Here is a 92,925-nt window from a genome sequence, read left to right on the forward strand (position 1 = left end):
AGGATGGTGATCATGCCGACCTTTTTAGAATGAAAGACTAGGGCTTGTCGATCACAAGGATTGACGTGGCCACGTTGGTACCACTTGCCTTGAATTCTCCGGGCTTGAGGTCAATTTTCTCGTGGGGGACGAGCCCGAGCCATTTTTTAAATTCATTTTCCTGCCGGCCGGTATTCTCTTGCCAGAACCGGGAAACTACTGATACGACCCGTCCTCCTTTTTTCAGGTGACAGAACATGCGAAAGACGTGCTTGATGTCCTGGTTGTTTTTGAAAGGCGGGTTCGCTACTATCCGGTCGTATAATCCGATCGGTTTAGCGTCCATGAAATCTTCACCGAGAATGTTGACTCCGGGAAGGGCGGAAAGGATCGTTCGATTCATCTCCTGCAGCTCGTAACAATCTACGATGGCGTGAGAATACGCACGTTGAATGGCTTTTACTAGTGCTCCCCTGCCGGCACTGGGTTCTAGCAACTTATTCTCCGTGTGCTGAATATTTGCCAATGCTACCAACTGGTCGGAGAGGATTGGATTTGTCTCAAAAAATTGAAATTCCTGTTGCAGGTTTCGTTTGACGCCAGCCGCGACTTCCGCCAACAGTTCCGATGGGTCCTGCTCAAATACAAATCCGGCAATTTTGCCCCCACGCCACTCCCCTCCAATTTTTCGGAGCGTTCGTTTTACCTCGCCATAGAGTGGCTTATTCAATTGGACATCGGGAAGTTTGACAATTTTTCCGTTGACGGTACAGGCTTTTAATACCTCTTGTGCTGTTTCCATTTTCTATTTATTAAAGATTGAGAAGAGAAATCTTATTCCGGCAGGCTACCCTTTTTCGGGTTCGGGAAGCGGATGGGAAGTGATCGACTTTGCTATTTTTTCTTTGACCCATTCAAAGACTGCGTAGCTTCGCTCGTTTTCGGAGACATTTGACCAGACGATTTTGCGAGAAGGGTCGTGGACAATAAGCTGGCAGTGGACAATCAAGGCTTGTCCGATAATCTCTTTGACCTTAAATACATAGTGCGCAGCATTCCGATCGGCTTCTTTGCGCAGATAATTGATTCCGGACGAGGGAAAATCCTTCCAAAGTCTGTTCATATCCCAGTCCATTAGCTCACCAGGTAGGGGTGCTTTGTCGCGGCGATAGGCATCGACATTGGTAAAAGCCCGGATGTTGGCGCTGGTTTGGTTGTCGGTATAAGCAAGCCCGCAAAAGAAGACACCGTATACTTTATCGACGGCTGGGAGGGTGTACGTTTGGGGATGGGCTGTTTTGACCGGCGAAAGACTATTGCGCCAGGCTGATTGACAGAGCCCGTAGACTTCGTCGAGGCCATATCCCGCAGTGTTGTTGTCGTCGGAAAGAAAGTAGGCAAGTTTTTTCCGCATGATCTTTAGGTCCTTTTGGAGCGGAACCGAAATGGATCCCGAGCCATTGCCATAGTCGTGCATCCAGATCTCGCCTCCTTTGTGTAGGATGACACCCGTCTGGTAGTGATCGAGGTCTTTTAGATAGTCGGACAGGTTCAGGTTTATTGGCATGACATACCTGCCGCCGTATGGAGCATTGTCCCACAGTTCCATCAAATCCTTGGGCAGAATGTATTCTTTACCATCCCGGTAGGGAAGGTTGGGGAATTGAGGGTGGATTTTCCGGGGGTTGACGTTGAACAATCGAAGCGCTTCTTTTACCTCGTCGTATCGCACGGTCCGTCGCCATTGCCATCCTTCGTAGGGGTGGTCAACGTCCAATTGGAAAACGATTCGTGGCCGGCAGTTGCGAATCCGTGGAGAAAGATTAGGGTCTGTACCGGGCACCTCCGTATGGAGATCGTACTCCTCGATCATGTACTTTAACTGGTCATCTGAGAGGGATGCTGCATTGAGCCCCCATTCATCGGCAATGGCCTCTCGCTGGTTGTTGAGGGTTTCCAAGGTTTGTTCTTTGAGGCGCTGATCTGCGTATTCCCAGTAGTCTTCCAGTATTTCTTGTTCTACTTGCTGCAATCCATCGGGAAGTACCAGCAGTTTATTGATTTGCTCTGGAGTAAGGTGATCACCGTAGTCCCAATATAACTTCGGCGGAGGTGTTTGTCGCAACGTCTCGCGGATACGATTCAACAATGAATCGGATAATTGTTTTTCCATTTTTTTTGAGTTGATAAATGAAGGAAGGGGGGCTCGACAAGATGCTGTTGTGCGCTAAGAGAATTGGGTCTGTCGATCGGCTGAAGAGGTATTCAGTACCCGATTTTTGGCATCTATTACAATTTTGGCTACATGGTCGAACCAAATGTTTCTTAGTTCATGAACTGTCTTTGAATGGAGCTTGTGGCCGTCAAAATGCAGAAAATGGGTGTTTCGGTCTTTGCAGTCAATCCAAACAAATAATTCTTTTAATTTGGTTTCCATTTCATCGACCGTGATTGGATGTTTCCAGGAATAGTCCTCAACCGAGGGTCTCAGTAATAACAGGTCGGTGCCAGTTCGTCGATATCCGTACACAAAAGGTCCGTCGTAATCCATTAAGGTTTTGAAGTCAAGTTTGCGTAGGTCGTGCTGATAGTGGACCAGAACAGGCTCGACGACCTCCCTTACTCGTTTGAAGGTTTCTACACTCATGGTATTTATTTTAAAATGTTACGGGTTTCTGCACCATCGATTTGCGGGAAACAGGATGGCAGCCTACTCATGATCGCCTTTTTGTGAAGGCTATGTACGTTTGTAGGATTTGCCGTATCCGAGCCCGATGAGCTCTCTTGCGGCTTGTTTAAAATCCCCTTTGCAGCGGAGAAAGGCATATACAGCCGAGGGATTGTGCGGCCAACGGGCTCTGAAATCGGTGCTTGTTGACCAAACCCAAAAGGACCGTAGTTGGTGGTGGAAATTGCCGGAGGTATAGTGATCGGTTTTGCCTGGGCGCCGGAAGTAGGTCCGTTCCGGGGTGCTATAGACCATGTGCCATTCGTGGTTTTGCAAAAGGGAGATCACATCTCCGCGCTGATTGAAATCTGTCAACGGCTGATCGGAAGTGGAAGGCAACCGGGGAAAGGATGCCGGCAGGTAAACAGGTGCTTTGTAGAGGTTGAACCCTTTGGCCAATTTGTGCAAAAGCGCCCGTTCGGCCGGCAGGATGGTAAGGACCTCCCGTAACCCTGATTGAATAAACTGATATCCCTGGGAGGGGGGCACGATGACGATCCCGGCGTTGCCAAGGGTTTCGATCAACACCCGTACGCGCCAGTTGGGATTGTCTGCCAATTCAAAGGGGGTACTGGGTCGTTGTGCGAGGACCTTGCTGGAGTCGATTTCCGGGCAACGGTAGTAGAGGTGATGCCCCTTGTTTTTGGTAAGGGCTGTCGCCATTTGTTGTGCTAAGGCTGGATGATGTTCAAACAGCTTTCTATGAAATCGATCGAAGATGGACCGGGTCGGATCGTTTTTGTCGTCAAAATCCAGGGCTTCGAAATGACCGGAGATATCGCCGCAAACGATGGCAAGGCCCCGTATGGAAGGATTGGTAAAGGACTGAAAAATGGTCCGATCGCTCATGATTTCCGACTGGTATCGTTTCCAATGTAACGGAGGTTTTTTGTTTTCAAGGACAGGAATGATCGAGTAGCCCCACGCTTTGTACGTGAATGCTGCTTCCAGCAAGCTTTCCATAATCAAATGCTTAAAAGATGAAAAAGGATGTGTGTTAGGCTGCTGTGGCCAAGCGGGTGGTTGTCGTTTTTGCAGCCAACGCTTCGCACCAGGCTTTGACAACGTGGGGCACCACGCTGTTGCCGATGAACTTCTTTCGGTCGGTCTGGTTGCCCACCATTTGATAGGTATCAGGGAAGCCTTGAATGCGCAGCAGTTCTTCGACACGCAGCATGCGCATTTTTATGTCCACCAACCCATAAGCCGCCATGAAATTTTTGATCTTCACGGTGGCGGGGCTGTCGGTTTCGTAGATGGCGATGGAGAGATTGCCCCGTTCGGCTTGTACAAAGTAGAGTGGAGCTTTATCTTGACGGGCAACAATTACACAGCAAGGTTCTTCAACGCTGCCGGGGTTGCCACCCCAGGAGGGGTTCACTAGGAAATGCAGCAGGCCGTTGCCGGATGTTGTCCAGTTCGCTCCCGTTTCGGGTTTCTTCTTTTTGCTCTTTTTTTGACCATTTGCCAATGGCACCGCTGTAAGCAACCGGTTTTTGTCAGTGGGCAGCAAAGCCCCCGTAGGATAATCGACGGATTGTCCGATGCTCTTCGAATATTGTTTTTCCAAAAAGTGAGTGGTCTTTATGATGGAAGAGCCGTCGCGGGTTCTTACTGTTGGACAAGGGGCCAGGATCGAGGATACTACTCCGCCACTGGTGTAGTAATGCATTAAAAACTGGGCAATAGCTGTTCGCTTCGCTGTCGGCAGGATCATACTGGAACGCCTGGTTATTTCAGAAAGGGAATCTGTGCTAATAAAGGAGTGGTGGTCTATGGGGGTTATCGTTGACGCTGGACCGGTCAGGGAGATATTTTTACTGGCGTAGTCCCCCGAATAATATTTACTCAGGAAACTGGTATTCCCTTCCGCAACAAATTTCAACAGGCCCGCGTAGATCCTTTCCAGTGATTTTTCCGCCAGGGGTTTCTCCCGGTGGAAAATGGATTCTCCTTCGTCGGAAAAGTTCAACACTTCCCGTACGGGCAACCATTTCTTTAATGCTTGCTGGTTGTCGTACTCGGGAAACAAGCTGGCCTGTTGAATGGAAAGGGCTTTCTTTTTACCTTCTGGTCTTTTGGCATGGGTGGGTTCGGGCCATGCGATGGCCTCACATGGTTTTGCGAAGATGCCAAATAACCGGTTTCGAGCGGTGTAGGCACCGAAGTTTGCACTGTTGAGTTGTTTCCAATCGTCCCGATACCCCAGCCTACACATTTTTCTCCGCCATTTGATCCAATACTGTCCTTTTTTGCTGCTCTCCGGGATGAGTTGGCATTCGACGTGCATTCGTCCGTTTTTGTCTTTCACCAGCTTGACCGGGCAAGATTCGATACCCCCTTTTTTAACGACTTTAGGAATAAGCGGTCCCCACGCCATGAACTCGGTGACGTTCTCGATCATGATCAGATCCGGATCGAGGCTCATTACATAGCGCACCAGGTGGTTGGCGAGGGTTCTGGAGTCGGCATTGCGGGGTCGTCCACCTTTGGCCCGTGAAAAATTTGTACATTCGAGGCTGGCCCATAAGATGAGCCGAGCGTTCGGATACCGAATACGGTATTGTGCCACCAAGGCCTTTAAGTCGGTCAGGTCGAGTGTTCGGATGTCTTCGTTGTAGTGTTTGACCCGTGGGTTGTTCAGCCAGTGTGACCGAATGGCTTTGGGGTCGTGGTTCACGCAAGCGATTACCTCGGCTATTCGGTGGTCCATCCAACAGGCCTCATGAAAACCCGCGGTGGTGCCGCCAAATCCGCAAAAGAGGTCGATTACGAGGAAAATGGGGTCTCTTTCCATGGCATTCGGATTTCGAGATTAGTTGTTGTTCCCAGACTCTTTTGCCCGGGCTTGCGCTTTTTCGAGCAGGTAATGGTGCATCCAGTGGTAAGGGTTGGGTAATGAGTCAGCATAAGCGGTGGCAGCTTCTTTTTCGAGAAAATAGTCTAGGATCGATCTCCGGGAAAAGGTGTCTTCTTTGTAAAGGGCGACAAACCAACAGCCCGTTTTGCCAAAACCGGCTTTTTTAGCGGTAGTGGAGGTGGGATACGCGTATTCGACGAGTTTGGTGTCGGGCATCAGCTTTTGAATGTGCAGGATGGCCCAGCGCGGGCATCCTTCTGCCTTCTGGATCATGAAAATGGCGTCTTCTTCGGAAGAGGCGGTGACTATCAGTGTGTGTTTGCCACTGTCTGCCTGAAGTGTTGCCCGGTAGTTGTTTATTTCCATACTATAATTTTTGTGGATGATAGAATATGTTTGATTGGTTGCACAAGTCAATCGCCTTATTGATTCTCTTGGCAATATTTTCGTGCTTTTTCAAGGGCTTTATTTCTGGCCAGGGGATCGGCAATTGTGTAGGAGAATGATTTCCTCAATAGGTAGGCGTCCGGTCCGTCATACAATCTTACCTGGATGCTTTTAGTTTCACTAGGGGCATTGCCGGCTTTGCCTTTGCCGTTGCTTTCGTACACGTCGTATTTGCCGATTTTTCCGATGAAGGAGGCTCGTTTCATTGCATTTTCCGGGTGTTATCCTGCTCGGGTCAGTTTTATTATTGTCATGTGTCAGTTATGCGATGAAGAAGGGATTTTGTAAAAAGACCCGCTCGACAAGCTGTCTGCCGGCGGGTGCTTTGCATCGCTTTGATCGTTCGTGCTAAGGGCTATTTAGCTTTTTTCAATTGTTCTTGGGCCAATTGTTGCCATTTTTCAGTAAGTGTTCCAGCTATAACGGTCCCTCCAGAACCTGCCAAATAAGGTCCGGGTATGATGACCTCGGCATCTACCAATTGTTGATACACGCCATCGTTTTCAGAATAGTTCTTAACGACAACGTTCGGGAAGGCAAGCTGTTTTCTGTAGCTATATCCCTGGTAGAAGCGTTCGTAGTTCACGGTTGGCACACACCATTCTTCACCAGTGGAGATCAACGTAGCAATGATGGCCACGGTTCTATTGGGATAATAGGTGAATACTAGCTTGCATACTCCTCCAAGGAGTTTGACTTCATTTTCCATTTTTGTTAAATTGGGTTAAGAAAAGATTAAAGAATCGACATTAGGCAACCCCGCCCCTGCAGAAGGAGATGTTCAATTGGTTGAAGTAAACAAAGTTGAAATTTGAACAAAGAAGATATGAGATCGGCAAGGTTCGCACAATCTTTTTGGGTCGATGAGCCTTTCATTCGAGTAGGATTCGGATCAATCCTGAACGAGATTAATGTTCAGTAGGAACATCTCCGTACATGAAAATGGGTCGGATGTTTTGATCGAGGATGATTAACTTGTTCTGGTGGAATACCCGGCCACAGTCTTCACAGGCGCGCAAGCCATTCCATCCGCCCCCTTCTATTGGGGCCAATTCATTACCCTGTACGTCGCAGTAATAAAACCGGTTTTCATTTTTATTACCGCAAACGCAGGTCCAGCCGAATTCCGAGCCGGGGGCGGTGTAGATGGATTCTTGTTTCCTATTTACCTGGAAGGGGAAAAATGCGGGCAGAACATGCAAATGTCGTGGTAAAACGGTCAAAAACTGTTCTTCCGCGTTTATCACTAACACGGCCTCTTCTTCGACAGACCGGACAAGAACCGGCATAGTCAGCAAGGCGGGAAGACCTTCGGACAGAATGTATTTTTTTGTCGGCCTTTCAATTTTCTTTTCCCGTTCTTTGTCCTGTTTGGTCAATTTCCATTCGCCGGTTGGTGGGAATGTTTTGGGAAGGGGAAGAAGGTAATTTGGTGAGACAACTGCCTCCCATCCTTCAAAATTCCGGACTGTCATCGATTTTTTCGAAGTCGCTTTAATCATTACTGCCATTACAATGGAGGCGATCATGCCCTCGCCGATGATTACGGTTTCTGTTCTCGGAAACGCTCTCATGATGTTTTTTTTGTTGGTGAAAAATGTTTGTTGGTTTAAATGCCGTCCAATAGAGAATGATCTAGTCACCCTGCAATGGGAAATGCCGAAACGGTTTATTGATTATGTGCTAAGGGGAAAGCATTTAGAGCGAATGCACATAGTTGTGCGGTTTCCTCTTTGAACCTTTTGCACCCGGCCTGGAAATAGTCTTTATCTATCTCCCATCCCCAGTAAGAAAAGCCTAAATGATAAGCGGCGATTCGAGAAGACTGGCTACCCATGTGGGTATCCAGGATTTTGTTACATCCGATTCCATATTTGTTCAGTAGCCAGCGATACAGGGCAATTGGCTTTTGGGTTGGGTGAATCCTTTTTTCGTTGAGCTGAACGTTTCCTTGTTTCCTCATGCCTTTTGTTATACTTTCACCTTGCATCATGCCCCGCCACATATAGCGAACAAGGTCAATACGCTCATTTCCAGAATAGAAGGCGATTTCGCACGCGCATTGATCTCCGCCATGGTTGACTTTATCCCAAACGATCCGGCCTTTGCCAAAAGAAGGAAAATGATTTTCGCCCCAAATGATTTGCTCCTTACTCACACGGAATAATTCGTGGAAATATTCCGGCAAGGGACTGCAATTATCCCAATTCTTTTTTGAGTAGCCGGGATCCCGTACCAGCCGCTTGCTTCCATTTTTTTGAATAGCGAAACCGGTCCTGCACTTACCACCGTGTTCTTTGATCCCATAAGGTGGATCAACAATTGCCAGGTCAAAGAATTTATCTGGAAAGCGAGCCATTCCGATCATGCAGTCTTCGTTAAATGCTTTGCTGATTTTCTTCCCTGTGTTCATATTCGACTCCGATTTACTATGATTTTTGAGGAGTGGTTTCATACTTATTCGGTGTATGGAAGATTGTCGATTGATTTGTCACCCGTGGATAGTTCGACCGGTTCGATCACCGAGGGGTTTTGGAAGATGGAAGCGAATATTTCCTTGATTTCGGCCTCGGTCAACTTCCGTTCACAGGGAAAGGCCTTGTAGTTATCTGAAAGTTCGATTTCCTCTTCGGATCGGTATTGCATGGCCACTACAAAGCCTACATGGTCTTTGGCAACCCACAATGACAACATCATGTCCTCTTCTGTTACCTCCCCGATGATCACATGGTAATAGTTGGTGTAGCGTCCCGTTTCTTTCTGCTGCAAGATGTCGGGGTCTTCGAATTCAATCGTTGCCAGCCGGTTGTATGTCATGGGCGTTGTTATCGTAACCCAGGTCGCGAGGAGGGAAGATCGACCAATGGCCGTAAGGTTGTCTTTGTTGTACATCGTCATTTGGGGAGTGAGGATGAATTTAATAGTCGCTTGCATGTTTTTGTTTTTGAATATGAAGTATTGAAAGGGGAGCATTTATATATGCCGGTTGATTCCAATGGCCCTGTCTTCGGGGTGCTCGAAAAGGTGTTGGAAGACTTTGCGCACCTGCCCATCGGAAAGTTTTTTAATAAATCTTGTCGCTTTGTATGAAGGGGTAATCCAGACCGTTTTGTCCGAACCGAAGGCGATGCCAATTGGTAAACCGTCGCCTTTGTCCATCCAGAATGTCAGCCAAAACTCCTTCTCATCCTGGTATCCGATGACAAGATGGTCAAATTCTGTTTTCTCCCCGTGGTCGTGCTGTTGAAGGATGTTTGGGTCGTCGAACGATACGCGGACGAGAATGTTGATCGGCTTATGTAGGCGTTCCGAAATCTCGTCGGCAAATCCCATTGGCGACATCCCGGCGCGCAGGTTACCGTTCTTGTAGTGCAAAAGTGGTTGAATTCGAAATTTGAATTTCTTTGGCATGGCGTGTACTTTTATGAAAAAAAATAATAGCAGGTCCTTGTCCCTTGGATCACGGTGTTGTTCGATGTGTTCAATTGCCGGTAATCTGCTTTGCTGTTGGATATTTTCGACGGATGATTTTTTGCCAAGGGGAAAAAGGATATCCGGATTTTTATACAGTTCGTCAAAGAGCTCCTGAAGATGGGCTGTTGGCGACATCTGAATATCGAATGGGTTCCTTTCGTAGGCCTGTGCAAGCGTTGGGGTCAGCCGTTTGGCGGAGCAGATGACGAAGTCATGGAAAAGGAAAATGAACCCATTGACAGATCCAACTATTGTCGCAGGCCTGGACTGTCGGGAAATAAAAGAGCTGGTTGGTTTGTGCTCATTGATGCGGCTGAAAGCGTGGTGCGTCAAGGAACTCTACGATCGCAACCCGGTGAAACGAGAAATGGTCAAAATCGTCGATGAGGGTGTCGGCGACGTATTCGGCGTGCCATTGGCTGTCAGTGGTTTCTTCCGCGGCGTTTTTCCGGGGTGGAATGCGAAAATGTTGGTGCGACATGGAAATTGTTTTTTGGTAACAAATAAAAGCACTTTGCCTTGGCCGTCGAACGCTTAAGCGGCCTTTCGGGGCTCCAACGGGATGCGGACGGTGTTCCCGTTTTCGAGATTGATGAATTCACCCCGGTAATCGGTTAACCCCTCACTGATCAATGTCCACAGTAAGCGGCATCCGTGCAGAGCCATTTCGGAGTTGATGAATAGATCTTGCCGGTGCAAGGATTCTCGTGCAGAGCAGGAAGGCGTGTTGTCTTCTTTAATGGTTTGGAGCTCTTCCCGGAATTCTTCCGTAAAGAGGGGCAAGGATGGCGTCGTTATAAATTTCTTGGAGGTCGGTTGGAAAACATTCTCCAACGTGGACAATACAAACTGGCCGGTTCGTTTGTCGTTGCCCAGGTCCATCCAGTACACGGGCTTTTTGTTGTTGAACCCGAATTCATCTATCTGTGATTTCAACACCGATTCGACCGCAAACCTACTTTTTACGGTGTCCACGCAGCTTATCGTGAAGGAGGCAGACAGGTAAGGCTTGAGCGAGTGTTGGTGGTCGGGATGAAAAGGCAACAAAATCGCTTGCCAATGGGTACCATAGAAGCGGTTGATCCGGTTGATCAAGGTGACGGCTTTGGAGGATCCTACTTCCGCATGGGCAAAGCGTTGCCGGCCCCGGTTGTGATTGACAACGGTGTCGTCATCAAACGCCCGGACGGTGAGGCCGGAATGCCCGAGACTAAGAAGCGCCTGGTTCATATCCGCGAGATTGCTCAATACATGGCTGCCGGTCCCTCCGGTTCCGATGACGTTGACGGTAATGGGGTGGACCGTCTGTGCGATGCCGCGGTCAAGGTAGTGGACGATTTTTTTGGTTTTTTTACGCCATGACCATTTCATACAATGTCTTTCAGTTTAAGTGTTGTTTGTCGAAGGACTTTGGTTGGGAATTTTGCATTTTCCTTGATTTGCCTTTTCCAAAATTTGTCGAGCGCTCCGGTAACCGGTGAGAACCCGTAAAGCTGTGAGGTGAAAGCCGATTTAAAAAAATAGTCTTCCCAGGTCTGGACAAACTCTTGTAAACTGGCTGTTTCGGGGATGTTGATTTCGACGGTTCCCATGCAGACAAGTCCCGAGGCGTCCACATTGAAAAACGGGGCATAACAGAGGGGTGTGTCCAGAGTGGGGCGTTTGGTTCCTCGCACGGCAAAAAGAAGTAATTGTTTACGGCTCGCTTTCCAGATCAAGGAAGGGATATAGGCTTGCCCCGAGGGTATTTTGTGGGCTTTGAAATCCAATGTTTGTAGCTTCGGGGGGGTATACCAGATGGCTCCGCCGGCGCCTATCAGTTTCATGGAAAGGATATTTTCCGGGATGAGCCCGTCCAGGTGAAGGAAGGGCTTGGTTTGACCGGCCGCGGACAGGGTTTCCAGGAACAGTGCGGACTCGTTTTCCGAAAAAGGATGAAAGTTGATCGGGGTCCGGTCCGGGGAAAGATCAAACGTTTCCACGTAAGCGTCCCCCATGGGATTTTGCTGGTTGATATGAATAAGAATCCCTTTGAACGGTTTGAATACTTCGTTGAAGTCTTCGGTACAGTTTCTCATTCGATGGTATTTAGGTAGATGATGACTTTCAAATACATGTCGAAAAAATCCTTTTCAAAATCCAAGTTGAGGGTAATAGACGACTGGGGTTTGTCGAAGAGCTGGCAATTGATCGGGGGTACCATGCCAGGCATGTCTCCGAGGTCGTTTTCAATCCAATCCACCAAGCATCTGCCGATGTCGTCAAATTTGCGCCACACGAATGCGAAATATTGATCGGGTTTCAGAGGTCTGGGGTCTGCGGAACTGGGATCTCTCTCTTCCTCTTCCGGGAGAATATCGAAATGAATGCTGTCCAATATAGATCGGGATCCATGCCGGGTATAGAGTTGGAGGGCAGCGGATGCGGCTTCGTGCAGTTGGTGATCGTGGGTTCCTACGGCACGGAACCGATCAAATACCTGTTGAAATTCGGCGAGGTGAGCTGGGTTCTTTAGGTATCTTTCGACAACAAATGCGCGATGGTCCATGGAATCGAGTTCCCCGATCTGTTTCGCACAAAAATTGTAATAGGCGTCCTCGACAATGTATTGGTAAAATTTGTTTGCCTGAAACTCTTCGTGAGTAAAGAATGGGATGTGGTGAACTTGTGCGAGATACGAAAGAACGCTGCCTAGCAACCGCATTCGATGCCTTCTTCCCCTGGCCTGCAGCATCCGATCGAAGGGATAAAGGGACGCAAAATAAAAGTCTGGGGCAATCGGCAAGGAGATACAGGTTGTCAGGGTTGCCAGATGTGTATCGTCATTCAGGATAAACAACGTTGTCTGGTCGTCGATCTCCTTTATGCACCTTGCCGCTTCCTGCCACGCCTGATAGACATTCTGGGGATAAGGTAATTGGCAGCGATCAAAGGGGGCAAATCCGTATAACTGGCTTAAAAAAGAAAGGGAGTCAAAAAACTCTCTCTCTTTTCGTCGCCATTGGTCGTAACAAGTTGCTTCGTCCGATAGCAGGACGGGAAATTGGAAACAGGTCAGACCATCGGCAGCAGGCCAATCGGGGCGCTTCGGATTGTGTCCTGGCGTATTTCGCCTTCGGATTTTTCCCGATTTAGTTCGTGTGCAAATTCCGCCCAGACTTTGAACTGTTCGGTCGGATGTTGCGCGGCGTGGATAATCTTGCATTTTCTTGATTTTTTGGTTTTCATGGCTATCCCTTTGTGCCGATGGAGGAGGAAAATTCATAGACGTGCTCGTCGTCTTTGACGAAGGGTTTTTGCACTTTTGCATTGGTCAGGATCGGGAATTGCTGCATGTAGTAGTTCTGCACGAGTTCCGGTGACCAGGTCGAATTAGGATCTGTGAGTTTGGTTTCCTTTCCGCCTTCTTTGATGACAAATACCCGTGGCAGTGTTACGGAGATCAGTGACATATTGTAGTGATTTTCGATTGTGAATGAATACGATGGGATTATTCTTCAGGGTTTTCTTCGACTCCCCCTTCGCCGGGGTTTTCATCCAGGTCCTCCGGATTGTCGAGTTCGTCAGGGATTTCTAAGCCGGTCCTGGCGCCCGAATCTTCGTCCGGTTCTTCGGCGGAAACGGTGTCTGTTCCGGTAGGTGTTTCTTCCGGTTGATCGAAGAGGTTAAAGCCGCCGTGTTTCGCTTTGAGTTCTTTCAGGCGAAGCTCTTTTTGTCCTACAAACCGACTGTTTACGGTCGCTTTTGTCAACACAGCAATGGCCTGTCCGATCTTGTTGTCGGCTACAAGCTCGTCCACCTTCTTCATCAGCTCTTCGAACTGTTTGGTAGCGGCGTCTTTCACGGGTGGCCGGGGTGTCGGGGTGCTACCGGGGTTTTTGATTCTCTCCTGTAGATTTCCCTTTTGTTCTTTTAGCTTTGTTTGGAATTCAGTGGCATTTCGGAAAAAGTCTTCGGTTTCCAGTAAAGCCGGTTCGAGGCAGTTGAACAAGTCGTTGTCGAATTTCTCGGCTGTCCCTTTGAATTGTTTGGGGGGCAGGGCCGTCAGCGATTTGTCGGACAGGTCTGTCGGCTGGTGCTGGACGAGCACATTCAGGGTTTTATCGGCGTTTACGACAATGGTCAATTGCCACAGCCGTTTCGTTCCGTAGGAGGCGATCTGTTGGAAAAAGGACATAGTTGTTATTTTTGTATGTGAAAAGGCATGTGCTGTTTTAGAAAAGGTATCCCTTGGTATCCAGGTATTCCATCCAGTCGTGAGCAACCTGGGCCTGGATGGATTTCAGGTATTTGTCCTCGGCAAGAATCCGTTTTCCTTTGATGGTAACACTGTCTTGCTAGATACCTTTGTTGTCGTTTCGGTAACGGGCCGGATAGATCTGTATGCAGCGGTCTATTCCGGTGTCCCACTTTTGCTCGGTGACAATAAAATGCATGAGGTGAGAAAAGTGGTGTTTCTCCGGTATGTCGACGATGCCGGCAGCAAACAGGAAGACCGGACTTCCTCCCACCGTCAATTTCTTTACTCTTGAGATGCGGAGCGTACGGCATCGGGGACGTTCGAGTTCTTCGGCCGTGCCGTTAAATTGAAGTGGCTGGATGCTGCGAAGAACCATGTTGGTGAGGTCGTTGGCATTCAGGGAATAACTGCCGATAATAAACTCGTTCTCGTCTACCAAGAAAGTAAAGGTCGATTGTACTTTCCTGCCGATTGCGGCGATTGGTTTGAAGAATGGCATGGATGAATTTTTAGATATGAAAAGATTAGTGGATTTCTAAGCGATGTACCCTTTTGTTTGCAGGTACTCGAGGGGATTCCGGTGCTGATTGCCGATTTTCCTCTTTCAATCGATCCTGTAGGACCTTTCTTCGAGTTTCATATATTTTGGACCTTAATCGGTCCAGCAGATCTTGCTTTGTGGGCGACAACTTCCTGGGAGCATGCATACGTTCCCAGTGATCCTCATGAAGGTAGTCTTGGAGCGTTTGGCAGCATACGTGGCGGCAAATTTCGTCCCAGTCGGAATTAAGTGGAGCGAGAAAAGTCCGCGTAAAGATATAGGCGGAGGCCTCCGGATAAGTCACGGTATATTCCTTCTTTTTGAGAGCAATGAGTCGTGCCATAGGTATGTGTTGGGTGACACATTTGGGGAGCAATTCGGCCCATTCGCTGGAGTACGTGACAACCGGTGTGTTAATAGCATCCGTCAGGTCGAATACGTGATCACGTGTAGCCTGATCAGATGAGTTTTCGGACGCTTTTGACGAGGAAGGTTCGGGTGCGAAAAGATCCTGCTGTATAAAAGTGAAAGATTCTTATTCATGACATGTAGGTTGGTGAAAAATGGGAGAATTTGGTATATAAGGGTTGCCACGGGGAAATCAAATGCGGTGGGGATCACTGCAACCAGCTTCGAATGGGGTGGAACCGTTTAGCGGCACCTGAAGAAAAGGGGCCTTTTCTAATTACCTACAACTTAGAATACCAGATCATTGAAATAGTTGCTGTTGTATCAATATGTGCTGGCTCATATTGAGTTTATTGTACGGGGTCATATCTCGGTGAAGGGCTTCCACAGCGACGGTATGCATGTAGAGTGCTCGGTTGTTTATTTCAATGTCCTTTTCTGCCCAGGTTAGATGATAAGCCAGGTCCCTATATCTTGCCAGCAGTTCCTCTTCGGTCATGCGGAATGTCCGCTGAAACCACAGACGTTGATAGTACTTACCAATAATCTGCCATTCGCCAGAAAGCCTTTGAATAGTATCCCGACATATAGAATTATGGTAGTGCAGGTCCCTTCGCTTTTGTTCAGATAGCAGGTAGCCACTTAGGTCTTCGGAGGCATGATCGTTTTCACTGTTCATGTTCATTGGGTTTGGGAAGTGTTAACAAAGAAGGATCGATTTGAGGAACGAGCAAGTTTAGGAGAAGTTCAGTATACTGGTCGAGCCATTCCAGCTTTGAATACAGGTGTTCGATATTTATTCCGATATTTAGTTCGAGGCTGAGCTTGATCACTACATCTCTGGCTTGCCTTTCCAGGTTCTCGGCTATCAGGAGCGGACATTCGCCATATTCGACATGAAAGCCGGCAATGATGTATTCTTGGTGAAGACCGTGAACATAGTTCTCATGGTCTGCTTCTGGCATAGCAAACGCGTGCTTGGGCTCCGTAATGATGTTTCCGTCAAACCGGTCCCGGTATTCGTGGGCTGAGAGCTGCTTTTTTTGTATACTTTCTATTATTGGGCGGATGGTTTGTGTATATGCCATAGCTTTTACGTAGGTGGCAGTCGATTGCAGCAATGCTGGTGAGGGTTTGATCATTTGCTTTTTCATATTATTTTTTTTCATTACTAGATGATGATATTCATAATAAGCCGTCATCGCACATGGATTTGTATCCAGTTGTCGATATAATTAGAAAGTCTTTTAGTTTCATGTCGAACAGTTTCGCCCCTTCCTGTAGCTTTCTTGCAAATGCCTTGGACGTGTCCGAAAGTTTTAAGTTTCCAGAGGGATGGTTGTGACATACGACGATGTCGGTTGCGGCACACAATAGTGCGCCTGCGAAGATTAAGCGTGGATCTACCTCGGCGTCTACACGCCCCCCGCTGCTTACGGGATAGATGCCCAAAAGCTGAGCAGCGCGGTTGAGGTACATGACTTTACACTCCACGAGTAACTCGATTGTCTCCTGATTCCAGGATTCTTTAAAATGCTTGTAGGCCGTCTCCGAGTCGTTAACTACTTGTTGGGGGTCGTGCGGTGAACCGCTTACATAAATCAATTGTATCTGCGGGATGGTGGCCGGCGAAGAAGTTTCTACATTGTGTTCCATTTGTTTACGTTTTATTGATTTGAAATTGAGTGAGCGTTTCGGAAGGTGGCAAAAGAAAAATGCTGGTGCATTGCTTGGGCATTGACGAGGTGCCCTGTGGCAAAGCGAGGATTTAGCGCTCCTTCTCAAAGGAGCGAGAATAGCCGTCGACCTCGAATCAGCCGTGGGCGATCTGTGTGTGAATGACTTGTAGGTATTTGCCTTCGGCGATAATGCCTGTCCCTTTGATCATTGCGCTGTCCTGCCAGGTGCCGGTAGTATCGTTGCGGTAACAGGCGGGATAGATGCACAGCCGGAGTCCTGCCGCGGTCTCATCTCGACTTTCCTGAACGAAAAAGTGCATGAGGTGCTGAAAACTGTGTTTCGCCGGCTTGTGTACGATGCCGGCGGCGAAAAGAAAAGCTGGGCGGTCGCCTACCTTCAGTCGTTTTAGTTTCGCAATGCGATGCGGTGGTCGGTTTCGGTTGTAAATTTCCTTTACGCCTTCCCCAATAATGCGGTCGGCTAGTTGTAGGAAGCGCTGGGCGGTCTGTTCATCTAATGGTGTCATACTATGATACACAAGGAGGCAACCGGTTGTGCTGCCGGGTTTTGTGAACTGTGATAAAAAAAATGAATTCGTAAATGTGACAAGTGGAAAAGGATTATTTCCCTTTCCAAGGATGGGTATCGTACCCCTCTACTCCATCGAGTTCGATCTCGATGTCTTGCAAGGATAGCTCCTGATTGACCATTTTGGGTTTTTCCAGGTTCCCGAGGATAATCGGTTCGTCTCCCAGTTCGTCTTCATTGATTACGATGTAATTCAAATCGACGGTAGAATACAAATCATCGATATTTCCATTGTCGAGATGGATGATCACTTTAATTGGCTCGGCTGCCGGCCCGGTTTCCGCAACGCTGCTTGCTGAGGACTGGGGACGTTTGATTTCTTCTAGTTCGTGAACCCATCCTGATTGGCTTGGTCCTCCGCCCAATGTCCAATAACGCCGAAAGGATTTTTCTATGTCCAGGTTTCGAATAACAACGCCCATTTGTAGAATGAGCTGTTCTAATTTTCCAACTTTTGGATCGTTGCTTTGTGTTGCCATTGTTTGTTGTTGAGATTATTAGAAAATGAATGATGCAGAGAATTCTTAGGCTGCCAAGCGTTGCTGGCCCCAGGTGAGATACAGGTTGCCTTTTTCATCGAAGTTTTTCTGTATAAGCATGTCGAGGATATTTAAGTCGAATCCAAATTCCTCGTAGATATCTGAGGTCGTGGTCCGGTTGGTCGTTTTAATGAAGTCGTTGAGCTGTTCTTTGGCCATCAGCAGGGCGGTCAAGTTCATCTCGATGGTGTTCCAGTAGTTCACGTAGTGTATCTCTGTGTGTCCGGCACTGTCAAATCGGATAAACCGAAAGTAGAACTGCGATTCTTTGGGGATGTTCCACTGATGGGATTCTATGATGCATTTGTTGCAAAAGGGGATGTTGACGCTGGACTTCAAGGATTGTTGTGTGGCTACCAGAATGCCGTTTTTGGAGAGCTTAAATTGAAGAAGGGTTTTCTGTCGGGCCGCTACACTCATTTCCCCGTCGATGTAGAAGATTTTGCGGTTTGGAAATTTCACCATCAGAAATTTCACGTATAAATCGGCGGTTTCTTTCAGCGTTGTTCCGATGGTGACGTATTCATTCGGCCATTGGTTGACCAATGCTGCGATCTCCTGGAACTTGTTGGGAAGGGTTGTGCCGGGGTAGTTCTTCATTTTGTGGGGTATGGAGGTCGCTTTGATGAGGACCATCATCTGTCGAACCAGCCGCAACCCTGCTTCTTTCCTTTCGCTGCCGGTTCGAGTGTAGTAGTCGTAGCACACTTTCAGGAAATCTTTCATGAGCAGCGTGTACAAGGATTTCTCGGCGTCGTTTTGCTTGATGTGGTGGACGTGGATGCTGTATTTCTTCTCTCCCACGATCTCCTCAAACTTGCGGGTGATGACGGTTTTGTTGATGAGTTCTTTAAGAATCTCTTCGTTGTAGACATCCTGGTTGTCCTTTTGTATCCCGAATACCGTGCTTTTGAGCGGGCAGAAACAGGACCGGAAGAGCGCGCTACCGACATGGGGTGGGAAAGGCTCTCCTTGCCGTTCGTTTTTCCTTGCCTGTATGTGGCCCTCCTGGTCGATGTGGTAGACGATGGGCGCCTGACAGAGGAAGGCCGAGGAATTGTTGTACAGCAGTTCCAGTTGAGTAAATATTTCGTTGATGGAGTTGCGGGTTGTAGTCCCGGTGGTGAGGAGCTTGTATTTGGCTTTTCGAAAGCTATTGAGGGCGGCGTGGCTTCGCTGGCTGTGTGGATTGGTCAGTTCATCGCTTTCGTCCACCAGCAAAGCTATCTTATAGCTGCAGCGTTTGACGAATTTACGGATATGCCGTTCGAGGGTGACGAGTTGGTCGTAGCTTACGAGCACGATTTGTCCGGGGCGGATGCGGTCGATGTCGCCGATCTTTTTGAGGATCGTAAAATCAAAGCCGTATTTGGCCAGGCGGTCCGCCCAGGTTGCTGTGATGGCCAGGGCGGGTCCGAGGACAAAAAAGTTTTTGACCTTTCCTTGGAGGTATTTTATCCAAAGCATGCCGGCAACGGATTTGCCCCCGCCCTGCTCCCAGGACAGCAACCCATATGGCTTTTGGAAGATCAGCCCCAGATCCAGCTTTTGCATGGTGTTCGGGACGATAATGGGGATGTCGTCGGGTTGAAATAAGAGACCGGGCTGGTAAGGGGGTTGGAGGGTGACCGTGTTTAAAAAATGGTCTATTTCCGGAGAGCGCGCCATCTCGGTGAAGTAGGCATTTTGCAGGGCTAGCTTCTTTCGTTTGCGGGCGATCAACCGGCTAAAACCGGGAATGATGCGCTCGCTTGCGAGGACATCGTGGATGCTTTGGTAAGACTGGTTTTTGAGCAGTTTGGGGTGATAGGCTTTCTCCTTGAACCCGTATTGTGTTTTGACAGTTTTCACTTTCCATTGGACGCGGGGAGGCTGTTGGTTGCGGACAGCCTTTTCGAGATAGGCCAGGATTTTTTCGGGGGTCATTTTCTTGGCATCCCAGGATTCCCAGTCCATGTCTTTAGGCTTTTGCTGTGTTTTCAGCTCGTAGAGCATGATCCGGACTGGGCGGTAATGCTGTTGGTACAGGCGCTTGTTTTCCTGGATGTGCCAAAGGCGTCGCCGGATGCAGTAGTCTACATCTTTTATGCCCGCGTTGTCGGCTGCCTGTTTGCTTCTGTTTTTTACCCGGTTGGCCAGGTATTTTTCAAAAAGTGGCGCCATTATTTTGGCTTGGATCGATTCCGGGTCAAAGTCGGTCCACTGGTCGGGAGTGTAGCTGTCGGGTGCATTGGCGACCCCCATTTTTTGGAATACCATAAATTTGGTATCGATGACCGCGTCAAAGCTGCCTGCGGGTAGTTCGCATTGCAGGACAAAGTTGAAATGCCGGTTAACCCATTCTATTTTCTGTCCATCCTGAAAGCTATCGGCTAAAAAGCTGTCCGGGACGATGAACGCCAGTACGCCGCCGTATTGCAAGAGTTGGTGGGCTTTTTTGAGAAAGGCAAACTGGGAGGTGCCCTGATCGGTGCGGATGTTGAAGGGCGGGTTACCGATGATCAAATCAAGAAACAGACCGGGGTTGTAGTTCAGAAAGTCTTTGTTTTCGAGTTGCGCCTGGGGAAAGCAGTAGCGGCAAACTTCAAAGGCGTCCTCGTCCAACTCGTTCCCGTAGATTTGGGATTCGATGGGGAGATGGTTGAAGAAGCTTCCTTTCCCGCAGGTGATGTCGGCGATCTTCAGGCTATCGGGGGGCTTCAGGGCGGTTACGATAGAGGCGCATAAGGAATCGGGTGTAAAGAATTGGCCTTGTTCGATTTCCTTTTTGGCTTCGGTGTAGGCATGAAAGGAATCGAAGTTTTTCATTTCCAGCCCGTGGAGCCCTCCTTTGCCGGTGAATTCGGAGAAGACCTTTTCGGGGTCGAGATCCTGGGTTATTCCGTGGCGGATCAGGTTCACAATCCGGTGATCGGTTTCTTTGCGCGCTTCGGCCGTTACCGGTCCGGTCTGTGGTTTATATTTCATACATGGATGGTGGTTCGGGATGGAACTATTTTTTCGATCAGGTTTTAGCAGTCGCCGAGCTGGAGGTACGAGAGGTAGAGTTCGTATTCGAGCAGGAGATAGTTGTCGCTGTGGATGGGTTGATAGCCCGGTAACAGATACTGGTGTTGTTGATCTTGGTTGAGTTCTACGAGATAGTACCCTTCGTAATAACCCCATATCGAATGCGCGATGGGGAAATAGGAATGGGCGTCGTCAATGGCTTCCTCTTCTTTGAGGTCCAATTGTTTTTTCTCTTTTTGGAATTGCTGGAATCCTTCTTCGGTGACGAACAGCTTCAGGATGTCTACGGGGTTGCCGCTCTCGATAGTTTTGCAGAAGGTTTCTCGGTCGATCGTTTGTGGAAAATGATGGAAGCGTTCGACGGTAAGCTGAAAACCTTCGTAATCGGGGAAGCGTTCGTTCAATGTTGTAAAAAGACGGATCAAAGCTTCTACCGTCCAGGCCGAGAAGTGGCTGGTTCGAAATTGTATTTTTTCGTCTTTGTCAATTCGAATTTGGTAAGGCATGGAAGTGTCGTTTTTGGCGTGGAAATCGATGAAATGAAAAAGGGGGGATCGGCTGACCACCCCTCTGGAACTTTTGTTGTGCTTTTTAGGCTGCTTTTGGAAGGCGTTCGGCGAAGAGGACTGCCCAGTCGAAAATGTTCTTTTCGGCGTCGGTATCGCCGTTTTCGGATTTACAGTGGAAGTGTTCGGCAGCCGCTTCACCCATGGCCGTCGTGTTGTACTCTCCGGCGCTGTCTTTCCAGCTTTTCTCGTCGCCGCGAATCACCCGGAACCAGTAGCGGTCGACGGCTGTTTGGGTTACGTTCGATTCGGTGAAGGTGGACCGGATGTAGAGATCTACGGCGATGTCTCTTGGATTATAATAGTGCATCGGGAGCCAACTGTCGTATTCGTCCCAAATTTTGTAATTGTTCCGGCCGTCTTTGAAGATGGTGAACCGGTCGTCGATCCTTATTCCCGCATTGTCGTCAACCAACTGGACGATGGCATCGTCTACGAGTGGGCTGTACTTTTTGGCCCAGATGTCCCGTACCTGGTCGGTGTAGTCAGTTTCGACGAAGGTGTTGCCTCCGGAAAGTATTTCTCCGGAATGCTCGTCGTAGTGGACGTGTTTGTGGTTTTTTCCAATCTGTTCGACGACTTCGTAGTTAACCGATGCATCGCGGATGGTGATGGTCAGGGAAGAGCTGTAGCCGCCGTTCCGGTTTCTCACGGACACTTGTCTCGCGTTATAGCCCGCTTTTTTGAGGGCTTCGGTAATAGATTGTTTTGTGCTGTTCATGGTTGTTGTTGCGCCCCTTGGTCGGCTGCGCCCCCGTTTGGTGAATGTTGTTGTGTGTAGATGATGCCTGAGATATGCAGCCTTACTATTCGGCTGGATAGGTAAACCTGTCGTAGCTCTTGATATAGAGTCGGTAGAGTTCTCGTTCTACGGAGAGGAGATCGTCGCTTTCAAAATCCGAGTGACCGTAGATTTGAAACACCTTGCGGTCTTTCGATAGTTCGAAGATGGCCATGACGTCCTGGTAGCACCGTACGACGGTAAGGCCCTTGTGGTCGTACAGGTTATCGATGTGGTAATAAGCTACATCTAGGGGCATGAGGGTAACCGACTGGCAAAAGGCGGCGAATTCGTCTTCGCGGACATAACAATTGATTACGTCTCGCCAATCGTCCGACTGACAGGCTTTTCGAAAAACGCTTCGGGGTATGTCCGGCATGAAACCTGGAGATCGCCGTATGTGAAGCTCATACCCTTGCTCTTCCGGATATTTCTCGTCGAGTCCCCAAAAAAGGGTCTTGATTTCTTCGATGTTGGTGAGGGGCACGGCTTCCAGCCTGATAATGACGCGCTCACCCTGGCAGATGGATATTTCGCAGGCCATTGGCTTGTTGTTAAATGGTGATGAAATGAATAGAGAGCAACCGATCGGAAAGGATTTGTTGCGGGTTCTTAGATCCTAGTCCTCGCTCAGCGGCGCCTTGTCGGTCAATCGCAGGTATAATCGGTAACATTCCCGTTCGGCTGTCGGGAGGTCGTCGGCTTCAAACTGGGTGTCTCCCGGAATGAGAAACCGTAGTTGTTGTTCTCCGAACTGAAGGACCATCCGTCCGTTTTGGTACCCATACCTGCCTGTTAGCGGGTCTTTTCCGGAGCTGGGTTGGAAATTTGTCTCGCTGTCATCCAGTTCAAGTACCTGTTTGGTTGCCCGGAAGGCTTCGAGTTCTTCTTCAAGGATAAACAGATCCAGGATAACTCGCCAGTCGCCTACGATGCAGGCTTTTCGAAGGTCTTCGCGGTTGACAGGAGGCATGTATCGGGGAAATCGGTGGATGAGCAATTCGAATCCGTTGTTTGCCGGAAATTTACCGTTGAGCCAGCCAAAGGCCGTTTTAAGTTGGTCGATTTGCCGAAAGGAGATGATTTCTGTTGACAAAATGTGCTGGTCTCCTTTGTTGATGGATATCTGGAAAGCCATGAACTTGCTGTTAGGTGATTTAAAATGGTTTTTTTGTTCGTCGGTAGGGAGTGGTTCCCTACCATTGTTATTCTTCTAAATCTTCGGGTTTGGTGGATGCAATGCGGTTGTGATAGGGTGGCAGATCTGGATAGCTGGCTAACAACTCGAAAGGACATTTTTGTAGAAAAAAGAGGGTGTTGTTCCTCCAGGTGGCAAAGTGTTCGATGACCGGCCCTTTGCGTTTTCCGAGCTCTCGATAGGAATCGGCTCTGAACGATGTCATGATATCGATACGGACGTTGAAATGTTGGGTGTCCACTAGTTTTGTTGTATCGATTTCAGCAATAAGTTTTGCGAATTCCCTCTTGTTGTAGGCCGCGTCTTCGTCTCTAAAATTGTATCGTTTGGATCGTAGTTGGTCCTTGCTGTCTTTGAACAGATAAACAAGCGTCGTATAGCGGGTGTACTGTATCTTGTTGAGTTTTCCTGTCCGGGGGCTTATGGTTTGGGTGGCGATCCGGTCCCCTAAAAGCGGGTGGGATTCTATCCAGACGTATTTCTTTTTGCGTCTTTTGTCGGTACCGGCGTAGTCTACAAATAAAGCTGTCTCACGGTCTACGTGACCGATGAGTAGGTTTCTCTTGTTCATGTTTACCGAATTGATGTGATGAATTGAAAATACTTGCGGCATTTGCAGGGTTCGTTTCATCTTATTCTTCTGCGGTAAGGCGGTGGGTCCGGGTAATTGGCAAGCTGGTCAAAGGGGCAATTTTTCATGTGCAAGAGGGTTGTGTTCATCCATTCTCCATAGCGTTGTCTCGCTGTACCCTTTCGGTAGGCGAACTCAATATTTGCGTGTCTCTTAAAAGATCGCATGATATCGATGCGGATATTGAACTTTTGGAGGTCGGTAATGGCTTTCGTATTGATTTCTTTGACCAAGCTTGGAAAGACCTTTTTGTTCGTGATTTCATTGTACTTGAAGACAAAGCTTTTGTGTTTCAGTCGCCCCTGGCCGTCTTTAAAGAAATAGATAAAGGACTGGTCGGGTCCATGCTGCTCCTTCCCCGGTTTGCGTGTAACCGGGTCAATTTTAATTGTAACCAATCGGTCGCCGATCCCCAGCATAGTATCAATCCAGCAATATTTGCTTTTCCGAATCTGACCGTTCTGTTTGGTTTTTACTAGATAAGCCGTCTCCCGGTCTACGTGGCCGGTGAGCATGGTTATTTTTTTCATTTCTGCTGAATGGAGGTGAAAAAAAAGGAGCGCCGGTTTTCCCGACACACCCTCTGTGTTTACGTTAGGCTTCCTTCTTTAGCAACTCATTCAATTTTGCCTTTACGGCCTTGGCATACTCACCCTTCCAAGTTTTGGCATTGCCCAAAAAATAGGTAACGATGCTTCTGCCGCTGTCGTCTCCAAAGTTGTCGTCGATCGTTTTCAGGCAAAGCATGGCTTCCACATACGGAACGGCCCCGAAGTACATTGCGGTCCATTGTCGCCTGATGAGGACAGCGATCTGGCAGAGTTCGTCCGGAACGGTGATGGTGTTCGTTGTCGCTGTTTTTTCGATTGTCTGTTCCATTTTTGATTTTTTGTTGTGATGAAAAAGTGGAATAAAAAAAGCCGAGGTCCTTTAACCCCGGCTTGTCTACTGCGTGTTTTTTGATTGTCAGGCAGCCGCTTTCGCAGAATATGACAGATAGTTCTCCTCCCGTGCTTCCCAGGGTATGTAGCCTGCGATTCGTTCAAAGGGACAACTCTCCATGTGGCAGGTTGTGCGGACGGCCCACTCGTGGAATTTCTCCAGTCCGGCTTCCGTTAATTGCGGTCTTTCTGTCGTTGCATAGTCCAGAAACGACCGGTAGATTTCGAGGCGGATGAAGGCCTGTTGTTCTTGGGAAATCTCATGGGGCTGCAACTCTGACAGCAAATCAAGAAACCGTGCCCGATTGATGGAAGGATGCTGGTTGAAATGGTAGGTTTCCTGCCTCAGTTCGCCGGTTCTATCCAGGAATAGGTAGGAGAAGCTACTGTCCAATCCGTATTCAACGGGACCCAGGTCGCCGGTTCTTGATTCGACTGTGCAGGTTCCCAGGCGGTCCCCGATCCCTTGCCTGGTTTGGATCCAATAATATCTCTTGGGTGTATCGAGGGTTGCTTTGACGTCAAAGGCACTGCATAAGGTGGTGTGTCCGGTGAGAATGGTTCTTTTTTTCATCGTATATTTTTTTGAGTATGTGAGCGACGTTGTTGTTAAGCTGCCTTTACAGTTGGCAGCAAGGGCATACTTTCCAGCAGCGGCCCGTAGGCCGGGTAGTCGGCGATTTGATCGAAGGGTACAGTTTCAATTTTGGTGGCCGTTGCAAAAGCCCATTTTTTGTAGCCGTCCTTTGCAGGTTCCTCCATTTTCTGTACCTGGTAGACGGCGTCGTACAAGAGACTTTCGGAGATTTTCCGACGGATATTTGCTTCCTGAGCTTTGGAGAGGAACGCGGGGTCGTACAACTCTATCATCTTTTTGAATAGGTTTTGGTTTTTTGCAGGATCCAATCCAAAATCAAAATCTCCGTGTTTAACCAGGTCCTCCTCGTTGATGTACAGGTAGACGAAGGTGTGGTAGGCGCCGTGGTTGATGTTATTTAAGCGACCTGTTCTGGGATTGAGGGTGACCGAACAACAGCGGTCTCCGCGTTTCTTGTTGGTTTCTACCCAGAAGTATTTCTCGGTCTCGTATTCACCATACGGGTGGTTGTTGATGACATAAGCCGTTTCGAGGTCCGTGTGGCCGTGTAACAATTGAACAATTGCCATAAGAGGATGATTTAATTATTTACAAATTGAATTACTGATGCCGGTAGTAGCCGGCTATGGGCATAAAAAAGGCAGGTGGTTTTTCACTCTGCCTCTTCAATGTATACTGGGTCTTCGGTACTGTCGTACCGTAGGGAGGTCAGTATGGGCCAATTCAGAGGTACTTGAAAATCGGGATAGTTGCCAATGTCTTGGAACGGGCAGTTTTCAATGTGGTTTAGCGTTTTCTGCGTCCATGACCAATCGTCATCGTACTGTTTGCCAGTGAGCATAGTGAGCTCGGCCTTTGCATTGGACAAGAAGACTTCGTAGATCTTTTTCCGAATTGTGTATTGCTGCTCGGAGGAAAGTTGTGCGGGGTCCATTTTTGTCATAAGCTCGACGAACTTTTCTTTATTCGATTTACTGGAGTCGTCAAAGGCGATGGATTCGTCTTGGATCTTTCCTTCCTCGTCAACGTATAAGAAGGCGAGCGCTGCAAATTTCTTGTAGTAGGGTTTGCTTTGTTGGGCGGTATTGGGATATGAAAATACCCAGCCGAGGCGGTCGCCTTTTCCGGGTTTGGTCTCAATCCAGCAGAACCGGGTTGTTTGCTGTTGTCGTTTGTTTTTTTTGATGATCACGATGGCCGTTTTACGGCTGGTGTGTCCGTAGAGGATTTTTGTGATTGCCATATATTTGGTTTATTTGTGGCGAACAAGGGTTTTAAAGGATGTCGTGGCGGCAACTTCCTTTGATATGCCGGGCGGATCCCAGGCTTAGAAGAGGGACTGCTGATCGACCGATGGTCGGGAGGTAGCTTTGCCTTTCTTTCCGAGTTTGACGGCTTTTGCAGAGCGATCTATTGCAAGAGTTTCATCTTCGCCTTCTTTCAACCGCTGTTTTACAACTGCTCTTCGGGTAGTGTAGATCCATCGGCGGAGGTCCAGTAATTTCTGTTGTTCTTCATTCGATAGTTCCTTTGGCGCCTTCATGATTTCCCAGCGATCCTGCTCTAGCATTTCTTCGAGCACTTTACAAGAAAGATGGGTGTAGATATTCACCCAATGATAATCGTCGATGGGGCTGACCATTGACCACGTGTAGATGTAGAGAATGCATTCGACTTCCGTGGCCTGCTGTTCATCCGTTAAGCCCGCTGCGAGTCTTGCCGTGGAGACAAGGTCTACGAACTGTTCCGGCATGGTGTCAGCCCAGGATTCGTTGAAAACAATGATCGGTGCTGACAGTGAATCCGTCAGGTCAAATACGACGTCCCGTTCACCCTTGGGGGCGGTCGGTTCGTTGGATCGCTGAGGTGGATCATCGAAAAGGCATTGCTGGGGGGCGTACACTGTTTTTTTCTTCATGAGTCCTTTTTTTGTGGTGAGTGCCCTTTTTGTTATCCTTTGCCGGGGGAGTGAGAGAGTTGGGTTTCGAGTGTCTTTTGGGGTAGTTGAGCATTCTTCCCATCCCTTCCCCACCCCCCTACAAAGGGATTAACAATATGAAGGGCGAAAAAGCAAAGCACTTGGACTGGAGGCATCCACTTTATCTCCGATGGGCGCCAATGCGGTGGGGCGCGGCTGCTTGGCCCGATGCGAAAAAACGCGCTGCGAAGCGCGCTAGTTTTTTCGCATCGGGGGGAACTACTGCTGGTGCAGGATCTGCCGCTGACGGCAAGCACTGAATCATTTAGCGACCAGCGGTATAAAGGGATGCCTCATTTTGTGCTGCTTTTTTCAGCCCTTCATTGTTAATCCTTTTGTTTTTAATCTTGAAAACTCAACTTGGGACCCTGTTAGCCGCGAGAGCGGCGGCCGGCTGGACTGCTACGCCCGGGTGAACGGACCTGTTTTTAGTACCCCCCTCGGGCAACCTCTACCGCCTCATCGGCAGGTGGCTGCTGAACGGAGCGTCGCAACGATGCCGAATCAGGGTACAGGTGCCGATTTCCCCCTCCTCTCGCCTAGCGTTGAATATCCGGTCGCATTGATGGAAACGGGGGGTCAATGTAGGAGCGGTACGCACGAAATGAGGCAATCGACGGTGGGATGCTGAGTGTGAAAATTTAGAAGTGTCGGATCACGGTATCAATATACCGACTGCCTCATTTGCAGCATTGGAAACTATAATTGAAAATGGAGAAGTCCAAGAAATAAGTGACAATTGGGTATAGGCATTGAAGTGTTAGGTGGTAGTGACAATGGGGTTGTTTGAGCGTATTAGTAGTGCAGTAGCGATTATCTTTTGGCATTGGAAGCAAGCATTCCCGTTGTGCGAGTGGTTAATATTCAGGATTTAAGGACTAAACCCTTTCTCGCATGGATAAATCCTTATATTAAACACGGGAAAAAAGTACCTTCTGTATCAAGCAAACTTTATATCTCTTGCAAATAACCATTACCCCTTACACTGTAGAACGTGGGCGAAGATGTACATGGAATGGCTTCAAAGCGTCAGGAACGCGATAAGTATTCGAATAAATCGGTTCGGGAGATGGTGCAGGGGAGAAAATAGAATGAGAAGTCAGTGAAGGCAAAGCGATCACTACCGGATAGTACCAGCGTAAGGAAGTCCGGTAATGGAGTTATGCCGGCAGCCGATGGAACACCTCCCGTTCATGTTCTACATGGCGACTTAACTCTTGTTCAGTGGGATGCACGGGCGGTAGCGAGAGGCAAAGAGGTGACTTGAGGCGTCGAGCACGCTATAGAGGTTGATTCAGGTGATAAGAGGAGCTGAATTAAGACAATAGTTTCGGGATAAAGAGCAAAGAAAGGGACGCCTCAATTTCTTAGAGGCATCCCATTGTTTTCCTTCGTAAATAAAGAGGGGAATTGTGGGACGTGGATGAGAGTTGACACTTTACGTGTACAACTTAAAGATTTTACCTGAGGTTCAGCAATAGTTGGACAGAATGGGCCTTCAAACTGATCAAGTAGGAATAGGAAGATGTGAAAATCGGCTTTTTAGAGACGATGGCGACAGCTTCTATGATTAACTATTGGCATCGATAAATCGCAACTTTCCCTTCTGAATTTCCCGGGACAATTCTTCTTCGGAGGGTAGTACGAATTTATAGCGGGAAGCGAATAGATGTTTATTTTCTTCCATGACGCTATACTTGACGAGGGTGTCGTCTTTTTCCGCGCAGAGAATGATGCCAATTGTTGGGTTGTCTCCGGGTATTTTTTTCAATGCTTCAAACATTCGTACATACATATCCATTTGACCGATGTCCTGGTGGCTTAGAGAACCCAATTTGAGTTCCAGTAAAATGAAGGCCTTTAAAATAAAATTGTAAAACACGAGGTCAATATAATATTGACGGGTATCCGTCTTTATGCAGTATTGTCGAGCGACAAAGGCGAACCCTTTGCCGAGTTCGAGCAGAAATTGGTGAATGTTGCTTAGAATCGCGGATTCGAGTTGGCTTTCAGAGAACCCTGCAGGGATGTCCAGGCCGAGAAAATCCAAGATATAGGGATCTTTGATGAAGTCGCCAGGAGACATGGTGCTTTGGGTGTCTGCTGCTGGAGCACCCGTGAGTGGGGCGTTGGATGACCTGGCAGGAGATGGCAGCGTTTGGCTGGTAACGATCCTTTCGTAGTAGCCTGATTGAATGTTGCGCTCCAACAGCCGGATACTCCACGTTTGGTCAGCAGCTTCGGCAAGATAGTAAGACCTTGCAGAGTCGTTTTCGATGCGTAACAGGAGTTTATAGTGCGACCACGTCAATTCTGGTCGGAGGGTTTCCCGGGTTGGAAAAGCGAAAAAGAGTTGACGCATTCTACGCAACTCTCGTTCATCCAAATTCTTGTCAATTTCCCGGGTCAGTTTTTCGGCGAGTGTCTTTAGCTGGGAACCGCCGTATTGGGCTTTTTTTTGACCGTTCTGCTCCTCCTGAACGATGCGTCGGCCTATTTCCCAGTAAGCGTCTATCATGGCACGATTGACCAGGGTGAAGGCTTGGGCCCGGGCTTTAGTCCAGATAGCGGTGATATCTCGTATTAAAAGGTGGGTGGAATCCATGATTGGAGATTTGGGAGGCTGTACCAATTCGGGTAACAGTGTTACCCGAATTGTAAACAGCAGGATTTCAGCGTCTTATGTTTTTTGGAATGGGTGGTTTGGGAGGTGGTGGCACAGGCAGGCGTCCCAATAGATGGGTAGGAAGACCGAGCTTGGGGCGGTTATCGGATTTGAATTCTTCCCCTCGTGGCTTGCGTTCAAATTTGGAGGTGCGAAATCGGTCCAGTTCGGCTTCCGGGTTGTATTCATATGGGTCCTTAGGGTCGTAAAAAGGATCTTGCTGGGGGTTTTTTTTGAGATCGTTTTCCGGGTCCCGGTCGCGTTGAAACTGGCCATAAAGTCGCGCCCATACAGGGAGGTTGTTTTCTAATTCGTCTGCAGTGGTTAGTCGAGTATACGCATCTGCCGGCAGGATGAGGTTGGAGGGATCATCAATACGGTAGCTTTTGCGGTGTTTTGCGTGGATAAAGGAGACATCTCCCTTTTCCATATGGGTCTGAAGATAAAGGAGAGTCAGGTTTTCGGTGTCAGGAAAATAGCGGTATTGGAAGTTGAACGTTATTGAGTCTAAGCCTTCATTGAATGTTCCTCGGAGCGCCATGATAAAGGTGGCGGATGATTGATCATTTAATGACGCTTGGGAGGTAGCGAATTCGATGGCTTGTCGGAATTCGTTCAACCACATGCCAAGTTGGGCAGGTGTTTTGAAATTAGAATCGAGGTATCCTTTTTCTGTCAAGAGCTCGATATGATCTTCGAAAGTACGGTAGGTTCTGTCCATGGGAATGCCTATTTAAGTTCCTACGGTTATTAAATAGCTTTTTAGACTGGTTGAAGATTGCGGGACTTTAAGGGAGCAGTCTTGATATTTTGCAGGATTTGCCGGGCTGCGGACCTGTCTTTTACTAAGTCGAAGGCGTCTACCTTGCCATTTTCATCCCGGAATTCGAGGTTAATAGTTCGGTTTTGTTGATCATAGGCAAGCTTAATGATCAGGCCTTTTTCCTGGCCGTCGGGTAGTTGCAGCGTTATGAAGGCCTCTTTTCCGTCGTTCAAATCGTTCAGCAATAATTCGCGGGTCGTGGGAATGCCCATTTCTTTGATGGGCAAGGAAGCCAACTGCTGCTCAAGATTAAACGGTAAAGTATCGATGTAAGAGCCATCACGGCTAATGAGGAACCAGTCAACTTTTCCTTTGATGTTTTTGTGAACTGGGTGACCGTGAACGAGATCTCTGGCTTCTGTGGCGTTGAATTGAATTTTATCAGACGTTCGAAGCAACAAAGAAGGCTGTATTTTCTGGTCGGTATAGTGAGTTCCTGTATCCCGTCGGCTGGCCTCCAAGCCAGCGAAATAGTAGGTGTCGGAGCCAGGTTTTTTTTTGAAGTGAAGCAGGTAGTTGGTATCGGAATTTCTAGTTTCGGGGGTGCGGAAGCTGAATTCATCGGGTCCGTAAGCCATCCTCGCTTTGAGGGGGCCTTCCAGTTGATTCACAAATCCATATTCGTTTAGTGTCTGTTGCAAATCGGCGGCGTTCAGGTCAATTGTGGTTCTTTTCGCGATATCTTTCATAATGCGATTGATAGCATTGTAATACTGCTGCCGTCCTCGTAAGAAATTGACTATCCACCTAAGGGGTTGAGCATAAAGGAGGGTTTGGAGAAATGTGGGATTTTGATAATAACGGACCTTCCGTAGTTCATGGCGGGCATATTTGAGGCTGAGTTTTTCGGAACTATCTAGTTCTCGATCTCTTCGAAATCCTTGCACAACGCCGGATAGATGGCGACGCCTGAGCTCTAACGCTTTCGGACTGAGACTGCTATAGTCGGCATTTTCTACTCCAAATCGGGCCTCGTCATCTACATGCAATGCGACCGCGTTGAGTACGCGATTTTGAAATCGTTGTAAATCAGGTTCGTATGCCATGACATTGTGTTTATAGTTTCCGGGCTTTCAATATTGTTTTATTCCTGACAAATAAGGTAAGTGACCGGCCTCCGTTCTTTTCATAGGACTCGACGATAAATTGCTTGCCTCCAGCCAGGGTGAATGTAGGGACGGCAATGACATGGACGATCGATGAATCACCGGATATGGTAGTGTTTCCGTCCTCATAAACTGGGAGAATCTCTTTCTCCTGCACGGATGTACGTTTCGATTTTACGCGATCGCGGATATACAGCCGAAGGAAGTTCATATTGTAATCAATATTGGAGTGGTTGCGGAGCTGAAAACGGAAGAACATCATTGAGCCAGCTATGCAAACATTGTCCAAACGGATGGACATTTTATTGCGGTTGTCGACGGGTCCGTGATGGGAGGCTGGCAGGTCTTTGACGCGGTCGACAAAAGCCTGCATATCAACTGTGTTGACAGGTTCGTTTGAAAGTAGGATGATCGATTGGCCATTAGGCGGTACCGGGTAGCTAAGGGTGGATAGATTGTATGTAGAGGAAACGCTGTCGGTATAGATAACGTCGAAAGTGAATATTTTCCCATCTTCAGTAAACACGTGGAGATTGGTAATGGGGAAATTCTTTCGAGCGGCCTTGATTTTAAGGACATTTTCTGCGCCGGGTTGCTTCTGTGCGATGATGTCGCGATCTCCCCGGTCGACTGGTTTCACCGGGGCGGCGAATACCAGTACCGTCGTGGTATTGTAGCCAACGGGTAGAAGGTAGTGCGGGATCAGAGTGCTGGGCGGCAGCGGCAGAGCAGATTGTTGAGCATGAAGAGTGGATAGAGAGACCAAAAAAGCGAAGAGGAAAGTGGTGATGGAAGGTTTCATGACGAACGTATTTGTGGTGAGTGAAGAGGAAGTTTACCGAAGGGGGCCGTTAGGTTTCAGGATAGCCAGGTGGTCGGCTTTCAGGGTAGCTTTGACGATCGAAATTTTCCGGCTGAGAAGGTTGCGGGCGGTTTGGATGCCGGCAGCGGCGGCCTGAGCACCAAGAGAAGGGTCAAGAGTGCCGATACTGACACCACTTACCCCTTGGCTCATGTTCTGTTTGACGATGTCCCGTGTGATCATTCCTGGAACGTAAAGGCCTTCGAGACCATCTACTCCATCATAGACTTTGAGGGAGATGGGATAAATACGGCCGTCATAGATCGCATTCGTTAGCTCTATGGATACCCTTTCGCCGGTGATGGATGCCGGACCGTAAATGAAGGTATTTGCCGGGATTTTCTGCCCGCCGACGTATATGGGTTGTAAAAGGCGGAGTTTGACGGTAGAGCCTGTTTGGATGAGCTGATCCGTGTGGACGACTGCCTGGATAGCGGGAGAACTCGTGCTGGCGGCTGAGGAGTCCGGGCCGTCAGAGAGACCAAAAAAGCCGTTTTGGTTTTCTGTAGCCGCCGGTTGCGCCATGCTGTCGGTAGGAGCGGTTGGGCTCACCTCTACGGCCATAGGACGAGTGGAAGTGGCTGCGGGTATTGCCGGGGGGTGCAGACGGTTAGGATCTTGTAAGTCTTTGATCTGGTCGAGAATTTGTTTGACCTGGGCGAGTTGCGGACTTGTGGCAGTGTCTGCGTGCTGGATGACCTGCATCAGTCGCTCGAGTTTAGCAATTTGCGGGGATTGGTCAGTAGTGGGATATGAAGGAAGAGCATATGGACTTTTTCTTTCTGCGTCGGCTGCGCCAGGACTGCCGATTGCACTGTAAATACGCTGGAGGCGATCATTCACCTTGCGTTCGTTTTCTTCCGGGGTTGCCGGTAATCCTGCCGGGGCTCGATTGCTTATGACCTGGGGCTGAAGGAAACCGGGGGTTTTGACGGGGCTTTGAGTTGGGGTCGCTGTCGAGGCCTGATCTTTGGAATAAGGGTCTTTGGCGCGTTCCTGGTTCTGTTTGATCGAGTCCTGTTCGGCCTTCATATAGATTTCCAGCTTGTTTTTCTCGCCGGTGGGCACATTGGGAGAGGGTAGCTCAGTATTAAAAGCTGAGCCGGGGGTCAGTTTGGAGACTTGCGTTTTATGTGGGTGCAGTAGCAGGACAATGATGGCGCTGACGATGGCAACAGGTACGAGGAATAGTCCTGCGGCAACCAGCATACGCTTTTTTTTGGGAATAGGAGATGATTGTGGCATGGAAGTATATTATTTGGTGATGGAATCGTGGTGATCAGGATTGATAGGGACTGCGTTTGAGCCGTTTATCGGCAATTGATGCGCAATAGAGTCAGGAAGTCGGAGGATGTTTGGATGGGATTTGGATGGTTGAGTAAGGTAGCTTGGGGATTTAGACGGAAGGAACAAGCCGTTATATAGGGAGTTCATGGCGAGGATACCGGCTATCAGGCAGAACAGGGTGATGGTCGCTTTTTTCGCCGGTAGGGACATTTTTTGTTCCCAGCAGCTAAGCTTGGAGGCCCATCTTCGCAATACTAGCTTAAAAAGTTGCCTAACGGCACTCGGTTCTGCAGTCGGGGGTTGGGGTTTGGGTTTCTTTTTGAAAAGGAACATAAGTTATCCAATGAAAGGTTATTGGGAGATGTACGGCAGAAACAGCAGTTGTGGTAAACAAGCAATAGGAGGTCTGTTATCTTTTTTCAACCGAGAGGTCTCTGTTGTCAGCTACTTTCCATCGTTCGATAAGCATGCCATGCGGATTTTTGGTGCTGACACCATTGAGGATCCGGAGGTATCCTTCCGTAATGAGTGAGCGGGTCAGGATGCTGGTGGGTCTGGCGATACGGAGTTTGCCGAAGTATTTGAAGTAGTAAGGATTATGGTTGAGGTCCACGGCGATGCTGTCGTATTCCTCTACCTCCTGGCTGATGTTGTTGGAGATGATGCGGGCATAGTACCCGTCTTCCTCCAGACTTTTGAACTCGCGGAAAGCACTAGAATCTGCGAGGTACATGGCGGCGGTAAGATGCCGGCGGTTGATTTCCTCATCGGGTTGGAGACTATAGAAGTAATAATGAAACATTTTGACATGGTCGCGAATCTCTACGGCAAGGCTGTCATGGCGTTCTACGGCCTGAGCTTCGAGGAGTTTGCCGTCGCTGAGGACGTAAATTCGCTGTTGGCCTTTTTGAAGGGCGGATGTGGTTCGATGGACGGTGTAGAGACAGATGACGACTGTTCCAACGAGGAAGGCGATTGCGAATACCCGGATGAATTGAAAAGCGGTGTCGATATTTTTGAATTGCTGGAACATGGAAGATATTTTGGGGAGAAGGGAAAAGACTAGCCCGATATTTTATCGCGGTTGTATTGATATGGGTCGTAGGGCTGGCCTTTGGAGTTGGTTTCGAAAACATCGCTGCCGGACTTGCCGCCGCCGCCAGTCAATCCGCTGGCCATTGCTGCCCCTCCGGCTCCGCCGCTGACCACAGTGACGGCCGCACCGGCTGCCTTGTTGGCAAGGGCGGTAATTTTTTGATTTAGGGGGTTGGGAAGGTGAGAGTGGACGATGTAATTGGCCAATCCTGGTACAGTTGTATAGGCGACGACGCCGATGACTAGAAAAATGAGATAGGCAATATCGGTAGCGGAAAAAAGGCTGATGTCACCGGTTTGCGCCCTCGTAAGGTCGATTTGGAGCATGTTGATCTGAATTTGGGCCAGAATGGCTCCCAACAGGTTACTGATCGGTAGCCAGAGATAGATATTGATATATTTGCCCAGCCAGTGAGTCAGGGATGTCTGGAAACCGTCGTAGCAGGCAAAGGCGAAGGCGAATGGCCCTAGAATAGCCAAAACAATGAGATGGAATACCCGGATGGTGTCAATACACAGTGATGCGGCGAAATACAGGACTTGAAGGATGATGGATAGGAGAAAGCGAAACGCGAAGCGGAGGTAGAGCTCAACACTGCCGGCGAGAAATTTGAAGCCGCTCCCGATGGCATCCCAAAGGCTTCCGCCGCTCGAGTTGGTGGTGGCATCGGGTTGGGTATACTTATCCCAACCTGGCTGATTAGTCTGTGGGCTGGGAGTGAACAGAATTGAGGCGGGACCCATGACCTTACGCGCCTCAATGGCGAGCAAGGTGTTCACTGCGTCGTTGGAATTCTGAACCATAGCGGCGGTTGCCGTTACCGTTGGGGACAAAATTCCGTTGATAAGTGCGAGCACGTTGGGATACATCCCGATCAGCAGAACCATGACGAAAGGTCGGAAAAGGGGAAAGAAGTCAATAGGCTCCGCCCGGGCAAGGTGCTTCCATACCCGTACACCGATATAAAAGATGCATCCGAGGCCGGCAATTGCCTGGCAGACTTGGATGAGATTAGCGCACATGGGGATCATCTGGTTGTATACGTTGTTCAGAACGTCGTGGAGCTCGCTAACACCGCTACTGACCTGTGCGTGGGCAAGGGCGGGGATGAACATCAGACCGAGGATGGATAAGAGGGAAATCGCTTTGCGGAACATAGTGAATAGTTATTGGCCGATGAGGGATTGTAGATTGTTGATATCGTGGACCTTTTGTTGTCGTTGGGTGCCTATGGCGGCGGCTTTCCCGTTGAACACGCGCAAAAAGGTGAGCTTGTCCTGCATATCGGCGTAGATATGGTCAATGGTGGTCAGCCTTTCCGCGTCGCTTGCCCGTAGCTGGTCGTCAGTTAGTATCATTGCCAAGGCATCGAGGTTGTCTAAGGATTTATTGAAGAGATTTGTGTATACGGTAGACAAGTAGTTGAGTTCTGTGGTAGAAAATTGGCCGCTGTTGGTAAAGGTTTTGAACGCGTTTTTGTATTCACTGACCAGGGAGGCTTGGCAGGCAATGATGTCGGCAACGCGGACGTAGTTTTTGACCGTAGGGCTAACCAATAGAAGGTTGTTTAGGTAGGTGGCGTGTAAGTTGAAATTGCCCTCGGCGAGGCTCTTAATAGTATTGTAGCCGCCTGTCAGGATCTCATACCCTTTGTACATTTCAGACAGGATACTTTTCATTTGGGCCAGTTTTGCAATGTCCAGGGCGAGTTGTTCGAGTTCCTGCAACTGAGCATGGCTTCTGGAAGGAATGGCCATGGTAAGTATGCCGACCAGAAGGAGTGTTTGTAATCGTTTCATGGGATAATTAATTTTTTTAGGTCTTGAAGATTGGTTCTTTGTTGGGAACGTTGGTTACTTTCTGTCATGACGCGACTAGAGAAAGTGCGGAGGAAACTGTATTTGTCGGATACCTCTTTATAGAGGCGGTCAATCCTTGCCATTCGGTCATCGTCTGTCATTTGCCTATCGCCATCTGACAGTAAGCTGGTGAGTTCATCGATGTCCTTTTCGGTCAGGGTCTTCAGATTGCCGAATACAGCATCCAGGTATTGGAGATCGGTGGAGGAGAAATTTCCGGAAGAGGCTGCTTGTTGCAGGCTGGATTGACAGCCGAAAACAAGTTGTACTTGCATGGCGAGGATGTCGGCAACTTTGCTCCAATTCTTAATGGAGGGGTTGACGTCCTTAAGGGAGTTGAAAAAAAGGCTATGTAGGTCGAAGTCTCCTTTTTTTATATCGCCGATCGTTGTCAGTCCCTTTTGGACAATAGAATATCCCTGCTTCAGCTCCTGCAGATACACCTCCAGTTTGCCAAGTTGCTCGATCATAGTGCCAATGAGGCCCTGAGCACCGGCCTTTTGAACCGGAAGGCACAAGGCGAACGCCAGAAGGAATGGGAGGATGAGAACTCGCGGTTTTGGAAATTTAGCGCTTATCATACATGGAGGGTATTGCGGGTGATTGGTGCTGTGGTGATGGAATTATAGAGTTCACGGGCCTGTTGGAAGCGGTGTTCGGTTAGGATATTGTATATTTCCCGGGAGTCGGGGAGCCGGCGAGTGTCAGTCAGCAGGAATATCTTTTGGTTTTCCCACTGTCGTTTACCTGCGAGATCGGTTGGATTGAGCAGCGCGGTAATGCCGCGCAGACGAAGGGTGTCGTTGACGGGATTATAATCCATGTTGAATTTGAATTGGATGCGATCGTTTTCGGTATAGGATGCAGTTGGAAAAGACATGGTGAAATTTTTGGGAGATCTGGTATTGGAAGACCTTAGCAACATAACGGCGTGGGCCTTGCGAAAGCGCTCCGCTATAAATCCGGGCTGTTCACGGAAGCCCAGTACCTCTTCCGTATAATTTCTTTTGTGGCAGAGTTCAATGATCTCTTCCAAAGGATAATAAGGATTCGGTATTGGGTTTGCACGGGTAGTGTTCTGTTGCTCGGTCACTGGCATAGGAAGTAATCGGTTGGTCCTTGTTAGCGTTTAATGTTTTTGCTCTTTCTGCCGGCTTCCTTTTGAGTCTTTATCTTTTCGAGTAGTTCTTTTTCCCGAATGGTAAATAGCTCTTGGTAAACCTTGGCGGCCGGGGGCAAGTCTCTGGATGGATGGCCCGGAATCGAATAGGTTTTCTCCAACTGATCGTTCATGGTTGCTTTTAGGGACGTCATTCGCAGTGCAATCCTGGATGGGTCATAGGCGTAGGAGAAATCAAATTGGATTTTGTCTTTCGTCTTTGAGCCGTTTTGTCTTTTGAGTGAGAAATAGCCAGTCATTTGTAACTGAAATTCTTCGATGCGGTAATGTTCAACGTTGGTTGTGTAGGCCTGTTTAAAGGCGGCGTGGAGTTGTTTCAGAAACAGTCCATTCTCAGACCACGAGTCGATCATTTTTTCGGAATAGTTCTTCAAGAAGAGGTTGGCCTTGTGCTCTTCGAAGATTTTTGTAAATAGGGTCTTTACTTCCATCTCTTAGTTGGCTTGCGAGCGCTACGATTCTAGTTGGAAATGCCATAGAGACTTTTGATGGCATTGAGCTCCTGGAGGCTTCTGGAACGTTGTAAGCTGATTTGGATGTTTTGGTTGTTGAAGTTTCGCAGGTCGCCGGTGTCTCGTTCAATATCGAGTGAGGCCTGTTTGATCATTTTTAATCGGGCGGCATCGGTCATCTGGAGGGAGAAGTTGGTCAGAACCATTATGATTTGGTCGAGGGATTTGACGCTTTCGGAAATGATACCCGAGTATACGTTGCCTATATAGGTGAGTTCGGCGGTGGAAAAATGGTTGTCTAGTTTGATCAGTGCAAATGCTTTCTTGTATTCGGAGACCAATTGGCTTTGTTGGTCTATAATTCCGGTGATCTCGTGGAAATAGGATATTGCCGTTTTTACCTTTTTCAGTTCGTCAAAATACTCGGTATAGATGTCTTTGAACTGTTCTTCCCAATCGCCGATCTCACCCAATTTCAGCTTGGACAACTCGTTCTCTACCTCCTTTTGGGCATTTTGGAGCTCGAGGGTAGCGTTTTGCACTTTTTGAACGGCGACATCGGCAGCAACTATAATTTCTCTGAGGATATCGGTGAATTGTGCCTGGCTCTTTACTGTGGGGGCGGACGAAAGGGTCGTGGCGAATAAGAGTAAGGCAAGAGTCCGTTTCATATAAAATATTTTTAGGTGTCGAGATGTAATGGAAATCTTATTCAATGCGCTCATAAAGCAGTCCATCGGCATTGACCGTATATTCGCCCGGGACAAAGAAGAGCTCCGGTCTACCGGTTGTGTTCGAGAGTATGTGGGTATCGGGATCATAGTGTCCTGTCCAGCGGGAGTTGACGAAAGCAGGCGGGTAAAAGTTGGGGTCGATAATTCGCTGAAAGCTGGAAATGCGTGTAACGTTAAAGAAGTATGGGTCAGTAGAATGGTGTGATATGATTAATGTATCCCATGCCCTGAACAAGTGACCCTTCTCCCAGGTGGCGTAAGTGCCAGTGATAAACCCTTTGCGGAGGGATGGAACTATGGGACTTTGGTGACAGGCAATAACGATCAATGCGAATAGGAGGACCAAAGCTCTTTTCATAGCGATTTTGTTGTGTGATGTATTAGGCAGATTGGCGGAGCTCGGCAGCGAGCATGGCTATGCCGCGGCGGAGGCTCCCGTATTTCTTGGCATAGGCTTGCACGTGCATTTTTTCCTTCTCTTCTGTAGTGTAACACAGGTATTCTTCAGGACTGACTTCGGTACGGTAAACCTTGCTTTGTTGTCCTCCAAGGCTGATAAAGACCTCTTTGTATTTCAGGCGAGGGTCGTTTGCGCGGTTGATGGAAAGGACCAGGGACTTTTCCTTGTCCGTCAGCCCTAAGAGCTCCTGAATTCCATCGAATTTGTTTTGATACTTAGATTGATCCAGAAGGATCTTGCAGTCGGAGTTATTTATGATGGCTTGTTTTACAATGGGAGATGAAATGATGTCTTCTACGTCCTGTGTTACGACAATGGCCTCTCCGTAGAATTTTCGGACGGTCTTGAAGAGATACTTTATGTATTCAGCCATGCCGTTGCGCATGAGTGCTTTCCATGCTTCTTCTATTAAGATGACCTTCCGGACTCCCTTGAGCTTCCTCATCTTATTGATGAAGATTTCCATAATGATGATGCTCGTGCAACCAAAAAGGATGGGATGGTCCTTGATGTTGTCAAGCTCGAAGATGACGAGGGGCTGGGACAGGAGGTCGAGATTTTCACGGGCGTTCAAGAGATAGTCATATTCTCCGCCGATGTAATAGGGGCGAAGGACATATAAAAAATTGTCGATGTCAAAATCCTTTTCTTTTATGCCTTCCTGGCGAAGGTCGGGGAGGAAGATGTCTCTTAGGTAGTCGTAAAAACTGTTAAAGCATGGGAAAATCTCGTCATGTTGATTTAGGTATTCGAAATAGGTCTGTAGGGCATTGGACAAGGAGACGTATTCGGACCGGCTGTAGGATTCATCGTCTCTTTTCCAAAGGCTCAGCAGGAGCGTTTTTATGGATTCTTTTTTCTCGGTGTCCAAAACGTCATCGCCAAGGTAAAAGGGGTTAAATTTGATGGGGTCTTTCTCGGAATACGTAAAGTAATATCCTCCGAGTAGGTCACAGATGCCTTTGTAGCTATGACCCACATCGACGATCACCACATGGGATCCCTGCTCGACATAGGTGCGCATGATCATATTGGTTAGAAAAGACTTTCCAGAGCCGCTAGGGCCTAGAATGAACTTGTTCCTGTTTTGGCATATCCCTAATTTTACAGGCAAATCACTAATATCAACGTGTACCGGGAGGCCGTGTATCCTATCGGCGAGTCGAATGCCAACCGGGGAAATACTGCTGCGGTAATTGGTTTCGAGGTTGAAGAAGCAAGTGGCTTGTTCTGCGAATGTGTCGAAAGTTTCGTGTAGCGGAAGGTCGGAAGCGTTGCCGGGCATGCCGGCCCAGAACAACTGGGTGGCGCAGGTGGTTTCCTGCCGGGCTCGGGCGTCTATCTGGGATAGAGCGGCGGATACTGCATTGCGGATGTCTGGGACTTTACTGGCGTCGGAGGACCAGGCGAGAAGGTTAAAGTGGGCTTTGATAGGGAGGCGTTGCAATGAAAAAGCTTCGTTGAGATAGTTATTGGTCGCGTCCCTGCTAATGGTATTTTCTCGGGAATACGAGGATAGGCTTTGGAGCTTTAGCCTTTTGGCTTCCATTTTTTTGATGGTTTCCCGGCTGTCCTCGAGGAATAAATACTGGTTGTAGATGTGGTTAAAGGGCAGCATTTGGCCCAACGGCGCAGCAAAACCGACGGAAAATTTAGTCTTATCGGTACTGTATTTGTCAAAGTTCACTCGGGGACCGCAGACATTGGGTAGATCGGCGGTGTCTGCAAGGCTGAATACCTGGCAGTGGAGATCACCCACCATGAGGCCCGGCTGCAGGGTTATATCCCTGATAACCGGGCGCTCCTGGGGATGAAGGAGGAAGCAATACCGTTCGAGAAGACCGGGTTGCTCCGCCGTGGAGGCCAGTTCATTGCCGGCAAGGCGCCGGAGCTGGACGTAGCCCGCGTCATGAAGGACTTGGGCGAATTGTCCGCATTTTTGGAGGAACTGGTCTTTGATCTTGCCATCGAGCGTTTGGGCAGGCGCAAAGGATGACCGGATCAGGCTGGATAAAATGGCAGTGTGGGTCCTCTTGTCAGCTGGCTTTTGCGTGAGATAGAGGTAGCATTTGTGATCGAGGTAGGGTCTTTCGTTGAAGTGACGTTCGCTGCTCCGGGCCAGAAACGACTGGTTTTCGTTGGAAAAATCGGGTTGGTAACAGGATTCGGTATACCAATCCTGTTTGTGGAGAACAGAGTGGGTGGGTAGCAGTCGGATGGCTTTGAGCCAGGACTGGTGCAAGGCTTCGTAGTCTTGCAGGCCGAGGGTGAAAATTTCAGGTAAAGTAAGTTCAAAGGCGACGGTGATGTCACCGGTACGGGAGAGGATGCAGTCCTGCTCAACGCGGTAGATCGGCATTACCTGTTCGATGTATTTATTTTTGGGCATTTTGTTCAGGCTGGAGTTGAATGAATAACTGACGGGACCTGCTGCGGATGGCCGTGGGGAGTTTAGAGGCGGCCATCCGCTTTTGCAGGCCGGATTCTCCGTATGTCCGGCTGAGGTGTTGGATGAGCAGGACAAAAGCGATTGCCGTGGGTACAACGATCCCCAGGCAGAGCAGGAGTTTTATGTGGCAGATGTATAAAATGGCAAAGAGCAGGAGGAGGGCTACCATTCCAAGTGCCAGGTAGGTGATATACTGGGCCTTTATTCCCTTGAATTCTATGGACCTGTTGATGCCCTTGTTGATTTCGTAGACGGTAGCCACTGCGGTTAATTTTAATTGTTTCTTTCGTTGTTTAATGCTGACACACGAGGACTGCAGAGAGTATGATCGACAGATCTTCGATCACATTTTTAAACTTCGGTTGTAGTTTTGGGTTTGGTGAAACGGCCCCATGATGCGCTGGAGAATGCGGCGGGCGTTCTCGATATCGTAGCCATTGCTTTGTTCGTATCCAAACTTTTCTGCCTGTAAGTCGATCTGTGTGGGTGGGCGGAGGCGCACTTCGACGACGTTTGGATTTAACAGATTTTGTTGGATGGTGCCGGTAAAGGCCGTTTTGGTGGATTTGTCCATGAGCAGTCTCACTCGACCGTCAGGATGATCGGTTGGCGGAAACGGGATGCTATTGTTTGGGTTGTTTACCTGAGTAAGGCGCTTTTGATCCCAGTCTATAAAAAATGCTGTTTCCAAGATGTTGACGATCGGGAGTGAGTTGTTCATGGCAAAATTGTTAAGAGACGCCAAAGAATGATTTGAGCAGGGCGGCTACGACGACGAGGAATATGCAGGCTCCGAACCAGCTGGCCGCGAGTTTATTGGTTTGCTGGTCTCCGTGGCTCCATGCATTGTATACTTTGACAGCGCCAACAAGGCCAACGATGGCGCCAATGCTGTATAATAAGGTTACGCCGTAATCGAAATAGCTTCCGACGAGGGTATTCGCTTGTTGCAGGCCCGCGACGCCGTTGCCGGCCTGGGCGCTGGCTTTTTCGGACATTGTTGAAAACAGGATAACGGAGGAGGTGATGGCGATGGATTTTAGGCAACGGCGGGAGGGGCATGTGTGTTTCTTTTTCATTATGTTTCTTTTTGAGGTGGCGTGGAGACAAGAAGAGGCCGGCTCCCAGGTAGGTGGGAAAGATGGGCGGGAACCGGCCTTAGTTATGGCGATGAATGGACGGGAGTGACAGACGAGCGTCTGTATAGAAGGTGTCTATTAGGCGGCTTGAGCGCCGGCGTGCCAGAGGGAGATCAGATCTTCTTCGGTGAGGGTTAGGTCGCAGTCGCGTTCGACGGTAACGACAATAAAGTTGTTGATGGCATCATAATAGTCGGTTTCCATAAAGAGGCGGTAGCGGCTGACGATCGCCCGCATTTTGGAACAGACTTCGTCGGGGTTGGCGGGATAGGAGGCTATGTTGTTGACGACATATTGGATCTCTTCGACGACGTGTTCTGCTTCTTTCAAGAGTGTGGTGCCGCCTTCGTCATCCGTTATTTCGAAAAAAGTATCAGGGTCCCCGGCTTCCTGATAGAGCGCTTGTTCTGCTGGGTGATCAGCAGGTTTATCAATTAAAGGAGGGAAATGGTCGCTTCGGGACTTTGCGCCTGCAGATGCGGGTGAACCGGCGGCCTGGACCATTGGCTGCCCGATGAGTCTGCCCCAATTAAATAGTTTCTTGCCGTAAGCGATGCCAACGATAATCAGGTAGAGGAGAAGCGCGCCTACCAGTCCAAAGATTAGGCCGTGCAAGGAGAAGTTATAAAACATGACTTTTCAATTTGTGGTGAAGAATTTTTGTTTGTTTCTTATAATGCAAATATGCTATTGCCAAAAAGCGATTTATCAGAGTGAGATTGAGACTCGGGTGACCAATTTGAATTTTTTTTATTGATCGATGGGGGTCCGTAACTAACTAATTTGGGAATTGCGGGAGATCGTAAGCGAATGTCAAAGAAGAAGGCGGAACCTTAACAAGTGTGTGAGGTTCCGCCTTTGCGTAGGTGGGATACTGAGAGGAGTAGTGGGGGAGGGAATTCGGTGTTGATATAATATTGTCGATTATGCCACGTGTCGATCTTCAATGTTTTGAATGAACAGTAGGAAGGCGTTTTTCGCGGTGTCTAGGAAGACTGTATAGCCGCTGTGGCGGTATAGGATTTCCTGCATCGAACGCGCATAGTTACCCATTTTGTTATGGAACGCAATCTCAAGGCATTCGACGATATCTTTTAAGGACGCTTTTCCATTGTTGAATACGCCAGCTGCCTTTAAGGTATAGGCGAGCTCTACCAGGTGGACCCTGGGCGCAGTCCAAGTCAGGCGGGGGGCATTGCCGGTGCTGTGTCCAGGAAAGACGAGGTCGTCGAGGACTTCCAGCAAGTGTTCTTTCAGAATGTCGGCGGCAAGTAGTTCCCCGACAGCATAGTCATAGCAAACGTGGAAGGATCCATCGGGGGGCGGCTCGAGGCCGATCAACGCTATGGTAGTGTCAGGGCCGGGACGAAAAAACAGCTTGTCATCGAGATAAGTAGAGCCACTTTCGAAGTACTGTTGAATGAATCCGTGGTTTTCGTAGATTGAGGATAGTTTCTCGAGTTCGTCAGTGTAGTATCGTTGCAAACCTGCGTGGGTAGCCGGGGGCCTGTTCTTTTCAATTGTCAGCAGGCGGCTGTTGAGCACAATGCGGCTTATAAACAGGGGCTTTACGTGCTTGTAGAAAAAGACTTCTTCCCTTTCTTGGAATGTGTATTGCTCGATTATCCCATGAAGCTGTCGGTAGCAGTCAGTCGCAAATTGTAGCGATCTGGCGGCGCGCTTTAAGACGGTGCTTTCTTCCTTTTGGATAACAGCAAGCTGATCTTCAAGTCGGTTTTTCAGTTCAGTCCATGGTTTTAGAAGAGGTTTTTCTTTCGTGGTTGTTAAAACATTCCCGGTTTCCATGAAAATATTTTTGATGTAGGTGACTACCCGCGCCGTTTACAATGTTTTGATTGCGCTAGACGACGCTAGGTTTTACTTTGCGTGGAAGGATCAGCTTTTCCGAAATGGCTCATCGTTCACCAAACAAAAATGCGTAGGCTTTGGTGGTGAAACAAATATAAATCGTGTTAGGTAGTATAGTAGGTGTACGATTTATTTTTGAACTCCTTGGTAAAGTGCGCTTTCGGTGAACAGACCAAAACCCTGGTGTGGTCGACTACTTTTGATTTTGACGATATAAAAGGTTGAAAATATTTACATGACCCGCATAATGCTGAGAATGTATAAAGAAATAAAGGATGTAGCAATTGCCAATATAGAATCAAGGAATAATTAGTTGCTGGTAGGATATGCAAATAAGAAAGTCTTCAAGTTTGTGCGCTGATTGAATATAGAATTGTTGTCTGTTGTCAATGAAATATTAGCAATGGCATATGGACGCTTATTCGGTGATTTACGAAACGGAATTGTTACAAGGTATCACAATGTACTTTTAGAAGACGCGGGAATTGTTTGAGAGCAATGCAGGGATGTGTTGTAGAGGATGATATTCGAGAGCAAGAAGTTTAAGTCAACCAAAGAGATTTTGGCAATGGGAGAAAGTGGCGAAGAATGAGGGTTTATTTATGGAAATCATGACTTGGGTTGACAGTTTTTAACTTGTTAACCAAATATCAGTATAATGAGCCCTAAAGAACAGGCAGATATCCGTCGGAAGCTAAGAATCCTCAGCCATGGTAAAGAATGTTGCAATGTATCGAAGACCTGCAGGTACTTCGGTATATCAAGAGAGACCTATTACAAATGGAAGTGAGATTATGAAGCTAAAGGTGAAGTAGCACTAATCAATAGCAAATCCTGCCCTGAGAATCCCAAGATTAGGATAGCCCCTGAAATTGAGGAGAAAATCATCCATCTAAGAACAACTTACTACCTTGGTGAGCTTCGGATCTCGTGGTACTTGCAACGCTACCACGGGATCAAGGTATCCCCGGGCGGCGTTTACAGTGTCCTTAAACGGAACGGCCTTAATAAACTCCCTCAGAATCAGCGCAAAAGATCAATGGAGCAGTTCAAACGCTATGAAAAGCAAGTGCCTGGTCATCGGATCCAAATTGACGTCAAATTCCTATTCTTCACAGACAAATCAGGCCGCCAGGGAAAGCGCTATCAATATACCGCCATCGACGATGCTTCCAGGGCCAGGGCTCTAAAAATCTATCCTTCGCACAATCAGCAATGCGCCGTTGCCTTTGTCGACTATGTCAGGGACAAGTTCCCATTCAGAATACATACCATTCAGACCGACAATGGCCACGAATTTCAGGCTAAGTTCCATTGGCATTGTGAGGATCTTGGCATCAGGCACGTATACATAAAAAAGGCCAGCCCACACCTTAATGGCAAGGTAGAGCGGTCTCACCTAACCGACAAAACCGAATTCTACCAGCTGCTGGAATATAAGGACGACATTGACATTGAAAAGAAGCTTAAAGAATGGGAGAATTTTTACAACTGCCATCGCCCAAATGCGGCCCTAAAAGGAAAAACGCCTTATGAGGTCCTGAAAGAGAAACTCACTTCTTCCTAATTTTTTCCTGGCCTCACTAACTCAAAAAGGGAAAGGACAGGAAAATATTTATCTTTGATCGGTTGTCAACCGTAGTTTTGGTACGCACAGTTTATTACCCATGTATGGTTTTATATTCGCTTGGATTTGGAACGCTGTGCCGCCTCACGAAGGGCCTGGGCCATTTTGGTGACAAAAGGAGCTTTATCTTTCTTTCGGTTTTGATTGATACGTTTTTTGCTGTAGACATTAGAGATCGGCTTACCAAACCAGTTGGCCCACATTTCAGCGACTTGCCGCAGGTTTGCGTATTCCCCATTGATCTTAATTACTTTCATTTCTGTCCATCCCTCAATATGTTCCATGGCATCTGCCTGGGTTCCGACGAATTCATACACAGCCTTGTACGTTGATGGTGGAGCTGCCTGAAGCTGCTTTTTTTCACCTTCTAAAAAGGCTTTGTAGTCTAAGTTTGCTTTTAGATTTGGAGAGTTGAATGCCAGTTGGAGCTGCTGTGATGAGCTTACAGGAGAGGATTTCTTTTTCTTGCTTCGTGAGGATGGATTGTCAGATTGTGCAGAAGGCATATCTTCGCTTTCCGACAAGGCTTCTTGGGTGTATTTTAGGTGGAATTTCAGGAATTTGGTGATGCGGTCCAATTCCTCTAGAACGAAATCGACATAGATATCGCGGCCATAAATTGATTTTATTTCCAGAGCTCGACAAACCCTTCCGAGATATCGATAGGCGCTGACAAATAGCGGATACAGAGTGTGGTGGTATAGTTCTTGGTCTTCAGCGCTTTTTAATGAAACCTGGCTTGGATATTTCTTTAATTCTTCCAATCCTTGCTCCGCGTTTGAAAAGCCAATTCTGGCGATGGAAGCGTCGGATGTGGCGTCCTGGTGCTTGGAAAGGTTTGCCAGCAACTCCGTTTGCAATAATTTTAGCTTTGAAGTCATAGTTAATTCCTCCGATGGGTTTTGGTATCTGGGAATGAAATGCATTCTTCAGATTACTTGATCTCAGGGAGGAAACGTAGAGCAGCGTCTGACGAACACAGCCGTTATTCAAGTTAGCGACTCAGAAGAATGCTTTCGTTTATGAATTGATTCAAAATTTTATTATAAACCGGATTTTATTTCATGGGGTAACGACGTGCGGGATTTGAGTATTTCTGAAAAAAAATATGATTATTACACCTTCGAATTATTGATTTATTTTCAGTCCGCTAAAAGTGGATCGGCGATTTGCCGTCAATTTCCAGCAGTATTGGGTCTTGTTGTGAAGGTACCGGTTCCTTAGATCGACATTCGAAACTAATAGTTCGATTTTTGAAATCACTTGGTCAGTAGTTTCTTTGTTCATATAAGCGACATGCACTGTATTGAGGAATGTTTCGAATTGCTTATAGGCCAAACAGTTCCCGATGATTTTTTGTGCCTTTCCTGAACGACAATTCGCGTGCCACTACAGACTCTTGCCCATGTAGTATCATTTCCAGACACCAATGCCCATTTCAAGAGCATTTTAAACACATTTGGGGGTTTGGGGGGATCATTGGCAAGTGATCTTTCAGCGCGCGTTTCAACTTTTCCCAGGATTTGAGAATTCTTTTCATTGAGCAACCATAATGCATGCAGATAGGTTTTAAACTCGTGAGTAGAGATGTTTATTGACCTAGTGGATTCGATCCATGGTGGTTTGGGCAGTTAAATTTGTCATCTCCTATAAATTTCTTCATTTTTTAAATACGACACTTTAGTATATGCTAATATTTTATAGATTTTGTCGAATACGGCTTAATGTGACCGGGTGGATGCCTACATAAGAGGCAAGGTAGGTGTCCGGCACTGTCTCAATCAAATCGGGGAACTCACGTCGTAGAAACAGGTATCGCTCCCTTGCGGTATGCATGCGAATACAGTTCAAGACAGCATAGATCCGGCTGAAACATCTTTGGGCGATGATGCGCCCATGGCGCTCGAATTCGGGGTAGTCACTATATACCTGGTCCAGTTCCTGCTTGGAACAAGTTAAAACCAAAGAATCGACTATTGCTTGCATATATTCGAATGAAGAAATACCGCCGGGGTGGATGATTCCCGCGTCCAGCGCATCGTATTGTTGTAAGAAGAACTTCGATACCTCTGCACCTCCTTCCAGCGAGAAGCAACGAATAAGGCCGTTCAGCACAAAGAGAGCCCGATCCTGGTTTTCTCCATTTCTCATCAGGTAGGTTGCCTTATTAAACTTTCTAAGTTTAAATGTTTTCCTAATACGATCGACAAGGGCAGGAGACATCGGTTTGATGATATTGAGATAGACCAGAAATTCGTCCATAGATAATATGATTAAATCAGAAACAATGTTTTTGTTTGGCATTGTCATATTTTGTTACTACCGAGCTCGCTCGCCATGTGAGCGCTATAGATTAGAGAAAAACCGGGCTCATGCTGATTCAGCCAAGGTCCTTATCAGAAAACCAGAAATAGCTGGGTTGATATTTAAAATTAATGTCTCTTTTTAGTAGAGTCAATACGCAAGATTCACTAATTATATACGCATAAATGAGTAAAAATCGGAGTCGGTACTCCTATCTGTGCTAAAACACATGATTGGACGTGGGGCAAAAAAAACGAAAATGGTTCCTATAGGGAATTAACGTTGTACTGGAACCGATATAAGAGATTACTCTTATAACCCGTGAAAACACCCCCGATTTCACTGTTAAAACACGGGAGATTGACAAGCCTTTATGAAAGGAAATCTGTAAAAATTTTGTGAAATTGTGCTTTTCGGGTAGTTATCTAGTTTATAGATTGAAAAGAAAATAGTAACTATGTACTCTTGCCATCAGCCAACAACAATAAAGTTTGGCTTCCCATTAATGTTAAGTTGCTCGAAAGGTAGCGATCGCACCACATTCAGGAGTACGATCTATGAAACTATTAATCTAACTTATGATTCGAGCAAAGCATGAAGACAAAAGTCTGGTGGTAGATATTCTATCCGCCTCTTTTGACCAAAACCAGAGCGTCAATTACGTTATCCAACAAGACAGATCAAGGAAGAAAAGAATATCCAGGCTTATGAAGTACTCTTTTGAGTATTGCTCTTTGTTTGGAGAAATATTCCTTTCTGATGATAAGAGTGCCTGTGCCTTAGCCATTCTACCTGATAGAAAAAAAACTACCCTAAAATCGATTTTCTTGGACATTGAGCTTGCGCTGTCGTGCATTGGACTAGGGAATTTGCAAAAAGCGTTAAAAAGAGAGGCAAAAATTAAGGCCGTTCACCCAACAGGTCCCTTTTATTATTTATGGTTCATTGGTGTTCGCCCTGAAGCCCAAAATAGAGGCATAGGTAGTTCCTTATTGGAAGAGATACTCGCTGAAAGCGACGCAATACAAAGACCACTTTACTTGGAAACTTCAACCACAAGAAATTTGCCTTGGTATAAGAAATTCGGATTTGAGATTCACAACCAACTAGACTTTGGTTATACTTTGTTTTGTTTGAAAAGAGGAAGGTAAATACCTTTTTTATGTTGCTGCCCGGCACCCAAATGTACTTAGTCACTTTTGCATTCGTATGCGTTGAAATAGTTATCTTTTTCTATCTATTGCTATATAAATTTGCCCGGCCGGACGACAAAAAGACCGTTTTGAACCTTTGGTTAGTCTTTCTACTTCTCATTTATAATATTTCAGGTGGTTTGTTGCCAGATCCCAATTTACCCGGAACTGTATTTGTTCAGGAGATAATCGCGTATGGTTCCGGATTTATAACACCCTCGTATTTCCCGTATTACGTCTACAGGGGATTCGGCCTTAAGAAAATGAAATTCCATGCGCTCCGTGGAGTTTTCATTTGCCTGATTGTGCCATACGTTCTTTTCGTGGCAGCATATGGATTTACGGGGAATTTGTCGGTGGCGAAAAACCTATTAATATTGCCGGTTTTATATGCAATATGGGTGATAATTTCCTTAGTAAAAGCGCTCAAATATAAGTACTCGGGAAATTTCTCATCGAGTGAATCGAAAGAGGAGCTGATAGGCTTGCTTCTCAGCCTTACGCCTTGGGTAGGACTTCCAGCAATAGATTACTTTGATCTTGGACAAGTAATCGAAGCATCTGTTACAAACACCGGTTTTTTACTTTTATTGTCCCTTCATTTAAAGAACCATATTTCAATCCTTCGTAAGGAACATCAGCGTCTGATTCAATCTGAAGTCCAATTGATGAATTGGAACTCAACACTGCAGGCTGAAGTGGAGAAAAGAACACACGAATTGAATAAAATTACTGAGCAAAGAACCAATACCCTTATTAATTTAGCGCATGAGACCAAAACTCCATTGACGTTAATTGACAACTATTTGGATGAATATATAATTAAGTACGGCGATGCAGATGAGCTATCGATAGTAAAGAGGAACCTTGGAAAGATTATTACCGACATCTCCAACATATTCGACCTTGAGCGATTAAATCGAGGATTGTCCTTATATAACCATAACCAGGTGACAGACTTTACGGAGTTGTTGAATGACAATCTTGCCCTTTTTACCATTTATTGTGAAGGAAATGGAACGAAGCTTGTTACTCAAATCCAAGGCAATGTCCTTATGAAAGCTGATCCGCTTGCGATAAATAGAATTATTACCAATCTATTGAAAAATGCGATAAAATTTTCCCCAGGTGGGGGGACGGTAGAAATAGAGTTGAAACATGAAGGTGATGAAATAAGCTTTTCAGTAAGGGATGCCGGAATCGGTATTCCGATAGAACTGCACAAAAAGATATTTCAACCATATTTTCAGCTGACTAACACAAAAGCAAGTAATCAGGGAATGGGTCTCGGCCTACCAATTGTTAAAAAAGTGATAGAAGAGCTCAATGGAAGCATCTCCATTGAAAGCGACCCACGAAAAGCAAAGGGAACTAAAATGATCGTTTCAATTCGAGGTTTAGTTTTGCCCACAAATATACGGACGGTAGTTCCAATCGTACGTAGGAAAGTAATGGACATTGGGATTGAAAATTTGAACCTTAAAGAGGAACCCTACGATGAAAAAAAGAAAACAATATTGATAGTTGAGGATAACGTTTCGATGGCCAATTATCTGCATCGAAAGCTAAAGGATAAGTACAACGTTAATGTGGCATTCGACGGAAATGCAGCCTTGGAAGCTATCCAATTATCCATTTCTTCAATCGAATTAATTATTACCGACATCATGATGGACAAAGTCGATGGTTTCAATCTCGCAAAGATTGTTTCTGAAGATGTGAATATCGCGCATATTCCATTTCTTTTCGTGTCAGCCAAGGCCACCTCAAAAGATAAACTGCAAGCATTAAAGTTGGGTGCTATTGGATTTATTGAAAAGCCATTTTCGATAGAAGAACTGATGCAACAGATAGAAGCAATTCTATCTCATTTAGAAAAGCAAAAAAAGGCAATCCTGTCAAAAGCATTTGATCGATTGTCGCTGATGAATGGGCACGACATCAGACAAAACCAAACACAGGAAGTTGATGGATTTGCAGAAAATTGTCGAATTTATAAATTAACCGATAGAGAGAAGGATATCGCCCGATTGATCTGCGAGGGCAAGAGATACAAAGACATTGGTGAAAAGCTCTCTATCGCCGAGAGCACTGTTGCCAAGCATATACAGAATATTTTCCAAAAAGTTGATGTATCTAACAAAATAGAGCTCATCAAAAAATTAGGAGCCTAATAATAATAATACTGACTATTTTAGGGAACAGTAGCACGAAAGGAATGAATATTCCACTAAAAAAATTCTCCAAGGATTTCTATCTGCTGGATGAATTTGCTATCATTTTAGCTAAGAAATAATCATGAACTTCCATAGAATAAGGTGAATATTTTCAATCAATTTATTAATTTGTCATCCGAAATATCACCCCTGAGCTAGTGCAACAAAATTACTCAAAGACGGCGAGTCGGAGGTTTCAGCAACTTTTCGTGCTTTTCAAAAGACTGGCTTTACCACACCGCAAATGCTCAGAAGCAGCGATATAATTCCTATTCCCAAACCAGGCAGCGGTGGAGTGTTGGAAGTGGCGTTCTTTCTCAATGCTGCTTCGCAGCGGGATGCCCAGACTGGAAAGGAGTGAAGGCACTTATTTTGACAAAAGCTATGGCGAGGAGGAGCCAGCACTCACAATATGTAAATTGTTGGTATCGTAAATGGAATTCACTATCTTTATTGAACAATTCCTTGCTGGCAACTCCTTTTTTCCTCACTTTAAGCCTTTGACTTTCGTTTCTTTCTCTGTGTCCATGTTTTCATTCTTCGGTGACTTGACAAACTTTTGGCAACTCTAATAAAATAATTGTTTATGATATTAGCTAAAGTTTTATGGGCATTTTCTGACTTTGGAAAATTGTTTGCAGGCAAGCGACAGGAGCATAACTGCAAAGATCTTATTATTGGTGTAACTCTCTTCTCTATTGCTCCAATCGGTTGGGTACTCATGGGATATCAGCAGTTTCAAAAGCAACTACAGCTGGACCTAAAGAGGCCAATAATTTTCAACCTCAAGGATGATACATGTGAGGTTAGAGAGGACTCAAGTCAGATTAATAAGGATCCATGTGTCATCACAATAGACACATGCGATGTTGAGTTCGGGAACTGAAATAGACAGAGGAGCTTCTTCAGCAAAAAAGACACTTAAACACTTAATAAATATGGAAACGATCAGGTTGCAGGATTTCCTTTACAAGTCCATAAATAAACTTTCCATTTTTGTTACCATAATTGGTACAATATGGTTAATCTTTGCAGCATCACATAATTATGAATTTTTTGACGCCGGACTTCTTCCAGAAGCAATCTTGGTCATTGTATTGGGAACATATGTTTACATAAAATTTTCAGATACAGCACAGCGCCGCATTCTAAAACTACACTATGGCATTGTTATCAATGTTTCAGCTTCGGAAAGGCTAAATTCTTCTACCCTTCGGATCGGCGGAACCTTCAAAAATCAGCCAGAAAAAAATCAGGTATATGTTATGGAATATGATCCAGTAACTAACTATTATTGGCCTAAGAATGAACCTACATATGACAATTCAAGCAAGACCTGGCAAACAACTATCGGTTTGGAGAGTGGGTTCCGGGATGATCGAACACTGATCATTGCTTTTGTGGGAGTAAATAGTTTACCATTAATTGAATATTATCTACAATGCAATCGCGATCGTGTGACAGGTACAAATATTCCGATAATAGGATTCCCCAAGGAGTTCTGTGTGCTGGATGGATCTACTTGGCTGTCAGGCATAATCGATGAGGATTTTGGATGATGTACGAACGACTTAGAAGTCTGAACTATACCGACAATCACAAGCGCATGTACCGAGGAATTGCCACAATTGGAGTGGCAGGCAGGCCGATTCCTTTTCGACATTACACGGCTTTGCTCCACCGCCAGCTGGAATGTGCAAAAATAAATTTGTGCTCCGCGCGGTTAAAATCGGTTTACGGACCAATACGGTATAATATGCTGAAATATTGTCCTTTTATTAAGGACCAATCGACATTGAAAAAAGGCTATTTAGCTGGCTTTGTCAATAGATGGTAGAGCTGATATAGCCGATCTGTAGCTGCCGGACGCTGCCTGCGTCGATAACGCCAAATTCGAGATCGACGAATTTTTTAACGCCCACGATCCTGGTACCTCGATCTAGCTCGAATGGTCCTTCCGGCAACTGAATGGTGCTTAGAAAATGTCGGACTTCTTCAAGGGTAGGATGCGTTTCCATGATATAAGGTATGGTATTCTAAATTCCGTGTAATTTTGCCGAATGCCATCCATTTGGAAAAAAGACCCAACACGCGCCAACCTGAATGAAGTTCTGGAGGGCATGTATACGATAGGAAACGAATGTCGTAAACAACTACGGGAGCACGTAGCGCCCGACGACGTAGAAGGCGAATATTTTTTAGGGCTCCTGGATCGGGCTACCGCGTTCGCGGATGACCTTGGGAACGTCCTGCGTCATTCACGTACCGGCTCACTGACATCGGTTAACGTAATCGGTCGCTGTATCATGGATGATTTTATTACGCTAAAATATGTGCTGAGCTCTGCGGATCGTAAAGAAGAAATTTATACGCTGAACGCAAATGCCTTCTATGAGACCCTAAAAAAGCTCCGCAACCTAATGGAGGTTAACCAAAAGGTGTATGAAGGCAAATTTCAGTTCTATCCTAATGCGGATCTTATAGAGGACATCGAGGCAAAGTTTTTCGCCAGGGATGACAGTGGAAACTATCTTTTTCCAGATTCTACGCCCAAAGGGTTGAAGTTCAAAAAAACAAGACAGTTAACCCAGATGGCGGAGGCTGCCGGCAGCAAGACCAATGACGACGTAGGAAGGGCCTTTTATTTTTGGGGAATTTGGTCAGGCTATGTGCATTATTCACCCTCGACATTCGGTATGGAAATGTATGATCAGGCGGACGCGGAGAACGTGAACAATCGTCTGCAGGAGCTTTTTATCAATCTATGGCGCATTATATGCGAGGCACTAAAAAATTTCATGGTAGAAAAAAAGATCCAACTAAAGGTGCCGGAGATATGGCGCAGTTTTCAGTTTGATGTATAAGTTTACTTCAGCGTGACACATGTTTGCGATTCCTTCTCCTAATTCGAGTTACGAAGGCAACGGAGCCAAAGTTACGTCCAGTGCTTGAAGCTGCCATCCCGTTCCACCCGGTTGCAGCGGGTGCAGGGACCGGGACAAGTCGGCATAGTCAGGGTCCCGTCTCCACATTCCTCAACTTTTGAAACTCTCCCAATAATTCCGGGAATGACTCATCCACTCCACAAAGCATTAGGCAATGCTCCTTACACACTCCCACCATTGTCAGCCCCAACCAGAGTTTGTTACCCATCTCGGCGTCAACTTTCCCTTGCTCTCGCATATTTCGCCATTGTACACCAGCATAAGCTCCGCCATGCACAAAAGGAAAAGTGCGGCCATACTCAGGTAGCATCCAAGCCATCGTCCTAGCCAACTCAACCAACCCACGATCCTCGAAACTCTTTGTTAAGTATTCCACCATATGAGCCTCCCTAAACTGCCCCGCACCAGCCGAAAGCTCCTTTTGATTCCCTTTGTCGAAACCCTCCATGATGGGAAACTTCTTCACCAAATAATCCAAAAACTCCGAATCATTCTCCACTCGGTTCAGTAGATCCTCCATCTTCATTTCTTTGAGATGTTCCATCAGAAACTCTGAGATGAATAAGTGTTTCTTATAAGCCTCCGCGGTTGCGTCACTGCCATCCCGGCCCGTCTTATCCGTTATATAAAGAATAAGCACATAATGATCCAGTAAGGCTCTATAAAGTATAGATAGACTATACAAATTTGGCCAACCCGCCAAGTCTACCATGCCCTGATATACATCGTCTAACCGCTCCACCAGATGATCCAACACCTCCTTTGCTGCGGGAAACGGCACTTGCTGACCTTCACGCTCGAACTGCCCCAGGACCTCCCGATAAAGTACGTCATGTTGCGTCCACCTTCGCTCATATATAGTACTGTCCATATTCTCAAAAATACGAAATTCCCGTCCGTTACGCACTCCTCCCTCCAGCCCAATCGCCAGGCGCTCAAAGGCGACATTCTTCGATTTTTCGAGGATCACCTCCGGCATTCCATTTCCGTTTCCAATCCCATAAATGCTGCTGGCCGCCTCTATCAGCAGGATAACCTCGTCGCCCACATCAAAAAGCGATGTGCTGACCATCTTCTTTTTCGCTCATTAAGCAAGGCGACTTTATGAAGCAGCTACCACCTCTGAAATCTCCTAATTTGTAGAACACATTGTACAACTCTTGTCATTTAAGTTCTATACTTTTACTCAATGGTAAAGGTTCACGAGGTTAACAAAGCTGGCTGTTAATGTCCCTTGTGAAGATATCAACTTCAGCGAAAAAATTCATTTCCAGTTTCTCTCTCTGATTAGGGGATGGCATAGTTAATGTCATCAGAAGGTATTTAAGCAGTTAAATTGTTTTATTTGTCTTCAGTAATGGCTTGCAATTATTCAACGTCAACATAAAATTAAGTGTTAAGGAGCTTACAGCTATTGACCTAACAGTTAAAGTTTGGTTGGAACAAAAGGACACAGTTCTTGAGAGTGCCCTGTTTCTACAGAGGGACTCAAAAGGATAAGGTTTAAAGAAGCCGCTTTATGTCTATAGGGGGGCTTTTTTGTATCGGATTACTATTTAATCAACAACTGACTAGCACAATCGAATGAACTATATATTTTCGTTTAACTTTTAACCATGAGATCCAATACACCATGGCTAATTAGATTCTACGAATTGAAAGCCTTTATTGACATCCATAACAGGCCACCACGTGAAGAAGAGAATATCCACCTGTATCGATGGGCATGCATGCAAAGACATAGGTACAACAAAGGGAAATTAAGTGCCACAAAAATTTTGATTACTGGCCCGCTGAAGATTCTTGAAAAGAAATCGAACATGGAATCCAATTCGCCGTGGTTTATTAGATTCCACGAGTTGAAAGTCTTTTTTGCCATCCATAACAGGCCACCATGTGAAAAAGAGAATATCGTCCTGTATCGATGGACATGCGCGCAAAGATATTTGTACAACAAAGGGAAATTAAGCGCCACGAAAAGTTCGTTTCTTGCTCCGCGAAAGATTCTTGAAAAGAGAGCCAAAAAGCCTGAAATAAATTTGGCAGGGGCTGTCAATCGGCTTAAGCAAGGCTTTTCAGGTAATCGCTTACAAGCTATAAATTGTAAAAAGAGCGCGGATTTTGTTCTTCTTAGGCGATTATACCGGTCAGGGAAGTTGCCGTCAGAACTAGTCAGTGAATTAAAGGTAGCAAAGGTGCCCTTGATAGCTACCTGGGTGCTGTATGGCGAAAATGAAACCCGGCCCTGGAACATAATATTTGATGAATGTGCGTTGTGGGCAAGGCAAAACGGCTTTTTACCTACTTATCGAAGAACTAAGAATCTCTACTGTTGGCTCAATGAGCAGAAAATGAAAATGAGCAAGGGAAATTTAGGATTAGTCGAGTCAAAGAAAATATCATCTCTTCTAATAAGATTTAGCCGAAAATAATTGATGTGAGTTCGTTGTAATAAATATTTTGTTATGGATGAGTTCAATTACGTTATAGCCCAACCTTGGGGTGAAGAAAGCCAGACGTTGAAAGTGTACACTTACGGCACAACTGTTTTTTATGGGTCATTGGATCAAGCAACAGCGCTACGGGATTTGATTCGGGAGAATACAGGCGATGACAAATGGGGGATTCACAAGGTTTCACTCGAAGTTCTTTCTTCGGAATTCATAACTGATGCTAGGTGATTTAAAATGAAGCTTTGTCGCTTAGCAAGTTATTTGTCCGGACCCACGCGCGCCGCGTTTTCGTTAGGAACGTTGGGATTTCTTCGGAGAGGCCCTGATCAAGGTTCCCAGTCTGGACGGCCCCTTGCTCCATCACCTGTCGCAGGTAGGTAACGATTGACCTGGCGAAGGATGCAATAGGATTAAATTATCTTTGATAGGCCCCTGGTAATTGATAAAGCGGGCTCAGCCCGTCAAAGCGTCTTTCCCGTAGCTCTCATCAGGATCGCATCCGCTTATCGTTGTTCCCAGGTATGCTTATGCCTTCTTTTTAAGAGAGCGGCGGAGCGTCCTCAGCCAATGGACCATCGTCCTTCAACGGGATGATCCTAAATGACCGTTCGGTATTGTAGGTGTTTTTAAGCGTATAATTTTGATCGTCAATCTCCGGTTTTTCAAAGAAAAGATCGACAATTTCACAGTTCTCACACGCTTGGAGGAAATACGCCTCTAAAACTGGCCCGATGCCCGGAACATTCTGCAGAATATTCTCAGGCGAATAATAGTTGATTCGGGCAGTTTTCCCAAACGGAAGTTCGGTTAGAAACGTGATTTGAGCGAAGGCAGTTATCTTGTTCTCCTTCTCGATGACAGCTACTGAATATTTCTCAGGATCAGCGAAAATTCTTTGCATCTTGTCATTGATTCTTTTGTCGACGCTCTCATACCCGAGTAGCTGGATCACTTTTTGTATCGCAGGAATATCTTGTACACCGGCAAGTCTTATCGTCATAGAATTAAAAGGTTTATTTTTTTAAAAGGGAATTATCGTTTTATTGGCATTCCGACAATATTTATAGGTAGTCGTTGAAACATCTAGTGAAGAGATACATTCCATATCCTGGTATAAGACGTTTCCAACCCCAGGGCTGTCCGGTTCGGAGGTCCGCTATCATGCCCAGGGTTGAGTCTATCACAATGAAGATCATTAATGTAAATAATATTCTCTCCCTCATAATTGCCTAAAATTAAATCAATTTTGCATATTATCAAATATCCGATGATTCCGTTTTAAAAAGCTAGCCTTAGAGAAAAACGTGAATGTGAAAACCAAAAAGTAAAGACGCTTTGATGCTCCACGATAGCCGGACAAATGTAACGTATTGAGCAGTCATCCGAAGAACCGCAGAAAATCCTCCCTCCGGCCATAACTGTTCTACCCTGGCCATTATTCCCTCCTAATAGTCAAATAACCTAAGATTCTTTCACAATAGCATCTCCATACTGAGATCTCGCCTTCCCACCGTCCGATCTTTGCCTTTGAAAAACACTCAATAACTGCATACACCTCCAGCCCATCCCTTCTCTTCACCCCAAATCCAGCGCCTCGCCCCAGGCGCGTCCCGCCGGGAGCCCGTAAAGGGCTCCCTTTTTTATGCACCCCAGATCGAGACGTTATTCCCCTTTTGCCTGCCATCCCGGTTCACAAAGCCGAACACAACCCCAAAAAATCTTCCCCCCCACCCCCTCCATATTGAAAAACCGTTTCCGCCGCGTCCGACATTTGCCTTGAAGAAAATGTCGTCTCCATGCCGAACTAAGCAAGATCCGCTGGCCACAGCATACTATAGTGACCAAGATGGTATTCGATACAGACAGTCCCCAACACACGCAAGCACATCGAGACCACTAAAATTTAACATGGGCGGCAATCCGTATCCATCCCCTCAATTTAGGCAAAACCCTGGAAGAGGCAGGAAACGGTAACCCGCCCGCCATTAAACTATCAACTTTCAATAAATGATTGATCAAACGGTTTTCAACAGGCGAATGCCACCGACCATCCAGGATGTCAAAACCTATTTCGTTCAGAAAGGGATCTCTGAACCAGAAGCTGAGGGATTCTTTTTCATGAAAAACGACAATGGGCTACAGGTGAGGGGCGCTCTTTACAAGAATGGAAGCGCGCAGCCCGGCGATGGATCGGCGCTCTAATCCAAAATTGACCATCGAAATTTGACCGATTAACCGGTTGACAAAACTCAAAAAACATTTATTAATATGAAATCACAGCATGAACGCCAATCCGAAGAGCAAGGCACCCAGTCCAGCTTTATAGACAGTGAACCCCTCCTTTTCAATCCTGCTCTTGCTGAAGAATTCTACGATCTTGGTTTTGACCCGAAAAGCTTCAGTCTTACCCATACCGGCTCGGCCGGCCCCTTTTCGGTTCATACCCATCGCGACCCTTTTGGCGAGCCCCAGGACCCTTTTTCCTCCCTTGAATTCTGATTTCTCATCGCACACAAAGACAGGAATGGTGAAATAGTCTTTGAAGGGGAGCCATACACCACTGACCGCCGCATAATCGCCATTCAGGCGGCCGTTGTCCATGCCATGGACAATACCGAAACTGGTCCCAGGTTTGTCTTCGAAAGGACTTACACCCTCGGCTTCGGATTTTTGACACACAAACAAGCATGTTGAAAGACATCCTTCAAGCCGAACGGTCCTACTTGCAGCAGATTCGGAATATTCAGAAATTCATTCAGGCTTCAAAAACTCTGTCGTAATCATTTATCAGCACTTCGACCTTCGCAAACGAGAGTTCTCCGAATTTATTAAATCCAAAATAGAAAGCTCGCATCATGTACTACATCTGTAAATTTCGAATGGCATGGTCCATCTTCGACGATTCTGGCCATTCTGACCAAACGCTTGAATCCGACGACATCGACCGAGTCAAGAAATATTTTGGTGCTCTCCTTGAAGACACGAAGATCCTTACCGGCCTGCAAATAATTGCACTCCCGCCGAATAAACGGCCTAAAGCTCTCCATGCGCAAGAATTCCTTATATCGAAACTTTTCAGCAAGTGGGTAATCTTCGATGGCAACACTCAAACTGACCGATGGCTCGATGCTATTGAAATAGCCTGGATAAAGAAGCTCATCCCCGACCTTATCAACGCAACAGGATATAACCTTGATCTCTTAGCTACCCCCGTCCAGGCAAATAAGTTGCTCCAGCTCTCTCTTGAAGAAAAAGCTTCCGAGCCTGGTAAAACTATCAATAAACCTACCTAAGCCTAACTCCGCCTCGGGTAATCGCATCTTATAAGATAACTGTGTCATACCTCAAAACTGTACGCCATGTCTACCTATAACGAATATCTTCATAGCAACTTCAAACAGCTAGGATTCCCGAACTATATCAAAATGCTCGATAGCGAAATCCGCCTTAAAGATATGAGCTTTCTGTTCACTCAGGAAAATCTCCAGCAGGCCCCGTTCTTTGGAAGGTATAACACCAAACTCTGCTTTGCCATCATCCATCCCACCGATGAAAGCGGCAAGAGACCCTATATCGGTCTCATCCAGTCCAGCCTACTCGACGCCGCGCCCGAGGATCAACAGAAGGCGCTCATTCATAACCAGGTTTACTACACACCGGTGCCCAACCGCCAAGCTATCATAAAAGATACTATTCAATTTCTTGAAGACCATCTCCGCCGCAAACTTTCATCCCTCAATCGCATAGCTCTCGGCAATCCAGTTCATGAGCTGCAGCTACTTTCCTCCAATGTTAGAAAACGATGACTAGGCCATACTCATATTAATATTCTCTTCATTGCCGCCCGGTAGGGCGGACGCTACGCGCAGAGCGCAGCAACTCCTTCACGTGGGAGGGCGCGCCTTGTCGCGCCCGGCAAGATGTATTAATGTCGACCAAAATTATTTCCGTTAATCTTAACCGTGCACACAAGGATATTGCCACTCCATAATATATATGCGCAGAGGAAGAAAGAAAACCCGTGACGACAAAGCTCTCAAGCACAAACTTACCACCAAAGTTAATGAACAAAACTACCTCAAACTCTGCCACCTCCTGGAACAAAACCCCCAAAACGATATGAGCCGGCTCGTTCGCGCCATCCTCAACAACCAACCCGTCCGGGTCTTTACACGAGATCTTACCCTCGACAACCTCATGGAGGAACTTAGTCGGCTTCGGACCGAAATAAAGCACATAGGTGTCAATATCAACCAGATCACCAGAAAATTCAATATTTACCCCGAGCCGCAGCACAAAGCCTTCTATGCTAAGATGGTCTTTCAGGAATATACCGCCATCCAGCCCAGGATCGACCGCCTTATTGACATCATCACCCCACTCGCCCAAAAATGGTTGCAAGAATAAATATGCGAAAGTCCATCCAAAAGGCCCTCAATCACAATGAGGCCAAAGTCTGTGCCGGGGTGGGAGAGATTCTCCTCGCTTCCGGTTTTGGCTGCGACATCGCGGACCTCAACTTCCACGAAAAACTCCGCCGCTTCGAACTTCTCAATCAGCGGAACGAATGGGTGCAGAAAAATACACTGCATATCTCCCTCAACTTTCCTCCAGGAGAAGATCTACCGCCCGAGACATTGCAACGGCTCACATTCGACTATATGGACCGTATTGGCTTCGGGGATCAACCCTTCCTTGTATACCAGCACCACGACGCGAAACATCCCCATATCCACATTGTAACAACCTGCATTCAATCTGACGGCACATCCATCGACCTTCATAACATTGGGCAAGAACTTTCTGAACCGGCCAGGGAAGCCTTGGAAATAGAATATGGTCGTACCCGCGCCCGAGGCCGCGAAAATCATCTCGAGAACACAGAGTCTCCCGATCTGGCAGCCAAAGTCCAAGAAGTGACTGGCACCTACAAATTTACTTCTCTCGATGAACTCAACGCCATTTTAGCCCAGTTCGAGATGATCGCGTGGCCCGGCGCCCCGGGGAGTGCCATCCATAGCAATCGCGGACTCATATACAGCCGGATAGACGCCGATGGCAACCGAATAGGCACCCCAATCAAGTCCAGCGACCTGGTCACCCGCCCGACACTTCCCTGGCTGGAGAAACGTTTCGTGCTCAACAAAGTGAAAAAACTCACTGCCCGCGATCGCGTAATCCAGAACCTAACCTCTGCTCTTGCCGCTGTCAACGGCAACCCTATGGCTAACCTTCATCGGCTACAGCAACGTCGACTCAGTTTATACCCCCGTTGGGATCATGCGGGCAATCTCTTGTCTGTCTATGTGATCGACAACCGCAACAAAATTGTCTTCACCGCAGAAGAACTCAATTTCGAGCCTGCCGCCCTTTAAATTCGAATAGGTCTTTCCACCGGTCCAATTACAGCTTCTGAAGCTAACGCCCAGAATTTCCCTACTCCACCAATAAAGGCTTCCCGAAAGACGAAACGGTCCCGCGGCTCTCAAACCCCAATACCATCCTCAAGGACCGCCATCGCCGCCCAGGTCGCCTTTACCCTGCTCTCTAGCCAGCCCGGGCTCCCTGGGCCAGCCGGCGACGAACTTCCCAAAAAGAAAAAGCGCAAGAAAAAATCTCTCTAAGCTGCATTTCACCCCATTTCCTCACCAACCCACCCCCCATGCAAAGCGGCGACAACCTACAGGCCCTGCGGAAAAACCTCGATTTCATTCGATTCGGTAGTATCCTGATCCTCCTGATCCATTTTTATTCTGCCTGCTATCCCGCGTGGCGAAGGTGGAACCTGACCGCATCTATCGTCGACCAAGTCATCGGCAGCCTCTGCCGCGGCATATTCTTCATGTCCGGTATCAATAGACCCAAGGTAGCATCCCTGTTCCTGCTGGTCATTTCGCTTCTTGGCGAAAAAGGGAAAAAGGACGAAAAGCTCACCATCGCTACCGTACTTTACTACATCTTCGCCGGATTACTACTTTTCTTCCTCTCCTCTCTTTTTCTACGAGTATCTATGGATGAGGCCAAACTCGCCATCCTCTACATTTCTATCACTTCGCTCGGCTGGTTATCAATCCTGTCCGGAGGCGCCAGGCTTTCCAGACTCCTGCGCCTGAAGTTCAGCAAAGACGTTTTCAACGAGCTCAATGAGACCTTCTCCCAGGAAGAACGCTTGCTTGAAAACGAATTTTCCGTCAACCTACCCGCTCAATATAAACTTAAGAACAAAATCCGTCAATCGTATATAAACGTCATATCCCCCCTCCGGGCGCTCCTTGTTTTAGGGACGCCCGGATCCCGATGGGAGTTAGAAAAAATCCGGAAAATCCTTTTACGTGATCCGACACGTGATCACGCAACATATTCAGAAAGGCTTCACCTTCTTCGTCGGAGCTGTTGCCGACGATCCCAAACAGAAGATCAAGCTTAAGGCCTTTCATTGCGAGATCCTCAACGACTTCGAGGCGATCCGCCAGGAGGAGGCCGCCTATGAAGCACTACCTGTCATCCGAAATATCACCCCTGACATGGTGCAACAAAATTACTTAGGCATCAAATGCGATATCCGATCACTCGTAGACAGCGAAATGCACAAAATCAAAAATAGCGAGCAGTATCGCCACCTGCTGGAAAAGAAGAAGCCCAGCCCTAAAGGCCCCGCCAGCCTGTAAACCCAATTTAATCACTTTAAATCCACATTTATGGAACAAGAAAACAACCAGACAACCACTGTTCAGGAAGAACGTCCCCGCTTGGAAGGACCGTTGTTGGATAACTGGTCAAGATTAACCGACACACTGAGAGACCGGTTCAAATTTGGCAACGCTTTCAACGACGACCTGTACGCGCTCATAGCCAGCGGCGTACCCGAAGCGGTGATCAGTAAAGCTCTCAAAATGCCCGGTACCGACGATCCAGTAGTGTACGAGCTTAAATTCAACCAATATGAAGACAGAAACGGACATCCGGCATACGGCCTCCACGGCTTCACTTCTACCCTGGTTGAAGACGCTGTTCGATCCCAGTATTTCCTCAACTACAATAATCAGGGCAAGAACGCCATCCAGGCCAAAAACCAGCTAAAAGGCCGTACTGTCTTCCATCGGGCGACTTCAGCAATTGACGGCGCACAATACAATGCCATGTCCCGCATTAACTTTAAAGGTACTAAGGATAAATATGGTAATTACCCGGTCGAGATTCGCCCTTAAAAAACCCGGGATTCCGATTTCGATATGGCTAGACTCCTTAGCAAAGCGTTAGACCCAAGAGCCAGCTATACGCAGGACGACAAAGAGGACATGATACGGGCTCTACGGAATGGGGATGATCTCAAAATCATGAAGAACAGGCAGGAATTCACGCTATATGCTGCCCCCTTCGAAGGAGCCCTCATAACCGTCGATAGCGCCTGAAGAGAGCAGCGATATACCGCGCCGCAGATGGAGGTCGTAGAACCCAATATGTCCCTAAAGTCCGGCAACCCAAACCCGCAACCTGGGAACACACAGCCCGGTGAAAATCAAACACAGCATCAGGAACCGCCCAATGAACAGCAAAAGCTGGATAATGCGACCAAGACAGCACAAATAATGACTAACGCACAGGAAAACACCACCGGCAACCGCCGGCGCCAGCGAGGTTGATCATTCTCCCTTCTTCAAAATATGGCCCTGACCCGTTTTCTTACCCTAGCCGGCAATCTTTTCAGATTGCCGGTGTTTTTTTGGGAGATTGAAGATTCTTCATAAGTTGATTTCGTAAACCATGAGCCCATCCTTCAAAAGGGCCGAGCCGCTTTTCATACCTTAGCCGGCAATCTCTTCAGGTTGCCGGTTTTTGTTGTCAGAACAGTTTTCAACATCCGAATGGGGTAAATATTGTTTCCTATAGATGTTGCCATATAGGTTGTAGCTCCATAGTACAAGTAAAATTCCAGATACCGAAGTAATGTAGAATAACCATGTAAAGAATTCCACCCATGAATAATTAATTTTCACCAACTCCTTCACAACGAGAAAAAGAACGGTCCCCAGGTATCCGAAGGCATCGGCCGTATAGATCAGGAATCCGACGTTGCCGGGCACATGATACGCTGGCAGCATCCGTTCGAAGTAGAAGCAGTTATAGGGGACATAGCCCAGGTAGAGGCCGGCTGAGGCCATGACCATCCACACCACCGGGGAGATGAGATGCAAATGATAGGAGAAGGTGGATCCCGCGGCCAGCAGGAATCCGCCGATTATGATGAAGTTATTGAGTTGGAACGCCCGGTAGTTGTTCCGGATCAGGAAGAATCCGCCGATCGCTGCCAGTACGATCACCGAAACGATGGTGCTGGTGCCGGCAAACACCTCGGCATTATTCTTATATCCGGTCTCCGTCCAAAGTTCGTTGGCGAAGTCCTCGGTAAAATCACGGAGGATGGTGAGCATCACATAAGCGCCGACCACGGGGATGAGGGCCACCCCGAACTTTCGCAGGAAGGCGCGGCGTTCGTCCCTGTCCATGGTCCGGCGGACGGTGCGCTCGGCGATGTCTTCGGAGGTCGGCGGCGGCGTCTGGTTCAGCAGCCAGGTACTGATTAGCGCGGGTCCGAGGAAAATGGTCCCGGCGAAGAAGGGCATCCAGAATTCGCTGACCCCGTGGTTGAGCAACTTCTTCCCCACGGTCTTAGCAAGGCCCGACGAAAAGACGAAGCTGCTAGCCAGGACGGCGCCCATGAGTTCCGTCACCCGGCGCCCTTCGACGTAGCTGAACACCAGGCCCCAAACCATGCCGAGGGGCAGTCCATTGACGAACATAAATACAAAATTGTAGGGCACGGGGACAAGGGCGAACAAGAGCAGAGAGATCCAGCCTGTACCGATCAGCAAGGCGATGAAGCCTACCCGCCGTTCAGGCCGCATGCCCGCGATGAACCGGATGCCATAGAATTTACTCACACAATAGCCCAGCACCTGGGAGATGACGAGCACGACTTTATAGGAGATTCCCATGAAAGTGACGCCTTCAAAGGAGGCACTGGTAAAAGGTTTCCGGAATCCGTACATACAAGTATAGACAATGAATCCGGAGAAAGAGGCGCACAAATTGAAAATCCATGTAGGAGAGCGACCCAGCCAAACTTGCAGAAAGGGTGAACAGACTATCCTTTTGAAATTTAAGAACCGCCTAATTACTCTCATTACGCATTTTTGTTTCTATATCTGAACGGTTCTGATCATAAATTTGGCTAGGACTCGATTGCAACTGGCGATACTTCGACAGATGCCATTTCTTTATCAATGTCAAAGCCGTGCTTTCTAAGTATAGCCTTTAACGCTCTATTTTCACTGCGCAGGCGTTTGAGCTTCTTTCGCATGGCCAATAGCCGAGCCTTCTCCTCTTTCAGTTCCTTGGCCTTTTGCCTCCTTTGCAACTTTTCTCTATATGCAGTATTCAACTCACCCCTAATTCTACTAATGTCGTGGTCATGTTTTAGAAGTGTAAGAGCCCTCGCAAATGTCTGATGGAACTCTTCTATGAACTCAAGTGTGATTTGAGCTTTTCCCGAGGTTCGCCGATAAAAATTTGACACATCCGTTTCCATCCAACAAGCCAATTCTCTTTTCTTAAACTGTGACAACAACATTGCTAAATTATCTGCAAACGATTGAAATCTCTCTCCGGGTACATGGTTCGCAGCAAGCAAAGTGAAACTCAATTTGCTATTAACTATTTTAGTGAGGGGCTTTTTCAATCTTCCCAATCGCATTTTCTCGCGAATTTTATCGGTAGGGACATCCATCTTCAAATCGTCAATAACAGGCCTCAGATAGGCATAAAATCTTTTAATATAATTCGGCGAAATTGGTATTAGTCCTGAACATTTCTGCCAAAACACTTCAGTTTTTTCTTCAATCCACAAGGCTAATTCTGCATGAGAAAAAAATTCCAGGAGGATATTTAAATTGAATTTGAACCTTTCAAGGTCGATTTTCTTTAGTCCTTCTCCGCGGATGGGCTTTGCTTTCATTCTGTTTCGGCATTTCGTTTTCAATGATGATCCTTGATCCGTGCAACAAAATGGTTATTCCAATCGCATTAGCATCATTTCTGTTCAATAAATACCTTGCTTGATCAACGGCATCGACATAAATCAAAATTTTCAAGAATTGGATCGCATATATTACGGAGCGCGGTGACCAACTGCTTGATATTCACTCATTTTCATGTGTACGCAAAATTTTTCGATCTAACGATAGATGAAGACAAGCCTATTTGATTAGAAAAAGAACATTTTGATCAGGAAAGGTCAGTTGAGGTGAGCACTACGGGGCGAAAAGGAACAAAGTGCTTAGGACAAGCTAGGCCGCACAATATACAATTTGTTGAGTAAATATATTAAATTTCATACCTTTATTTAACCAGTCCCTCCTGCTGTATTCAAGTGAATCACGTTTTATCCTTCTTTTTGTCCGATCAGACTTCTTAACAGAATAATTTCGAGGTCTCTGTTGCAATTTTTCAAGACTGGTTACCATGCGTAATTCTATTTTGTTTTTTCAACTTCAGCAATTGGCCGTCGAGTCCAATATTCCATTCATCAAACGTCAAAACAATTAATATGGAAATGATAAGTTCAAAAGATTTCCTTTTCAAATTAGTGGCTCAGCTAGCCATAACTGCTGTTATCATATGGGCGACATATGTAATTTACGCGGCAGGACATGCAATTTGGGGAGAAGCGAATAGCTATTATCCTGTTCTTTCCACAATTCTTGCAGGGAGCCTTTTTTTCATGATAATTGCAACTTATGACTATATAAATCATTTTGACATTAGTCGTTATCAGCGTTTAAAGCGACATTTTCGTATGGTTATCGACTTTTCTGGTTCGGAAAGCTGTGATTCTCCCGCTTTTCAAGTTCGCGGAACCTTTAAAAACCAGCCAAAAGCCAAGCAGGTATATGTCATGGAATACAATCCCGCTACGAAGGAATATTGGCCCAAGTGCGAGCCTAAATATGAGAACCAAAAAAGGACTTGGCAAGCAACTATCAGTTTGGAGGGCAACGATCAAGGAATTTGCAAGGTGATCATCGCTTTGGTGGGAGTAAACAGTAGGTCGCTAATTGACTATTATATGAGAAGTCTCGTTGAGACAGGCACACATGTCCCGATAAATGAGTTTCTTGATGATTTCATTGTATTGGACGAATCTGGCACTATATTACCAAAGAAATGATGATAAGTTTTCATAGACTCAAACTGGCTAGTCTCCGACGCAATTATCAGTTACTTGATATAAGCAGACAGATTATGAAATGGATACAACGATTTAAAAATTGGTGGAGTTGCCCTTTGTTGAGCAAGGATGTTAGTATCGAAATTCCAGTTTTGCCTCTCGTATGGTTTGTTCTATACATTCATCCGTTCGAAAATAATAGGCGGCTACAAATCTATTGCGGATTTGCTAAATTGAAATAGAGTTATGTACAATCCGAAGCCGAAGGTGTTAAAACGCCTTATGCCAGGATATGGGACCGATAATTCCGATCTTCAATGAATGAATTAAATCAAAATCAAATGAGAAAAGCTTGGAATGAATCCTTCAAAGTGAAAATAAAAAAATATGGGGGCATCAATCCTTTTTTTGAGACGTGGAAGGTATCAACTGAATATCAAGATCATTCAGATCCAGGGGCAATCTACGATCAAGACCGACAAGAATATGAAATTGAAGTGCCAAAGACCCTCTTTCAATCAATACTCTCTCAAAGAGGAATTACTAATCTGGGCATATTCATTGTTGGTATTGGCATTGTCGCATTTTGGCCAGGTGACAGAGCCACCTTAATTAATTTGTTTGCCAAAGCTTCTCTCGTTTGGATACTCTTGCTAGTCTTTGTTATACTTAGGTGGAAATTATATTTTAAAGGCAAGGTAAAGTCCTCCGAAACCATTTCAATAGAAATGCGTCGTATAAAGGATGACTCTACGCCAGAAGCGAATTGCTAACCTCGCCGAACATGGATCCCGCGGATTCGGAAATACAAATACTGCCACTGTTGCACAACCATTAAAATTTATTTTTGCTGACCATTATTAAGCTTGGCTAAGTAGAGCAATTGTTCCATGTTTTCCACGTTGCTTTTATTGAAAATTCTGCGCTTAACAGTTGAAACCGTAGAATTGTCAATATTCAACTCTTTAGCTATCCTCCCAGTTGGCATGTTGTTTAGTAAGCGACTATAAATTTCAAATTCTCTCGGAGCTAAGCCTAATAACTTGCTGTTCTTGTCAATGGCGCCCAAAGAGGATATAGGACTCGCATTGTGAAAGAATGCTTCAATTTTTTTTATGGCCTCCTTTTCTGGACAAAATTTTGAAAGGAAGTGATAAACTCCAAACGAACTCAGGGGTTTTATAAGCAGATGTTCCGATAATTCCGAAAACACGAGTATTTGAAGATCCTTGTACAACGATTTTACAGTAGGAATAATCGAAGAAGTTGAGCCATCTGTCAAATTCATTTCAGTAATCCAATACGAGTAGCATTTAGTCTTTAGGTGTGTCATAACTCCGCTACATGATTCAACATCGTCAATATCGCCTTCTTCAATTTTAAAGTGTTTTTTCAGCAGGGTACGCAAGCCAACTCGGGCAATCATTTGATTGTCTGCCAAAAGAGTTACCTTATTCATATTTCGCTCCTCAGTGATTAATAGGTTTAAAGTTAAAATGACAATTTCCCAATAATATACCCTTACGGCCACTGACACAAGGTGATCTCTTAAAACGCTTCACCGGCCCCGGATATCCATAGACAGACACAGTCCTCAATGTAAAATCACCCAGCGCTCTCAATCTTCTGGTGCTATATAGACGAACCAGTCGATCTAATCGGTCTGTTGACCTGATTATCATATAACACGTTGAGCAATAGGTAGTAACCATTATAAAAAAGATGATATTGGCAAAAAGGGGTGTTTTTCACCTATTTTAGTCCTCAAAGATTATTTCATGTCCTATCAGGATAAATGTCTCACAATTAATGCTTTTCAAGCCTAATGAAATGAATGACAAAGCAATATTACAAAAAAAGGCAATTGCTAACTTATAAGTTAGCAATCTTTTTAAACAAATAATGCACTTTCCCGTTACAATGGGAATTTCTGAAGACGATAAACTATTCTTAATCCGACTCGGAGCGCGCATTAGGGCCGTGCGGGAAGAAATAGGGCTGAAGCAAGTTGAATTAGCAAATCTACTTGACATTGAGAGAGGTAGTATGACAAGGATCGAGAAAGGCAGTATGAATCTGACATCCCTAATGCTGAGGAAAATTTGTCGGGCACTGAAAATTGAATTGGAAGATTTATTTAAAGATATGAGGTAGAGTTTCGGTAAGCTGACGTAATTTTCACATCCAGGGTATCCGCGATCAACCAGTGTATATGGATGACATAGCTTGAGCCCACCGTTAGCTACCCTGTATAAACCCGGAAACTTTAATTCTATGAAGGTCATCATTCCAGCTGCAGGTAAAGGACTAAGACTGCAGCCTATGACATATTTTTCCCCGAAATGCCTAGTGGAAATTAATGGCAAACCGCTTCTCTATTATTTGTTATCAAGCCTTAAAACGCTTGGAGTAACTGACGTAACCATTGTGACTGGCTACATGCATGCAATGATTGAAGAATATGTCGCAAGTTCTTTCAATTTTCCCTCTGTAACCTGTATTAACAATGATCATTTCGAAAGTACGAACAGCATTGTTTCTATTTCATTGACACGTCACCTTTGGGATGGTGAATTCTGTATCATAGATTCAGACCTTTTGGTTCGCCCGCCATTGCTAGAGCAACTCATCCTAAATAACGGAACGTACCTTATTGTTGACAATTCGAAGCCGGCAGAGGCGATTGACATGAAAGTACAGGTTCAAAACGCGCGTTTTATCTTTATGGACAAAATGCTTCGACGGAAAGATACATTTGGGGAGTTTTTCGGGCTTTCCAGATGGGATCCTGAATCTTCTGCAATCCTTAGTACCGCAATAGATAGCTATCTGGCACGCGGAGAAACCAACGTTTGGTATGAGTATGCTATCAGAGATATGGCGACCAACTATTCGCTGCCGATCAGGACATGCTCTTCGGAAATGTGGTGTGAAATTGATACCGCTGAGGATTATTCGAAAGCAATTGACTTTGCCACCAAATGGCGTGATGCTTTTCCTTCTTGACGGGTCGTATTTGCATAATTCATTATATTTGAAGTGTATTCCTTCACCCATTGTTGATTTACCACTATGGCAAAATCACAAAAAAAGGCTGGTTTAAAATCCATAGCAAAAGGAGACCAGGAAAAGATAAATGCTATCGTATCTTGTTCTCTTGAGATCGCGGTGTTGGGAGCCCAGATGGCTTCGTTAATTACGAAGTTGGCATCGCCAGCAAAGAGAATGGCTTCACTGGTGGCTCGGCAAGCTTCGATCGCTAAAAAGCTGGGGTCTCCGGCCAGAAAATTGTAGATAACTTTTTGCCGGCTCTCCAAGAGTATGTGCAAAGCATCTGACAATTTCGAAAAAAGCTGGTTCAAATTTGAACCAGCTTTTTATTTTAAATTTAGAATCATATTTTAGACCAAATTTTTCAAAACGTGTCCAGTATAAAATATATTGTCGCGAATTATTTGAAGGTCTTAGGTATTGAACAAACAACCATAAATGAAATGTTGGCATTTCTCTTCAGGCATTCTCAGTATCCAACCCTCAGGAGCGTGGTCGAATCCTTCGAGGAATGGCAATTCAGTTGTACCGCTGCAGAGGCGACTCTTGAGCAGCTAAAATCGCTTGGTAATTTCTTCATGTCCTTTGTAAATAGTTTTGGCGGCTCATTCATCCTAGTAATTGCTACTCAGGAGTATCAAATTATTTATTTAAATGCTGTTGGTGAGGTCGTTTGTGAAACATATGATAAATTCATCGACAAATGGAACCATATAGTCTTCATCGCAGAAGTTGGAGAAAATTCTGGACGAAAGAAGAGTTTTGCAACGGATTTGCACAGTGGTAGACCGTCCTTAAACGAAATAAGGGCGGTATCCTTCAACCAGGATGAGCCACCCACTTATAAATTCTTTAGAAGATTTTCAATTTACTTCTCCTATATGTTCGCTCGTCTGGGAGTTACACCAAATTATATAAGCTCAATGTGGGTACTGTCAATGTTGACAGCTAGTATTGTAATATCAATCGACACACAGGTTAGTCATCGCATATTGGCCGCGGTCCTGGTAATTGCCCACTTCATTTTCGATTGTGCGGATGGTGAAGTTTCCCGGATAACTCAACGCACATCACACGCCGGCGCCAATTTAGAACAGACATTCCACTGGATTAGTAATTTGTCGATGATTGTTGGAGCTACTGTGGCTGAGTTTCGCGAGACGTCAAATTATCATACCCTTTACCTCGGGCTTTTTTGTCTTGCAAGTGATTGCTCATTTCATTTTCTTTATATACAGTTTAATTATTGGCTAGATGAATCAAAAGACTATGGATGGCTTCACAGACTCACGTCTTTAATATACCCCATTATGCCGATCAACATCAACCTCTTTTTATTGGCCTGCATATTTAATCGTTTTACTTTGTTCCTGACGATTTGGGGAGGGCTTTCATTTCTATTCTTCATATTGTTAGCATTTGTGTACTTTGGTAAGGAATTGTCAACTCGAAATGACTAAAAAATACTGCTATGAATGTGATAATACCTGCTGCCGGCAGGGGAACAAGATTGCTCCCGCTAACATCTAACTGTCCTAAGTGCCTGGTTGAGATTAATGACAAGCCTATTCTTCATTACTTATTGTCTGATCTGAAGAAACTGAACGTGACTAAAGTCATAATAGTTACTGGTTATAGAGGTGAAATGATTCGCGAGTATGTAGATGCGTGCGAATACTTCTCTGATATTATTTGTATTCAAAATAGTCAATTCGATTCGACGAACAGCATCGTCTCTCTTGCATTGTCCAGAACATTTTGGCAAAATGATTTTTGCATTATTGACTCCGATCTACTTTTGAGATTTGATGTAGTGGAGCAATTAATCAAGAGCAACAATACTTGTTTATTTATTGACAATACAAAGAATCCAGACTCAATTGACATGAAAGTAAAAGTCAAGGACGAACGTCTTATTTATATGGACAAAAATCTATCAAGGGATGAGACGTTTGGAGAGTTTTTTGGCCTGTCTCATTGGACCCCGGAAGATGCCGCTGATTTATCAAACGAAATTGATCAGTTGATAAATCAAAATAAATCCGATGTTTGGTATGAATTTGCAATAAGATCGCTTGCTCAAAAGAAGAAGCTACCTATTAAAACTTGCACATCGGATACCTGGTTTGAAATTGACAACATCCTTGATTTTCAGAAGGCCGGCTCGTTTATAAAACACCATTTGGATAAGACGTAATTTTAAATTGCTTGAAATGAAGACTTTAGTTACCCAGAGCAATGCGTCAAACCGCAGTAAGGTTGCGTAATATATAAACTTTATTATATTTGCTTTGTGTCCTTAACAATAAATTCAGAATCTGAATGTCAAAATCCAGAGTCGGACGCTCTTTAAGAAAAGATGAACTGCACAACATTAATGCCCCAAAAGCAATTGCTTCTATTGTTGTAAACTTTCGATCTCCTGAAAAAGCAGTACTTCCAATTTCAACCGAACGATCTTCGGCCAAAAAAAGCCGATACAACAAAAAAAGAGGGACTGGCATAAGGGAAATAGCACTTTCAGACATTACTGATTTAGCGATATTACTTTCCCAACTGGGATATCCTGGCACTGAAGTTTTTCTCTCGAAGCGATTGGAAGAAATGTTGGCTGACAGAAATGAAGTCCTGTTAGTATATGAACGTAATTTCAAAGTAGACGGCTTTATAGGGTTGCATTTTTTCCGACAACTTGGACTTGAAGGGGACTTCGCTAGAATTACTTATTTTATTGTAAGAGAGGGGGCAAGAAGTAAAGGAATAGGAGCGGAATTAGAGCGGTGTATTACCGAGTTAGCAACTGAAAGGCATTGTAACAGAATCGAGCTTCATTGCGATCTGAGAAGGGAAGATGCCCACCGCTTTTATCTAAGACAGGGATATGTTGAGCTTCCAAAATACTTTATCAAGTTAGTTGCTTCACCCAGTTCGGTTAATTCTACTATCCGGACGTCAATACAATGCGCAACTATCAGTAAAGCCGAAATGATGGATGCGTCGCCAATTCAGGTATTGCTTGATGAGCTGGGCTACTCTTATACCGGCAATTTTTTTTCCAGAACAATGCAACAAATTCTAAGTGACCCAAATGAAATTCTGCTGGTTAATGCGATAAACGGCCATGTCGATGGATTTATAGGGTTGCATTTTTTTCCACAAGTTGGAGTAATGGGGGATTTTGCTCGGATCACGTATTTCTGTGTTAGGGAGGATGCCAGAGGCCAGGGCATCGGCAGCCAAATGCTGAATTTCATTTACGAACTTGCGGCACAACGGAATTGTAATCGCATTGAGGTCCATTGCCATACTAAACGACTTGATGCGCACCGCTTTTATCTCCAGAACGGGTACGAGGAATCACCTAAATACTTTATTAAACTATTAGTCACCAATTAATCCTTTTCATATAACCCTTCTCGTAAACGTATTCGTGGAGAAAGAAGATTAGCATCATAAATCCTGATAGAATGATAGAGCCTATTTCCCATATTCTCAAAGAAGCCCACGATTGATTCAAAATTGCTCCCACCAGGAACAAATTCAAATCGATAGGAAAAAGCCATATCAAAGGCATCAGAATAGGATGAAACAGTCCATAAACACTATTCTGACCACTCCAGGAATTTAACTGCCTAAATAGGTAGTTGAACATTGAATCGCCAAACATGCAAATTAGCCCGACTTTTAAAATGCCTGGATTGTTTATTGAATTGTATGTGCCAAGAGTTATCCCGAGTATTATGAACAACCCACTCGTTGAATGTGCGATTGTATCCAAGTAAACACCAATTTTTGAATACGTTTTTGTTACCCTTGCAACCTCTCCATCGGAACAATCAAAAGTATACCCGAGCAAGATTAGCAATGCACCCACGATTTGATGTCCCCACCAATTACCTAGCGAAAATGAAAACGAGGCACCCGCTATAGCTACTAACCACAAAAATGTGATATGATTAGGCTGGATCTTCATTCTTATAAAGACATAAGAGAAGTAAATGGAAAAAAACCTGCAAAATCTGTATATAGGAGGTTCATTCAACTTTGATAGTCTCCTTATATTTCCAATACTGGCGTCAATTGGTGCCTCATTTTTTGATTTATCTTCTAATTCTTGAACCCGATCCTTTACAGCATTAAGATCAGAAACCTTAAATCGTATTGATTCAGATTGATACTCCGTGCAAAATTGGTCAAAGCTATCTACGATTACATTGCCCTGACTTGTTAAATATTTGACTCTTTCAGAAGTAGCCTGCAGAATTAATACCACTGTAAAATCCTCCGCCTTAACACGAGCGATGCACATATCATCACATAAAACGGGCAGACCATTATTAATGATCTCGCATTCTATGCTGCACTCGTTAAGGAAAGAAGAAATAGCCGAGAAGGCCGGATACTCCGGCTTTCCGACCATCATTTTCATCATTCGATCTATGACGTCTGAATCAACTTTTAATGAACCTAAATATTTTGCAATGACGATTCTTGTTCCTGCCATACAGATCAAATAGTTTTACAATGCAGGTTCGCCGATAAAGTTGGAAATTTCAATAAACCTACGTGCAGCTTCATTAACCTTGTCCTCTTCTACAGCTGCGACTACCCTTATATAATCATTTCCTGCTTTTCCATAGATCATTCCTGGAACAACAGCGACTTTATGCTCGTGCAACAAATACTGCGCAACGCCTTCGCCCTTTGTCTTCGATTCTTTATATTTTTCCGGCATGGCCGCGTATAATTCTGATATTTCAGGAAAAAGAAAAAATGCGCCTTTTGGAGTAACTTCACTCAACATGAATCCAGATTCCTTCCTCAAAGCTGATTTCAATATTTTGCCGTTGTTCTCGATGATCTTTACATGGTCCCGGAGGTAGTCGTCAATGGATTCGTGATTTAGAATGGTTGCCGCACAATCCTGATGAAAGCTTCCTAAGTTTAATGTTAGATTAGTATGAACCTTGGTCGCGTTATTGATATATTCTTTAGAACCTACAGTCCATCCGAGACGCCAACCCATCATAGAGAATTTTTTAGAAAATCCATTGATAAGTACACTAGCTGAATCGGCTTCGGTTTGATGACGAAATACATTCTCATGTTGCCCGTTAAAAACGAATGTATCATAAACCTCGTCGTGTACAAACTGAATTCCGTATTTTTTCGCTAACTCATGTATCCCCTTAATGGTTTGCCCAGAATAGACAGCTCCGGTAGGGTTTTCAGGTGAATTGATTAGAATCATCTTTGTGTTCTCTGTTGTTGCATCCTCGATTTGCTCCACAGTCAAACAAAACCCATTTTCAGGAGAAGTCGGTATTTTTACGGGAATGCGGCCCAACATTTTGACGGCAGTTTCATATAGCATATATGAGGGATCTGCTATGATGACCTCATCGCCTATTGAGGTAAGAGTCAGTATACTCAGCCATATCGCCTCGCAAGCACCGTGGGTAATTAGGACGTTTTCTTCGGGGCTAATATCCGCGCCATAGTTCCTCTTATACCAAAGGGCAATTTCGCGTCTTAAAGTCAACGAGCCGCGCGATTCCGCATATTTATGTGGTATTGAATCAAAGTCCCTTCCCATTGAAATGGGCAATTGGGAAAAGTTTTGATATAAAAGCGTGGGGGGCCTAAAATATGGTTCCCCAATGCTTAGGTTAATTGCTGTAGGGTCCGATGATACTACATCGGATATCTGCTTTGACAAGTACGCTGGAATTGATGCGATCAATTGATTCATAAAACAAGGTTTAATGGTGAGTTGAAACGTTTGAATTTATTTTATCGGATTTCCGAGATTAAATGGGTTTGGACCTCTTAAATCTAATCCTACAACTCTTTCATATTCCGGTGGAAAGTATTTTCTCTTTTCCTGATAATAGTCTCTTCTTCTGTCTCCATCAGATTGTGCATTATAGGTAGCATATAGTGCCCTCCTAGATTTCGTGGAGTTATTTGCGCCCGACTTGTGAGGGATAAAGGAATCGAAAATTAAGATATCGCCTGCATTGCATTCAACCAGTACCCAATCCAGAGAATTTACTATATCGCTACGTAGGTCCCCATTTGTTTCCTGTGGTAGTACACCTTCTTTATGCCTCCCCGGAGCAAATTCAATACATCCATTTGACACAGTACTGTTATCAATGCATATCATAACATTGATATGATATTTTTGGCCAAAGATTGAAAAAGCAGGAGCGTCCTGGTGCGGGGCGAATCCATTTCCTCCTGATTTTTTAAAGTTTATTTTTTCCTTGAAAAGAGTAGGTGATTCGTTAAATAACTCTGATAGGATGCCCAATAGTCTAGTTTCATAAAGTAACTGATGAAATAACTTGTCGTAGTCTATAAAGTTTTCTACGCGGCAAAGCAGCTTTTCGTTGCAGGTATTGCTTTGCTCATAATAGCGCATCCATTTGCCTTTTATCTCCGGCCATCGATCGATATTGTCAGCGGACATTTGCATTTGTGCAATAGTTTCAGTTGAGTAAAATTTCGGAATCAATATAAAACCCAGGTGAGTCCACGCGTATATTTGTTCTTCGGTAAGCATAACGGATAACAAGTTTATTTTAAATGATTCTTGAAATTTGCTGCAATCGATATTGGCGATTCAACGATCCTTGGCGACACTTGATCCGGTTCCGTTTTGATAACTACAACATTGGGAATAGACCCCCTAATGAGGAGATTGCACATTATTTCTAGCTGTTCTTCGTATTCTACGAGTTGAGTGGTAAGCCCAATCGCCATAGCGACTTGGTATATTTCGAAGTTCTCCGGTTGGCTAGGTTGCCCCCCTGTAGTTTCATATTGTCGATTGTCCAGGATGATTAGTGATAAATTCCCGGGATTGTATCTTTTAAAGGTTACTAGACCACCAAGGTTCATTAATATTGACCCATCTCCTTCGATTGCCAAAACATTTATAGTCTGGTTTGCCATGGAAAGACCTAATGCAAATGGAAGAGCACTTCCCATAGCTCCCAGCTGATAAAAGCAGTGATACCTTTTTCCAGCTCGAGAAAAGCAGTAAATATCCCGTGAAATCCTCCCCAAACAACTAACAAGTTTTAAGGAATTCCCGCTTAATTCAGATATAATTTTAGTTACAATCTGACGTTTGATCATCCTTTTAATATTTTGATAAAAACCATCTTGTTTCTTTTGCGATTTCACTTGAAAAGCGTGAGATCGATTCTTCGCCTTTGAAATCCAAGTAGCATGGCGCCCCGAACGTTTTTATTATGGGAATCGTCCTGAATGAGCTATGTGCTTGAATGGGATTTTCATCGTCTTTACCCCTGTCCAAAACTAGAATTGGGAAATAGATCCCATATCCATCGGCGATACCTATATACGCATTCAGCATGTTGCCTACTCCGGATTGTTGAACTAACACTAGTGGCAGCTTGCCTCCAATTGAGATACCGGAGGCGATTGCTATTGCTTCTTCTTCCCTTGAAGAATAAAGGCAAGCTGACCGGTCTGAGTAAAATTGATAAATTGGAGACATCCCCGTTGCCGGCACGTTAATCAGGAAATCAATACCTGCCGCATCAAAGGCTTTTGTTGCTATTTTGAAATTGAACATAGCGCTTCTTTCTTATAGTGGTTGTCAATCAAATCGAAAATGAATTTCATTGGCACAGTGTCCTTATTGAGCTCATTTATACCAGCATCGGCTTTGATTTTGCCGTACGCTGAACACATCGCGTGGATCCCACTTCTAAGCACTTGGTTGGCTAAGATTATGATCCTGAAGCCTATTTGTTTTAGGTCCATAAAAGATAGGTCTTCGGCTAGAGTCGGAATGACTACTAGCGAGTCCGGATCCTCCCAGGCATCGACAATAAGTTTGAATTCAGAGAGTCGTTTATTTTTCGAATGAATAACAAGAAAATCAGCACCAGCAGATTTGTAGGCTTTCCCGCGGATGATGGCAGATTCCAACGGTTCTCCCACAATCATAGATTCAGTCCTTGCAATCAATATCAATTCAGGAAAGTTTCTTTTTATATTATATAATTTGTGACAGAATGATTCTACGGATTCCAGCGCGTGACGGGTACCATTTGGCTCTTTAAAGCTGTTTATTTTTGGAAAGGCATTGTCCTCGATGCATATGGCCTGGATATCTAACTTAGCCAGGTTCTGCAATAAATAAAGAGTGTTAATCATGTCACCGTAGCCCTCGTCACAATCTACTATTAAAGGGATTGTTGCAATTCTTCTTATTTCAGAAAGTCGGTTTATATATTGGTCTACGGTCATGTAGTTTTCATCAGGCATAAAGAAGGATGTCGAGACACAAAAGCCACTAACCCAGGCAGCAGGAAAACCCATGATTTCGGCAATTTTTGCAGATAATGGATCAAATATGCCTGGAATAGTTATCTGTTTGTCAGTTGCCAATGCATGTAAGAGAGTATTAGTCGAAGCTTCCATATGAAATATTTCTGAGAGCAATTTATCAATTCATACTTATCGAATCGGAACCTTTTCTGTTCCATTTGGGACCAAATGGTTGCTCTCGTCGTTGCTTCGGCACTGTGAAGGAGGCTTTTGGTATTTTTTTCTGAATGCGAAGCTGAAACTACTTATAGTTTTATACCCAGTTTTGAAAGCGATTTCTTTGATTGGCGCGGTTGTATGCTTTAATAGTTCGACAGCCTTGTTCATTCGTAATGTCACTTGAAAATCGTGAATCGGCATCCCATTTTGCCTCTTAAATCCATACTTGAGTTTTTTTTTATTCAGCCCTACCTTTCGGGATAAATAGTCAATCGTAATATGATCATCGGGGTTCTTAGTTATAATGCTCTTAGCCAGTTCTAAGCATGCTAAATCATGTTCACTCAATTTCATGGAAACAGTTTAATGTATTGTAGGAAAAGGTTTTTACAAAAGGTCTTCTTTAAAGGGTCAAGTTAGTAGAATTGGCTGCAACAAGAACGGGTGTATCCCCGGAGCCGGTCCTGTTACTGTAGCCTTTCTGCAGTAAGTCAATAAAAAGAGAGAAGTGAATTCTTAGAGCAAGGGGCTTGACCAATGATGCCAGGCCTTAGTTAGGTTGAGATAGTCACGTTCCAATCGATACGATCTTTCGAACTGGCCGTATGGACTGTATGCTCAGTACCTGAGCGAATGCGCAAAGAGAGATCAATTCATTTGTCATGGTTGATAGAGCTACATTGTAGGTCCGTGAGTGATAGAGGCAATTTCCGAGATTCCCGAATTTGTAGAACACATTGTACAAGAGATGTCGTTTAAGTTCTATACTTTTGATGCATGGTTAAGGTTCACGAGGCTAACTGAAAAATTGCCCTTTGATTTTCCTCGTGAATATGGCAACTTCAAAGGGATGGGGGTAAAAGGGCTCGCTCTCGCAAAATGCATTTTAGGTTTTGGTCTCTGGTTAGTAGGTGGCACCAACAATGTCATTCGCAAATTTACACTCACTTATTGTTTGGAACAGCAAGAACACAGTTCTCAAGAGTCGGCCACGTTAGACTCGAGAGGAGAAGGTTTAAACAGGCTCGTTTATTTTTATTGAATGGTTTTTTTGGGAATTTCTAGTTGAATAGCTGCCAGTTATTCAACCTCACGATAAAATTATGTGGTGTTGACCTAAAGTTTTTCTAACAGTTAAAGTTTGGTTGGAACAGCAAGGACACAGTTCTTGAGAGCCACCCGTTTCTACGGGTGACTCGAAAGGATAAGGTTTAAAGGAGCCGTTTTATGTCTATAGAATGGCTTTTCTTGAAGTCTCTCGTTGGGTGACTGTCAGTTATTCAACGTCGCCATAAAATTAGGAGTTAAGGAGCTTTCCGCTATTTACCTGAAAGTTTTTCTAACAGTTAAAGTTTGGTTGGAACAGCAAGGACACATTTCTTGAGAGCCAGCCGTTTCTACGGATGACTCGAAAGGATAAGGTTTAAAAGAGCCGTTTTATGTCTATAGAATGGCTTTTCTTGAAGTCTCTCGTTGGATGACCATTAGTTACTCAACGTCACCATAAGATTAAGGGCTAAGAGCTTTCGCTACTTACGCGCGATTGGATTTAGCAATTTAAGTGCTGGTGGAACAGCAAGGACACAGACACGGTCGCCTCATGAAAATGAGGCGGCCGCTTTGAAGTGATCGGCATTTGAACCAAATTTTATTTATAAGTGCAATTGTAATCGATTCGCCTCAAGCGGCCGTCTTATGCATATAAGGCGGCTTTTTTGAGTTTTTGTTTTGGGATTATTGAATCGCTTTGGTGACCAGAAAGATGATCAGCTAACTCGGTCCCCTGTTCTTTAGAATCACAAAACTTTAAAATATGAGTCAAATACCCACACGAGAAGAAATTGAAGTAATGGTAGCCCTCGGCCAAATGTTCATACTACGTGTATCCGAGGGGGAAGAGAGGGTTTATAACGTGCAGCCGGCGGAGGAAGGTCTTCGCCCGTTGATCGAAGCCATGGACGATACCCTCCAAGTTAAGGTAATTGTCAACACCCGCGGGCAATTCAATCCCGCTATCAACGGCTTTAATTTTGATGAAGCTAACGCTACTCTAGGATTCCTCTTGCGCCCAGGGGCGAAGCCAGCGGAAGTTGAGATCTTCTTTAAGAGGATTATGGTGGAATTTAACGACCGGGAAAGCCCTGCTATGATGAGGTTTTGGAAAGATTTCATAGATGTACATGAATACTTTTATTATGTTGAGGTCTTACGCTGTAATTGCGAGGAAGATCCCGTTGTTAGGAAATCGGATATAGACAGTGCTGTAAATGTCCTTGCAGAAAGGATCACCTCTTCCACTGATATGTTCGGCGCTCGGGAAGCTAACGGTCAAGCAAGTGCATAACCATTGAAACAAATCATTTGAAAAAAAGGGCCGAAAGCCAAGCTATGATAAGAGGAGGTCTTTAATTGGGTACATACAAATTTGTAGTATATTCAAAGCTGTTTTATGTTGTCATTCGAAAAGTTCAAGCTTTCCAACGTTGATCCGCCGTGCATTAGATGCTCTTGGAGATGGGCCAACCCCTTTTTGCTTTCTGGATCATCAATGCTACCCACATGGTAAGCAACCCCAACATCAACCTGTGTAGTCAGGTTTTTATACCGGCTCTTTGGATTATCCACCCTGAATTATTCCATAATTGAGATGGGAATTCAACGGTTAGTCAGCGCTTTGAATGACACTGGGATTTTACACACCTTTTCCAGTTGCCAGGGACATTATGGATGGCTAAGCTAACGCCGCCGTCATGATCGTACATTTGCCGATGTACGATTTAGGCGGAAGTCTGATGTTCCTGAGGTTCAGGTGGTATCCTTGCTGGTATTCATTATCAGCGAGATTTCTGAGCTTGAATCACCTGTGTCAGTTGACACATTTAAGAAATACATACCTGATCAGTGTGTGAATGGCGAGTATATTTATTTTGTTAAGATCAAACCAATCGACCGGTTTACATTTCCATGGATAAAAAGAATTCAAACAGATAAAGCAATTCACCAGGTAGCTGTCATCATTTGTCTCTGGACAAAGACAAGGAAGAATAGCTACGATCAGCCTGTGTTAAGGAAATATAGGAATATTTCTATGATATTACCTTGAGCGCTAGGCTAAAAGGTATAACTAGAAAAATTGTTTTGAGGCTTTTATAGCACCTTGTGTCGACCTCGAATGCAAAAAATAATTGAGACATAAACAACATAAATGCAAAACCATGAAAAGTTCAGCCGATAGAAAGTTATTAAAAAGATTCGGGGAGAACCTAAAACAGCTCCGCAAAAACAAAGGACTCAGCCTCCGCGAAATGTCGCATGGCAGTGGCATAGACAATAGCAAGATTGCCAAGATTGAAAAGGGTTTGGTAAACATCACCTTCACCACTTTGCTGCAACTGGCCGCTGCTCTGGAAACCCCGCCTGCCGTTCTGCTAAAATTCGAGGGTGCTATATAGCGATTCGTCCCAACCCTTCCGTGCATAAAAATGCCCTCGTAGATAAGGCAATTTATCGGGTGCTGAGATCCTCATTGGATACATACTCGAAACAATAGACACGACCCAAACGGTTACAGGGGATATGAGAATGCGGTTTGCATTATTAACAAAACTTTGTTTTATGTTAGCTACTGAATTGGAAAAGCAGCTGGATTAGTAAAGAAACTTCTTCAACAGGGGGAGTTAGATCCTGAATCCGCTGAATGTGCCCGTGCGTTGCTAGTTGCCTATGACCTCTCATCTTATGAGCATGATAGCCGGTTTAACACTGAAGGAAGCGCCTGGACTTTTCTGCATGATACATGCATAGAAAGGATCGATAGAGAATTGGACCTTCTGACCAACGATGAAAGGGCCAATGTCCGAGCAATTGCTGAACGTACCGGTAACATGAGAGAAACAGTAGACCATGAAGATAAGGACACAGTATTAGCTGTTATAGTTGCCTGGGGGGTTCGCATTCCAGTTCCAGATGAGGGTTACAACTCTTTCATTAAAGCTCGCCTTTGGTTAATGAGTAGGTATCCTAGCAAAATGCCACGCGAACATCAATATTCTTAGTGCCAATATTAATTCAAATGTGATGGAGTTATATCCCCATAACCGACGAGCTTATGAAGTTGCCTTAAGGATATTTGAAAAGAGGAATCGAACCTGTATCATACACCCGACCGGCACTGGGAAGGCGGTAATTATTGCAAAATGTATCCTTGATCATCCTAAGGCAAGGCATTTAGTTCTTGCCCCAGGCTTGCATATCTCATTGCTGCCGGCTAACCGGTTTTGCCAGATCTAAGTACAGCCTTCAAAACAGGCCGTAGGCTATTCATGAATTGGAACATGCCAAAAATTCCTATATTTACCATTAAGCTTAAACCAATGATTCCCAAACTGTTTGCTTTTCCTATGATTATCTTTCTAGCTTTGTCTGTGCCAAGGATCGATCGTTCCGAACGGCAAACACAACCAGTGCCAGTTCTTCAGAGGTTGAATTCCGATTTTACGAAGCTTATGGCTGATTCCGTTCATGTCCAGGCTTCGGAGCTAGGATTTACTCTCTCCAGTGATCCGGACCAAGGATATACGTTGTCGATTGGATTCGAGCCTATAGCTGCAAAAAAGACACGCGACCGATGTACACTGATGAAAAGTGCTCTTACCTTCGTTGCGCTCTGCTATCGAAATGTATTCCCTAAATACCCGATTGTTAAAAAGATGAGGCTTTTTAGTCCTATCAAAGGTCGAGAAGGCCAGAAATACGAAGAATACTATCTTTGGTTACCGGGCGGCCAGATAGCTTTTTGTTGCGAAGGAAATAGTAATATTCAGGTGGTAGATGCCAGGAAAATCCCGAACTATCTGTACCATTAGCCACTTGGTCATTTTATATTTTGAGACACACTTGCCTTCCAACGCCGAAGCTTCCGCAACATCATACTTCATAGTATTCAGGGGAAAGTACTGGTTCCATTGTCCTAAGCGGCTGCATCTGTCTGGGACTGAGCTCAGGGTATTGTTTGATCATCTTCCCGCCATCGTCAAACATGTCAATGCCCAGGCCGGTCTTGCGTACTGCAGCCTGAATAAACACTCTTGGATAATCATCTCCCCGGCGGACCACCATGGAAGCGAGCCGTTGATCCGCATAGCGTACAGCGTACCATTGGAAATATTTAGCATGGCCTTGACCTCCCTGCTTTTTAGCCATTTCTTTGGTGGCTTCCCAGCGTTTTCTTTCATTAAGCGCGCAAGCGAGAGCAGCAAAGCTTCCTTAAATTCCTGTAGATCAGCGAGAGTAACAAGTTGGTCTCGAAGCAGTTTCGGCGACACAACAGAAGCATTGTGCGACTTTTCCATATCAATGACTTATGCACAGTAAAAGTCGGCATAGTGGTCACTGTTTTTTCAGTACCCGAAGTAGGTTGGGAAAAAAATATTAGAATTATGAAAGAGCCCGTATCCATTTTATCAGGAAGGAGAAAATCTCGAATGATATCGGGCCATGGAAAATCACGGATCTAGCGGATTTGGTAATTATGAATTATAATTGATACTAAAGATTTCTTGCCAGCATTCTTTCTCAAAAATCTTATTTATAGGGGGTAAATCCATTTGCCTGTCAAAATAATTGAACTCGTCCGAAAGACGGTGTATAGCCTTTACCGGCGCGGAAAACGAATCTCCCCAGTTTTCCTCGGGAAAATGGGCAATCATTGGAAATACCACAAGCGACCAGAAATTCACCTTCCCCAAAGAAAACACCCTTAAAGTGTTTCGAATCGGCCGGCGGCTTCATTACAAAACAAAAGTCAATTCCAGTTTCGGCATCGATCGATTTCCTGACATACAGCTTGACCTCTGCACCCTTCATCTTCGGCTCATAATAAAATTGTGAAGTGAAGCAAGAGCCTATGAGAATTATAATCTGCTCATTAGATAAATGAACAGGTTGAAGGTCTTCATCACTAAGGTTCAATTTTTCTGCAGTAACCATTTAGAAAGCAATATTAACCTGTTAATATATACTTTGCTATGAGTTGTCAGAAATGGAAAAAAATAGGCAAACCCCAAATAAGGAAAAAATCCCCTGAATGAATTTCTTTACCTTTACATTCCCGGATGATCGAGTGCTTGGCTAAAAGGCTGCAGGTGAACCTGCGAGCGCAATGGTAAACTCTATGAATGCGTGATAAACCTGGCCTAAGGCTTTCATTTGATAGGAAATAATACTGAAAAAAAAGTGCATCCATCAAATTCAGGTGAAAGAACGGTGTTTTGCCGTGTTCGTCCTTTTTTGACGGTTTGTATTTGCAAGTATCGAAGAATGTCGTTAGTTTAGCTCCTGTTCGCGTCTCACGCTGTTTCAACTCCCACCGTTACCCGGCCCAGAAACCTTATCGCATCTTTAGTAGCGTGATGCTATGTCCTATAATCTTTGTTTGAATAGCTGGTGTCCGACTGCGTATCTATTCTACGCAGCCGGCAGGTAGTCCTTTATTTCCATAGAAATCGATTGTGGAACCCAAACCGCTTTGAAATAAAATGAAACGACTTTCCTTCTTTTGCCTCGCCGCTCTGGCCTGGCAGACCGCGCTGTCGCAATGGTCGACCAGCGGGAATAATATTTACAACACCAATAGCGGAAATGTGGGGATCGGTACGAGCAGCCCCACTTTTCCGTTGCATCTTACCGGGTCTGTCAATGATATCCTCGGTATTACAGGCAGTGGGGGAGGCCGGGGAGGGATCTATATACAGAATACCAACGCAATCGGATTCGCTACGTTGCTTATGGAGAACAATCTTGGTGGTCTTAGTTCCACCGTTTCGTTATCTGTTGGCGGTTCGACAAACTCCTATCCAAACTTTTTTGGCCTTTCCCCCGCCAACAGAGCCAATTTAGTGACACAAGGACCAAACAGTTTAGGTCTGGGCGTTGGAACCCTGACGGCACAGCCGTTGGTATTGGGGACGAATAATGCTGAGCGTTTGCGTATCGATTCTGGTGGGAATGTGGGCATCGGGACGAGTAGCCCGACTTCGCCGCTGCATGTAAGCGGAACCGCCAGTGATCTCATTATGCTTACCGCCAATAATGCGGGCCGTGGCGGCATGACCATTCAGAATACCAACGCCAGTGGACAAGTCACCAGCTATGCGGAAAACGACCGGAGTTCCTATGCTTCTTATTGCGGGTTTTTACAAGGTGGATCGAGTAATACCTTACCCACTCTCTTTGGCCTATCCCGGGCTGACCGGGCATTTTTTATCGCGGACGGAGCTTCCAGTTTGGGATTGGGTGTAGGTACGCTGACGGCGCAGCCGATGGTGTTAGGGACGAATAATGCCGAGCGCATGCGTGTAGACGGAACGACGGGCAACGTCAGCATAGGTACGACCAATGCACAAGGCTACAAGCTGGCCGTCAATGGCTCGGCCATTTTTACCTCGGCCTGGGTAAAGCCTTATGCTAATTGGCCGGATTATGTATTTAAGAGGGGTTATCGGTTGCCGTCGCTGAACGATGTTTCTGGCTATATCCAGGCGCATCATCATCTTCCGGATATGCCTTCGGCCGAGACGGTAGCGAAGACGGGCATCGACCTTGGGAATAACCAGGCGGTGCTGCTGAAGAAGATCGAGGAGTTGACCTTGTATCTCATTGAGCAGGATAAGACGATTCAGGCGTATAAGGAAAAATTTGATGAGCAGGAGAAAAGGATCGAGCGGTTGGAAAAATTGGTGAAGCCATAAAACATCCGCCATGCGTCCCCTACAACTACTGATCGGGTGTGTCTTCTTTTTGACCGCTTCTTATGGGCAGGCCGTCGATTCTCTCGCGGACAAGGCTCTTCGTTTCCCGGGCAAGTTGTTCAGCCGGATAGAATCGAAGACCGCGGGTCTGGACCGTCAGCTCACGCGGCAGACGGAGCACTGCCTGGCGAAGATGGCCCGTAGGGAAGCGCGGCTGCGACGGGAACTCTCCCGCATCGATAGTGCAAGCGCCCAGCGCCTGTTTGCTAATTCGGCGCAGCAATATGCTGCCCTGGCCCGCAAGCTGGCTACGGATTCGGGCGGTGCGGCTATCCCTCTAAGCGGAGAATATATGCCCTATGTAGATTCTTTGAAGGGCAGTCTTTCTTTCTTCCAGCAAAACCGGCAACTACTGGGGGCAGCGCAATCGCAAGCCCGGCTGGCGCAACTGCAAGCCTCCATGGCCGGGTTCCAACAATTGCAGGCAAAGTTGCAGGATGCCGATGCCATCAAAGCCTTCCTCCGCCAGCGGAAGGAAGCGATCAAAGCCTATCTCAATCAATATACGAACCTGCCTTCGGGCATCGGTAAGGAATACCAGGGGCTCACCCGCGAAGCATATTATTACTCCGAGCAAGTGCGACAGTACCGGCAGTTGTTGAACGACCCCGATCAATTGGAGAAGAAAGCCCTTTCCCTGCTGGGACAGTTACCCGCTTTCCGGCAATTCATGAAAAATAACGGACAGCTCGCGGGCTTGTTCAATCTCCCTGCTGGTTATAGCAGCCCCGCGGCCTTGGCAGGATTGCAGACCCGAGACCAGGTGACGCAGGCGATCCAAAGCCAGCTGGCGGCGGGCGGACAGGGTGCGCTGAGCGCGCTGCATCAAAATCTCCAGTCGGCCGAGCAACAGCTGGACGGGTTCAAGGACAAACTGAACCATCTTGGGAGTGGCAGCGGCGACATCGATATGCCCAACTTCAAACCCAATGGACAGCGGACGAAAAGCCTGTGGCGGCGACTCGAAGCCGGTGTCAATTTGCAGACGAGCCGCACCAATCGCTATTACCCCAATGTCCTGGATCTCGGCGGCTCACTCGGTTACCGGCTCACGGACAAAAGCACCATCGGCGTGGGGACCAGTCTGAAGATCGGCCTGGGCAGCGATATCCGGCATTTGGCGCTAACAGCGAGCGGTGCGAGCTTGCGCAGCTACGTGGACATTGTGCTCAAAGGGAGCTTCTTCGTCAGCGGCGGACTGGAATACAATCACACTTCGGCCCTCCGGTCGTACCAGGATATCCGCCGGCTGTCCGGTTGGACGACCAGCGGGCTTATCGGAATCACCAAGACGGTGTCGGTGAAGAGCCGGGTATTCAAGAAGACGAAGCTGAGCCTGCTTTGGGACTTTCTCAGTTACCGGCAAAGGCCTCAAACCCCAGCAATTGTTTATCGATTAGGGTACTCATTCTAACGATCATTCCATGATGAATCATTTTATGCGAAATATGAAAAAAACGGTTTTGGCACTCCTTATTTTCAATCTTTTTTTCACAGAAATCTTTTGCCAGATTCGAAAAGACCCTGTTGCGATATCCAGCCCAAATGCCGCTTCGCTGGGAAAATTCGGTGAGGTTCCCGTGTCTTTATACGCGGGATTACCTCAGATAAATATACCCATCTACACAGTGGAAGAAGGAGGCATCAAAGTGCCCATTTCATTAGACTATCATGCTAGCGGCGTTCGCCCGGATCAGCATCCCGGCTGGGTTGGCCTGAACTGGAACCTGAGTGCCGGAGGGGCCATTACCCGTATCGTAAAGGATATCCCGGATGATGACAATGAAATACTGGGAAGTCAGCCATTATGCCAGGGTAGGAGCGCAAACGGGGCCGGGTATTATTTTAATAATACCTGCATATTGCATGGGAATTGGAGCAGCGTCTCTTACATACGGGATACGATTTGTAATCAAGGCTTCACCTATAAATACGATACGGAGCCGGATGAGTTCGATTTTAGCTTCCTGGGGTATTCCGGCAAATTCTTCCTGGATACGGCCATCAATACCTGGCAGGTGCAATGCGACCGGCGAATTAAAGTGACCCTTATACCTGACCCCAGCCATCCAACTCAAAGCCTGGCCCTGCCTCCCCCGTACAGTCCCGGCTCTTGCACGCTAAACAATCCCTGGCATACCGCGTATCCAAGCAGCTTTTCAGGATTTATCCTGACTACGGAGGATGGTACTCAGTACACTTTCGGCGGTGACACCTCGCATATCGAGTACACTATAAATTTTTATGCGCAAGGCACGGATACGTGGATCGCCAATTCCTGGAATCTCTCCAGGATACAAGACGCCTACGGTCGGGTGGTCACCTTTACTTACACTCGTGGGCCCCTTGTCAGCCAGATCACCAATTCTATTGAGATACGGAATAAAAAGGTATATCCCAAGAATCCGACCAATTATTTTTGGTTTATTCCGACCTTCGGCATAGCATCTGCATACAATTTTCTAACCCCAAGCTGTTCCAACAGTACCAGCGGAATTCCTCCTACGGGACAATTCGCCGGCAAGCTGATTGCACCCTTGTATTTGAGCCAGATCAACTCCTCCTATGCCAGCGTGAGTTTTAAAACTTCCATCACAACCGAGCTGCGGATAGGTCTTATCGCGTATACCTATTTCGATAACTATGAAATCAACAAGGGTTCGACCATCGACGATTATTATTATTTCCTATATCCGGTAAGTGGCGGCAATGCTTTTTGCAACGGAGGTGGCGGAACGGGCGGCAATGCCCGCTTCAATAATCTGCAATGGCTGGAGCTGGATAGTATCTACGTAACCAATAAGAGAACAAATACCCTCTTAAACGAATATGCCTTTGGTTATACGCATGACACCACCAAGCGACTCATGCTGCAAAGCTTTCAGCAATTGTCGATGAACCAGCAGACCATTTCGCCGTCTCCTTATCGGTTTTATTATGACTCTTCCCACACCCTTCCGAATTACCTGGCGGCTACCGGGTGGACGGATCATTGGGGGTTTTATAACGGGAAGGATGCCACCCATTCCCTGGATACCCTGACCACCTATTACAATTACCGGCAGCCCGATTCCAATTACCTACGGGCCGGAACACTGGTGCGGGTCACCTATCCCACAGGCGGAATAACCGATCTGGCCTATGAAGCGAATATGTATTCCAGGGAACTGGACACTATCCGCAGTAGCCCCCTCATTGACTATGGCAGCACGATCATGCTGGCCGGCGGCCTGCGGATAAAAAAGATCACCAGTTATGACGTGAACTACCCCAATAGCCCGCTGATCAGGCAATACTATTATTTTAAAAATTATAGCCCGTCTACCGGCCTTACCGGAGCGTCCAGCGGCATCCTGGGCGGAAAATCGCAATATTATTGGGACACTTATACTACCGTGTCGGATATTGATCCCAACCAGCTGTATACGGAGCAGATATTTTCTACTCAATCGGCCATGCCCATGAGTGAGAATACTGCCGGGGCTCATCTCGGATATAGCGAGGTCGAGGAACAATATGCGGACGGCAGCCTGGTGGATTATCAGTTTACCAATTTCGATAACGGGCATATGGATGAGTCTTTTATCAACAACCTGCAACGCACTAAGTCACCCTATGAGCCCTATACCAGCAAGGCCTTTGAACGGGGCAAGCTAGTCAAGAAGACCACCTATAACACCAGCGGACAAATCGTAAATGTGGATTCATTCGGATATTTCGCCCTCAACCAGAATTTCGTGCGGGCAGTTAAAGCCAGCGTCTATACCACTTGCGAAAACTCCAACCAATATATTTGTGAAGGAACTTCTTATAAGAATTATACCTACCCATTCCTGATGGCGGGGGAATATCATACCCGATATGATGTAAATGGCGCCAACCCCGTGATAGATTCCACGATCTACACCTATGATACGGCTAACTATTTACAACAGACGGCTATAACCACCAATAGCATCGGTCAAGCCATTACCACAAGCAATAAGTATCCCTGTGATAGTCTTACCGGGCTATCTTCATCCGCACAAACAGCTAAAGGAAATTTGCTCGCCGCGGGAAGGCTCTCCCCATTATTGGAACAAACGGTTACTAAAGGAAGCTTTCAGACCAGCAGGGTCAGGAATGATTATAATATTTGGAGTAATAATACGGCCATGCCCCAATATGTCGAACTCCAGGTCGGATCAAATCCCGTGGAAACCCGGCAGGCATTCATTGCTTACGATGCGTACCAGAATCTCCTGCTGGACTCGCTTACGAGCGACTTGACCTCAGGGTACCTATGGGATTATAGCGGACTATACCCCATTGCAAAGATTATCAATACCGGTCCCACCCATAGTTTTGCCTATACCAGCTTCGAGGCCGATGGCAGCGGCAACTGGACGATCAGCGACACGACCCG

Annotated in this window: 106 protein-coding genes and 1 pseudogene (1 of these 107 only partly in view); 32 read left to right on the forward strand and 75 right to left on the reverse strand. The window is 46.0% G+C overall.

Going from position 1 to position 92,925, the window contains the following annotated elements; genetic code table 11:
* The 56 genes from IEY39_RS07640 to IEY39_RS07915 all read right to left on the reverse strand — a co-directional run.
* A protein-coding gene (locus IEY39_RS07640; protein WP_188930080.1) for an adenine nucleotide alpha hydrolase family protein crosses the window boundary here: on the reverse strand, positions 1-14 show its 5' end (the start). Its footprint begins 883 nt before the window's first position; 14 of the gene's 897 nt are visible here — the first part of the coding sequence; the start codon lies at positions 12-14; its stop codon lies beyond the left edge, outside the window.
* A gap of 23 nt (positions 15-37) precedes the next feature.
* Positions 38-781, reverse strand: a complete 744-nt coding sequence (locus IEY39_RS07645) for a methyltransferase (RefSeq protein ID WP_188930082.1) — start codon at positions 779-781, stop codon at positions 38-40.
* 45 nt (positions 782-826) lie between these two features.
* A complete protein-coding gene (locus tag IEY39_RS07650; protein WP_188930084.1) occupies positions 827-2,152 on the reverse strand; it encodes a hypothetical protein in 1,326 nt (441 codons plus the stop codon).
* Positions 2,153-2,206: 54 nt separating this feature from the next.
* Positions 2,207-2,626 carry a hypothetical protein gene (locus tag IEY39_RS07655; protein WP_188930086.1) on the reverse strand — a complete coding sequence of 140 codons (420 nt, stop codon included), beginning with the start codon at positions 2,624-2,626 and terminating at the stop codon, positions 2,207-2,209.
* Positions 2,627-2,716: 90 nt separating this feature from the next.
* Positions 2,717-3,670 carry a bifunctional DNA primase/polymerase gene (locus IEY39_RS07660; RefSeq protein WP_188930087.1) on the reverse strand — a complete coding sequence of 318 codons (954 nt, stop codon included), beginning with the start codon at positions 3,668-3,670 and terminating at the stop codon, positions 2,717-2,719.
* Positions 3,671-3,704: 34 nt separating this feature from the next.
* Complete coding sequence (locus tag IEY39_RS07665) at positions 3,705-5,504, reverse strand: DNA cytosine methyltransferase (RefSeq protein WP_188930089.1); 1,800 nt, start codon at positions 5,502-5,504, stop codon at positions 3,705-3,707.
* Positions 5,505-5,522: 18 nt separating this feature from the next.
* Positions 5,523-5,933: a hypothetical protein gene (locus IEY39_RS07670; protein WP_188930091.1), complete on the reverse strand. Its 411-nt coding sequence runs from the start codon at positions 5,931-5,933 to the stop codon at positions 5,523-5,525.
* Between the two features lie 56 nt (positions 5,934-5,989).
* On the reverse strand, positions 5,990-6,220 hold the full coding sequence (locus tag IEY39_RS07675; RefSeq protein ID WP_188930093.1) for a hypothetical protein: 231 nt from the start codon (positions 6,218-6,220) through the stop codon (positions 5,990-5,992).
* A gap of 149 nt (positions 6,221-6,369) precedes the next feature.
* A complete protein-coding gene (locus tag IEY39_RS07680) occupies positions 6,370-6,723 on the reverse strand; it encodes a hypothetical protein (RefSeq protein WP_188930095.1) in 354 nt (117 codons plus the stop codon).
* A 199-nt stretch (positions 6,724-6,922) separates the two neighbouring features.
* Positions 6,923-7,588: a hypothetical protein gene (locus IEY39_RS07685; protein ID WP_188930097.1), complete on the reverse strand. Its 666-nt coding sequence runs from the start codon at positions 7,586-7,588 to the stop codon at positions 6,923-6,925.
* A gap of 95 nt (positions 7,589-7,683) precedes the next feature.
* Positions 7,684-8,469, reverse strand: a complete 786-nt coding sequence (locus IEY39_RS07690; protein WP_229688815.1) for a DNA methyltransferase — start codon at positions 8,467-8,469, stop codon at positions 7,684-7,686.
* A 2-nt stretch (positions 8,470-8,471) separates the two neighbouring features.
* Positions 8,472-8,948 carry a hypothetical protein gene (locus tag IEY39_RS07695; RefSeq protein WP_188930099.1) on the reverse strand — a complete coding sequence of 159 codons (477 nt, stop codon included), beginning with the start codon at positions 8,946-8,948 and terminating at the stop codon, positions 8,472-8,474.
* 39 nt (positions 8,949-8,987) lie between these two features.
* The gene (locus IEY39_RS07700) at positions 8,988-9,425 is read right to left on the reverse strand and encodes a hypothetical protein (protein WP_188930101.1); all 438 of its coding nucleotides are present in this window, start codon (positions 9,423-9,425) and stop codon (positions 8,988-8,990) included.
* Between the two features lie 364 nt (positions 9,426-9,789).
* The gene (locus IEY39_RS07705) at positions 9,790-9,969 is read right to left on the reverse strand and encodes a hypothetical protein (RefSeq protein ID WP_188930103.1); all 180 of its coding nucleotides are present in this window, start codon (positions 9,967-9,969) and stop codon (positions 9,790-9,792) included.
* 53 nt (positions 9,970-10,022) lie between these two features.
* On the reverse strand, positions 10,023-10,859 hold the full coding sequence (locus IEY39_RS07710; RefSeq protein ID WP_188930105.1) for a PRTRC system ThiF family protein: 837 nt from the start codon (positions 10,857-10,859) through the stop codon (positions 10,023-10,025).
* Positions 10,856-11,566 (reverse strand): hypothetical protein, encoded by a 711-nt coding sequence (locus IEY39_RS07715; protein ID WP_188930107.1) that lies wholly within the window; start codon positions 11,564-11,566, stop codon positions 10,856-10,858. Before IEY39_RS07715 ends, IEY39_RS07710 begins: the two co-directional genes overlap by 4 nt.
* Complete coding sequence (locus IEY39_RS07720) at positions 11,563-12,693, reverse strand: hypothetical protein (protein WP_188930109.1); 1,131 nt, start codon at positions 12,691-12,693, stop codon at positions 11,563-11,565. Before IEY39_RS07720 ends, IEY39_RS07715 begins: the two co-directional genes overlap by 4 nt.
* Positions 12,694-12,718: 25 nt before the next feature.
* Positions 12,719-12,940: a PRTRC system protein C gene (locus IEY39_RS07725; protein WP_188930111.1), complete on the reverse strand. Its 222-nt coding sequence runs from the start codon at positions 12,938-12,940 to the stop codon at positions 12,719-12,721.
* 38 nt (positions 12,941-12,978) lie between these two features.
* Positions 12,979-13,665 (reverse strand): hypothetical protein, encoded by a 687-nt coding sequence (locus IEY39_RS07730; protein ID WP_188930113.1) that lies wholly within the window; start codon positions 13,663-13,665, stop codon positions 12,979-12,981.
* A 160-nt stretch (positions 13,666-13,825) separates the two neighbouring features.
* Positions 13,826-14,227, reverse strand: a complete 402-nt coding sequence (locus tag IEY39_RS07735; RefSeq protein WP_188930115.1) for a hypothetical protein — start codon at positions 14,225-14,227, stop codon at positions 13,826-13,828.
* A gap of 751 nt (positions 14,228-14,978) precedes the next feature.
* Positions 14,979-15,356: a hypothetical protein gene (locus tag IEY39_RS07740; protein ID WP_188930118.1), complete on the reverse strand. Its 378-nt coding sequence runs from the start codon at positions 15,354-15,356 to the stop codon at positions 14,979-14,981.
* Positions 15,346-15,831: a hypothetical protein gene (locus tag IEY39_RS07745; protein ID WP_188930120.1), complete on the reverse strand. Its 486-nt coding sequence runs from the start codon at positions 15,829-15,831 to the stop codon at positions 15,346-15,348. Before IEY39_RS07745 ends, IEY39_RS07740 begins: the two co-directional genes overlap by 11 nt.
* A 31-nt stretch (positions 15,832-15,862) precedes the next feature.
* Positions 15,863-16,333, reverse strand: a complete 471-nt coding sequence (locus tag IEY39_RS07750; protein ID WP_188930122.1) for a JAB domain-containing protein — start codon at positions 16,331-16,333, stop codon at positions 15,863-15,865.
* Positions 16,334-16,490: 157 nt separating this feature from the next.
* On the reverse strand, positions 16,491-16,883 hold the full coding sequence (locus IEY39_RS07755) for a hypothetical protein (protein ID WP_188930124.1): 393 nt from the start codon (positions 16,881-16,883) through the stop codon (positions 16,491-16,493).
* Positions 16,884-16,977: 94 nt separating this feature from the next.
* The gene (locus tag IEY39_RS07760) at positions 16,978-17,424 is read right to left on the reverse strand and encodes a hypothetical protein (protein WP_188930125.1); all 447 of its coding nucleotides are present in this window, start codon (positions 17,422-17,424) and stop codon (positions 16,978-16,980) included.
* Positions 17,425-17,469: 45 nt separating this feature from the next.
* A complete protein-coding gene (locus tag IEY39_RS07765) occupies positions 17,470-20,451 on the reverse strand; it encodes a helicase-related protein (protein WP_188930129.1) in 2,982 nt (993 codons plus the stop codon).
* A gap of 44 nt (positions 20,452-20,495) precedes the next feature.
* A complete protein-coding gene (locus tag IEY39_RS07770; RefSeq protein WP_188930130.1) occupies positions 20,496-20,999 on the reverse strand; it encodes a hypothetical protein in 504 nt (167 codons plus the stop codon).
* An 85-nt stretch (positions 21,000-21,084) separates the two neighbouring features.
* Positions 21,085-21,780, reverse strand: coding sequence for a hypothetical protein (locus tag IEY39_RS07775; protein ID WP_188930132.1), 696 nt, complete (start codon positions 21,778-21,780; stop codon positions 21,085-21,087).
* An 85-nt stretch (positions 21,781-21,865) separates the two neighbouring features.
* Positions 21,866-22,384, reverse strand: a complete 519-nt coding sequence (locus IEY39_RS07780) for a hypothetical protein (protein WP_188930134.1) — start codon at positions 22,382-22,384, stop codon at positions 21,866-21,868.
* Between the two features lie 75 nt (positions 22,385-22,459).
* On the reverse strand, positions 22,460-22,978 hold the full coding sequence (locus IEY39_RS07785; protein WP_188930136.1) for a hypothetical protein: 519 nt from the start codon (positions 22,976-22,978) through the stop codon (positions 22,460-22,462).
* A 67-nt stretch (positions 22,979-23,045) separates the two neighbouring features.
* The gene (locus IEY39_RS07790; RefSeq protein WP_188930138.1) at positions 23,046-23,609 is read right to left on the reverse strand and encodes a hypothetical protein; all 564 of its coding nucleotides are present in this window, start codon (positions 23,607-23,609) and stop codon (positions 23,046-23,048) included.
* Between the two features lie 56 nt (positions 23,610-23,665).
* Entirely contained in the window at positions 23,666-24,199 is a 534-nt protein-coding gene (locus IEY39_RS07795; RefSeq protein WP_188930140.1) for a hypothetical protein, read from the reverse strand.
* 64 nt (positions 24,200-24,263) lie between these two features.
* A complete protein-coding gene (locus IEY39_RS07800; protein WP_229688816.1) occupies positions 24,264-24,548 on the reverse strand; it encodes a hypothetical protein in 285 nt (94 codons plus the stop codon).
* Positions 24,549-24,635: 87 nt separating this feature from the next.
* On the reverse strand, positions 24,636-25,184 hold the full coding sequence (locus tag IEY39_RS07805) for a hypothetical protein (protein ID WP_188930142.1): 549 nt from the start codon (positions 25,182-25,184) through the stop codon (positions 24,636-24,638).
* Positions 25,185-25,219: 35 nt separating this feature from the next.
* Positions 25,220-25,777, reverse strand: coding sequence for a hypothetical protein (locus tag IEY39_RS07810; protein ID WP_188930144.1), 558 nt, complete (start codon positions 25,775-25,777; stop codon positions 25,220-25,222).
* An 83-nt stretch (positions 25,778-25,860) separates the two neighbouring features.
* Positions 25,861-26,451 carry a hypothetical protein gene (locus IEY39_RS07815; protein WP_188930146.1) on the reverse strand — a complete coding sequence of 197 codons (591 nt, stop codon included), beginning with the start codon at positions 26,449-26,451 and terminating at the stop codon, positions 25,861-25,863.
* Positions 26,452-26,535: 84 nt separating this feature from the next.
* The gene (locus tag IEY39_RS07820; RefSeq protein WP_188930148.1) at positions 26,536-27,126 is read right to left on the reverse strand and encodes a hypothetical protein; all 591 of its coding nucleotides are present in this window, start codon (positions 27,124-27,126) and stop codon (positions 26,536-26,538) included.
* Positions 27,127-28,756: 1,630 nt separating this feature from the next.
* A complete protein-coding gene (locus IEY39_RS07825; protein WP_188930150.1) occupies positions 28,757-29,791 on the reverse strand; it encodes a PDDEXK nuclease domain-containing protein in 1,035 nt (344 codons plus the stop codon).
* 67 nt (positions 29,792-29,858) lie between these two features.
* Positions 29,859-30,572 carry a hypothetical protein gene (locus IEY39_RS07830; protein ID WP_188930151.1) on the reverse strand — a complete coding sequence of 238 codons (714 nt, stop codon included), beginning with the start codon at positions 30,570-30,572 and terminating at the stop codon, positions 29,859-29,861.
* A 41-nt stretch (positions 30,573-30,613) separates the two neighbouring features.
* Positions 30,614-31,720 (reverse strand): hypothetical protein, encoded by a 1,107-nt coding sequence (locus IEY39_RS07835; RefSeq protein ID WP_188930153.1) that lies wholly within the window; start codon positions 31,718-31,720, stop codon positions 30,614-30,616.
* A gap of 10 nt (positions 31,721-31,730) precedes the next feature.
* Positions 31,731-32,582 carry a conjugative transposon protein TraN gene (gene traN / locus IEY39_RS07840; protein WP_188930155.1) on the reverse strand — a complete coding sequence of 284 codons (852 nt, stop codon included), beginning with the start codon at positions 32,580-32,582 and terminating at the stop codon, positions 31,731-31,733.
* Positions 32,583-32,615: 33 nt separating this feature from the next.
* Positions 32,616-33,851 carry a conjugative transposon protein TraM gene (gene traM, locus IEY39_RS07845; protein WP_188930157.1) on the reverse strand — a complete coding sequence of 412 codons (1,236 nt, stop codon included), beginning with the start codon at positions 33,849-33,851 and terminating at the stop codon, positions 32,616-32,618.
* A 487-nt stretch (positions 33,852-34,338) separates the two neighbouring features.
* Entirely contained in the window at positions 34,339-34,962 is a 624-nt protein-coding gene (gene traK, locus IEY39_RS07850) for a conjugative transposon protein TraK (protein ID WP_188930159.1), read from the reverse strand.
* A gap of 29 nt (positions 34,963-34,991) precedes the next feature.
* Positions 34,992-36,182: a conjugative transposon protein TraJ gene (gene traJ / locus IEY39_RS07855; RefSeq protein ID WP_188930161.1), complete on the reverse strand. Its 1,191-nt coding sequence runs from the start codon at positions 36,180-36,182 to the stop codon at positions 34,992-34,994.
* Positions 36,183-36,191: 9 nt separating this feature from the next.
* On the reverse strand, positions 36,192-36,824 hold the full coding sequence (locus tag IEY39_RS07860; protein WP_188930163.1) for a TerB family tellurite resistance protein: 633 nt from the start codon (positions 36,822-36,824) through the stop codon (positions 36,192-36,194).
* Positions 36,821-37,465: a hypothetical protein gene (locus IEY39_RS07865; RefSeq protein ID WP_188930165.1), complete on the reverse strand. Its 645-nt coding sequence runs from the start codon at positions 37,463-37,465 to the stop codon at positions 36,821-36,823. Before IEY39_RS07865 ends, IEY39_RS07860 begins: the two co-directional genes overlap by 4 nt.
* Positions 37,462-37,764 (reverse strand): hypothetical protein, encoded by a 303-nt coding sequence (locus tag IEY39_RS07870; RefSeq protein ID WP_188930167.1) that lies wholly within the window; start codon positions 37,762-37,764, stop codon positions 37,462-37,464. Before IEY39_RS07870 ends, IEY39_RS07865 begins: the two co-directional genes overlap by 4 nt.
* 242 nt (positions 37,765-38,006) lie before the next feature.
* Entirely contained in the window at positions 38,007-38,495 is a 489-nt protein-coding gene (locus IEY39_RS07875; RefSeq protein WP_188930169.1) for a hypothetical protein, read from the reverse strand.
* A 29-nt stretch (positions 38,496-38,524) separates the two neighbouring features.
* Entirely contained in the window at positions 38,525-39,187 is a 663-nt protein-coding gene (locus IEY39_RS07880) for a conjugal transfer protein TraI (RefSeq protein WP_188930171.1), read from the reverse strand.
* 37 nt (positions 39,188-39,224) lie between these two features.
* The gene (locus IEY39_RS07885) at positions 39,225-39,608 is read right to left on the reverse strand and encodes a hypothetical protein (protein WP_188930173.1); all 384 of its coding nucleotides are present in this window, start codon (positions 39,606-39,608) and stop codon (positions 39,225-39,227) included.
* Positions 39,609-39,630: 22 nt separating this feature from the next.
* Positions 39,631-42,099, reverse strand: coding sequence for a TraG family conjugative transposon ATPase (locus IEY39_RS07890; protein WP_188930175.1), 2,469 nt, complete (start codon positions 42,097-42,099; stop codon positions 39,631-39,633).
* Positions 42,086-42,421 carry a DUF4133 domain-containing protein gene (locus IEY39_RS07895; protein WP_188930177.1) on the reverse strand — a complete coding sequence of 112 codons (336 nt, stop codon included), beginning with the start codon at positions 42,419-42,421 and terminating at the stop codon, positions 42,086-42,088. The genes IEY39_RS07890 and IEY39_RS07895 overlap by 14 nt, the downstream gene beginning before the upstream one ends.
* Positions 42,422-42,502: 81 nt before the next feature.
* A complete protein-coding gene (locus IEY39_RS07900) occupies positions 42,503-42,880 on the reverse strand; it encodes a hypothetical protein (protein ID WP_188930179.1) in 378 nt (125 codons plus the stop codon).
* A 10-nt stretch (positions 42,881-42,890) separates the two neighbouring features.
* Complete coding sequence (locus tag IEY39_RS07905) at positions 42,891-43,238, reverse strand: DUF4134 domain-containing protein (protein ID WP_188930181.1); 348 nt, start codon at positions 43,236-43,238, stop codon at positions 42,891-42,893.
* Positions 43,239-43,376: 138 nt separating this feature from the next.
* Positions 43,377-43,913, reverse strand: a complete 537-nt coding sequence (locus IEY39_RS07910) for a hypothetical protein (protein ID WP_188930183.1) — start codon at positions 43,911-43,913, stop codon at positions 43,377-43,379.
* Between the two features lie 309 nt (positions 43,914-44,222).
* Complete coding sequence (locus tag IEY39_RS07915; RefSeq protein ID WP_188930185.1) at positions 44,223-45,104, reverse strand: RteC domain-containing protein; 882 nt, start codon at positions 45,102-45,104, stop codon at positions 44,223-44,225.
* 721 nt (positions 45,105-45,825) lie between these two features.
* Between IEY39_RS07915 and IEY39_RS07920 the strand changes: the two are divergent.
* Positions 45,826-46,734, forward strand: a pseudogene (locus IEY39_RS07920) (IS481 family transposase).
* A gap of 110 nt (positions 46,735-46,844) precedes the next feature.
* On the opposite strand, the gene IEY39_RS07925 reads toward IEY39_RS07920, so the two are convergent.
* Together IEY39_RS07925 and IEY39_RS07930 are read right to left on the reverse strand one after the other, a co-directional pair.
* Complete coding sequence (locus IEY39_RS07925; RefSeq protein ID WP_188930187.1) at positions 46,845-47,675, reverse strand: RteC domain-containing protein; 831 nt, start codon at positions 47,673-47,675, stop codon at positions 46,845-46,847.
* Between the two features lie 817 nt (positions 47,676-48,492).
* A complete protein-coding gene (locus tag IEY39_RS07930; RefSeq protein WP_188930189.1) occupies positions 48,493-49,056 on the reverse strand; it encodes a Crp/Fnr family transcriptional regulator in 564 nt (187 codons plus the stop codon).
* A 620-nt stretch (positions 49,057-49,676) separates the two neighbouring features.
* Between IEY39_RS07930 and IEY39_RS07935 the strand changes: the two genes are divergently transcribed.
* The 4 genes from IEY39_RS07935 to IEY39_RS07950 all read left to right on the forward strand — a co-directional run bounded on the left by IEY39_RS07935 (position 49,677) and on the right by IEY39_RS07950 (position 54,066).
* Positions 49,677-50,249 carry a GNAT family N-acetyltransferase gene (locus tag IEY39_RS07935; protein WP_188930191.1) on the forward strand — a complete coding sequence of 191 codons (573 nt, stop codon included), beginning with the start codon at positions 49,677-49,679 and terminating at the stop codon, positions 50,247-50,249.
* 11 nt (positions 50,250-50,260) lie between these two features.
* Positions 50,261-52,465, forward strand: coding sequence for an ATP-binding protein (locus IEY39_RS07940; RefSeq protein ID WP_188930193.1), 2,205 nt, complete (start codon positions 50,261-50,263; stop codon positions 52,463-52,465).
* Positions 52,466-53,093: 628 nt separating this feature from the next.
* Positions 53,094-53,393, forward strand: a complete 300-nt coding sequence (locus IEY39_RS07945; RefSeq protein ID WP_188930194.1) for a hypothetical protein — start codon at positions 53,094-53,096, stop codon at positions 53,391-53,393.
* 52 nt (positions 53,394-53,445) lie between these two features.
* On the forward strand, positions 53,446-54,066 hold the full coding sequence (locus IEY39_RS07950) for a hypothetical protein (protein ID WP_188930196.1): 621 nt from the start codon (positions 53,446-53,448) through the stop codon (positions 54,064-54,066).
* 264 nt (positions 54,067-54,330) lie between these two features.
* Here the strand turns inward: IEY39_RS07950 and IEY39_RS07955 are convergent, their stop codons facing one another.
* Positions 54,331-54,525: a DUF6965 family protein gene (locus IEY39_RS07955; protein WP_188930198.1), complete on the reverse strand. Its 195-nt coding sequence runs from the start codon at positions 54,523-54,525 to the stop codon at positions 54,331-54,333.
* Positions 54,526-54,567: 42 nt separating this feature from the next.
* Between IEY39_RS07955 and IEY39_RS07960 the strand changes: the two genes are divergently transcribed.
* Positions 54,568-55,371 (forward strand): DUF5677 domain-containing protein, encoded by an 804-nt coding sequence (locus IEY39_RS07960; RefSeq protein WP_188930200.1) that lies wholly within the window; start codon positions 54,568-54,570, stop codon positions 55,369-55,371.
* A 148-nt stretch (positions 55,372-55,519) separates the two neighbouring features.
* On the opposite strand, the gene IEY39_RS07965 is transcribed toward IEY39_RS07960, so the two are convergent.
* Positions 55,520-56,524, reverse strand: coding sequence for a hypothetical protein (locus IEY39_RS07965; protein ID WP_188930203.1), 1,005 nt, complete (start codon positions 56,522-56,524; stop codon positions 55,520-55,522).
* Between the two features lie 544 nt (positions 56,525-57,068).
* Here IEY39_RS07965 and IEY39_RS07970 point away from each other — a divergent pair.
* Together IEY39_RS07970 and IEY39_RS07975 are read left to right on the forward strand one after the other, a co-directional pair.
* Positions 57,069-57,884 (forward strand): helicase associated domain-containing protein, encoded by an 816-nt coding sequence (locus IEY39_RS07970; protein ID WP_188930205.1) that lies wholly within the window; start codon positions 57,069-57,071, stop codon positions 57,882-57,884.
* Between the two features lie 33 nt (positions 57,885-57,917).
* Positions 57,918-58,133, forward strand: coding sequence for a hypothetical protein (locus IEY39_RS07975; protein ID WP_188930207.1), 216 nt, complete (start codon positions 57,918-57,920; stop codon positions 58,131-58,133).
* 310 nt (positions 58,134-58,443) lie between these two features.
* Here the strand turns inward: IEY39_RS07975 and IEY39_RS07980 are convergent, their stop codons facing one another.
* Complete coding sequence (locus tag IEY39_RS07980; protein WP_188930209.1) at positions 58,444-58,905, reverse strand: hypothetical protein; 462 nt, start codon at positions 58,903-58,905, stop codon at positions 58,444-58,446.
* A gap of 1,007 nt (positions 58,906-59,912) precedes the next feature.
* Between IEY39_RS07980 and IEY39_RS07985 the strand changes: the two genes are divergently transcribed.
* The 10 genes from IEY39_RS07985 (at position 59,913) to IEY39_RS08030 (ending at position 65,317) form a co-directional block, all read left to right on the forward strand.
* Positions 59,913-60,107: a hypothetical protein gene (locus IEY39_RS07985; protein ID WP_188930211.1), complete on the forward strand. Its 195-nt coding sequence runs from the start codon at positions 59,913-59,915 to the stop codon at positions 60,105-60,107.
* A gap of 66 nt (positions 60,108-60,173) precedes the next feature.
* Entirely contained in the window at positions 60,174-60,404 is a 231-nt protein-coding gene (locus IEY39_RS07990) for a hypothetical protein (protein WP_188930213.1), read from the forward strand.
* A gap of 380 nt (positions 60,405-60,784) precedes the next feature.
* On the forward strand, positions 60,785-61,198 hold the full coding sequence (locus IEY39_RS07995; protein ID WP_188930214.1) for a hypothetical protein: 414 nt from the start codon (positions 60,785-60,787) through the stop codon (positions 61,196-61,198).
* 66 nt (positions 61,199-61,264) lie between these two features.
* Positions 61,265-61,711 carry a hypothetical protein gene (locus IEY39_RS08000; protein ID WP_188930216.1) on the forward strand — a complete coding sequence of 149 codons (447 nt, stop codon included), beginning with the start codon at positions 61,265-61,267 and terminating at the stop codon, positions 61,709-61,711.
* A gap of 190 nt (positions 61,712-61,901) precedes the next feature.
* The gene (locus IEY39_RS08005; protein ID WP_188930219.1) at positions 61,902-62,312 is read left to right on the forward strand and encodes a plasmid mobilization protein; all 411 of its coding nucleotides are present in this window, start codon (positions 61,902-61,904) and stop codon (positions 62,310-62,312) included.
* A gap of 2 nt (positions 62,313-62,314) precedes the next feature.
* The gene (locus IEY39_RS08010; protein ID WP_188930221.1) at positions 62,315-63,280 is read left to right on the forward strand and encodes a relaxase/mobilization nuclease domain-containing protein; all 966 of its coding nucleotides are present in this window, start codon (positions 62,315-62,317) and stop codon (positions 63,278-63,280) included.
* Positions 63,281-63,567: 287 nt separating this feature from the next.
* The gene (locus IEY39_RS08015; RefSeq protein ID WP_188930222.1) at positions 63,568-64,332 is read left to right on the forward strand and encodes a YWFCY domain-containing protein; all 765 of its coding nucleotides are present in this window, start codon (positions 63,568-63,570) and stop codon (positions 64,330-64,332) included.
* Complete coding sequence (locus IEY39_RS08020) at positions 64,238-64,573, forward strand: hypothetical protein (protein ID WP_188930224.1); 336 nt, start codon at positions 64,238-64,240, stop codon at positions 64,571-64,573. The genes IEY39_RS08015 and IEY39_RS08020 overlap by 95 nt, the downstream gene beginning before the upstream one ends.
* A 30-nt stretch (positions 64,574-64,603) precedes the next feature.
* A complete protein-coding gene (locus IEY39_RS08025) occupies positions 64,604-65,113 on the forward strand; it encodes an RNA-binding protein (protein ID WP_188930227.1) in 510 nt (169 codons plus the stop codon).
* A 24-nt stretch (positions 65,114-65,137) separates the two neighbouring features.
* A complete protein-coding gene (locus IEY39_RS08030; RefSeq protein ID WP_188930229.1) occupies positions 65,138-65,317 on the forward strand; it encodes a hypothetical protein in 180 nt (59 codons plus the stop codon).
* 393 nt (positions 65,318-65,710) lie between these two features.
* On the opposite strand, the gene IEY39_RS08035 is transcribed toward IEY39_RS08030, so the two are convergent.
* Together IEY39_RS08035 and IEY39_RS08040 are read right to left on the reverse strand one after the other, a co-directional pair.
* On the reverse strand, positions 65,711-66,955 hold the full coding sequence (locus IEY39_RS08035; RefSeq protein WP_188930230.1) for a DUF5690 family protein: 1,245 nt from the start codon (positions 66,953-66,955) through the stop codon (positions 65,711-65,713).
* A 182-nt stretch (positions 66,956-67,137) separates the two neighbouring features.
* Complete coding sequence (locus IEY39_RS08040) at positions 67,138-67,920, reverse strand: hypothetical protein (RefSeq protein WP_188930231.1); 783 nt, start codon at positions 67,918-67,920, stop codon at positions 67,138-67,140.
* Between the two features lie 591 nt (positions 67,921-68,511).
* On the opposite strand from IEY39_RS08040, the gene IEY39_RS08045 reads away from it, so the two are divergent.
* Both IEY39_RS08045 and IEY39_RS08050 read left to right on the forward strand, forming a co-directional pair.
* The gene (locus IEY39_RS08045) at positions 68,512-69,132 is read left to right on the forward strand and encodes a hypothetical protein (protein WP_188930232.1); all 621 of its coding nucleotides are present in this window, start codon (positions 68,512-68,514) and stop codon (positions 69,130-69,132) included.
* A gap of 317 nt (positions 69,133-69,449) precedes the next feature.
* Positions 69,450-69,905 carry a hypothetical protein gene (locus IEY39_RS08050; RefSeq protein ID WP_188930233.1) on the forward strand — a complete coding sequence of 152 codons (456 nt, stop codon included), beginning with the start codon at positions 69,450-69,452 and terminating at the stop codon, positions 69,903-69,905.
* A 68-nt stretch (positions 69,906-69,973) separates the two neighbouring features.
* Here IEY39_RS08050 and IEY39_RS08055 read toward each other — a convergent pair whose 3' ends face one another.
* Complete coding sequence (locus IEY39_RS08055) at positions 69,974-70,591, reverse strand: LuxR C-terminal-related transcriptional regulator (protein ID WP_188930235.1); 618 nt, start codon at positions 70,589-70,591, stop codon at positions 69,974-69,976.
* Positions 70,592-71,052: 461 nt separating this feature from the next.
* On the opposite strand from IEY39_RS08055, the gene IEY39_RS30210 reads away from it, so the two are divergent.
* Both IEY39_RS30210 and IEY39_RS08065 read left to right on the forward strand, forming a co-directional pair.
* Positions 71,053-71,286 (forward strand): helix-turn-helix domain-containing protein, encoded by a 234-nt coding sequence (locus IEY39_RS30210; RefSeq protein ID WP_188930238.1) that lies wholly within the window; start codon positions 71,053-71,055, stop codon positions 71,284-71,286.
* A 120-nt stretch (positions 71,287-71,406) separates the two neighbouring features.
* Positions 71,407-72,138 carry a phosphocholine cytidylyltransferase family protein gene (locus IEY39_RS08065; protein WP_188930240.1) on the forward strand — a complete coding sequence of 244 codons (732 nt, stop codon included), beginning with the start codon at positions 71,407-71,409 and terminating at the stop codon, positions 72,136-72,138.
* Here IEY39_RS08065 and IEY39_RS08070 read toward each other — a convergent pair.
* Complete coding sequence (locus tag IEY39_RS08070) at positions 72,084-72,494, reverse strand: hypothetical protein (RefSeq protein ID WP_188930242.1); 411 nt, start codon at positions 72,492-72,494, stop codon at positions 72,084-72,086. The two genes, IEY39_RS08065 and IEY39_RS08070, sit on opposite strands and share 55 nt — an antisense overlap.
* A gap of 60 nt (positions 72,495-72,554) precedes the next feature.
* On the opposite strand from IEY39_RS08070, the gene IEY39_RS08075 reads away from it, so the two are divergent.
* From IEY39_RS08075 to IEY39_RS29740, 3 genes are all read left to right on the forward strand, one after another.
* Positions 72,555-73,643, forward strand: a complete 1,089-nt coding sequence (locus tag IEY39_RS08075; protein ID WP_188930244.1) for a CDP-alcohol phosphatidyltransferase family protein — start codon at positions 72,555-72,557, stop codon at positions 73,641-73,643.
* 11 nt (positions 73,644-73,654) lie between these two features.
* The gene (locus IEY39_RS08080; protein WP_188930246.1) at positions 73,655-74,380 is read left to right on the forward strand and encodes a phosphocholine cytidylyltransferase family protein; all 726 of its coding nucleotides are present in this window, start codon (positions 73,655-73,657) and stop codon (positions 74,378-74,380) included.
* Positions 74,381-74,505: 125 nt separating this feature from the next.
* Complete coding sequence (locus tag IEY39_RS29740; protein WP_229688817.1) at positions 74,506-75,579, forward strand: GNAT family N-acetyltransferase; 1,074 nt, start codon at positions 74,506-74,508, stop codon at positions 75,577-75,579.
* Here IEY39_RS29740 and IEY39_RS08095 read toward each other — a convergent pair.
* From IEY39_RS08095 to IEY39_RS30215, 7 genes are read right to left on the reverse strand one after another with little or no spacing between them, the layout of a single operon-like run.
* On the reverse strand, positions 75,569-76,687 hold the full coding sequence (locus IEY39_RS08095) for a CDP-alcohol phosphatidyltransferase family protein (protein WP_188930248.1): 1,119 nt from the start codon (positions 76,685-76,687) through the stop codon (positions 75,569-75,571). The two genes, IEY39_RS29740 and IEY39_RS08095, sit on opposite strands and share 11 nt — an antisense overlap.
* 15 nt (positions 76,688-76,702) lie before the next feature.
* The gene (locus IEY39_RS08100) at positions 76,703-77,935 is read right to left on the reverse strand and encodes a pyridoxal phosphate-dependent aminotransferase (protein WP_188930250.1); all 1,233 of its coding nucleotides are present in this window, start codon (positions 77,933-77,935) and stop codon (positions 76,703-76,705) included.
* A gap of 36 nt (positions 77,936-77,971) precedes the next feature.
* Positions 77,972-78,751 carry a phytanoyl-CoA dioxygenase family protein gene (locus IEY39_RS08105; RefSeq protein WP_188930251.1) on the reverse strand — a complete coding sequence of 260 codons (780 nt, stop codon included), beginning with the start codon at positions 78,749-78,751 and terminating at the stop codon, positions 77,972-77,974.
* A gap of 14 nt (positions 78,752-78,765) precedes the next feature.
* Positions 78,766-79,329, reverse strand: a complete 564-nt coding sequence (locus tag IEY39_RS08110) for a thiamine pyrophosphate-dependent enzyme (protein WP_188930252.1) — start codon at positions 79,327-79,329, stop codon at positions 78,766-78,768.
* Positions 79,330-79,333: 4 nt separating this feature from the next.
* Positions 79,334-79,792 carry a hypothetical protein gene (locus tag IEY39_RS08115; protein WP_188930253.1) on the reverse strand — a complete coding sequence of 153 codons (459 nt, stop codon included), beginning with the start codon at positions 79,790-79,792 and terminating at the stop codon, positions 79,334-79,336.
* Complete coding sequence (locus IEY39_RS08120; RefSeq protein WP_188930254.1) at positions 79,774-80,646, reverse strand: isocitrate lyase/PEP mutase family protein; 873 nt, start codon at positions 80,644-80,646, stop codon at positions 79,774-79,776. The genes IEY39_RS08115 and IEY39_RS08120 overlap by 19 nt, the downstream gene beginning before the upstream one ends.
* A gap of 36 nt (positions 80,647-80,682) precedes the next feature.
* The gene (locus IEY39_RS30215; RefSeq protein WP_188930255.1) at positions 80,683-81,066 is read right to left on the reverse strand and encodes a helix-turn-helix domain-containing protein; all 384 of its coding nucleotides are present in this window, start codon (positions 81,064-81,066) and stop codon (positions 80,683-80,685) included.
* Between the two features lie 1,459 nt (positions 81,067-82,525).
* Here IEY39_RS30215 and IEY39_RS08130 point away from each other — a divergent pair.
* A complete protein-coding gene (locus IEY39_RS08130) occupies positions 82,526-83,056 on the forward strand; it encodes a hypothetical protein (RefSeq protein ID WP_188930256.1) in 531 nt (176 codons plus the stop codon).
* A gap of 92 nt (positions 83,057-83,148) precedes the next feature.
* On the opposite strand, the gene IEY39_RS30220 is transcribed toward IEY39_RS08130, so the two are convergent.
* The gene (locus IEY39_RS30220; protein ID WP_188930258.1) at positions 83,149-83,337 is read right to left on the reverse strand and encodes an insulinase family protein; all 189 of its coding nucleotides are present in this window, start codon (positions 83,335-83,337) and stop codon (positions 83,149-83,151) included.
* 590 nt (positions 83,338-83,927) lie between these two features.
* Between IEY39_RS30220 and IEY39_RS08140 the strand changes: the two genes are divergently transcribed.
* The 3 genes from IEY39_RS08140 to IEY39_RS08150 all read left to right on the forward strand — a co-directional run bounded on the left by IEY39_RS08140 (position 83,928) and on the right by IEY39_RS08150 (position 85,577).
* On the forward strand, positions 83,928-84,164 hold the full coding sequence (locus tag IEY39_RS08140) for a helix-turn-helix domain-containing protein (protein WP_188930260.1): 237 nt from the start codon (positions 83,928-83,930) through the stop codon (positions 84,162-84,164).
* A 625-nt stretch (positions 84,165-84,789) separates the two neighbouring features.
* Entirely contained in the window at positions 84,790-85,002 is a 213-nt protein-coding gene (locus tag IEY39_RS30225; RefSeq protein WP_373285427.1) for a DEAD/DEAH box helicase family protein, read from the forward strand.
* Positions 85,003-85,034: 32 nt separating this feature from the next.
* On the forward strand, positions 85,035-85,577 hold the full coding sequence (locus tag IEY39_RS08150) for a hypothetical protein (RefSeq protein WP_188930264.1): 543 nt from the start codon (positions 85,035-85,037) through the stop codon (positions 85,575-85,577).
* A gap of 150 nt (positions 85,578-85,727) precedes the next feature.
* On the opposite strand, the gene IEY39_RS08155 is transcribed toward IEY39_RS08150, so the two are convergent.
* Both IEY39_RS08155 and IEY39_RS08160 read right to left on the reverse strand, forming a co-directional pair.
* Positions 85,728-86,063 (reverse strand): DNA-binding protein, encoded by a 336-nt coding sequence (locus IEY39_RS08155; RefSeq protein ID WP_188930266.1) that lies wholly within the window; start codon positions 86,061-86,063, stop codon positions 85,728-85,730.
* Between the two features lie 262 nt (positions 86,064-86,325).
* Positions 86,326-86,700, reverse strand: coding sequence for a hypothetical protein (locus tag IEY39_RS08160; protein WP_188930268.1), 375 nt, complete (start codon positions 86,698-86,700; stop codon positions 86,326-86,328).
* A gap of 548 nt (positions 86,701-87,248) precedes the next feature.
* Between IEY39_RS08160 and IEY39_RS08165 the strand changes: the two genes are divergently transcribed.
* The 3 genes from IEY39_RS08165 to IEY39_RS08175 all read left to right on the forward strand — a co-directional run.
* Positions 87,249-88,460, forward strand: coding sequence for a hypothetical protein (locus tag IEY39_RS08165; RefSeq protein ID WP_188930270.1), 1,212 nt, complete (start codon positions 87,249-87,251; stop codon positions 88,458-88,460).
* A 10-nt stretch (positions 88,461-88,470) separates the two neighbouring features.
* Positions 88,471-89,934: an AAA family ATPase gene (locus tag IEY39_RS08170; RefSeq protein ID WP_188930272.1), complete on the forward strand. Its 1,464-nt coding sequence runs from the start codon at positions 88,471-88,473 to the stop codon at positions 89,932-89,934.
* 166 nt (positions 89,935-90,100) lie between these two features.
* On the forward strand, positions 90,101-92,925 hold a 2,825-nt coding region (locus tag IEY39_RS08175), incomplete at its 3' end, for a hypothetical protein (protein WP_188930274.1).

The sequence above is a fragment of the Puia dinghuensis genome (assembly GCF_014642875.1).
GTDB lineage: Bacteria > Bacteroidota > Bacteroidia > Chitinophagales > Chitinophagaceae > Puia > Puia dinghuensis.

Coding starts and splice junctions, on each gene's coding strand:
- IEY39_RS07770 (WP_188930130.1), bottom strand. CDS start 20,999: ATGCCTTACCAAATTCGAATTGACAAAGACGAAAAAATACAATTTCGA.
- IEY39_RS07735 (WP_188930115.1), bottom strand. CDS start 14,227: ATGCCATTCTTCAAACCAATCGCCGCAATCGGCAGGAAAGTACAATCG.
- IEY39_RS07950 (WP_188930196.1), top strand. CDS start 53,446: ATGGAAACGATCAGGTTGCAGGATTTCCTTTACAAGTCCATAAATAAA.
- IEY39_RS07810 (WP_188930144.1), bottom strand. CDS start 25,777: ATGGCAATTGTTCAATTGTTACACGGCCACACGGACCTCGAAACGGCT.
- IEY39_RS08000 (WP_188930216.1), top strand. CDS start 61,265: ATGTCTACCTATAACGAATATCTTCATAGCAACTTCAAACAGCTAGGA.
- IEY39_RS08100 (WP_188930250.1), bottom strand. CDS start 77,935: ATGAATCAATTGATCGCATCAATTCCAGCGTACTTGTCAAAGCAGATA.
- IEY39_RS07945 (WP_188930194.1), top strand. CDS start 53,094: ATGATATTAGCTAAAGTTTTATGGGCATTTTCTGACTTTGGAAAATTG.
- IEY39_RS07790 (WP_188930138.1), bottom strand. CDS start 23,609: ATGAACAAGAGAAACCTACTCATCGGTCACGTAGACCGTGAGACAGCT.
- IEY39_RS08050 (WP_188930233.1), top strand. CDS start 69,450: ATGAATGAATTAAATCAAAATCAAATGAGAAAAGCTTGGAATGAATCC.
- IEY39_RS07935 (WP_188930191.1), top strand. CDS start 49,677: ATGATTCGAGCAAAGCATGAAGACAAAAGTCTGGTGGTAGATATTCTA.
- IEY39_RS07925 (WP_188930187.1), bottom strand. CDS start 47,675: ATGACTTCAAAGCTAAAATTATTGCAAACGGAGTTGCTGGCAAACCTT.
- IEY39_RS07755 (WP_188930124.1), bottom strand. CDS start 16,883: ATGACACCATTAGATGAACAGACCGCCCAGCGCTTCCTACAACTAGCC.
- IEY39_RS08030 (WP_188930229.1), top strand. CDS start 65,138: ATGGCTAGACTCCTTAGCAAAGCGTTAGACCCAAGAGCCAGCTATACG.
- IEY39_RS07680 (WP_188930095.1), bottom strand. CDS start 6,723: ATGGAAAATGAAGTCAAACTCCTTGGAGGAGTATGCAAGCTAGTATTC.
- IEY39_RS08120 (WP_188930254.1), bottom strand. CDS start 80,646: ATGGAAGCTTCGACTAATACTCTCTTACATGCATTGGCAACTGACAAA.
- IEY39_RS07650 (WP_188930084.1), bottom strand. CDS start 2,152: ATGGAAAAACAATTATCCGATTCATTGTTGAATCGTATCCGCGAGACG.
- IEY39_RS07990 (WP_188930213.1), top strand. CDS start 60,174: ATGAAATCACAGCATGAACGCCAATCCGAAGAGCAAGGCACCCAGTCC.
- IEY39_RS07665 (WP_188930089.1), bottom strand. CDS start 5,504: ATGGAAAGAGACCCCATTTTCCTCGTAATCGACCTCTTTTGCGGATTT.
- IEY39_RS08130 (WP_188930256.1), top strand. CDS start 82,526: ATGAGTCAAATACCCACACGAGAAGAAATTGAAGTAATGGTAGCCCTC.
- IEY39_RS07660 (WP_188930087.1), bottom strand. CDS start 3,670: ATGGAAAGCTTGCTGGAAGCAGCATTCACGTACAAAGCGTGGGGCTAC.
- IEY39_RS07785 (WP_188930136.1), bottom strand. CDS start 22,978: ATGGCTTTCCAGATATCCATCAACAAAGGAGACCAGCACATTTTGTCA.
- IEY39_RS07970 (WP_188930205.1), top strand. CDS start 57,069: ATGAGATCCAATACACCATGGCTAATTAGATTCTACGAATTGAAAGCC.
- IEY39_RS07890 (WP_188930175.1), bottom strand. CDS start 42,099: ATGCCCAAAAATAAATACATCGAACAGGTAATGCCGATCTACCGCGTT.
- IEY39_RS07745 (WP_188930120.1), bottom strand. CDS start 15,831: ATGAAAAAGCAAATGATCAAACCCTCACCAGCATTGCTGCAATCGACT.
- IEY39_RS08160 (WP_188930268.1), bottom strand. CDS start 86,700: ATGGTTACTGCAGAAAAATTGAACCTTAGTGATGAAGACCTTCAACCT.
- IEY39_RS07900 (WP_188930179.1), bottom strand. CDS start 42,880: ATGAACAACTCACTCCCGATCGTCAACATCTTGGAAACAGCATTTTTT.
- IEY39_RS08025 (WP_188930227.1), top strand. CDS start 64,604: ATGGAACAAGAAAACAACCAGACAACCACTGTTCAGGAAGAACGTCCC.
- IEY39_RS07835 (WP_188930153.1), bottom strand. CDS start 31,720: ATGGCATACGAACCTGATTTACAACGATTTCAAAATCGCGTACTCAAC.
- IEY39_RS07740 (WP_188930118.1), bottom strand. CDS start 15,356: ATGAACAGTGAAAACGATCATGCCTCCGAAGACCTAAGTGGCTACCTG.
- IEY39_RS07980 (WP_188930209.1), bottom strand. CDS start 58,905: ATGACGATAAGACTTGCCGGTGTACAAGATATTCCTGCGATACAAAAA.
- IEY39_RS07730 (WP_188930113.1), bottom strand. CDS start 13,665: ATGTCCTTTTTCCAACAGATCGCCTCCTACGGAACGAAACGGCTGTGG.
- IEY39_RS30215 (WP_188930255.1), bottom strand. CDS start 81,066: ATGAAATTGAGTGAACATGATTTAGCATGCTTAGAACTGGCTAAGAGC.
- IEY39_RS07820 (WP_188930148.1), bottom strand. CDS start 27,126: ATGAAGAAAAAAACAGTGTACGCCCCCCAGCAATGCCTTTTCGATGAT.
- IEY39_RS07725 (WP_188930111.1), bottom strand. CDS start 12,940: ATGTCACTGATCTCCGTAACACTGCCACGGGTATTTGTCATCAAAGAA.
- IEY39_RS07860 (WP_188930163.1), bottom strand. CDS start 36,824: ATGAAACGATTACAAACACTCCTTCTGGTCGGCATACTTACCATGGCC.
- IEY39_RS07655 (WP_188930086.1), bottom strand. CDS start 2,626: ATGAGTGTAGAAACCTTCAAACGAGTAAGGGAGGTCGTCGAGCCTGTT.
- IEY39_RS08110 (WP_188930252.1), bottom strand. CDS start 79,329: ATGATCAAACGTCAGATTGTAACTAAAATTATATCTGAATTAAGCGGG.
- IEY39_RS08140 (WP_188930260.1), top strand. CDS start 83,928: ATGAAAAGTTCAGCCGATAGAAAGTTATTAAAAAGATTCGGGGAGAAC.
- IEY39_RS07960 (WP_188930200.1), top strand. CDS start 54,568: ATGCCATCCATTTGGAAAAAAGACCCAACACGCGCCAACCTGAATGAA.
- IEY39_RS07885 (WP_188930173.1), bottom strand. CDS start 39,608: ATGAAAAGAGCTTTGGTCCTCCTATTCGCATTGATCGTTATTGCCTGT.
- IEY39_RS08095 (WP_188930248.1), bottom strand. CDS start 76,687: ATGGCAGGAACAAGAATCGTCATTGCAAAATATTTAGGTTCATTAAAA.
- IEY39_RS07915 (WP_188930185.1), bottom strand. CDS start 45,104: ATGGAAACCGGGAATGTTTTAACAACCACGAAAGAAAAACCTCTTCTA.
- IEY39_RS30210 (WP_188930238.1), top strand. CDS start 71,053: ATGGGAATTTCTGAAGACGATAAACTATTCTTAATCCGACTCGGAGCG.
- IEY39_RS07760 (WP_188930125.1), bottom strand. CDS start 17,424: ATGGCAACACAAAGCAACGATCCAAAAGTTGGAAAATTAGAACAGCTC.
- IEY39_RS07930 (WP_188930189.1), bottom strand. CDS start 49,056: ATGGACGAATTTCTGGTCTATCTCAATATCATCAAACCGATGTCTCCT.
- traM (WP_188930157.1), bottom strand. CDS start 33,851: ATGCTGGTTGCCGCAGGACTATTCCTCGTACCTGTTGCCATCGTCAGC.
- IEY39_RS07690 (WP_229688815.1), bottom strand. CDS start 8,469: ATGAAACCACTCCTCAAAAATCATAGTAAATCGGAGTCGAATATGAAC.
- IEY39_RS07830 (WP_188930151.1), bottom strand. CDS start 30,572: ATGGACAGAACCTACCGTACTTTCGAAGATCATATCGAGCTCTTGACA.
- IEY39_RS29740 (WP_229688817.1), top strand. CDS start 74,506: ATGTCAAAATCCAGAGTCGGACGCTCTTTAAGAAAAGATGAACTGCAC.
- IEY39_RS07710 (WP_188930105.1), bottom strand. CDS start 10,859: ATGAAATGGTCATGGCGTAAAAAAACCAAAAAAATCGTCCACTACCTT.
- IEY39_RS07975 (WP_188930207.1), top strand. CDS start 57,918: ATGGATGAGTTCAATTACGTTATAGCCCAACCTTGGGGTGAAGAAAGC.
- traK (WP_188930159.1), bottom strand. CDS start 34,962: ATGTTCCAGCAATTCAAAAATATCGACACCGCTTTTCAATTCATCCGG.
- IEY39_RS07805 (WP_188930142.1), bottom strand. CDS start 25,184: ATGAAAAAAAGAACCATTCTCACCGGACACACCACCTTATGCAGTGCC.
- IEY39_RS08040 (WP_188930231.1), bottom strand. CDS start 67,920: ATGAAAGCAAAGCCCATCCGCGGAGAAGGACTAAAGAAAATCGACCTT.
- IEY39_RS08065 (WP_188930240.1), top strand. CDS start 71,407: ATGAAGGTCATCATTCCAGCTGCAGGTAAAGGACTAAGACTGCAGCCT.
- IEY39_RS08010 (WP_188930221.1), top strand. CDS start 62,315: ATGCGAAAGTCCATCCAAAAGGCCCTCAATCACAATGAGGCCAAAGTC.
- IEY39_RS08045 (WP_188930232.1), top strand. CDS start 68,512: ATGGAAATGATAAGTTCAAAAGATTTCCTTTTCAAATTAGTGGCTCAG.
- IEY39_RS08150 (WP_188930264.1), top strand. CDS start 85,035: ATGAATTGGAACATGCCAAAAATTCCTATATTTACCATTAAGCTTAAA.
- IEY39_RS08170 (WP_188930272.1), top strand. CDS start 88,471: ATGCGTCCCCTACAACTACTGATCGGGTGTGTCTTCTTTTTGACCGCT.
- IEY39_RS08055 (WP_188930235.1), bottom strand. CDS start 70,591: ATGAATAAGGTAACTCTTTTGGCAGACAATCAAATGATTGCCCGAGTT.
- IEY39_RS07765 (WP_188930129.1), bottom strand. CDS start 20,451: ATGAAATATAAACCACAGACCGGACCGGTAACGGCCGAAGCGCGCAAA.
- IEY39_RS07865 (WP_188930165.1), bottom strand. CDS start 37,465: ATGATAAGCGCTAAATTTCCAAAACCGCGAGTTCTCATCCTCCCATTC.
- IEY39_RS07905 (WP_188930181.1), bottom strand. CDS start 43,238: ATGAAAAAGAAACACACATGCCCCTCCCGCCGTTGCCTAAAATCCATC.
- IEY39_RS07780 (WP_188930134.1), bottom strand. CDS start 22,384: ATGGCCTGCGAAATATCCATCTGCCAGGGTGAGCGCGTCATTATCAGG.
- IEY39_RS07985 (WP_188930211.1), top strand. CDS start 59,913: ATGATTGATCAAACGGTTTTCAACAGGCGAATGCCACCGACCATCCAG.
- IEY39_RS07800 (WP_229688816.1), bottom strand. CDS start 24,548: ATGGAACAGACAATCGAAAAAACAGCGACAACGAACACCATCACCGTT.
- IEY39_RS07675 (WP_188930093.1), bottom strand. CDS start 6,220: ATGAAACGAGCCTCCTTCATCGGAAAAATCGGCAAATACGACGTGTAC.
- IEY39_RS07720 (WP_188930109.1), bottom strand. CDS start 12,693: ATGCAAGATTATCCACGCCGCGCAACATCCGACCGAACAGTTCAAAGT.
- IEY39_RS07750 (WP_188930122.1), bottom strand. CDS start 16,333: ATGGAACACAATGTAGAAACTTCTTCGCCGGCCACCATCCCGCAGATA.
- IEY39_RS07695 (WP_188930099.1), bottom strand. CDS start 8,948: ATGCAAGCGACTATTAAATTCATCCTCACTCCCCAAATGACGATGTAC.
- IEY39_RS07670 (WP_188930091.1), bottom strand. CDS start 5,933: ATGGAAATAAACAACTACCGGGCAACACTTCAGGCAGACAGTGGCAAA.
- IEY39_RS08015 (WP_188930222.1), top strand. CDS start 63,568: ATGCAAAGCGGCGACAACCTACAGGCCCTGCGGAAAAACCTCGATTTC.
- IEY39_RS08105 (WP_188930251.1), bottom strand. CDS start 78,751: ATGCTTACCGAAGAACAAATATACGCGTGGACTCACCTGGGTTTTATA.
- IEY39_RS07815 (WP_188930146.1), bottom strand. CDS start 26,451: ATGGCAATCACAAAAATCCTCTACGGACACACCAGCCGTAAAACGGCC.
- IEY39_RS07955 (WP_188930198.1), bottom strand. CDS start 54,525: ATGGAAACGCATCCTACCCTTGAAGAAGTCCGACATTTTCTAAGCACC.
- IEY39_RS08155 (WP_188930266.1), bottom strand. CDS start 86,063: ATGGAAAAGTCGCACAATGCTTCTGTTGTGTCGCCGAAACTGCTTCGA.
- IEY39_RS07685 (WP_188930097.1), bottom strand. CDS start 7,588: ATGAGAGCGTTTCCGAGAACAGAAACCGTAATCATCGGCGAGGGCATG.
- IEY39_RS07965 (WP_188930203.1), bottom strand. CDS start 56,524: ATGGTCAGCACATCGCTTTTTGATGTGGGCGACGAGGTTATCCTGCTG.
- IEY39_RS07825 (WP_188930150.1), bottom strand. CDS start 29,791: ATGGATTCCACCCACCTTTTAATACGAGATATCACCGCTATCTGGACT.
- traN (WP_188930155.1), bottom strand. CDS start 32,582: ATGAAACCTTCCATCACCACTTTCCTCTTCGCTTTTTTGGTCTCTCTA.
- IEY39_RS07775 (WP_188930132.1), bottom strand. CDS start 21,780: ATGAACAGCACAAAACAATCTATTACCGAAGCCCTCAAAAAAGCGGGC.
- traJ (WP_188930161.1), bottom strand. CDS start 36,182: ATGTTCCGCAAAGCGATTTCCCTCTTATCCATCCTCGGTCTGATGTTC.
- IEY39_RS07880 (WP_188930171.1), bottom strand. CDS start 39,187: ATGAAACGGACTCTTGCCTTACTCTTATTCGCCACGACCCTTTCGTCC.
- IEY39_RS08115 (WP_188930253.1), bottom strand. CDS start 79,792: ATGTTCAATTTCAAAATAGCAACAAAAGCCTTTGATGCGGCAGGTATT.
- IEY39_RS07875 (WP_188930169.1), bottom strand. CDS start 38,495: ATGGAAGTAAAGACCCTATTTACAAAAATCTTCGAAGAGCACAAGGCC.
- IEY39_RS08035 (WP_188930230.1), bottom strand. CDS start 66,955: ATGTACGGATTCCGGAAACCTTTTACCAGTGCCTCCTTTGAAGGCGTC.
- IEY39_RS07715 (WP_188930107.1), bottom strand. CDS start 11,566: ATGAGAAACTGTACCGAAGACTTCAACGAAGTATTCAAACCGTTCAAA.
- IEY39_RS08165 (WP_188930270.1), top strand. CDS start 87,249: ATGAAACGACTTTCCTTCTTTTGCCTCGCCGCTCTGGCCTGGCAGACC.
- IEY39_RS07700 (WP_188930101.1), bottom strand. CDS start 9,425: ATGCCAAAGAAATTCAAATTTCGAATTCAACCACTTTTGCACTACAAG.
- IEY39_RS07940 (WP_188930193.1), top strand. CDS start 50,261: ATGTTGCTGCCCGGCACCCAAATGTACTTAGTCACTTTTGCATTCGTA.
- IEY39_RS07995 (WP_188930214.1), top strand. CDS start 60,785: ATGGCATGGTCCATCTTCGACGATTCTGGCCATTCTGACCAAACGCTT.
- IEY39_RS07645 (WP_188930082.1), bottom strand. CDS start 781: ATGGAAACAGCACAAGAGGTATTAAAAGCCTGTACCGTCAACGGAAAA.
- IEY39_RS08005 (WP_188930219.1), top strand. CDS start 61,902: ATGCGCAGAGGAAGAAAGAAAACCCGTGACGACAAAGCTCTCAAGCAC.
- IEY39_RS07705 (WP_188930103.1), bottom strand. CDS start 9,969: ATGTCGCACCAACATTTTCGCATTCCACCCCGGAAAAACGCCGCGGAA.
- IEY39_RS30225 (WP_373285427.1), top strand. CDS start 84,790: ATGGAGTTATATCCCCATAACCGACGAGCTTATGAAGTTGCCTTAAGG.
- IEY39_RS08080 (WP_188930246.1), top strand. CDS start 73,655: ATGAATGTGATAATACCTGCTGCCGGCAGGGGAACAAGATTGCTCCCG.
- IEY39_RS07795 (WP_188930140.1), bottom strand. CDS start 24,199: ATGAAAAAAATAACCATGCTCACCGGCCACGTAGACCGGGAGACGGCT.
- IEY39_RS07870 (WP_188930167.1), bottom strand. CDS start 37,764: ATGTCTTTTCCAACTGCATCCTATACCGAAAACGATCGCATCCAATTC.